Genomic DNA, 115,343 nt, shown 5'->3' with positions numbered 1-115,343 from the left:
CTATTTTTGCAATTAGCCGGACTTCAGGTTGGACTGCGCATATTCTGGAGCAATATACAGATAACCGCATTATTCGTCCACGTGCAGAATACACGGGGATGGTTGAACAGAAATACGTTCCAGTAGACGAAAGATAGAAGAGCAGCCTTGCAGGCTGCTCCTAAAGTTTAGTAGAATGAACCCTAGCATTAGTGTTTTAAATTTTTGCTTTTAATTTTGATGAGAGTTTTGTTCGATGCTTGTCAATGCTATTTAAATCCCACAAAACTTTAGGAGGAATACACTCAAATGTTGAAACTAGAAAAATTCGATCTACCTACAGAAGGCGAACAAATCACGATTAAAGAAGGAAAACTACAAGTTCCCAATAATCCAATCATTCCTTTTATCGAGGGTGACGGCACAGGCCGTGATATTTGGAAAGCTTCCAAGCGCGTACTTGATGCAGCAGTATCTAAAGCTTATGGTGGCACTAAGCAAATTGCTTGGTACGAAGTATTTGCTGGCGAAAAAGCCTTCAATACATATGGTGAATGGCTGCCAAATGATACGCTCGAAGCTATCCGCGAATATTTTGTGGCGATCAAGGGACCACTCACTACTCCAATCGGAGGCGGTATTCGTTCGTTGAATGTAGCCTTGCGTCAAGAATTGGATTTGTACGTTTGTCTGCGTCCAGTTCGTTATTTCCAAGGTGTTCCTTCCCCTGTTAAACGTCCTGAGCTGGTGGATATGGTTATTTTCCGTGAGAATACGGAAGATATTTATGCAGGGATTGAATATCAAGAAGGCTCTGATGAAGTGAAGAAAGTAATCGAATTCCTGCAAAAAGAGATGGGTGTTAACAAAATCCGTTTCCCTGAAACTTCTGGTATTGGTATCAAACCGGTATCCTCCGAAGGTTCGAAACGCTTGGTACGCGCTGCAATTGAATATGCGATCAAGCACGGACGTAAGAGCGTAACACTAGTTCACAAAGGAAACATCATGAAGTTCACTGAAGGTGCCTTCAAAAACTGGGGTTATGAAGTAGCTGAGCAAGAGTTCGGAGATAAGGTCTTCACTTGGAGTCAATATGATGTGATTAAGGAACGTGATGGTGAGGCTGCTGCTAATGCTGCTCAGAAGGATGCTGAAGCTGCTGGCAAAATCATTATCAAGGATGCTATTGCGGATATCGCACTTCAACAAGTTCTGACTCGTCCAACTGATTTCGATGTTATTGCTACGTTGAACCTGAACGGGGATTACCTGTCCGACGCACTGGCTGCACAAATCGGCGGCATCGGCATCGCTCCTGGAGCGAACATTAACTACATTACTGGCCACGCCATCTTTGAAGCTACCCATGGTACAGCTCCTAAATATGCAGATAAAGACGTTGTGAATCCTGGTTCTGTCATTCTGTCTGGCGTAATGCTCTTGGAGCACTTGGGCTGGCAGGAAGCAGCGGACCTGATTTATAAAGGTATGGAAACTGCTATTAACAATAAGACCGTGACTTATGACTTTGCTCGTCTGATGGAAGGTGCAACTGAGCTGAAATGCTCCGCATTTGCAGACGAAATTATTAACCACCTATAGGTTAGATTTTCCAGATAACATTAGCCTTACCTTTATCATTTCTAGGAGGCGAATCTGTGGCAATCAAGCGTTATAAAATTACAGTGGTAGGCGCCGGTTTTACCGGCGCTACTACAGCTCTTATGTTAGCCCAAAAGGAACTTGGTGACGTTGTGCTGCTCGATATTCCACAAATGGAGAACCCGACCAAGGGGAAGGCGCTTGACATGCAAGAAGCAGGTCCTGTGCAGAGATTCGACAGTCATATTATAGGGACCTCAAGTTATGAAGATGCTGTAGATTCTGATATTGTAATTATCACTGCAGGGATTGCCCGTAAACCTGGGATGAGCCGCGACGATCTTGTGAATATCAATGCAGGGATTGTGAAGTCGGTATGCGAGAACGTAAGACATGTAGCGCCTGAATCTATCGTAATTATTTTGAGTAATCCGGTAGATGCGATGACTTATGCAGCTTTTGAAGCGCTAGGCTTTCCTAAGAATCGCGTAATCGGACAATCCGGCGTGCTGGATACAGCCCGTTACTGCACATTCATTGCACAAGAGCTGAACGTATCCGTTGAAGATGTACGTGGTTTCGTAATAGGCGGACACGGCAATGATATGGTACCGCTCGTACGTTATTCTAGTGTTGGTGGCATTCCAATCGATACATTGATTCCTGTGGATCGTATCGAGGAGATTGTGAAGCGTACACGTGTGGGTGGCGGGGAAATCGTTGATCTTTTAGGAAATGGTAGTGCATATTATGCTCCTGCAGCCTCTTTAGTTCAGATGACGGAAGCGATCTTGAAGGATAAGAAACGGATCATTCCGGTTATTGCCTTGCTTGAAGGCGAATATGGTTATGATAATCTGTTTCTGGGCGTTCCAGCTCTTCTTGGTGCGAATGGGATTGAGAAAATCTTTGAACTGGAGCTTACGGCGGAGGAGAAAGCGGCTTTGGATAAGTCCGCTGAGTCCGTACGTGGCGTAACAGCTATATTATCTAAGTAGATGGTGTCAAATGTAACGGGAGGGTCCGGAGGCCGTGAAGTGGCTTAAGGACTCTCTCTTTTATTATCAACAACTTCAAAGAATGGACACCAATGTTGCTTTTCTTATTTCATTATTATGGGTATAATTGAATGTAACTATTATCACAGTTAAATTGGAGGAGATATGATATGGATTGGAACGTTTTGTTTTTCTTACATATGATCGGGACGCTGGCACTAGGATTTTACCTTGTACTGCCTTTCATTATCGGTCGTGCTGAAAAATTGTCGCCTGCAGCTAAAGAAGGTACGCTAAGTGCAGTTACTGGATTTAACCGCTTTGCACAGTACGGTTTGGTTATCCAACTACTTACAGGTGGTTACATGATGACAAAGGGTGAATATTCTGTAGCATGGATGATCATTATCGTTGTATTGTTGCTAGCAATGTTTGCGCTTGGTGGTATTATGAGCAAGCCTCTGCGTCTTGCTGCTGCTGGAATTCGTGAGAACCGTGATGTTAAAGCAGAAACAGGCAAATTGCGTACGCTTAGTGCGCTGCTGTCCGTGTCATTGCTGCTTATGGTATTCTTCATGGTATTTAACGACATTATTTAATCTGTACCACTATGAGCCCGCTTCCCTAATGGAGGCGGGTTTTTTGTGTTCAAAAAAACTTCGGATTGTTTGATTCTACCTGCATTGTGGTAAGTAACTTTTCATACAGCAATTTTAAAAAATGATAAAGCCGGTGTATAAACGTATACGCTTGAGCCATCCTAAGACGATCAGTTAACTATCAATTACTTAACGAGAGGAGCAAGGATTATGTCAAACGACAAGCAAGCTACGAAAACCTTACCCCCGCAAGAACAGCATCATCAGCCAGGAATTGAAAGTGAAATGAAGCCGTTGCCCAAATATGAGCCAGCTAATTATAAGGCAGCAGGTAAATTGCAAGATAAGGCGGCGCTTATTACCGGAGGAGACAGCGGTATCGGGCGGGCAGTTGCTGTTCTTTATGCAAAAGAAGGTGCTGATGTAGTCATTTCATATTTGAATGAGCACTCTGATGCAGAGGAGACTAAACGTCAGGTAGAACAGGAAGGTCGAAAATGTATTCTTATTCCTGGTGACATTGGTGAGGAATCTTTCTGTAAAGATCTTATTAAACAGACGGTAGAGGGCCTCGGGAAACTGGATATTCTCATCAATAACGCGGCGGAGCAACATCCACAAGCTAAGATCGAGGATATTAAGTCTGAGCAGCTAGAGCGTACATTTCGTACGAATATTTTTGCGATGTTTTATTTGACCAAAGCAGCTATGCCTCATCTAAAAGCAGGATCTGCTATCATTAATACGACATCGATTACCGCTTATCGTGGTAGTCCACAATTGCTGGACTATTCGTCAACGAAAGGAGCCATTCTGAGCTTCACGCGTTCCTTATCTACGAATTTGGCGGAGCAAGGAATTCGGGTAAACGGTGTTGCTCCGGGTCCAATCTGGACACCGCTTATTCCATCTACTATTGATGCGAAGCAGGTTAGTGAGTTCGGTGGGACGCAGCCCATGAAGCGACCGGGACAGCCGGAGGAAGTGGCTCCAGCTTTTGTGTATCTAGCCTCTGACGATTCGAGCTATGTGACCGGTCAGATTATTCATGTAAATGGTGGCGAGGTCGTAAACGGGTAGAAACCTAGATCTTTATATAAAAAGCTCTAATTCAGGATTAGCGAATTAGAGCTTTTTGTATTGATCTTGGGATTTAGTTTCCGGCAGAGAGTTCATCGAGCGACATTTCAAAGCTCGGAGCCATATGAGTGAGGAAATAATCTACTTCCTGTAAGCCGAGTCCGCGTAGCTTCGCAGCTGTTTGCTCTTTCGCCGCTGCGAATTCACGGTTGCCCGCAGCAACCTCCCACACACATTTTAAGTAGGCATCCAGTCGATCAGCTGCCTTAACGTAGCTATGAAGCAGGACGTCTTCCGACTCGGGAGAGCTGTCTTCCGGCTGCATGAGCTGCGTGTAAATGCCCTGAAGCTCGGGAGGAATCATACCGGTCAAGCGTTCCGCAGCAATTCTTTCCATTTCGCGGAAGCTGGTAAGTAGGCGAGGGTTATTATATTTCACTGGTGTGGCAATGTCACCTGTGAACACTTCGCTGGCATCATGAAACAGAGCCATAGTTGCTGCTCTTTCGGCGTTTAATGTACGTCCATAATGAACATTACCAATGGAACATAGCATATGTGTGAGTAGGGCAACATGAAAAGAATGCTCAGCAACGTTCTCGGGTGCGGTGCTGCGCATAAGGCTCCAGCGCTGAATATATTGAAGCCGATATAAATAGGCGGAAAAATGGTAGTTCAATTTTAAAGTAACCCCTTTCATGCGGTGCTAGGTATGATATTATTATACTAATTGTATCAGACTTTAGATAATCTGGATCTGCTGAGAGGAGCTTGAATGAATATGCAGCATTTTGAAGACAGCATTTATAATCTAATTGTAGAGACGTCCACGAACTTGCCGGGTGATGTACGCCGGGCAGTTGCCAAGGGGCGCGCGCTAGAGGACAGAGCTACCCGGTCAGGTCTTGCTTTAACTACGATTGCCCAAAATATCGGAATGGCTGAGCAGCAAGTGTCACCGATCTGTCAGGATACGGGAATGCCTACATTTATTATTCACACGCCTGTGGGAATCAATCAGATTGAGATGAAAAAAGATATTCATAACGCCATCGTACGGGCGACCAAGAATGGTAAGCTTCGTCCCAATTCTGTAGATTCATTGACAGGTGAGAACAGCGGAGATAATTTGGGAGCAGGTACACCAGTCATTCATTTTGAACAATGGGAAGAGGATAAAATAGACGTTAGACTTATTCTGAAGGGTGGAGGCTGTGAGAATAAAAATATTCAATACAGCCTTCCAGCGGAATTAGAAGGATTGGGCAAAGCAGGTCGTGATCTGGACGGAATCCGAAAATGCATTCTACATGCCGTTTATCAGGCACAAGGGCAAGGCTGTAGCGCTGGTTTTATTGGCGTTGGGATCGGCGGAGACCGCACGACTGGCTACGAGCTGGCTAAAAAGCAGCTATTCCGCAAAGTGGAGGATGTTAATCCAATAGAGGATCTCAGCAAGCTGGAAGACTACATCATGGAGAATGCTAATAAGCTGGGCATAGGAACGATGGGCTTTGGCGGGGAAGTATCGCTGCTTGGTTGTAAGATCGGCGTTATGAATCGTCTGCCAGCCAGCTTTTTCGTATCTGTTGCCTATAACTGTTGGGCGTTCCGCCGCCAAGGCGTGCTGGTTGATCCGTTAACGGGCAATATAGAGGACTGGTTGTACGAGAGTGGTACAGGGATTTCGGTGGATGATGGAAGGGACCAGGCATCGGAACCAGAAGTTGCAAGTGCAGGTGAAAACAACAATGCAGCTACTGGATCTCGCGAAGTACGCCTAACCACGCCGATTAGTGAAGAGGATATCCGGAGTCTGCGAGTTGGAGATGTAGTTATTTTATCCGGTGAAATGCATACGGGTCGTGACGCACTGCATAAATATCTAATGGATCATGATGCTCCGGTGGATTTGGACGGTGCTGTAATCTATCACTGTGGTCCTGTAATGATGAAGGATGAGGAAGGCTGGCATGTGAAAGCAGCAGGTCCGACTACGAGTATCCGTGAAGAGCCTTATCAAGGCGATATTATTAAAAAGTTTGGAATTCGTGCCGTCATCGGAAAAGGTGGAATGGGTCCGAAAACGTTAAAAGCCCTTCAGGAACACGGGGGTGTATATCTCAATGCGATTGGTGGAGCTGCGCAGTATTATGCGGAATGCATCAAAAAAGTAAATGCTGTTGATTTCATGGAATTTGGCATTCCTGAGGCAATGTGGCATTTGGATGTGGATGGTTTCGCTGCTATTGTTACAATGGATGCCCATGGCAACAGTCTACACGCAGATGTAGAGAAAGATTCCGCAGCAAAACTAACCCAATTCAAAGAGCCCGTGTTTAAATAAGTTGGTTTACAGTCCGGTGAATAAGTCATCAAGTGGGGACTTCCTCTGCTATGGCTTTTTCTCCGGTTTTATCAAAATATAAGAATTTATATGTCCCCTGCTCTAAATTATCCTTATATTTCTCGCATAATCACTTAGTGTCTATATTGGGATGCTGAAGGCGTTTATGTTTGTCTAAAGGAGGTCGACGAATGGTACCACATTATATTAGAAATGGTCTTCTTAACGTTACCCCGTATTTCATCGTCAATGGTGCAGATCAATTGATTGATTTTGTTGTGAACTGCTTTGATGCTAGAATTAATGATATGCTGCGGAATGATGAAGGAAAGATTAGACATGCAGAACTTAGAATAGGGGATTCGATCATCGAGGTTTCCGAAGCTAATGAGAAATATTCACCGGTACAGCTCGCTATTCATCTATACGTAAGAAATGTGGATGAGACCTTTCGTAAGTGCTTGGATGCCGGGGCATCCATCATTGAAGAACCACTGGATAAGCCTTATGGGGAAAGAGGAGCGGGCGTTAGAGATACTCAGGGCAATCAATGGTTTCTTGCAACCTGCATAGAATAAAATCATGATATTTTACAAAAGTAATACAAAGTAACAGTCCAGAGATAATCAACCTGGGCTGTTATTTTTATATAATCTATTATAGTAGGGATTTATGTCCCGAAAAGAGTAGCACTGGTTTTTTGATGAAAATGAAGTTAGGATAAAAGATACAATGAAAAAGGGAGAGGCACACTTCAGATGAAACCGTTTCGCGCTCGTCTTACGTTTATACTTATGGCCTTAATCGGTATTTCCATGATTGGCACTGGATTTACGATGGCTCATCTATTTAAGAGCTCCCATATAGCTGCTCTCGAAGAGAACATGTCCCGGGAAATAAATCTACTCGCAGGTACATTAGAATTTGTAGATATGGATGCCTCCAATGCCATTCCGTACTATACGGAGCAGGCAGAGCATATCGCTAAGCTTCTGGATTCCCGGATTACTTTTATCAGTAAGTCAGGTAAAGTTTTAGGGGATTCAGAGAAAAATCCTCTAGAGATGGACAATCACTCCGATCGTGAAGAGGAGATTGTTGCGGCTAAAGAAGGGACCGGACGAGCCATTCGGTACAGCGAAACTTTGGATCGCGAGATGCTATATGTAGCTGAGCGAGTGACCTCAGATCAGGGTTTTGACGGTTACATTCGGGTCTCGATGGGACTGGATGCAGTAACGGAAGGGCTTAATCGTGCTTGGATGATAATGGCTGGGGGGCTTGTTATTTTGTTCCTGTCAGCAACTATTGTCAGCTACAAAGTGGCATCGAGCATGACTTCACCGCTTGAACAAATTACGAGAGTCGCACGGCGTATTACTGATCTTGATTATGATGCAAGAGTCCATTTGAAGCGCAAAGATGAGGTTGGGCAGCTGGCAACAGCGATTAATGCCATGGCTGACAGTCTTCAGGCTCAGCTCAAGACCATTCGTGATAATGAGGATTTGCTGCAAAGCGTACTGGACAATATGACTGGCGGCATTATAATGATCAATGCGGAAGAAGAAATTGCCCTGCTGAACCGAGCTTCGGAGCACATGCTGGATGTTCGCAACAGTGAAATGGCGGGTCATTCGTACAAAGAGCTAAAGCGTCATTATGAGCTGACTCGTCTGCTTGAAGAAGGGGTATCGAATAAAGAACCGCTCCATGAAGAACGAAGTATTTATAATCCGAGAGAGCGGATTGTACGCATGGACGCAGTACCTATGATCCAGGATGGGACGTATAGAGGCATGCTCTTCCTGCTGCAGGAAGTAACAGAGATTCGTCGCCTGGAGCGGATGCGAAGTGAATTTGTCGCTAACGTATCCCATGAATTGAAGACACCGGTTGCCGCTGTTAAAGGATTTGCCGAGACCTTGCTGGGTGGTGGGGTTAAGGATGAGAAGACAGCCCGTTCCTTCTTGCAAATTATTTATGATGAGAACGAACGCTTAAATCGATTGATTGGTGACATTCTGGAATTATCTAAAATCGAATCTAAACGTGTGCAGCTTGATTGTTCACCTGTTCATATCATTGAATTCTTTGATTCCGTGCTGGGAACTATTAGCAAAGTGGCTGAGAAGAAAAATATTAGTCTTAACGTAGAGGTTCCTGAGGAGCTATTCATTGAGGCCGACGAGGATAAATTGCGTCAAATCTTTATGAATTTGCTCTCCAATGCGATTAATTACACGCATGAGGGGGGTAGCGTAAAAGTCTATGTTAAGAATATACTGAAGCCAGATGGTTCTGAAAATGTCCAATTTACCGTTACCGATACAGGGATGGGAATTCCCAAAAAGGATCTGCCGCGTATATTTGAACGTTTTTATCGGGTGGATAAGGCAAGATCCAGAAGCTCCGGTGGAACTGGGCTGGGACTGTCTATTGTAAAGCACTTGGTAGATCTGCATCATGGTGTGATTTCCGTTAAAAGTGATCTGGGGATCGGAAGCTCATTTATTATTGAGTTGCCGCTGTTGCAGGAAGAAAAGGTGGATTAGATTTTTGTAAATTCACCTTATCGATTTTACACCAAGTTAACATTATGGTGATATGATTGTTTTGTTGTTGTTTTGTAAAAATCAAACTATATGGAAGACGGGGGAACCTATGGCTCAACGATTGCTTGTCATTGAAGACGAACCGACACTGGCCCGGCTGCTGTCCTATAACTTAACGCAGGAAGGTTACGAGGTAACAGTTGAGGATCATGGTACGGCAGGATATGATCGTGCGACGAGGGAACCTTTTGACTTGATCGTATTAGATCTGATGTTGCCAGGTATGAATGGCATTGACATCCTTGATAAATTGCGTGGACAAGGTATCCGTACACCTATTATTGTGTTGACCGCCAAAAATGCGGAAGAAGATGTAGTTAGAGGGCTGAAATCAGGTGCAGATGATTATATAACCAAACCATTCGGCGTCTCCGAACTGCTTGCTAGAGTAAGTGCTGTACTTCGGAGGATTTCTGGACTTGCTGAGGAAGCACCGACAGAAACACCTATCTCTGCTTCTACCATTATTTTAGGTCAATTAGAGATTTACCCTGAGAGATATGAGGTCTCCCTCGGTGGTCATAGTATTAACTTGCGGCCGAAAGAGTTCGAAGTGCTGTTATATTTGGCTCGTAAGCCAGGGGTTGTGTTGACGAGAGATGATCTCATGAATGCTGTATGGGGCTTTGATTATATTGGTGGACAGCGTACGGTGGACGTGCATGTGAGTTCGCTTCGTAAAAAGCTTGAGCTGGATCCGGAATCCGTTCATATCGATTCGATTCGAGGCGTAGGTTATAAATTAGTGGTTAACAAAAAGAGAGCTCCGGTCATTTAGAGTGACTGGAGTTCTATTTTTTCTATACTTTTCATAAATAAGAAATGCTTGGAGTACTAGTTGGCTTCTGGGGAAATACTGTGATGTGGATCCATTCATCTCACTGATTTTACATTGCGTTAACATTTCTCTCCAACTGTATTTACACTAAAAGCTTATCATGGAGATCGAAGATGATGAGAAGGAGACGTAAACACTAATGAAATCCATCATTGACATAGAGAATCTTGATCTCTACTATGAGTCGTTCCACGCACTGAAGAATGTGAATCTGCAAATCCCGGAGAAACAGGTCACTGCTTTTATTGGACCTTCCGGTTGCGGGAAATCCACGTTGCTTCGCACATTGAATCGTATGAATGATATGATTCCTGGCACACGTATAGAAGGAACAGTAAACATCGGTGGCAAAAATATTTATAGTGATGAGGTAGAGGTGGAAAGCCTGCGTAAGCAGGTCGGTATGGTATTTCAACAGCCGAATCCTTTTCCTAAGTCGATTTATGACAATGTAGCTTACGGTCCCCGTCTACACGGCATCCGTTCCAAAAGTGAGCTGGATGAGATCGTAGAAAAAAGCTTGCGTCACTCCGCCCTATGGGAGGAAGTGAAAGATTTTCTGAAGAAATCTGCCCTTAGCTTGTCTGGTGGACAGCAGCAACGGTTATGTATTGCTAGAGCGTTAGCGGTACAGCCTGATATTCTGCTTATGGATGAGGCAACCTCTGCGCTCGACCCTGTATCCACACTCAAGATAGAAGAGCTTGTTCAGGAACTAAGAAGTGAGTATACCATTGTTATGGTAACTCATAACATGCATCAGGCCGCACGTGTATCCGGTCGAACTGTGTTTTTCTTAAATGGTGTAATTGTAGAGGCGGCGGACACAAAGGTGCTTTTCTCGACCCCTAAAGATTCCCGCACTGAAGATTATATTTCCGGACGTTTCGGCTGATCAGTTGTAAAAGGGTGTTCGTCCCTGGAAATGGCAAGCTGACCATACGTTAATGAGGAGGATCGCTCTTATTATGATTCGCAGAAAAGAATTTGATAAAGACTTAGAAGAGCTGCGCAGTCTGCTGCAGCAAATGGGTGAGCATGTTAAGGATGCTCTTGAAGGTGCAATTAATGCATTACAAAATCTAGATACAACACTCGCACAGGAAGTTGTTGAAGCGGATCTACAGTTGAATGCCATGGAAGATAAAATCATGGAAATTGGCTCACGCTTAATTATTACGCAGCAGCCCGTAGCTAAGGATTTACGCCGCATTATCGTTGCCTTCAAAATATCAAGCGATTTGGAACGCATGGGTGATCTGGCGATTGATGTAGCTAAGGCGACCATGCGACTTCAAGGCCAGCAGTTGATTAAGCCACTTGTAGACATTCCACGTATGGCTGAAATCGTGACGATTATGATCGATGAGGCTATACAGTCTTACCTGGATGAGAACACTGATCTAGCTTATAAAATGGCACAGGATGATGATCAGGTCGATCAATTGTATGGTGCGATGATCAATGAGTTGTATTCTTATATGGTAACAAAGCCAGATACAGTATCCCAAGCTATGTTATTGACGCTGGTAGGTCGTTATATCGAACGGATTGGCGATCATGCTACTAACATTGGTGAAAGCGTAGTTTACTTGGTTACCGGTAGTCGTCCAGATTTGAATGAATAGTTTTTATTCAAAAGATGTTTGGTACTTGTCGTAACTGCGGAGAATGTTTGGACTTTCGGCCGCTGTTGTCTCCAGATTTCTTGATTTTATACCGCTTTTTACGGTTGAAATCCGGAGACAAAGGCGGGTGCTTCGCTCCTACAGTTCCAAACCTCTCCTCCATTACTTGCACTTTCACATCTTTTGTTAATTTTTAGGTAAATTGAGTAGCCGTCCTTATATTAGGACGGCTACTTGTTGTATAGCCGTTTCTACTTGGACAGGCCATATGTTAAGATGTAAGGAGTAAGCATGAAAAAGGCGAGGTGCACTATGGACAAGTTGATACTTATAGATGGAAATAATATTATTTACCGCGCTTTCTTCGCGATGCCTCCGCTAACGAATACAGCAGGGCAACAGACGAACGCGGTGTACGGATTCACAACGATGCTGCTCCGTTTAATTGAAGAACACAAGCCGACACATATGATTGTTGCCTTCGATGCAGGGAAAGTCACATTCCGGCATGAAGGTTATGAGGATTATAAAGGCGGTCGGCAAAAGACACCCCCGGAGCTCTCGGAGCAGTTTCCACTGCTGAAAGATTTGCTCAAAAATTTAGGTGTACCGCAGTTTGAAATTGGTAATTATGAGGCCGATGATATTATTGGAACCATTTCGCGCCAAGCAGATGAAGCAGGCCGCCAGGTTATGATCGTGTCGGGAGACAAGGATATGCTTCAATTGGCTTCCGAACACACGACCGTTGCGTTGATCCGTAAAGGAGTTACTGAGGTCGAGCTTTATGGGCCAGAACAAATTCGTGAGAAATATGACCTAACACCAGAGCAGATCATAGACCTTAAGGGACTGATGGGTGATGCGAGTGATAACATTCCGGGCGTTCCAGGTGTGGGTGAGAAAACAGCGCTCAAGCTGTTGCATCAATTCGGATCGGTTGAAGGTGTATTAGCAGGAACAGGTGAGCTTAAAGGTAAAATGAAAGAAAAGCTGGAAGCTCATGCGGAAGACGCTGTAATGAGTAAGAAGCTGGCGACCATCTATCGTGAAGTGCCTCTTGAGCATTCGTGGGAAGATATGGTCTTTAACGGAATTTCTGCGGATACAGCAGGACCGGCCCTTGCTAAGTTAGAATTCAAATCACTTCTGGAAAGGTTGTCCCTTAGTGCCTATGCTCCAGTTGCTGATGGAGAAGAGGGTGCAGTGGAAGTAGAGGCAGCTACACTTGATATTTCGATCGTGAGTGAAGAAGAACTTGAGGCGCTAAGTGAAGCGCTGCCTAGTATTTCGGCGCTTCATGTGGAATCCAATGGTGATAATCCGCATCGTGCCGAGGTGATCGGGGTAGGGCTATCTTCTCTGGAGCGGCATTATTATGTGCCGTTTGAATTATTACAGAAACCAGCGGCTGCGAAGCTGCGCGACTGGTTAGGGGACGAGAAGGCTCCGAAGAGCGGATATGATCTTCACCGTGCTGATTTGGCACTGCATTGGCAAGGAATTGCTTTTGCAGGTGCGGCCCATGATGTGCAGTTGGCAGCTTATTTGCTAGATCCAACGGAAGCTAATCAGAACTTAAACGATCTAGCCACTAAATACGGCTTGCCACGCCTGTCTCCTGATGAAGATGTATTTGGTAAAGGTGCCAAATATAAGATTCCTGAGCTTGAAATCCTAGGGAATCACGTTGCACGTAAGAGTGCTGCGGTACTTGGCATCGCCCAGAAACAACAGCAGGAATTGATTGAAACGGCGATGACCGGATTGTTCGAAGATCTGGAAATGCCCTTATCACGTATTCTTGCGGATATGGAGAAACAGGGAATTGCAGTCAATGAAGGAGACCTTAAAGAGTTAGGAAAAGAATTCGAAGCTCAGATTTCCAAGCTGGTCACCGAAATTTATGAAATTTGTGGCACAGAGTTTAATTTGAATTCACCAAAACAGCTGGGTGAGATCTTATTTGTAAAACTGGGTCTTCCTGTCGTCAAGAAGACAAAAACCGGATATTCAACAGACGCAGAGGTGCTGGAAAAGCTAGCACCGTATCACGATGTGGTACGTTTGATTCTACAATATCGCACGATTGCCAAGTTGCAATCCACCTATGTAGAGGGGCTACTCAAGGAAATTTCCCCGAAAACAGGGAAGGTGCATACATTCTATCGGCAGACGATTGCCGCGACAGGACGGCTTAGCAGCCAATTTCCGAACCTGCAGAACATTCCAATCCGCTTAGAAGAAGGACGTAAAATCCGTAAAGTGTTTGTTCCATCCGAACCGGGCTGGTCCATTCTGGCGGCGGACTATTCGCAGATCGAACTACGGGTGCTGGCGCATATCTCCGGTGATGAGCGGATGAAAGAAGCTTTTCTTCATGATATGGATATTCACACGAAGACAGCGATGGATGTATTTGGAGTTACCGCCGATCAGGTTGATAGTAACATGCGTCGTGCTGCCAAAGCCGTTAACTTTGGTATCGTGTACGGAATCAGTGATTATGGTCTGTCACAGAACTTGAATATTCCCCGCAAAGAAGCCGCTCAATTTATTGAGCAGTATTTTGAGGTATACCAAGGCGTACGTCGATATATGGACGATATCGTAGTGGAAGCACGGAAACATGGTTATGTAACCACACTACTGGAACGCCGTCGTTACTTGCCTGAGATTAATGCGAAGAACTTTAATCTACGCTCTTTTGCGGAACGTACGGCAATGAATACACCTATCCAAGGAACTGCCGCTGATATTATTAAGCTGGCGATGGTGCACATGGATAAGGCGCTATTTGAGCGTGGGCTAAAGAGCCGTATGCTGCTTCAGGTGCACGATGAGCTTGTATTTGAGGTGCCAGAGGATGAGATGGAGCTCATGAAGACGCTTTTGCCGGAAATAATGGGTGGAGCATTGCAGTTATCTGTGCCGCTGAAAGCAGAGGTAAGTTTTGGTAGCAACTGGTACGAAGCGAAATAGGCTCCCTTTAAGGTGTGCATATCAGCTATAATGTAGTTGAGGTGAAGACATCATGCCGGAATTACCGGAAGTAGAGACAGTCAAGAGAACACTGAATGATTTAGTTAATGGAAAGCAGATAGAGAGTGTAACCGTCCGGTTGGCCCGGATTATTCAGCGGCCGGATGATATTCAGGCTTTTGCCAACCTGCTTGCAGGTCATAGTATTGTTAATGTTGAACGAAGAGGGAAATTTTTGCGCATCGTGTTAGATGGTCTGGTGCTGGTATCTCATTTACGGATGGAAGGCCGTTACGGACTTTTTTCGAATGAGGATCCATTGGACAAGCATACGCATGTGATATTTCATTTTACCGATGGCTCTGAGCTGCGCTACACGGATGTTCGTCAGTTTGGTACGATGCATCTTTTTCAGATTGGTGAAGACCTCCAGCTGCCTCCTCTTAATAAGCTAGGACAGGAGCCGCTGGAGCCATCCTTTACGCCGGAGAAGTTTAAGCAGATTGTATCAGGCAAAAGCACAAAAATTAAATCACTGCTGCTGAATCAGGAATATATCGTCGGCATAGGTAATATTTATGTAGATGAGACGTTGCATCGTGCAGGGGTACATCCTGAAGTCAGCGCTAAAGATCTTTCGGATGAGCAACTTGATCAGCTACATCACGCTATTGTCAGTACGCTGACGGAAGCGGTAAACGCTGGTGGTTCATCTGTAAAATCATATGTGAATGGTCAAGGGGAGAGCGGCACTTATCAGCAACAGTTGTTGATTTACGGTCGTAAAGATCAGCCGTGTAATCACTGTGGAACGATGATTGAGAAAACCGTTGTAGGTGGCCGCGGCACGCATTATTGTCCAAGCTGTCAGCGTAAGGCAGATAACTGAAGAAGTAATTAGGTTGGCACCCACTACTTGTCCCGCCCATATACTGTGTGAAGAATGCTTAATAGAGAACGGAAGCTGAATGAAGTGTATTCTTCAGTGTTCCGGTTCTTCACAGGAGGGATTGCGGGTGCTCAGCCCATTTTTTTCACTAATATTACTAGCTTTTGCTTTGAGTTTGGATGGTTTTGGCGTTGGTATTACATATGGACTGCGTAAAATGAAAATACCATTGCTCTCCGTTCTGATTATCTCGCTTTGTTCGGGGGTAGTTATCTGTGTATCTATGCAAGTGGGTGTTCTGCTTGCCAAGGTAGTGTCTCCACATGCAGCTTCTGAGGTTGGCGCTGTTATACTCGTGCTAATGGGTTGCTGGTCCCTCGTCCAGATGCTAATGCAGAAAGAGAAGGAACAGACTGGTGAACGTAAAGTAGATAGTGAAGAAAATGTGCTATCCACAAAAGCTTGGGCAGAGGTAGCTGTTGATACTGAGGATGTTGAAGAACATGTTGCCATGGCTCCTGAGCAGGTAAAGTCTGCTGTCTTTTCCCTTGAACTACGACGGTTGGGGATTGTTGTACAGATCTTACGTACTCCGTCGTCTGCGGATATGGATGATTCCGGAAGTATTTCTTCGATGGAGGCTATTCTGCTTGGGATTGCCCTCTCCCTAGATGCTTTTGGAGCTGGACTTGGCGCAGCATTATTGGGGTTCAATCCGATATGGACATCACTTACAATTGCTCTGTTTAGTGGTACATTTCTATTGCTGGGCATGAAGACCGGATTAAGATTCGCCGGGAACTACTGGATGAAGCATGCTGCTGCACTACCCGCGTTATTATTAATTACAATGGGAATACTGAAGCTATTATGAGGTGAGTACATGATTATTGGCTTAACCGGAGGCATTGCATCCGGAAAAAGCACGGTGTCCGCACTGCTTGTGAGCAAGGGAGCGAGGCTGGTTGACGCGGATGTGATCGCCAGAGAAGTTATGCTCCCCGGTCATGAGGTGCTGGCTGCGGCTGTGAAACAATTCGGAAGCGAGATCCTCTCTCCGGATGGCACACTGAATAGGGGCAAGCTGGGGGACATTGTTTTTCAAGACCCGGCGGCCCTGCAAGCCCTGAACAATCTGACGCATCCTGCAATCCGGCGGGAGATTAAAGAACGTATGAACAGCATGGAGGAAGAAGATCCAAAGAAGTTAATAATTGTGGATATCCCTCTTCTTTTCGAATCAGGACTCGAGAACATGTTCCGTGAAATACTGGTGGTCTACGTGCCTCGTGAAGTGCAAATCGCTCGATTAATGGAACGTAACGGACTTTCTTTAGAACAAGCAGAAGCACGCTTACATGCACAGATGGATATTGAAGCGAAGCGTAACAAAGCGGACTATATCATTGACAACAGTGGCGAACTTGCGCACACTGAGCAACAGGTTGCTGTTCTTTGGGACAGGCTGGGCTTATCATGAAATGGTTACGTAAAAAAAGAGTCCTTCTTCTGTTATTCATTGGTTTTACTGCGATATTGTTTCTGAGTACGAACTGGATGTCCTGGTTTTATCCGATCCATTATAAAGATGAGATCCGGAAGCACAGCATTACGTACGATATAGACCCATTTCTAGTGGCTTCGATTATCCGAGTGGAAACGAACTTCAAAACTGGACGAGAATCCAAAAAAGGTGCTATAGGTTTAATGCAGCTTATGCCGGATACCGCCAAATGGGCCCTTGAAAAGGCCAAGCTTCCTGATGTATCTATGGAGGAGCTAAAGCATGAACCATCAGCAAATATTGAACTAGGTACTTGGTATCTTTCAACATTATCCCGTCAATTCGAAGGTAAACGTACAGCGATTATCGCTGCATATAATGCTGGACCGGGTAAAGTTCAAAAATGGCTGGATGAGGGGATCTGGGATGGAACGGATGCCACGATTAAGGATATTCCATTTGGTGAAACCCGTCATTATGTACAGCGCGTCAACTATTACTATGATCAGTACACGGATATTTACAATGAATTCTAAAACCGTGTTATGAATAAAAAGAAGCATTAAACGACCTGTGAGTCGTTTAATACTTCTTTCAGTAAGCTTATGTGGACAGGTTATTTGAATTGACCTGCCAATTGTTGTTCTGCCAGGGTTACAAGACGTTTAGTGATGTAACCACCGATCGAACCATTTTCATAAGAAGTTTTATTGCCATTGTAACCATCTGGGGAAAGCGTGATTCCGAGTTCTTGGGCAACTTCATATTTAAGTTGTTCCAAAGCACCGCGGGAATTTGGAGCTACAAGGTTATTGGAGCTGTTGTTTTGGCTCATTGCTGTTCACCTCCTCTGTTGGTAACTGTATTATGTGCCGGACTTGCCATAATCATTACAATAAAAAAACGGTGATTTCTGGAAAAAAAGAAATAGCCTTTTAAAAGCCGGATGTTTAACATACCGGGACAAAAAACATTATGTAATAGGAAGTGATGAAGCTTATGAAATGCCCTTACTGCGATCACACCAATACTAAAGTGCTCGACTCGCGACCAGCGAATGAGAATAAGTCCATCCGCCGCAGGCGTGAATGTGAGCGTTGCAGCAAACGGTTTACAACCTTTGAAATGATCGAGGAAACACCGTTAATCGTGATCAAAAAAGACGGCAGCCGCGAGGAATTCAGCCGTGATAAGATTCTGCGTGGTTTAATCCGTGCTTGCGAGAAACGCCCCGTCTCTGTAGAACGTCTAGAGAAGATCGTCTCTGAGGTGGAGAAATCCCTACGCGGTATCGCCGTAGCTGAGGTGGAGAGCCAACAGATCGGTGAATTGGTTATGGAACAGCTCTATCCAGTAGATGAAGTCGCCTACGTTCGCTTTGCGTCCGTATACCGCCAGTTCAAGGACATTAACATGTTTATGAAGGAACTGAAGGGTCTGCTATCTAAGAGCACTGGGGATCTGGACAGATTGTAGGGTTGTGGCTAGTCTAATGACTAAAAAAAGTGTTGACAGCGAAGGCGATTTTTTATATTATATAGGAGTCGCCTATGGCGCTTGAGTTTGTCAGAATGACTTGAATACACCGAACTAAATTTTAGAATGTGTGATTACATACATCTGAAAATTACGTTTGGGGCCATAGCTCAGCTGGGAGTCCAGGTATGGGTGGTTACACTACCATAGAAATTGCAAGTTGATTTATTGTGGGGAATTAGCTCAGCTGGGAGAGCGCATCGCTGGCAGCGATGAGGTCATCGGTTCGATCCCGTTATTCTCCACCATAATATGGACTCTTAGCTCAGTTGGTAGAGCAGTAGACTCTTAATCTATTTGTCCAGGGTTCGAGCCCCTGAGAGTCCATCCTAAAAGAAACGGCAGAAATGCCGTTTCTTTGCATTTAGTAACACTTTTATAATGAGTGAAAATGGGTGAGAGGAGGGTTAATCCAATTAATCTCCATCTCATGTAATGCTATTCCAGATGCTTTCTAAGATCACTCAAGTGTTCAAGATGTATTTTCCATTCTGCTTCATTAAAGAGCTCACTAGGATTTACTATGTAATGTGGTAACGTTCTTAAGTCGACATTAATACCTGTTAGATAAGGTTTCGTAAAGCTCTCTTTGGCATTAATCACTTTACCCAGTCTTATTATGGTCAGTGCATCTTCTAATCTCAGATTATACGGATTACCTTCCATATCCTCAAAACGATATCCAGCGACAGGCTGAGCCCCGGTGTTTGAAGTTCCATTGATTACAGAATCCTGGATCTTGCCAACGACGGAATATTGCTTATTATTGAGACACATTGAAACTAAACGAATAATACTAGGATTTAAATTATCTATAGAAATATCGCGATCTAAGAATATGTTGAAGATCGTTTCTGTTGTGTTCTTTAATTCCTCCGATAAAGACACTTCCTTTAATGCTTGTTGAAGTGATAGTCCCATGAACTGATTCTCCTTTATATTTATAATATTGGTTGGGAACACATTAAATGTAACATAAGAAGTGTTTAATAATTAGGAGATTTCTAACAGGATACGAGAAGAAGCAAATTTAAAAGGAGTGGAGTGATGGACATAGTCCTTCACTCCACTCCTTTATTTTATATCGGCATTATTTTTAAGATTTTCGTATTCAATTTCAACTAATATCAACCGAGTAACTGTTCATCGAGATAGGATCGAAATTGACTTTAAACTGAAGATCAGTCAGTTTGTTGGTGTTATGGGCATAAATACAATAACAGAAAAGTACATGCAGATTGATACGGGCAGGGTGTTAACACACAATGCTCAAGCAACAAAAACGGGGTGCTTATAATTTACATAAGAATGACCCCTACTAAATTATGGTGGGATCGTATTTAAACGAACAATACTGTAACATTATAACAAACTTAATTAATATGCTTATGCCTAATTCGCGGCATGAGCTTTTTATTGTTTAGTCATCATTGAATGCTAAAAATAATGATGATGGGGACTAGTTCGACAAAAAAAGGTGTTCCTTCCTGATTTATTTAACTGTGGAAGACTCCAATGTCATTATGTGCTAATATTAGGTAAATAGACTTAGTTACTAGGTTACCAGAGACCGTTAAATAGATGCTTGATTTTAATCTTTTATATCAATTTTGATTTAAAAGGAGTGGAATAACTTCTGTATGGAAACATTTCCTGTGTCCGTTCCAGACAAGCTTAGGGACACTAGTCGAATATTTGATACTACAATTGATCCACTGGTTCGCCTGAGAATTATTGAAGCTGGCGAGTTTGAAGATATAGCATGCGAATGGGCATCTGGCTACTTAACTCAATTTGATAACTATAAAAGTGTTGCTCAAATAGGTGGTTCTAAAGATTCAGGACGCGATATTGTTGCTTATCTTGATGATTCCATGCAAAAATTTGATATTTTTCAGTGTAAGAGATATAAAGATCCTCTTTCTCCGTCAGTTTACATGAGTGAATTTGGAAAGCTCTGCTATTACACAATGATTGGAAAATACAATAAACCCCGAAAATACTTTATTGTCGCGAGCAATGGTATTGGGCAAGATCTAAGAGATCTAGTCGAACATCCAACTAAAATAAATAAAGAGTTGATTGATACTTGGGGTAAATACTGTGCAGGAAAAAGAAAAATATTATCTTCTGGATTACCCTTGTCTCCTGAATTGAAGACATATATACAAGATTTTGATTTTTCTATAGTCGCTGAAATCGCACCTGTAACTTTGCTTGAGCAGTTTGCTAAAACCGGATGGTACAAATATCATTTTGGTGGTGGATTGAAGAAACGTCCAAAAGTTGATAAACCTCAAGAGGAACTTGAAGCTGATGAGTTAAGAATGAAATATGTCGACCAATTATTGCAGGTTTACTCTAATGAAGAGAACATGCCTATTAAGGATATAGATAACCTTAAAACAAAGAGGAATTTGCATAGTCATTTTAAGCGCCAGAGAGAGTGTTTTCATAATTCACAAGCTTTAAAAAGATTTGCTCGTGATGAATTAATAAATGATGATATCTATGATAGTGTTAAAAATCAAGTGTTTCACGGAGTCATATCAACGTGTGAGACGAAACATGAGAGTGACTTGAAACGTGTTGATGAAACTATATCAAGATCTCAGATTCTCCCTATAAGCAGTTCTGAATTAGGAGCCATTAATGTAATGGAGAAAAGTGGTATATGTCATGAGCTGGTTAATGATGGGGAGATGAATTGGATATATGATAACACCCAAGACTAAAATATTTAATTCACCTGAAGAAGTGGGTACAAGAATATTATTTATTCTATCAATATGCAACAAACGAATGAGTTCACAGAGAATAATGTATTATGATTACTTTATTTTACATTTAGGCGATATTGATAACGAATACATCAGCTTGCATCCAGATAATCCAAATCATTCTTCTGAAATAGCGATTCGAAGAAATATTATTAATAATGGGCTGACGTTGTTGGTTTCTAAAGGGTTATTGGATATCAAATACACAAAAAGTGGGATTTATTATAAAAAGAATCAAATAACAGATCCTTTTGTAAAATTATTTTCCAATGGATATGTCGAACATTTAAAGAGAAATATCTCTGTGGTAAACGAAAAGTTTTCTGATTTTTCCGATGTCCAAATTTATAAATATATTAATAAAAACATAGGCTCATGGAAGGGAGAATTTGAAAAAGAATATAATTCAGGGGGGGCTAAGGTTGAATAAGTTTGGAATAATTATAAAAAAATTAGTACTGCAAGGTCCTGGAAAAGAAGATGCCATATTAACCCTTAACAAGGGGTTAAACGTTGTTGCAGGGGCATCTGATACAGGGAAATCCTTTGCCTACGAATGTATCAATTATATTTTGGGTGGTACTGATGTCCCTGAAAAGCCGAAAGAGTCCATTGGCTATGATATTGTACTTTTAGAGTTCATTGATAAAAAGTCAGGTCAAGATATTACATTGAAAAGAAGTCTGGATGAGAATAAAAAAACTAAGATATACTATTATATTTCTGATATTTATCATATTAGCACTGTGTCAGAGGAAATTCTTTCAAGTGATTCTAAGGCTAAAAATAGCTTATCATCAAAGCTTATGAGTTTATGTGATTGTAGTTATGAATACATATTGAAATCAACATCTAAAGGGGAAACAGAGGCTTTTACATTTAGAAAATTTGTCTCTTTGACGATGTTAAATGACTCAAGGATTGCCCAACGTAATTCACCGATATTTCTTGGGGATACAAAACGTGATTCAAATTCGCCTAAAGAAATAGCGGTTTTTTTCACAATATTATCAGGCATTGATTATAAAAAACATGATAAATCTGAAAGCATAGAAGTAAAAAAGGCTCAGCTTAGAGGTAGAATTGAAGAACTCTCCTTTCTATGCAATGAATTAAAGATTAAGGTTGTTCAGATGGAAAAGTCAGTAGCAGATAGTAATGTTGAAAATGTTAATGATAAATTAACTGAAATGGAACTTGTTATTAAGGAATATAAATTACAAATTGAAATACATGAGAAAAATCACAAATTAGTACTAGATGAATATAGACTGCTGGAGATTGAAAAATCAAGAATAAAGGATAACTTATCAAAATTCCGTTTGTTAAAAAAGAACTATGAATCAGATATCGAAAGACTGGATTTTATAGATCAGTCACACAACTACATTGATCAACTTGTCAATATTAAATGCCCAGTGTGTAGTTCTTCAATGGATAATAATGAAGATAATGATAGAACAAAGGAGATTTACTTTATAGCAATAGATAAGGAAAAGCAGAAATTAAAAGCTCACCTTTCTGATTTAGATGATACTATTCTAGACTTTGACAATGATTTATTAGAATACGTTGGAGTAATACAGAGTAAACAAAAAGATATCGAACTACTGGAAAGATTATTAAGTGAACAATCAACCTTTATTTCTAGTAAGATATCTGATTATGAAAAGTATCTAGAAATTAGAGACGATATTAAAGAAATTCAAAAAAGTAGAGATAAGCTAACTGATATGACAAATCGTATTGTAGAACTTACCGACAGAATTAACAACACAAAATCAGATACTAATAAATTTGAAATCAAGAAACTATCCGATGATTTGATGACTGAATTCTGCGATATTATTAAGATATTCCTTGGAAATTGGGGCTTAATCGACAATAAGGATGAAGTCGTATTTAATAAAAAAACAAATGATGTTATCGTTGCAGAAAAAACAAAAGCATCGTATGGAAAAGGTGCTAGAGCAATAATAAATTCAGCGTTTATTTTATCAATAATGGAATATTGTTTTAGCCGTGGGCTTCCTCATCCTGGGTTCGTGATCTTAGACTCTCCATTAACCACGTATAAAGAACGTGACAAAGAGCAAAAATGGAAAAACGAAGAGGTCAATCATAGTATTAAGGAATCCTTTTTTAAGAAGTTAGCTGCCTCTTCCAGCGACTGTCAGATTATTATTTTTGATAATGAAATTCCACCAAAAGATGCGGAAGCCATTACATATCATCACTTCACAGGAAATAAAGAATTAGAACGCACAGGATTCATACCTAACTGATCATCTGTAGATTAAGGAATCAATGACTTGTTTTAAAAATATGGTAGTGTAATACCCCTAGGTGGGAGAGCGCATCGCTGGCAGCGATGAGGTCAGGGGTTCGATCCCCCTTGGCTCCACCAAACTTCATATGGACTCTTAGCTCAGTTGGTAGAGCAGTAGACTCTTAATCTATTTGTCCAGGGTTCGAGCCCCTGAGAGTCCATCCTAAAGAAACGGCAGAAATGCCGTTTTTTTTGCTGTGCGCCGCTTTTAAGTGCGACGGCTTTCAGAAGTTCAGTCAGGAAATAGACCGCATCCTTTGGACTAGGGCGGTCTATTTTTTTGCGCTGAGGTAAGACAGAGTTCTCTCTCCCGGACGGAGGGAATGCCCGCATCATCATGTCACCATCGAAGAATATGCCCCTATCTTTATGCCAAAAACTGCAGTGAACTGGACGATGTCCCGGTGCATCGACGACCTCAAAATTCAGGCAATGCTTCATCAAGTCAACAATAGACTCTAGTCGGGACGAGCGACTTAGGTTATTATGAAAGCGCAAACATGTTTTCTGGAAGTCATGAAAGCTACAGTTTAGCAACAGAGCATAAATGCAATCTGAACGGAGGCTACGATGGAAAACTGGTTGGGTAAATCGTTAAAGCAGAAGCTGAGCTTGTTGATTATTATTTCGGTATTGGTACCGGTGTTGTCTCTGGGACTGTTCTCCTATTATATTGCTGAAAGCTTAACGGAGGAGAAAGCGAAAAGTTCAGGGATGAACACGCTTCGGCAAATTGGGGCCTATTTGGAAAATATGGTGAGCGATGCCGAGAATCTATCACTATTCCTCATCGGCCACCCTGATGTCCAAAGCTATTTGAAAACACCGGAACGCGATTTGCTAAAGCAAACCTCCATCGTTAATTTACTTACAACATTATCGATTTCCAAACCATATATCGCCAATGTCATGATCGAATCAAATGATGATAATAAGCCGTCTGTTTCCTTTAGATCCGTCCTCGAATCAGAATGGACCGATATTCAGAGCGAATATCCCGGTTATTATGAGGAATATCCAAAATGGTGGTCTCCGGTGCATCACTTCGTTACGTCGGACGGCAAAGAGGATGTCATTACGATGTCACGGCCGATTCGCAGCACATCAAAATATTACAATATCGGCATGCTTAAAATTAGCTTGACGCAATCGGTTATCTCTAACCATTTAAAGCAGGCTGGACTAGAGGGTGAAGGCGTCGCCCTGCTGTTGGACGGACAAAACCGGATATTGGCTGGGCCGGAAGGGTATTCGACTAACAAGAACTTGAACGATTATTTTCCCGGAATAGTTGATTTCAAGAGCAAGTCGGGTTCGTTCGATTACCGGGAAGCGGAGGAGCGGAGTACAGTACTGCACTATCAAATGCCGAACGTTAACTGGAGGCTCGTAGGCATCATTCCGGCAAAAGCTTACAGAGCGCAGAACCAGTATTTTTTAACGTTAACTGCAATTGCAGTTAGCATTTCCATGCTCTTTGTCATCGCTTTCGTCCTTGTCCTTATTCAAAAGGTGACGAAACCGTTGTCTGCATTAACGAAGTTTCTTAGAAATTCCAGCCCAGACGAACCGCTGCCGACGCTGCCCGTCACATCGATCGATGAGGTTGGACAACTGATTATTAGCTATAATCGGATGAGCTCGCGAATTATTAATTTAACCGATGAGGTGAAGCACAACGAAGCGTTGAAGAAGGAAGCGGATATGTCGGCGCTTCAAGCGCAGATCAATCCGCATTTTCTATACAATACGTTATCGTCAGTCCACTGGATGGCGCTAATGAAGGGAGACGAAAAAATCGCGGATATGGTCGGCTCATTGAGTGATTTTCTTCGTTTCAGCTTAAATAAGGGACAGGAATATTGTGCAATCAGCCAAGAGATTTTGCATGTAGATCATTATGTGAAGATCCAGTCTATTCGATATCCGGATAAATTTGATTACGAGGCGAATATTCCGGCGGAGTTACTGGATCTGAGAATGCTGAAGCTGCTGCTCCAGCCGCTAATTGAAAATGCGATGATTCATGGCATTTTGAAAAGAGAGGGTAAAGGAAGCATTATCGTTAAAGCGGTGTCAGCGGGAGAGCGTATAACGTTTATTGTTCAGGATGACGGTGTCGGCATGAGCAGGGAAAGATTGGAGCTGTTGAGGGAGAAGGTAAGCGCAAACTTGGGCATTGATCCGCTGAAGAATAATGACTCGGCAGGTAGCAGCTACGGATTGCGCAACGTGCATAATCGGCTACAGCTTCATTATGGGCATGAAGCCGGTTTGCGCATCGAAAGCGAAGAAGGAAGCGGCACTAAAGTTAGTTTTACGATTATACCGCTCCAATCAGAAATCAAATAGACTACAACCTTGTGGGAAGGAAGGAGAATCTGCACATGAAGCTTTTGATAGTAGATGACGAAGTCATTATTAGGACCGGCCTTAGCACGGTTATTAAATGGGAAGAGAATGGCATTGAGCTGCTCGCACCGGCTGCTTCCGCGGAGGAAGCGCTGATGCGCATTCCGATAGAGTGTCCTGACATCATTCTAACCGATATTCGGATGACGGGAATGAGTGGATTGGAATTGTCTCGTGAGGTTAAGCGGAATTTTCCTTACATTGAAATTGTTATATTGTCTGGATTCGATGATTTCGCATATGCACAGCAAGCGATGCGGGAAGGAATAAGTGATTATTTGCTTAAAAATAGCCGTCCTGGTGATATTATGACTTCGGTTATGCGCGTGAAGCAGCGTATCGTCAGCAGACGGGAGGCTGTGCTTCAAGAAGCCATCCATCAAACGGCGTTCCGTTGGAAGCAACTAGACCGGTTTCTTCGCGGGGACAATCTCCTGACGGAGCGTGAAAGTGAGGAACTATTGATCTATTATCCTGAGCTGAGGCTCGGATCGAATATGGAGAAGCTAGAGCTATGGCTAGTTACATCCGCGTCTCCACTGACAATGAAGGAAGAGACGGAAAGTGAAATGAATGAGGCGGCTGCGTTGATTAGGGATTCACTTGGCTGCGTCATTCTGGAGTGGGAATATGGATGGCTGCTTATTTTCCGCAGGGGGCAGCCGGGCGCGAAGCGATTGGTTAAGGCGTCGATGGAGCGGGCGGAGCGTGTTTATCGTCAGCCTTTTTTTGCCGCATGCGGTGTATGGGCCAGCAACGTGGCAGAACTGAGAGAGTCACTTCGCACTGCCGAACAAACCGCCTCGTACCGTTGGTTGGCAGAGGAAGCAAGAATGCTGACCTACGAGGATATTAAAGACCGGAAAGGAATGCGGACCGTTTGTACGGAAGAAGTGGAGAAGAAGCTAACCGCCGTTCTTAGAAGCGGGAGCAGAGAAGTCGTACAGCAGTGGATTAAAGGTGAACTGGCGAGTATTAGGCAGGATGCGGAAGCGACGCCTTGTTCCGTTCAAGCGTATTTGCATTCCTTGATTGTTGGGGGGTACCGCTGGCTAGAGCGTGCAGCAGTATCCGTTGGTCAATCGATGCCGAAGCTTCCACAGATTGAACAGCTGGACATGAAGCTGCTTACTGCGAATCCAGAAGAAACTTTGCAGCAGATGCTGCTTGCAATCCATGCGCAGTATGAACGATTAAACGGCAGCAGGAATGAAGCCATTGACCGAACTGTAGCCTATATACGCGAGCATCTTGCAGACAGCTTGTCTTTGGCGCAGGTAGCGGCAAGCGTACATATGAATCCGAACTATTTTAGCAAGCTGTTTAAACAGGAAACAGGTAAAAACTATATTGAGTATGTAACGGAAGCGAGAATGGAATGGGCTAGCCGTTTGTTGAAGGAAACGCCGGCGAAGGTGAGCGAGATCGCTAAGCGGGTAGGTTACGAGGATATGAAGCATTTTAACCAGCTGTTTAAGCGTTACAGTGGCGAAACTCCTTCGCAATATCGTTCAAGATGAATCGAAGAAGGTGAAAATATCCCCCGTATGGGCTTAATTTTCCCCCCTACGACTTCTCGTCTGTCTTATCTATACTAGGGTTATCACTAAAGGGGGAATATTTGAATGAAGAAGAGACTTGCGTTTGTAACGACAATTATCTTGATGATTGCCCTTTTGGCAACCGCTTGCAACAATAGCGGAAAAAAGGAGCAGAGCAATGAAGACAACAAAAGCTCTGAAGAAAAAACGAAAATATCAATATGGCATAACTTCGCGGGTGACGACCTTCGTGCCAAAGCGGTTAGAGATCTGATCGACAAGTATAAAGAGGAGCATCCAGACGTTGAGGTTGACGCGCAAGCGATTCCGGTTGACGGTTATCGTCAACGCCTAAGCACAGTGGCTGCGGCAAATGAAATGCCAGACGTATTTTTCGTTTATGCGGGCAGCCAATCCCAAGAGTTCTATGATGCCGGTAAGCTTCAACCGATTACAGAGTTGATGGATAAATACCCAGAATGGAAGAACAGTTTCTTGGCAGGGGCATTCGACCGCTATGAGTTTGAAAAAGGACAAATTTTCACAGCGCCGCTCGGTATGTCGGCAACTTCGTTCATGTATTATAACAAAGATCTTTTCGAGAAGCATAGTGTAAAAGTGCCGACCACTTGGGAAGAGATGATGACTGCAATTAAAACGTTCAACGACAACGGCATTACGCCGATTGCCCTCGGCAATAAAGCGCCATGGGTTGCACAATCAACGATTATCGGTTCGTTGGCTGACCGCGTGACGGGCACGGAATGGTTCTTGAAAGCTGCTGCTCAAGATGGAGCGTCTTTTACAGATCCTGTGTTCATTGATGCTTTGGGCAAGTACAAAGAGCTCGTTGACAATAAAGCGTTTCAAGATGGCGCAAACAGCATCGACAACACGCAAGCAGAGCAATACTTCATTCAAGGCAAGGCAGCTATGATGATTAACGGCGCATGGTCGCTTACGAATCTTGCAGCTTCCGCAACTCCTGAGCAGTTGGCACCTATCGAAGTCACAACAATGCCTGGCATAGAAGGTGGAGCAGGCAAAGCGAATACGATTTCCGGAGGTGCCGGCGCTGGCTTCGCACTTAACAAAAATACAAAAGGTGCACAGAAGCAGGCAGCGCTTGATCTGATCTACGCAGTAAGCGGACCGGATGGCCAAAAGGCGATCGCAGAAAGCAACTCGATGGTTATGTACAAAGTAGAACTGGATAAGTCGAAAGTAAGTCCGCTTTACTTCAAAGCTTACGAATTGGCTGTGAATTCCGAAATTACGCCAGTATATGACGCCTATTTATCTGCTGAAGCAGGCGAGGCGATCAACAACGGACTTCAAGAGCTTATGATGGGCGGTAAGCCGGAGGATGTTGCTAAAAAGCTGCAAGATGCGCAAGCGCGTTCGACTAAAAAGTAATCAGACAAAAAAACGTAAAGGAGGCTGTCGCCATGCCTGCATCATTGCGCAGCAGAAGCTTCGTCATCATGGCGCTGCTTCCTGCACTACTCATCTTTATCGTCTTTGCGATCGTTCCGATTTTTTGGTCAGCTTACTACGGTTTCTTTGATTGGAAGGGACTCGGTGCTGCTAAGCTTATCGGGTTGGATAATTATCGAATGATATTAGAGGATCCTGTATTCTGGAGAGCACTGAAAAACAACCTGATCCTTGTTGTCTCGGCAATAATAGGTCAAGTATCGGTCGCATTGCTGCTGTCATTGCTCCTGCTCAAGAACACGATGTTCAATCGGTTGATGCGCTCCGCCGTATTTCTCCCGATGGTGCTGTCTACAGTCGTCGTCGGTCTCATCTGGGGCTATATTTATCACCCGCAAATCGGTTTGCTGAATCAATTATTGGAGACGCTGGGACTGGAATCTTGGAGTCGACCATGGCTAGACGACCCTAAAATCAATATGTTTGCCGTATCGATCCCGATTAACTGGGCGAATATCGGGCCGTATCTCATCATTTTCATCGCAGCACTCCAAAATATCTCTTCAGAAATTGACGATGCTGCGAAGATCGACGGGGCGATTGGCTGGAGGAAGCTGTTGTTCGTGACGCTCCCGATGATTTGGGGAACAGTTGTTGTAACCATCGTACTGTGCATATCTGGAAGTTTGAAGGCATTCGACCATGTTATCGTCATGACGGGCGGCGGACCTGCACAATCGACAGAATTGCTTGCCACATATATGTACAATAACACCTTTACGGTATACCGTTACGGCTACGGCTCTGCGGTATCCACAATGATTATTCTGATTAGCGCCGTGCTCATTGGCCTAAATCATATCATCACGAAGAGACGCGGCTAATGGGCGGTCGGCTAAGGTTAGCCCGGCCGATGAAGGAGTGAATCGCTATGCAAGCAATGATAGACGCTCGGTCGGAGAAGATGAGAGGCTCGCTGTGGCGTAAGCCGTTTTCCGGAATTGCGAAAATTATCCTGTTATTTTATGCCATAATTACGTTGTATCCGCTATACTGGTTAGTAATAAGTGCATTCAAGTCGAATCAGGAATTTTTCAACCGTCCTTATTCCTGGCCGCAGCATTGGCAGTTCGACAATATAATCCGGGCATGGGATCTCGGAAATATGGACCGGGCGCTGCTCAATTCCACAATAGTTACCATCTCAGCGCTGCTGCTGACCATTGTGCTCGGCATGCTTGCAGCTTATGTGCTTGCCCGGTTCCCATTCAAGTTAAGCGGATTTGTAAAAGGATTGTTCTTGCTCGGCATGCTCATTCCAATTCATAGCACGCTCGTTCCGTTGTTTATTTTCATGAACAAGCTCGGGATGCTGAATACGTACTGGTCGCTCATCCTGCCTTATACGGCATTTGAATTACCAATTGCAATCTTCCTCGGAATGGCCTACATCGTATCTATTCCGAGAGAAGTAGAGGAAGCGGCGATGATCGACGGCAACGGCTGGTGGGGAATCTTCGGACGCATTATTTTCCCGTTGTCCCTGCCGATCGTGGCAACGATTACAATTCTTGCATTTTTGAGGTTTTGGAATGACTTCTCCTTTGCGCTCGTATTTATTAATTCTCAAGCGCTGAAGACGCTGCCCCTTAGCTTGGCGCTCTTCTCCGACGGATTCGGAACGGACTACAGCTTAACGATGGGCGCGATGTTTATTGCAGTAATACCAACCATTGTCATCTTTTTGATCTTCCAAGAGCAAATTATGAAAGGCATGGTTGCAGGCTCGGTCAAAGGTTGACACCCTTGATCGAGTTTTTGATGTGATTTTATATTTATTTCATTTTTGTGGAGGGATTGATAGTGAAGTTACATTTTATAGGAGAATTGAGCGAGCTTCAATCAGGGCTTCAGTTGCTGCTTACCGAACTTAAGACAGAATGGTCGGAGGACGGAATTCCCGTTTTGATAGAACCGTCTTCAGGAGAACTGGAAGTTGGCTATGATGGTAAAAGCGCTTATATTCGTTATAGTGCTAAACATCAGTTTTTCCGCGGTTTTGGACTGTTGATTCAGAAGATTAGTGGCGGAGAGCTATTTCAAATTACAGAGCAACAACAATTCGATGCGATTGGTCCGATGTTTGATTTATCGCGCAATGGAGTGCTAACCGTTGAAAGCTTCAAGTTTATGCTGCGCAAAATGGCGCTGATGGGCTTGAATAGCGTCATGCTCTATTTGGAAGACACTTACGAGATAGAAGGCGAGCCTTATTTCGGCTATATGCGCGGCCGCTACTCGGCGGCGGAGCTGAAGGAAATCGACGATTACGCCGATCAATTCGGCATTGAAGCGTTCCCAAGCATTCAGACACTGGCTCATTTGGAGGAATTTCTGAAATGGGAGCCGGTCAAGGAATATAAAGATACAAAAGGCGCGTTGCTAGTTGGAGCGGAGAAGACCGATCGTCTGGTCGAAAATATGATTGTGAGCATTAGCGCACCGTTCCGCAGCCGGAAAATCCACATCGGCATGGATGAAGCGGAAGAGCTTGGACGCGGCAAATTTCTGGATCGCAATGGACATATGAGCCGTTTTGATATTATGACAGGTCATCTGGAGTGGGTGCTCGCAGTAACTAGACGCTTAGGGTTGAAAGCGATGATGTGGAGCGATATGTTCCTGAAGCTGGCTTCGGAGAACGGTGAAGATTATTACGGCCATGAGACGCAAATAACAGAGGAGATGTCGAGCCGCATTCCTAAGGACGTAGATATGGTTTACTGGGACTATAACCACGTCGAGGAGAAGGACTACGAAACATTGATTGCCAAACACCGGCCGCTCGGCAATAATCTTATTTTTGCGGGTGCGGTGTGGGTATTCAATACGTTCGGCGTCAATTACGGGCTATCCTTGCCGGCGACCGATGCAGCGCTGACGGTATGCAAGAAGGAAGGCATACGCGAAGTTTATGCGACGATGTGGGGTGACGACGGAATGGAGAGCAATCCGTACATCGCTTTGCTCGGCTTGCAGTTTTATGCGGAGCATGCTTATTCTTCGTCGACGCCGACTGACAAGGCGCTGGCCGAGCGCGTTCGGTTCTGCACCGGCATCGAGGCGGATGCTTACATGGGACTGAAGTATTTGGACGAGACACCGGGAGCTGCGCCAAATAATCAGAAGCAGAGCAATCCGTCTAAGTTTCTGTTGTATCAGGATGTACTGCTGGGGCTGTTCGACAAACAGATTGATGGGCTAGATATGGCGGCTCATTATGCATGGACGGAAGGCGAAATTGCTAGCCGCAGAAAAGCCGAGGCAGAGCTAGATTACTTGTTCGAGGTGCCGCAAAAGCTGTGTGCGGTGCTGAAGCAGAAGAGCGAAATCGGTCTTGAGCTGAAGCGGGCTTATGACAGTGGAGACAAGGCATTGCTTAGGCGGATTGCTGAGGATGTTTTGCCCGAAATCTCGCTGGGTGTGCAAAAGCTTCGCGCCGCACACCGGAAGCAATGGCTATCAATGTTCAAACCGTTCGGCTGGGAGGTGCTCGATATTCGTTACGGCGGCGTCGTAAACCGGCTGGATACAGCGAGCATGAGGCTGTTAGAATATGCGGATGGAAAGCTCGAGCGGATCGAGGAGCTGGAACAGGAACGATTGCTGTATAGCACGACGAACCGCTTCAATGACAAAGGTGCAGGCTGGTGTAGCTATTATTACCGCATGGCGTCGCCTAACGTCTTTTACCATGTGATCAATCCATTCTAAGTTGAAGAATTATAGAATAAGAAGATAGATAGAGGACAGCTGATTGTGGCTGTCCTATTTTTTAGCTTTGATTATAACATTTAGTATTCTCAAGTAAATTGAAATCAATTGTTATTAAATTCATTGAAATCTGTGATTTACAATTAGAAAAAAGAATGGTATTATTTCCTTGAGTCAAAATACAAAAAAACATATATTCAAAAATCTGTACAGCAACACAGTGGATTGCAGTAAGTTAGTTGATTTAACAAGTCATGTGGGGGAAAATTTATGGCCCAATATACAAATTAATGTATTTTGAGGTCGAGAGAAAAGGGGGCAATATTGTAAGCGCTACCTAGTACGAATCTGTGGAGCGTAAACAAGGAAATTATTTAAATCATAGCTACATAATCGATTAATAGGGAGTTGTGAAAAATGAAAAAGCAATCATTGTTATTGGCTATTACAGCACTGGTGGCGCTAGCGGGTTGTTCGGAGAAAAATGCAGAAACGACGGAGAAGGCAATTGCTTCTTCAACTACTGAAGTAAGTAAGCCCGCTTCATCAGACCCATTCAAGATGGTACTTCGTCATATTCACATTCGTGAAACTGCGCTACCAACCTTGAAGCTGCTTGAGGAAGTTGTACAAAAGACAGAAGAAGAAGTTCCAGGCTTGAAGTTCACACTTGATGGCGTTGAAGATACGGTGAACCGAAATGTAAAGCTGAAGGCAGAGATGGCAAGCGGAACTCAACCCCCGATTTTCAGTTTGTTCGGTGGTGCTGATACTCAGAACTACTCAAAAGCAGGTCGTTTATTAGCGCTTAATGACATCATGGCTGAGGTGGGAATTCAGGATAGCTTTTTCGATCTTCGTGAATTCACAGTGGATGGGAAAATCTATGGCTTGCCTGAATCCGGCTACATCGAAGGTTTCTTTTATAATAAGAAGCTGTTTGCAGATGCAGGTGTAGAAGTACCAACGACTTGGGATGATCTACTTGTTGCAATGGAAAAGCTGAAAGCCAAAGGAATTACCCCGCTTGCAATGGGTGCTGGTGGCGGTGATGGTTGGGTGGCGAACATGCTTGTGAACAATCTGATGATTGCACTTGGTGGGCCTAGTCTTCAAGAAGGTTTTGCATCTGGAGCTACGAAATGGACGGATCCTGCAGTAGTTGAAACGTTCAAACGAGTTGCTGATTTAGTTGATAAAAAATATATTGATCCGAACGTGCTTGGATTGGCTTTTGCTGAAGGTCAAGCTACTTTCTATACTGGTAAAGCGGCAATGCTCTTTGATGGTAGCTGGGCTGTAAATGCGATAATTGGTGACACATCGGTGGTTAAAGACTCCACAGGATTCTTCCGTTTCCCTGATGTAGATGGTGCAGGTGATGGATATATCAATGGTGGCTGGTCGAATGGTTATGGATTCTCTGCGGATCTGAAAGACAACGAATTGCAAGCGGTAAAAGCATTTATTAAGAACTTCTATACGTTAGACAATCAAGCGCGCATCCTCGGGGAAACCAACCAAATTCCTGCAATGAAAGGGATTACGGAGGTAAAAGGTGCTAGTGAATTGATTACGATGATTGGTAAACAACAAGGTTCAGCCAAAGGCGCTTACCCAGCTTTTGACGCATTTGTACAAACGAGTGTAAAGGTAGAATTAGAAACGATTGTTCAAGAATTGTTAGGTGGAAAAATCAAACCTGAAGCAGCAGCAGAGCGTATGCAAAAAGCGCAAGAAAGCGCGAATGCAGAAGGTAAGTGATTTTAGTATAAAGCCTACTACAGGAGATATGACATGAGCAAAATCTATAAGAATTATACAGCTTACTTTATATTCGTAGTGCCGGCGCTATTGTTGTACATTACTTTTTATCTGATACCGTTATTTAATTCCTTGCGTTATTCCTTTACGGACTGGAATGGTATCAATGATCCTGTGTACACTGGATTTGGGAATTTTGCAAAAGCGTTAGCGGATGAGAAGTTCTGGGTTGCCTTTAAGAATAACGCTTACTTTGTGGGCTTCTCAGTGTTCATTCAAGTCCCACTAATCATTTTCATTTCTATTATAGTAAGTGGGGTCAAGCGGTTTCTAGGTTTTTACAAGCTGACTGTGTTCTTGCCAAGTATTTTATCAACAGCTTCGGTCTCCATCATCTGGAAGTTTATTTATGCGCCGGAAGCAGGCTTATTGAACCAAGTACTTCGCACAATAGGACTGGATTCATGGGTGAAAATATGGCTTGGAGATGAGGCATACGCGATATTTGCGGTGCTTGTAACGAATGGGTGGCAATGGACTGGGTTTTATATCGTTCTAATCCTAGCAGCCATATTTGCAATCTCCAAAGAAGTTCTGGAAGCTGGGGAAATTGACGGTGCTACGGGATGGACCAAAGCAAGATTACTAACGATCCCTTTAATTCGACCAGTCATCGGTGTAACGCTATTACTATCTGTTACGGGAGCCATGAAAGCACTCGATATTGTACTTATTATGACCAAAGGTGGTCCGTTCGGTAGTACCGAATTGATGGCGACCTATATGTACAAACAAGCTTACAGTATGAATGATTTTGGTTACGCAAACGCAATAGCAATCGTAATTACCCTATTTACAGCGCTAGTGACACTAGGACTTCAGTTCTTTAACAATCGGTCGAAGGAGGATGCATACTAATGAACAATAAGCCTAAACGCCGCATTCTCCCTCATGTAATACTCATGGCTTATGTTCTTTCGGTACTGTATCCTTTATGGTTTGTAGTTGTCTCATCTATGAAAAATAATACCGAAATGTTTAATGATCCATGGGGACTACCGCCGAGCTGGAACCTTACTAATTATGCTAGTGTATTATCCAACTCGCTAGTCATACGCAATTTTATGAACAGTATGTTTATTGGGTTAATTGCGACAGTTACTACGATCCTCCTGTCAACAGCCATTGCCTATGCGCTAACTAGAATGAAGTTCAAAAGCTTAAACCGGATTGTATATGGATTACTATTGTTATCCTTGTTAATCCCACCTGCTTCATTACTTATACCGTTGTATACCATGATTCAGGAGCTTGGACTCTATAATACTTATTTTGCGCTAATTATCCCTTATGCTGCATTCGGTATACCGCTTACCGTGTTTGTTGTGAGTGCATTTTTGAAGTCGATCCCTCTGGAGCTAGAGGAAGCGGGTGTAATGGATGGCCTGACCACCTATGGTATCTTGCTGCGAGTCATTATTCCACTTACAATGCCAACATTAGTAACTGTATTTATTCTCAATTTCATTAACAACTGGAATGAATACATTATGGCGAGCTTATTCTTGTCCAGTCAGGAGCTACGTACGATGCCTGTTGCAGTAGTTGCCTTTGCAGATAAGTTCAACATGAACTACGGCGCACTGACAGCATCGATTGCAATAAGCATCTTCCCGGTCATTCTGATGTACTCCTTCTTCCAAAAGAGTATTATCGAAGGCGTAACAGCAGGAAGCGTGAAGGGTTAATTTAGTAACATTTATTAAAAAGCATAAGCATTGGCTCTTTCGGATCTCCTTACGGACGAAGTCTTTACATCATTCCTTGAGCTCTTGTATAATGAAGCCACAAATCAAAATACACAATTTTGTATTTTAGAATGAGAATATCTAGTGGTCGAATTGGAGCGAGGTTAAAATGATGAAAGATAAATTGTACCAAAAAAGCGGAGTGGTCATTATGCATCTAGCTAGGGTGTTTATGACTAAGAAAAAGGGCGATCGGATTGAAACGGTATCGGAGTATGAGAAGGAGCTTGGCTATGCTCGGGGAACGATCCAGAATGCACTTTCTGTATTGAAAACAGAAGGTGCAGTTAAGCTCGAGAGTAGAGGGCATGTAGGTACCTTTGTAAAAGAGATCGATTATAAGCTTGTTTGGATGTTCACGGGAATTGATTTTGTGATGGGAGCTATGCCGCTTCCATATTCCAAATTATACGAAGGCTTTGCAACAGGTCTATATAAATCAGCCGAAAAGCATAGTGGGGATTTAAACATGGCGTATGTTCGGGGAGCGAGTGTACGGATTCAAATGCTGCTTAAAGGCGCATATGATTTTGTCGTCGTTTCCCGGCTTGCTGCCAATCAGGCTATTGCTGAGGGATTGGAGCTAGAAATAGGACTATATTTTGGGCCAAAAACGTATTTGTCTGAGCATGTCATCTTGTTCGCAGACAGCACGAAGCAAATCATCGAGGATGGAATGACCATTGGGCTCGATCCAAAATCGATTGACCAATCTTATATTACGAAGGCATTGTGCGAAGGAAAGCAAGTGAAGCTGCTAGAGATGCCATATAACCAAATCGTTCAAAGTATTCAATCCAATAAAATAGACGCTGGTGTATGGAACCTGGATGAAATTAAGGAAAAGGAATTACAGATTTCCTACCAAAGCATATCGAATAATGCAGCATTCATCGAGACCTCTGAGGCCGTTATATTGACTGCCAAGAATAACAAAGGGATCAATAATATTTTAAAAGAATTGATCCAATCGGATATTGTACTCGACTACCAGCGCAAGGTAGTGAACATTGAAATTGATCCTAGCTACTAATATTAACTAACGGATGGGGAGACAGATGGCATGTCACTTAATGATCGAATAGAGCTATTATTTGAATCTGAACAAGTGGATCGTGATACCTTTGAGCAGACTCCAAATGTATTAAAGAAGGTAGAAGAGTTTCTGGAGCTTAAGCTTGAAGAGGAGAATGCGGGTTCACTTACCTCTCACCTCATGAAAGCTATTCAGCGGATAAAGACGAATGAAGCTGTACAGACATGTTCGACAGCATTAGTGCAGCAAGCCTTAGCTAAATCTGAGGTCTATGAATTTTCATTAGAACTCTTGGCTCCCTTTAATATTCATAACTCTAATTTAGATGCTGAGGCAGCATTTATTGCCTCTTATCTACTCTCACTGACGGATGAGGAGGAAGTTTAATGATACGCATTGTTATAGCAGGCTTGCAGAAGGATCGGATTAAGAAAAGTGTTATCGAAGCAGGTGGAGAACGCGTAGAAGCATTGATAACCACGGATATGGATGCTGCCAAAAGAGTGAAGACTGGTCAAGCTGATTATTATATCGGAGCATGTAATTCAGGTGGAGGCGCTGCTCTATCCATCGCAATTGGACTTCTTGGTTATAGCAAGTGCGCTACGGTTGCTAAGAGTGGGGGCAAACCTGATCCGCTCAAGATCGAAGCACTTGTCAACAGCGGTACAATTGCCTTTGGAATCGCTGAAGAAAGTATTGAAACGGCTGTTACCTTTATCGTTGAAAGCTTGCTTAAGAAACATCAGTAATCTAGCAAGCATACTAATTTTTACAAAGGGGATGGGGAAGATCGACTGGAACAGCTTACATCTCATACAACCTTTGACTATCATGCAGTTTATTGTTGTGATGTGCTTAACGGCTCTAACGGCGCTTGCTGCTCATTTAGGAAAGGCTGTATTTCATGACGGTATCCGTCCTATTCTGCCTGAAGTCATCGAAGCCCGGATGAACCGGCGTGAGCTAGCCTCTATTGCTAGTGGATTAAGCTTTGGTTTCATTGTTTCCGTCGGAATTTCATTTGCCTTCTCATTTCAGATGTTGAACCCGTGGCTGTTATTTCTACCAACTGATATTTTGGGTATCCTTGCAACCCGTTGGTGGATCGCACTAGTGTTAGGTGCTGCTTGGGGAGCTATTGCATTGTTTGGGCTTGCAGGTGTTCTGTCGCTTGCGACCATGCTGCCCATCGATATAATTGATCCGCTCAGTCAGCTAAATGTGGGATTCTTGGTTGCCGTTGCCGTTTTTCCTTTGGTTGCGATTATGAATCAATTCGGTTGGAAAAGGGCATTATCCAGTGCTGTCATTGTACTGGTCACTCGCCAATCGCTAGCATTATATACCGATAGCGGAATCTTCATTCAAGTAGCCATGACAACGATTGTTTCTGTACTTCTTCTAGTGGGATTTGTATTACATAAAGCCTGGACCCAGCGACGAGATCTGGATGTTGATGAGCAAGAAGAAGAGTTAGAACAGCGTATTCATTTGAAACGGATTGTTAAAGGTCTTCCTTTGTTTATGGCTATTGGAGGTTGTGTGGCAATTGCGACTAATCTTGGCCTATTCACAGGATCGGATGCAACTATACCTTATTTACAAAATGCTTGGAGCGCTGGCGAAGCAACAACCCGTGGAGGTTGGCTTCAAAGCGCCGCAGTTATAGATATCATACGTTTGCTGAGCTTTATGCCACTAATTGTAACAACAGCATTAGCAACGGGTGTTTACGGGGTCATGGGACTTATGTTTGTTTTGCCAATAGGATACCTATCTCCTAATCCTGTGGTTGCTGGTTTATTAGGGGCTGTAGTGGTTTGTCTGGAAATCGCAGCCATAAGTAAGATATCGACGTGCCTCCAGCGGTATCCGATGATACGTGAAACGTCTGATTATTTCCGTTCAGCAATGAATACGATGATTGAAATTGGACTCTTGATTGGTGGTGCTTTGGCTGTATTTCAAATGGAGTCTAGCACGGCAGGATTAGGCTTAATGTTATATATTCTGCTATATGCTGCTAATGAAGGACTGGGACGCCCAGTGATGCGACTTGCTTTTGGGCCTGTTGCCGCAATTGTAGTCGGATTAGCACTAAATATACTTTACTTTACCCATTTACTATAGCTCGAGGGGGAAATAGAATTGAAGCTGCATACTATTAATGGACTTATAGATGTTATGGGGATTAACAGCACGATGATTCATGAGCATCTTGTGTTTGATTTAACGCATGTTCGTAATGATGCGGACTCTAAGCTGCATAGTAGCGATGTAATAGAAGAGATTGAGGGCTTGCAAGCATCAGGCTGTGATCTAATTGTTGAAGTATCTAATATCGGCATGGGCCGTGATCCACTAGGCATGCTTGAAATCTCGGAGCGAACAGGAATCTCAATTATTGCTTCTACCGGGTTCTATAAAGAGTGCTTTTACCCTTCTTTCGTATTTGAGAGTAGCGCGGAGAGTCTTTCTGAGATCTTCATTCGTGAGCTTGAAGTGGGGATGGATGAAACGTCAATTAAGGCTGGGTTGATTGCTGAAATCGGCAGCAGCTTAAACGAAATAACTGTAGCGGAAGAAGCTGTATTCCATGCAGCGATTATCGCACATCAGGCCACAGGCGCACCGATTAGCACACATTGTGAGATCGGTACGATGGGTAGGCAGCAATTAGCCTTGTTTGAGAAGTACGGGGCTGATCTTAGCAAGGTATCGTTTGGTCATCAAGATTTAAACTTAGATATTAATGAACAAAGAGAGCTCCTACGGAGTGGTGCTTTTATTCAATTCGATACGATCGGCAAAAACAATTATCGTACGGATGAAGATCGTGCGTTGAATTTAGTTCAGCTATTAGAGGATGGCTTCGAGGATCGTTTGATGCTTTCGTGTGATATTACGCGCAAATCGCATTTGCGCCAGCATGGTGGACATGGATATAACCATTTGTATGAGAGTTTTATTCCGAAGTTAAAACAGCATGGTGTAACGGATACCGTGCTTGAGAAAATGCTTAAGGTTAATCCACGCAATTTTTTGAATTTCTAGTAGATCGTGAGGGTTGAAGTCAGAGAATTAAGGAGTTCACTATGTTCCTAGAAAAAACTATAGAGAGAAATGCCGCATTGGTTCATTATGCGATTGAACTGCATCAATCTGGGCAAATTATGCCAGATACATATGTGATAGATTTGGATGCAGTATCAAGCAATGCAAGTGCTATGCTAAAAGAAGCGGATGAGCAGCAAATTAAGCTATTTTTTATGACAAAGCAGCTTGGCAGAAATCCAATTGTCTCGCAGGAGTTAATGAACCTCGGATTCGAGGGAGCCGTTGCTGTTGATTTCCGGGAAGCTGAGACACTGAATGATTTTGGCATTAAATTAGGTCATGTTGGGCATTTGGTGCAAACCCCATCCCGAATGATTGATCAGGTTGTACGCATGAAGCCGTCATGGATGACCGTCTACACGGTGGAAAAAGCGAAAGAAATTAACCAAGCCTGCCGAAAATTAGGATACACTCAAAATGTACTTCTGCGGGTAATCGATCATCAAGACGTCTTATATCAAGGACAATATGGCGGTATTCGTTTAGAAGACTTGCCGATCTGTATGGAGCAATTATTGGGATTGAGCCATATCCGGGTAAGCGGCTTAACTTCATTTCCCTGTTTTCTATATGACGCCAATCTCGAAGATTTCGCTCCGACGATAAATGTGCAGACCATGCACGCAGCCAAACAGCTTTTGGAAGAACGGTATGGCTTGAAGATCGAGCAAATGAATATGCCTTCGGCCACCTGTTCACACAGTATTAAGCTAATAAAAGCTTCTGGAGGAACGCATGGTGAGCCTGGGCATGGGTTACTGGGTACGACACCGATGCATGCGGTTGCCGATTTGGTTGAACGACCTGCGATCGTGTACGTAAGTGAAATCTCCCATACACTGGATCAAAAGAGTTATTGTTATGGTGGCGGTTACTATCAACGGACGCTTTTAAAAGAAGCAATTATCGCAGATTCATCAGGCAACCTGCATACTAGTAAAGTACATTCACCATCACTTGATTCTATTGATTATCATTTTGAGCTGGATGGATTATATCCCGTGGGACATTCCGTCATTATGGCTTTCCGTACACAAATTTTTGTTACCCGAAGTGTAGTTGCTATCGTTGAGGGTTTATCTAAGAACCGTCCAAGACTAGTCGGCCTGTATGATAGTTTAGGAAAGCCGATCAAGGGGGCTGACTAATGGGCAGATTTGTCGTTGTTGTACTGGACAGCTTTGGGGTCGGGGCAATGGATGACGTCCATGAAGTTAGGCCACAGGATGTAGGCTCGAATACCTGTAAGCATATTTTGCAGACCGTATCTGATTTATCGCTAATGAACATGTGCAAGCTTGGCTTAATGAATGCGCTAGGTGAAGAGCTTGGCGTTAACAGGTTTAGTAAAGAATCGACATATGGAACAGCTAATCTAACGCATATTGGTGCAGACTCGTTCGCAGGTCATCAGGAAATTATGGGAACAAGACCAAAGCCGCCTCTTCTTCAGCCATTTCGTGAAGTGATTGATCAGGTCTTTCAGGCATTGATTGAAGCGGGGTATTCGGCTAACTATGTAGGTGATGACACGAGAGTACTGGCAGTAAATGAATCTGTTATAGTAGGGGACAATCTCGAGACAGATCTCGGTCAAGTCTTCAATGTGTCAGGCTGTTTAGATGTGATTTCATTCGATGAAATTGTTAACATTGGTCAGGTTGTACGAAGTGTTGTTAAGGTGTCACGGGTGATTGCTTTGGGTGGTGAACAGGTTAGCTTTGACCAGCTGCTACAAGCCCAGAGCGCCAAAATGGACGGTGTTTATGTTGGGATCGACACTCCGAAATCAGGGTTATACAATACCGGTTATCGTGTTACTCATCTGGGATACGGTGTGAATGCTGCGGTACAAGTGCCAACTATTCTCGGTAGGAATAACATAGCGGTCTCTTTAATTGGTAAAGTAGGAGATATCGTTGAAAATCGCATAGGAAGCAATCTGCCGGGCGTAGAAACAGAGATATTGTTTGAGCTATTGCTAAGTGAAGTAAAGCGAATACCTCACGGGTTTATTTGCCTGAATATTCAGGAGACAGATCTAGCGGGCCACGCGCAAAATACAGAGCGTTATGCCGATCGCTTAAATGTATCCGATCTTTACATAGGTAAGCTCATGGATCAACTGGGAGCTGATGATATTCTCATCGTAACGGCTGATCATGGCAATGATCCAACAATTGGGCATAGCCATCATACAAGGGAAAAGGTTCCTGTACTTGTATATCATGAGCCTATGCAGGAGTGTAATCTCGGATGTATGCAAACATTGTCTGACATTGGTGCTACGGTTGCAGATTATTTTAACGTCGAGATACCTGAGAACGGGCAGTCATTTCTATCAAAATTCAAGGTTGTTAATTAGTAAGGAGTGGGAGATATCATGGAAAAAGAGTTCACGATTATTAATCCTGCGGGAATTCATGCGAGACCTGCAAACGCAATTATGGATAAGGCAATAACCTTCACCTGTCGTATTACCCTTCAGAAGGATGCGAAGACGGCTAATGCTAAAAGCATGGTTAGTCTATTGAAGCTTGGCGCGAAGATGGGAGATACGGTGACAGTCATTACGGATGGTGAGGATGAGCTTGAAGCTCTGGCTGCCGTAGGAGAAATTATACAATCTAGTATTGATTAGTAGTGATTATGGGTCACATTAAGGGGATAGCCAATGAACGAGTGGGTAGGAATTGCAGCTTCGAGTGGCTATGCGTTGGGAACGGCGTACGTGCTGCCTAGCGCTCTATATGATACAAGCAGGAGAGGGCTGGAAGCACACGAAATTCTTGCTGAAGTCGGAAGATTCGAAGCAAAGGTAGAGCAGTCGATTAAGGATATTGAGTTATTAAAAAGCGACGCTGTTGCTGACAACAAAGTAGAACAAGCCGCCATTTTCGCAACACATCTCTCTCTTTTACGTGATCCTGAATTTGTGGGAGAGGTTACGCAACGGATTCAAGATGAAGCAAGCAATGCAGAGGCAATGCTACATGAAGTGACCGAAGAATTAATTACACTGTTTGAAGCAATGGATAATGAAGTTTTAAAAGAGCGCTGCTCTGATTTGCGGGATGTAAGTGCAAGAATCGGTTCTTATTTAAGTGGTGAAGAAGAGAAGCTTCAAACCGAATTTCCTGAGCCAGTTATTATGATCGGAATAGACTTGGCACCCTCGCTCACTGCAAAGCTAGATGTAAGTCAGGTTACTGGGTTCGCTGTAGATGTTGGAGGCAAAACCTCACATTCGGCAATTATTGCTCGATCATTAGGTATTCCAGCAGTTGTGGGCTTGAAGGACATTTCTTCCAGTATTCAAACGGGTGATTTCATCATTATTGATGGTTATCGAGGGACTGTAATGGTGAACCCATCCTCAGAGGTAATTGTTGCCTATCAAAAATTGAAGCTTGACGAAGATGCTCGATTAGCGCGTTATGAGATGTATAGAGAATTACCTACGGTTACAGCAGATGGAATATCGGTACAGCTTGCCATCAATATTGCTAATCCTAAGGATGCTATGGCAGTTAAGAAGGTTGGGGCTGAAGGGGTCGGATTGTATCGGACGGAGTTTCTATTCATGGATAGGAAGGAGATGCCAAGTGAAGAGGAGCAGTATTATGCTTATAAAGCTGCGGTAACAGCAATAGGCGAGCATGGGCCTGTTATCATTCGTACACTTGATGTCGGCGGTGATAAGGAGATTCCTTATTTACAGCAATCGAAAGAGTCCAATCCGTTCCTAGGCTATCGTGCCATTCGTTTGTGCCTTGGTAGTGGGAATGCCGATATGTTTAAAATGCAATTACGTGCAATTCTACGGGCAAGCGTACATGGTAACGTCAAAATCATGTATCCCATGATCGCGACACTTCAAGAGCTTCGTGCAGCAAATCATTTATTGAAAGAAGCTAAGGTTGAGCTTGATGCAATGGGCGTAAGCTATGATGATACAATCGAAGTAGGCATTATGATCGAAGTGCCAGCGGCAGCGTTAATTGCAGATCAGCTCTCGAAGGAAGTGGATTTTTTTAGTATTGGTACAAATGATCTTGTACAGTATACGATGGCTGCGGATCGGATGAACGAGCAGGTTGCTTATCTAACCCAGCCATTACATCCTGCGGTTCTTCGGTTGATTGATCAAGTCATTCGAGCTGCTCATACTCAGAATAAGTGGGTCGGGATGTGCGGAGAAATGGCGGGTCATCCAGTCGCCATACCCATATTGATTGGAATGGGGCTTGATGAATTTAGTATGAGTCCTGCAGCCTTGCTACCTGCAAGGGAATTGATCTCCAAATTAAATTGTTCTGAAATGGTGGAGCTAGTGCGAGATGTGCTGCAAATGGAATCTGCTGATGAAATCGAAACTTACGTTAAGAGCAATGTATTGGAATTTGATTAAAACGAGTTTGATTCAAACTTGTTTAAAGAAACAGACCGCCTAATGGGGAGGCCACTGAAAAACCTGTATTATTAAAAGTTATAAGAGTGCCTCAAATTAAAAAGGCGACATTTTGTTCGATTTTGAACGAAATGTCGCCTTTGCTTCGTAGCATATTATCTTTAGGTACGACGATATCGTAAATCGCCATAAATGACTGAGGTTAAGGGATTGTTGGTTTGAAATCATCCGGGTCACCACCTAGAATTAATACAATAATTATACAGCAAAACAGGACACCCTTCCTCGAAAAGATCGAGGAAGGGTGTCCTGAAATGGAGTTTTCATAGCCCTCTAAAAGACGCCCGTATAATTTGAATTTAAAATCATTAGAGGAGCGTAGCGAAGGGGAAATTTGGAACTGTAGGAGCGAAAGCGACCGCCTTTGTCTCCGGATTTCATCCGCGAACAGCGGTACAATTCAAGAAGTTCTTACGACAATAGCGGCCGGAAGTCCAAATATTCCCCGTAGTTACAACTGACACCTTGGATGTATAGTCTTCAGGGAAATTAGTATTGGGACTTTTTCAGTGGCCTCCCTAATGGGCGGTCTGTTTCTTTCTAGATCAGATTTGAGGTGATAAACCATCATTAGAGGGAATTGTGAGTGTCCTCACCTTAATTTACCAATCCGCTAGCGGATTGTTTTTCTTTCCATACCATCGTAATTATAAGACCAATAAACATAATGACAGCCGCAAAGAGATACGGATAATTGATGTTTACATCAAATAATACTCCGCCTAGTGCAGGTCCGATGATATTACCGAGGCTGGTATAGGTTGAGTTCATGCCAGCGACAAAGCCTTGCTCTTTTTCAGCAGTTTTTGATAAATAGGTTGTTAATGCCGGACGGAGCAGGTCAAATGCGAGAAAGATGAAGCAGGTTACTAGCAGAACGGTTAAATAGTTAGAGATTACCGTGGATACTACCGCTAAGGCTACGCCAGCAATTAAGCAGAGTTGGATGAGCTTCTTTTCACCGAGTTTATCAACCATTTTACCAAACAAAAAGACTTGCACAACCACTCCAAAGATTGAGCTTATTGTAATGATGGTTGCAATATCTCGTGGAGTGAAGCCAAATTTATGATCAGAAAACAGACTAAATACTGTTTCATATGCTGATAAACCAAAAGCCAGAACAAAGACGATTATAAAGGCAATAATATATGCTGGGTGAAACGATCGTTTCAGATCAGTGATAAAGTTGGTATCTTTTTTAAGCTTACTGATTTCCAAAAGCTGCTGTTTGGATAATGGCTCTTTTAGAATAAATATCGACGAAATACAAGTGATTAAGGCAAAACCAGCTGCAAAGTAGAATGGAGCACGTATACCTAGCTCAGTGATAAAACCTCCGATCCCTGGGCCAATAATAAAACCGATACTAATGGCGGCAGAAACATAACCCATAGCCTTAGGTCTTTCCTCTACTGAGGTTATATCTGCAACATAGGCAGTGACACCAGGCATAATAAATGCACCACTAATCCCTCCAAGAATTCTGGCGAAATAAAGAACGGATACATGCGTGCCTAAACCAAAGATCAATTCCGATGCACTGAAGAGTACTAAGCCGATTACGATCATTTTTTTTCTGCCGTAAGTGTCAATCCATCGCCCTGCCAGAGGAGACATGAGTAGTTGAGCGAACGCAAATGCTGCTACAAGATACCCCATCGTTTTGCCTGACAAATGCATAATATTCATAAAGGATGGCATAACAGGGACGATTAGCCCAACGCCTAGAAAAACAATGAATATATTACTTAGTAGAATGAGTAAGACTGTTTTTTGTTCTTTCAATGGTTTCTTCATGAAGTAATACCTCTCTTTGTAGAATCACAGCTGTGAAATACCTCTCCAAAATACGGTCCATGAGGCATTTAGTTTTTCATTTAAGCGTGTTTCATTATTTCCATACACAAGCTCTAGCATGATCGAATCTACTACACCTAAGAAAGCAAGTGTAGGGATCGAGGCTGCATCTTCCCTAATGACTTTGGCATCAATCCAAGCTTGGAATTTGCTTTCAAGTATAGGTTGAATCTTTTTCTCCGTGTCGATTACTTCTTCATCAATTGCTGTAGCAAGATGGGGCGGTGGAAAAAAAGAGATACGCAGCCAAAATGTTAACTGCTCATTCTTTTGAAACATATCAATGACCAATTGCAGATATCCTAATAAATCTGCTTTAGGATTTTGGGTACCCACCGTACTCAAATATTGTAGTTTCGATGAGATTTCTGTCTCTTTGGCATCTTGCAATACTTGCAGGAAAAGATCATCTTTCCCTTTGAAATGAGCATAAAGAGATTGTTTTTTCATCCCAACCAACTCGGCAATTTGCGATAGAGAGGCTCCCTCATACCCATGAGTTGTGAAACATTTCAAAGCGGTGTCTTTAATTTCTTTTCTTTTCAAAAAATCACCTCGTTATTAACGAACGTTCGTCAGTTATACTAACAAAATTAATTGTTTTATGCAAATGAAATTTAACTTCAGAGCACAGTAAGGCGGCTAAAATCCATTGAATTCCTTAAGCATTTGGATAAAGGTTTCAAGCTGCTGATTATCCCATTGCGCTATGCGCTCATAAAATACGAACTCCTTATCCTGCAGCGCATCATAGGTTTTTTGTCGTCCAAGATCTGTGAGCGTAAGAAAGATAGCTCGACGATCCTTAGGAGAGTCTTCCCTTTGAACATACCCTAAATTCTCAAGCTGTTTGAGAAGACGACTGACCGAACTACGATCCATAGCTGTTGCTTCCGCCAAAGCAGAGGCGCTAGTCGGTCCATAGGAATACAGCCAACGGACGATATGGAAAGCTGCAGGCTGTATAGAAGAATCGAATGAGGCAGCAGTTTTGACATTAAGCGCATGCGCTGCGCTAATCAGTGCATTGATTTGTTTACCGAGCTTTAGCTCCATTTGTCCTCTTAATGAATCTTTGCATTCGATATTCATTGTTTTAACCACCTAACCTAGATTTTTATTCAAAAGGTTCATGTTTTAAATTAGTTGACATATATCAATCACCTGCATATAGTTGACATATATCAATTATATATTTTCGACCATACGCTGTCAAAATGAACTTGCAGCTGTTTAAGTCCTACATAAAGGAGAATGAAGATGATGACAGAGCCGATTATTGCAATTACTGGAGCTACAAGCGGGTTGGGACAACGCGTTGCCATTGAAATGGCAACGCGTGGGGCTCATCTTGTTCTCACGGCAAGGAGTAAAAGTCGCGCAGAAGCTACTGAGAACTTGATAAGGGAAAGCGTACCTGCTGCCGAAGTAAATTTTTTCTACGGGGATTTATCTTTATTGAGGGATGTCAGTCGTTTAGGGCAAGAAATATCTGATGCATATCCGAAGATAGACGTGTTATTAAATAACGCAGGACTTCATGCTTTTGAACAGAGGATCACTTCTGAAGGTTTATCAGAAATGATGGCTGTGAACTATTTTGCACCATGGATATTGACTCATACATTACAGCATTCTTTAAAAGCAGCGGGTAGCGCAAGAATTATAAATGTGGCTTCTGAGGCTTCACGTAATCATGGAGAACTTAAGCTTCCTGAGGATTTGATAAATACATCTGATTTTTCGGCTAGAGGTTCGTCAGAGATCTATGGAAAAACAAAGCTGCTGAATATCATGTTTACCGCTGAACTTGCTCGCCAATTCACGGGGACCGAAGTTACTGTTCACGCATTAAATCCAGGTTTTAATGTAACGGGTTTGGGGCGTGAGTTGTGGTTTGCACCTATCCTTGAGCGTGTATTGAAAATTCTTCATATAGGGAATCCACGTAAGGGAGCTGATATCATTATTCGGTTAATGATCGATCCCAAATATCAGGAGACCACAGGGGGATATTTTAATGTTGGAACAGGCAATCCAATAGTACCCGTACATCCAGGTGGAGATAAGGAAATGCAGAATAAATTATGGCATGATACGCGATTAGTAATCCATCAGATAACTCAATGACAAAGGGAGCTGAGCCTAAAGTAGAACTTTCTCAGCAAAATACATCAAGATCTCAGCAAACGGCTCAAGCGATCTCCTATTCCGTTAGTCAGGAAATTAGGAGGTTGACGGGTCTCGCAAAATAACAGAATGAGCCAAACACTAAATAAATCATAATTGAAAAAAAGGAGTGTCACCGCAGCCATGCCATTTCATGGCTTTTGGGACACTCCTCTTTTTGTTTGAAAAGCGCTAGCCTAGCTATGCTCCGCTAATTGTACCTCGAAGCCGTCCGGGTCCAGTATATAAAAGAATCGCAGATGCGGATTTGGCGTGATCGGTCCGCGTGCGACGGGAATGCCGTGGCTTTTCAAATACTCTATGGCATCGTCGAGCGATTCCACTTCGAAACCAACAGAAACGCCGCATTCCGGTTTCAGTGCCGGGTCACTACCCTGAATAAGCTCGATTTTGGGCTGATCCACAGTGCCTAACATAACAATTTGTTTTCCTCTGCTCTCAAACCTACGGTCAATGGGAAGCCCCAGAATCCGGTTATAAAAATCAAGGGAAGCCTCCAGATTGCGCACCCTAAGCGTTATCCAATTCATGCTCAATTTCATGATTGTAATGTCCTCCTCTATCTAGTTCTATGAAAACGTCGTTTCTTCTTAATTATACGCTTTCTTATTGACTAAAAGTTCGTAATATTGAACCTAATTCACGAAGGAATACATAATTGTTAAACGCTTCCTTGAATTCTAGAATGATGATAATGGGATTATATTACTTTTTCAAATCCAAAATCAGTCTGGGAGGTTGTCATAATGAAGCTTAAATTTTCGCTGGCCATCTTTATCATTGACCAGGGGTCAAATTTTCGATATTAAAATACTCAAAGGCGCTTTAGATAAAAATGGAAACCTACTGAAACTGAAGGGTGGGATAAGCATTGGTGATTTGTTTAGACATGTGATTGAATCACAAGCTCTTCAGGTAGACGTTATTAGCGGTGCAACGCTTACCTCTAAAGCACATCTTAAGGCACTAGAAAATGCACTGGAGCAGGCAAAGACGAAATAATTCGTTTCAGGAGGGCTAAGATGAACATTGCAGTCATATCGTATTCATTCTCAGGCAACAATGATACATTAGCTGGCAGTGTGGCTAAAGAACTGTCGTCTGAATATTTTCAGATTTCTGAATCCAAACCTCGGACATTGAGTACCATTACAATGGATATGATTTTCAGCAGGATACCGTTGGTACAGCCATCACCTAATTTATTAGTAAAGTATGATTTGATACTCTTTTTCGGGCCGATCTGGATGGGGCAAGTGACCACACCACTCCGACCCTATTTAAAGCATTTGAAAACAAATCCGAACAAGTATGGTTTCATTTCAATCAGCGGTGGAGCGGACGGACCCAACACGAAGGTATCAGGCGAACTCAGAAAAAGAACTGGGGCAGATCCCGTTGTATTTATCGACCTGTATATCGCTGACTTCATATCGACAAATCCTAAACCGACACGGAAAGCTACTTCTGCTTACAAGTTAGATCCTGGGGATATCAAACAATTAACCAGTACAATAGTAAAGAAATTAATGGATGTGACTTAACTGAGAGTTCACCTATAACTAAGCGGCAGAGATGCCGTTTATTTTTTTTCTCCTCAACTGGTAGGAATTTGTCTATTATTAAAGTGTCAGTTCAATTCGCTAGATGGTATGATAGGAGCGGGAGGGAATTTAAAATGACCAATGAGATAACAAATGAGAACGAAGAAACATTAAACGAGAACGAGGAAATAACCAATGATCCAGAAATGTCTGAGGAGGATATGAATAAGCTAGTGATGGCTGTTCATCATAACGGTCTCGTAGCTTTGAGAGTGCACTTTCAAGACGTTGAAGGACAAGTGTTGAATATGGAGGCCTACGGCCCGGTTTTTGTTTTTCACGTGAAGTCTGAGTTAGACCATGTCTATTCTTGTGGCTTTTTTCTGCGTGAATTGATTGCAAGATTCCAATCGGGTAAGGATCCTGCAGCATGGATGGCTTCATTCTTTGTTGATCTGATGAAGATTGAGGGAGGCAAAACGCTTCCAAAACCGCCTTCAAGTGAAGAAGAAGCTAAAGCGATCATAGACAATGTGTTAGTTCCGCAATGTATTAAAGAAATCACTGAAGAATTTGCGCCAGAGGATGTACACGTTGGCCTAGCTTGGAACGAAAAACTTGGTCCGGTCTTCGAGGCTGGATTTCCAGCGATAAGCGATGGGAATAACGTGTGTGCGTTCCCACTGCATTTATTGTTAACCCACTTGCAATTAAATCGGGATCCTTCCGAACTGCTTGTTCAAGGTATGTATAACATCCGCAAGGAACATGGATTGGAGTAAAACAGGCTCTGAGCCCTGACCATCCATAAAACAAAGAAACGGTACAAATGCCGTTTCTTTGTTTTATTTTATGAGTTTTTACAAACCAAATCCGTAGAGTCAATTCACTTCAGAAGCGCTTTTGAATTTGCTAGGTGTTAAGCCTGTAATGAGTTTAAATACTTTACTGAAATAATATTGATTGTTATAACCGACCATATCTGCGATATCTTTAAACTTGAGGATGGAGCCGTATCTTATCATTAACCCTTCTACATCACCAGAGAATAAATTTATCACTGATGCAGGAGTTCCTTGTGCAGTAACGAAAGCATCTACATTAGATCTGTTGCTCTTTTGCTTATCCGCGAGCTATTCACGCATTGTATCACCGCTTCGGAAATTTTGAATCAGGATGCGGAACTGAGAATGGAGGAGGTTTTCTAGTGAACATCAGAGTATTGTGTGAAGGGATAAAGCTTGATCCTGCTGCTAGACAGCAGGTTTATGAGTTTCAGATGAAAGAGGATGAATATCTAGTTTATAAACAACATTTTTATTTTGACAGATTTTCTTTTTTTGAATCTGTGAAACCATCGGAAGGCTATCGAAAGCTACTATTATATTTATTTGTAAGATTCGCAGTAGATGCTTATGAAGAGTATCGTATTCGTAACATTGAGGATGAGATCTATTTTGATACATTCTCAGATATTCAGATCTGGTGTACGCAATGTCTGCGTGATTACGGTGAATATGGTATTGAAGAATATAACTGGCTACAGGAGCATGTTCAGCTTCGTTTATTTCGTTTGGGAAGAATGCAATTTCAACCTTATGCAATGGACCGGGAGTTAGTCGTTGATGGTTGTACAATCTTTACCAATCAAATCGTGCTTAATGTGCACATTCCAGCGGGAGATCCTTTATCCGTTCAAAGTGTGGAGGAATCCTTTCAGTTAGCCAGAGCTTTTTTTAGGGGTATAACTTCAGTATTTATTTGTCATTCATGGCTGCTCGATCCTGAACTACGTGAGATCTTGAAACCGGAATCGAACATTATTCAGTTTCAGAGTCAGTTCAACATTTATGAAGTCGATAAAAGTTCGAAGGAAGCAGAAGAAAGAATATTTAATAAGCTAAGAGCGAACCCACATGAATACGAAGAGAACACCCAATTGCAACGGAGTGCAAAAGCTTATCTAATCGCAGGTGGGAAGTTAGGTAGTGGCTATGGAATTAAAGTACATAAGTAAAGTTTAAATCTTGGCATATTACGGATAGAGAAGACGTACACTGCAAATGAAGTAATGCGTTAACCTGGCTCTGGCTGTAATAGCTGGTTCTGGGGATAGCGTCTTATTTTATCCAAAAACGAAACCGGTTTCAAATGTGCGAGCGCGCCGTGCAATGAAATCAATAAAGATCAAAGAGGTGATTCCATTGGGCTGACCCTGGGCAGATATCGTCTTAAGCATTCCTGTGTCCTATAATTTTTTCATTTATTAGGAGGAGACGACGATGTTGAGAAAAGGAAAAATGCTAAGTCTATTTCTGCTGTTCACACTCATGATTGCTCTAGTGCCTACTGGTAATTCAAGTGCAGCCTCGAACTGGAATCTGGTATGGAGCGATGAATTTGACGGGGATTCTCTGAATACTAATAATTGGTCGGCTGAAATCGGCACGGGGATCGACGGTTGGGGAAACCATGAGCTTCAGTATTATACTAGTCGTCCACAGAACCTACAGGTAACAGGTGGGAATCTAGCAATAACAGCGCAAAAGGAATCTTATGGAGGAATGAATTATACCTCTGCACGGATCAAAACACAGGGACTTAAAAGTTTTACCTATGGAAAAATCGAAGCTAGAATCAAGCTGCCTTCAGGCCAAGGACTCTGGCCGGCGTTTTGGATGCTGGGATCGAATATTGATTCGGTGGGTTGGCCGAAATCTGGGGAAACGGACATTATGGAGCATGTGAACAATAATGCTTCTGTTAATGGGACGGTACACTGGGATGCCAATGGGCATGCCAGTTATGGTCAGGTTTCCGGTAATCTTGATTTCTCTCAGTACCATGTGTACAGCGTGGAATGGGATGCGAATTATATTAAATGGTTTGTAGATGGCAACCAATATAATGCTTTTTATATCGAGAACGGAACGGGAAATACGGAGGAATTCCAGAAACCCTTCTTCATTCTGCTAAACCTTGCAGTGGGTGGGGATTGGCCTGGAGGACCAAACGGTTCAACTGCTTTCCCTGCACAAATGCTGGTTGATTACGTACGTGTGTATCAGACTACGCCTAACTCAAGCATCGTCAGTGACGGGATTTATACTTTGGCTGATAAGGCTAGTGGTAAGGTTCTCGACGTTGTAGATGTATCTACAGCAAACGGGGCAAAGATGCAGCAATGGACCAATTACACAGCCAATAATCAGAAATTCAAGGTGGAAAGTACGGGAGACGGCTACTATAAGCTGACAGCAGTGCATAGTGGAAAAGTGTTGGATGTGCCGAACTCATCAACCGCCAGCGGTATACAGTTGCAGCAGTGGGATGACAATGGTACCAACGCTCAGCGCTGGAGCATTGTAGATGTAGGGGGTGGCTACTACAAACTAATTTCTAAAGTGAGTGGATTAGCTATGGATGTAAACGGAGCCTCAACAGAGGATGGAGCAGCGGTTCAGCAGTGGACGGATAATGGAAGCGATGCTCAGAAATGGTTTTTTACTAAAGTGAACTAAAAGGATTTATTATACGATCATGTTCAAAAAACACGGCAGAGTGCCGTTTTTCAGAATGACGAGAAACCCAATTCACTGGATGGTCTTGGGTTTCTCGACAGCCTGAGCCCCTATTCAATAGGGGCTGCTTTTTAGCGTTTTATGCGTCGTTGGTTTTGTATTCTTGTATTGATTACAATCCCGTTCCTTCTTCTAATCGTTCGAACTAATTTCAATTGGAATAACGAAACGGGTGAGATTCTTGTGCGGATAATTTTAATTTTACGTCTATAAATGATTCGTCTATTACTTTTTCGTATGAACCGCTGCTTAACATAGCTGACCTTCCGTCTTCTTCGTTTTAATTTGGCTTTAAAAGCTCTCCAAGGGGTTAGATTTAGGAACTTACGATATAGCGCAAATCCTGAGGAATCTTTATTCCAGCATTTTTCATCTCCGGCAAAATGGACAATTTTATTATTGTAGTCATGATCTGGGATGGCCATGTTAAATGAATTAAAACGGATATCGAGAGGGAGGTAATTCGCTCCAAAAACTGCATTTAGAACATCCTGGTCAGGCATGGTGACATCAGGGAAAGTGCGCAAGAAGTTCAGCATCTCATGGTACCAGTTCGTATTCTGGCGGATATTATTCAGAGCAAATACGATCACTCCAGAATTAAAATAAACCTCAGGATTCAGCCCTTTGGCGCTCACAATTGGTGCAACATCCATAATGCCCTGATCCCAAATCGCCCCTAAATATTTTTCATTCAGCTCGATCTGCCACAGTTCAGCAATGTCCATATTTACTAATACATCACAATCCAGATAAATAATTTTGTCAGCAGGAATTAATGCGGGAAGCAGCAACCGGTACATACTTGCATGTGTCCACATATCGATAGAATTAATATTGGCAAGAATCTGGAGCAAATCTTCGGGTAAAGTAATCGAATAAAAGCTAATCGTATGCTGGTGTTTAGTGATTAATCTGACGAGCTTTCGCTTGTTAACTTCGGTTAAAGAGGCATCATGTAAAATATGAACATGGATTGGGGAACTTGTATGATGAAAAACTGACGCTAAAACGACACCGGCATGCTCTGCATATTGTCCATCCTTATCTTGAAAGGCCAAGGCGATTTCGATCATTTGATTTATCCTCTCTCTACATTAGTGTACGAATGTACCACAGTATACGTTTGTCTTGACGAGGGGATAAAGGCATTACACCTACGATATTCACCCAATTTATTATGCACATGAAAAAACCAAGCTCTGCAGATCAGAGACTTGGTTTGCAATTTGCTTATTTTCGCAGCTTAATGCGATCTATGTGATGGTTGTTATTTTTAAATAGTATAAGATCTGCGCGATTTCTGGTTGGTAAAATATTGTGTATCAAATTTACATAATTGATTTCTTTCCATATTCTTTTTGAGATCTCGATAGATTCTTCTAGTGATAATTGTGCATATTTTTTAAAATAAGATTGCTCATCTTGGAAGGCGGTATCTCTAAGCTTAATAAACCGATCGATATACCATTTCTCTATATTATTCACATCAGCATCAACATAAATTGAGAAATCAAAGAAATCAGATACAAAATAGTTTGGCACATTTTGATTAATCGTCAAACTAGTCTGAAGAACATTTAATCCTTCAACAATTAGGATGTCCGGGTTCTCGATCGTGATATATTCTTTTGTCACAATATCATAAGTTAGGTGCGAGTATACAGGGCTTTGAACACTCGAAACACCAGACTTCACTTTAGTTAAAAATGAAATCAAACTACGTGTGTCGTAGCTTTCAGGAAATCCTTTTTTCTTCATAATTCCGCGCTTTTCTAGCTCGGCATTGGGGAGTAGGAACCCGTCCGTCGTAACTAAATCTACTTTAGGGTGAGAAGGTAATTGAGAGAGGAGCTTCTGAAGAAGTCTAGCGGTTGTACTCTTGCCAACAGCGACACTTCCGGCAATACCTATGATAAAGGGACCACTTTTAAGATCGTTGTTAAGAAAGTGATTTATAGATTCTTTAAATGTATGAGAGGCTTGAAGTTGCAAATTTATCAATTCGGACAGAGGAAGATAGACTTCATTTACATCCTCAATCGAGATTTTATCGTTAATACTTTGGATATCGGTAAGCTCTTCTTCTGATAATTGGATAGCGGTGAAATCGCTTAGTTTTTTCCAATCCTCACGTAAATAAAGTGTATATGCTGAATTATTCACCATTATAGTTTCCACATCCCTGAATTTTATAAAGATTCGATTGCACATAGGTATTATAACCGTTCATTCAACTTGATTCCATTCATAGCATTCGACATTAGTATGGACATTTATAGTGAATGAGGAAGAATGGAGTGGAACAATGAGAGTTTTTCGAAAAGTTAAATTATTAACGGATTACACGCGCAAGGGTACGTTCCAAGAAGAGTCAGAGTCCAGAAAAATCGTAATAAGTATTTATTATCCGGATACGGATGCTTTGCTCGATAACAACGAATCTGAAATGAAATATATGGATCTTTACTGCCCCTGTGAACTACAAGCCAGAGCAATTCTACAAGATATTGGTATGAATATGGATATCATAGATGGATTATCTACCTCAATCAGCGAGGGAACATTGCAACAGAAATCCAAACGATCCTATCCAGTTATTATCTACTCTCCCGCACTGGGCTTAGATAGAGATATGTATATTTACAATATACAATCGCTGGTAAAGCAAGAATTCATAGTGGTAACTGTTAGTGCTGCTTGTGAAGCCATGTTTACTGTTTGTCCAAGTGGAGAATTTATTCATCAATCAGAAGTCATGAGGACAATACAGGCTACAGATTATAGCGAATTACATCACTTAATTTCTATTCGAAAAAAGGATATACAGTATGTCTTGGATTACCTATCCCATTTGAATTCTAAGGATAAGGACAGAATGGGAAGTTTTGATTTGGATAAGGTTGGCATTATTGGACACTCGATCGGTGGAGCTACTGCATTAGATTTAACTATGGAAGATGATAGAATTAAAGCCGCAGTATTATTAGATGCAAGTATGCATTTATATTTTGAGAATGAAGTGAAGAACAATACGGTACCCCTACTTGTATTAAGGCAAAAGGCCTCTGCTTTAGAATCTCTAAGCAATATTTTACAGGAGAAATTAGCAAATGATTTCATCAAAGGACAAGAGAAGCTTTATCGGAATTGGAACGGATATAAATCTTTTTTGAAAATACGAAGTGCTACACATATGTCCTTTAGTGATATGCCACTTTTTGAGGAGGACGAGATTTTATATCAAAGAACATGTGGAACTCATAATCAGATAAATGAACTTGTCGCTAAGTTTTTTCAAGAGCATCTATTAGATCAGGGAAATGCTTATTCTACATTAATTGCGCATAATCATAGTGATTTCTGTGTGATTAATGGCAGTGGAGATGAAATTTTGTGAATTAGCATACAGAATTACAAGGGATGTTCGTGTGGGTAAGAAGCTATGTGGTCTCTTCTGAAAAATAAGAAAAACGGCCGAGAGCCGTTTTTTTTCTTATTCTTTGATCCCAAAAGCAATCCAGCGCCCATCGACATCTTCAATAACAAATTCCTTGTTATTATAGTCAGTATTTGCTAATGCTCGAACAATGTTAACGCCAGCGGCTTCGAATTCCTTCTCCAGTTGTTCTTGCTGCTTCGTAATAAAATAGGCATCGTAACCATATCCATACAATTCTCGATTAGGAATTACCCTTTGTCCTTGGGAGTGTGTAAGAATAATTTCTGTATCATCACGATATAGACAAATATGCGGTTCTTCCGTATCTAAATAGGGCACAACTTGAAAGCCTAAGTATTGACTATAATAAGCAGCCGTTTGCTCAATGTTGAGGGTAGGAAAGATACTATGTGATTGTAAAAGTTTTTTACCCACTTGTGAGTTCATCCTTTCTAAGGAAATAGATATCCATATATTACCTTGGGATAGGGATTTCAACAATATGTAGAGTTTTATTCTGCAGGTGGCATTTGTAGTTGACACCATCGATATTCTATAATAATATACATGCATGAGCATGCATTAATAATTTCTGCTAAAACATTGTCCCAATGTTCATAATAAATTTAGTTTTTTATAAAGAGGAGAGATATCATGAAGGACTTGTTCACCCCGTATGAAATGAAGGATTTGAAATTGAAGAATCGGGTGGTTATGCCTCCGATGTGTCAGTATTCCGTGACTAACAAGGACGGAATTGCTACCGATTGGCATTATAATCATTACGTAAGTCGCGCCATTGGTGGAACTGGATTAATTATTATTGAAATGACCGATGTGGAGCCTGATGGCCGAATTTCTGATTTTGACCTTGGTATTTGGTCCGATGAGCAGATTCCTGCACTAGCTAGAATTGTTGATGCTTGTCATTCCTATGGAGCAAAAGTAGGTATTCAAATTGCTCATGCTGGGCGCAAAGCTGAAGATGCAGCAGTTCCTGTATCCTCATCTGCCGTTCCATTTGATGCAGACTCCAAAACACCACGTGCTCTTACGACTGATGAAGTGAAGGGTATGGTTGAGAAATTCCGGCTCAGTGTGAAGCGTGCGATTCAAGCGGGGTTTGATGTTATCGAGCTTCATGGTGCGCACGGTTATCTTATTCATCAGTTCCATTCACCACTAACGAATCAAAGAGCAGATGAATATGGCAAGGATTTGACCTTGTTCGGTACTGAAATTATTCGTGCAGCGAAAAGTGAAATGCCTGAAGGAATGCCATTGATTATGCGTATCTCAGCTCAAGAATATGTAGAAGGCGGATACGGCATTAAAGAAAGCTTAGCATTTAGTAAAGCTTATAAAGAAGCTGGCGCAGATATTTTCCATATCAGTGCAGGTGGTGAAGGACCTATCGCGGCTGCTGACAAGCCAGGAACACATGCGGCGTATCAAGTTCCTTTGGCAAGAGAGATCAAATATGGCTTGAATGTTCCGGTGATTGCTGTTGGTAGATTGGATGAACCAGCTCTTGCTAATGCAGTGATTGGGAATGAGGATGCAGATCTTGTTGCCGTAGGACGGGGGATGCTGAGAAATCCATATTGGACCTTAGAGGCTGGGGTTGAGCTTCAGCAAGACCCAGGCATTCCTCAGCAATATGCTTTTGGATTTCCTAGAATTAAAGGAAATTAAAGCTGATCCTTACCTCAAAGTACTTACAGTTTAATTATTATAATCGAAATTAAAATGTATCATTTGGAGAGAGGCCGGCTTCTTGGAGAAACGGTCTTTTCTCTTTTTTGGATTAAGCTTGGCACAATAGATGTGGAGTGTAGTACTATTATATAGAAGAAAAAATTCATGAATAGTCATACGCTCAGGAGATGAATATATAGATGGACAAAATGATTAACAATGACCTTATCACGAACTGGTTGACGTTAACACATATACAAATGAATGTGACGAATGAATTAGAAGTTAATTTGCAAGCGAATCATGGCTTATCTTTAAAAGAGTTCTACTTGTTATTATTCTTGTCGGAGGCCCCAGAGAAAAAATTGAAATTGCAGAAACTCGAATCCATGGTTGGTTTAAGCCAAAGTGCCGTTTCACGATTAGTTAGCCGATTTGAAGCCAAGGGCTGCGGAGCTTTAGAGAGAAAAGCATGCGATAGTGATCGCAGAAGTATTTATACCTCCCTAACCTCTATTGGTGAGGCCAAGCTCATCCGTGCACAAGAAACCTTTAAAGAGACGCTACTGACGGCATTCCCGGAAAAAGATGTGGAACAGCTTCTAGAGCAAATGCTTCGTATGAAGCAACAATCTTGAATCAACATAAAAAACCTCTGTTTTGGTAAATGGACCTCATTCTCTATTTCCCATACAGAGGTTTTTTGCGTGAGATTTACTCATTCTATTTCCGCTTGGAAAGCTGGTAATAATTATAATTATCATGTTCAATCGTAATCTCATTAATGAAGTCGAAGTCACATTTTTGTAGGACTCTATTAGAGGAAGTATTCTGTATCAGAGCAATAGCGTTTAATACATCGGTAGAGGTGTACTCAAACAAATACTTAATTAATCCCTTGGTAGCTTGTGTGGTATAGCCTTTGCCGCGATGATCCTTGGATATGGCATACATAATCTCTCTGTTCGGAGCGGGTAATTCATCCTTCATTCCTGTACAGCACCAACCAATAAACTCCCCCGTCTCTTTTAAAATAATGCCTAAACGAAGACGTAGCTCCCCGATGTTTCCATCCGCTGAGACCGCTTGTAGAAACTGTTGGTTTTCTTTTATTTCATAGTTTATTAACCAATCTAGCCGTTGTTCTTTAGGAACATTCCAGTCTGGCAGAAATTCTATGATTTCAGGCTGCATGGTAAGTGCATGAAACTCGTCTAAATCCTCCACTCTAAACTCTCGTAACAGGATATCTTTACATTCAATTGTGAAGATATCACGTTTTGTTGACTCGAAACCTACTCGGTTATTCAAATTCATCTCTCCTTCGTACATTCAAATTCATTTTATCATGAATAAAAAGGTCGATTTGGTAATCTTTAAGTATAAAAAAAGTTTTCTTTTATTTCACATAGATATTAATTGATTAATATATTAATTGATTATAAAGTGTGTTATTATGTTTCGTATAAAGGGAAAATGGTCCACAGATGAGTCGGTTTTGTTGTAGTGATGAGTAGAATGGTTAGGATTTTATGATTTCTAATACAAAAGATGACAGGTGATCTGCTATGAACAATGACAACAGTAATACATCTATTAATGGTAATTTGATAGCGCATTATAAGTTTGATAACCCGGATCATGTGGGTCAAGATTACTCGGAGAATGGGAATGATGGAACCGCTTCAGGGACTAAGCTGCCATCCATTCAGACTGTAGCAGGTAGAAGTGCTGTTTCACTAGCGGGTGGAGAACATGGAACATCCTATATTTCGTTGCCGGATGATCTTCTTAAAGAGGTCAGCGACCAAACGGGCATTACTGTCTCGACTTGGATGCATGTAAGTACTGCCGGGAGCTTATGGGAAAGACTGTTTGATTTCGGTAAAGGTGAGACAGGACCCTATATTTTCTTAACACGAAATTTCCGGGGAAGTTGCTTTGCTGGGGAAGATTTAGTCGCAGATCCTGGTAAATCCTTTGCTGCGGGTGAATGGGTGCATGTCGCCTTTGCGGTCACAGGAACAAAAGGTGGAACACTAAGCAGTGCAGGACCCATGATGTATGTAAATGGTGAGGTCGTTGCGGATGGAATGATTAGTCAGACTTCTAGCGGTACATATGCTAAGCTACGTGCGTGGTTTGCTACATTTGAGGACCAAGTTAATTATAGTAACAATACGATCGGCAAGTCCCAATACGCTGCAGATGTAGATTTTGGCGGCTCTCTTTCGGACTTCCGTGTATATAAAGCGGGATTAACGCAGGACGAAGTGATTGAGATTATGTGTGAGTCTTTGACAGATGAAGAGATTGTTAAGCTCGCAAAAGATAAATATTTAACCTTCACTAGTTCAATCATCACCAAAGATATCGAATTGCCAGCTTCGCTCATGGGTGGAAAAGTTGATGTGTCTTGGGTATCCAGTGATTCAGCGATCATAACTAATGAGGGTACCCTGAATAAAACCGTCCAATCTGCTCAAGGCGTAACGCTGACTGCTGTTTTGAAAAAAGGTGATAGTACAGTAGAAAAGAGCTTCACTGTATCTGTGCTACCAGAAGGTTTGCCACCCTACACCTTAACGATCGATGGAAACCATGAGATTTTGGATGTTAGCGAAGTTCTATATGGCCTATTCTATGAAGATATTAATAATGCGGCAGATGGTGGAATTTATGCAGAGTTAGTGCAGAATCGTTCCTTTGAGTCATTTGCTTTTGACAGTTATTCGCATGTATGTGGTGTGCATGGGACTTCAACGGGAAGAAATTATACACCTCTGCATGCATGGTCTGGTGATACGGACAAAATGACTGTCCACAATACAGGTGGATTGAACGATTTCTTCGGCATCGAAGATAAAGATATGAATGCGCATTATGTGACAGTGGCAGATGGCGCGACGATCAATAATAGAGGCTTTGCGGATTCCAATCAGCACTGCTCAATGTTTATTAAGAAGTATGCTAAGTATAACTTCACGATTTGGGCGAAGGCAGAGGCAGCGGGAACAATCACCCTGCAATTGCTCGACAAAGATGGTAAAGCCATTAGTGATGCAACGGTAGTTGAGGTGAACGGTGACGGTAAATGGAAGAAATATGGTGTCGATTCTAAGCTTGTATTAACAGGATCTGAGACTGTACTCGGTCAGTTGGCTTTAACCTTTAACGGTGAGATTTCTATTGATATGGTTTCCTTAATGCCGGAAGATGTTTGGGGCGCTGGGGTAGAAGAACGTTCTGCTACAGCTCATGCTAACTATAAAGGAAATTCGAACTATAGATTGAGAAAAGACTTAGTGAACGCACTTGTTGATCTTCATCCTACATTCTTACGTTTCCCGGGGGGCTGTATTTCTGAAGGTTCTCACATTTGGGAGAATGTGTACGATTGGAAAGAGTCCGTCAACGATATTGAGCTTCGCAAAGAGAACTATAACGTATGGGGCTATATGATGACCATGGGTCTTGGGTATTCTTGATGAATCTCTGAATCTAACTTACACTGGTGAAAGCACAATCACCCGAATGACTCTCCATCCTGCGATCCTCCCAGAATATTTTTCAAAATATAAGAAAGTATAAGTTTCACGCTATACATCATCCTTCTATTTCTCGCTTAAACGCTTACCGTCCTTGTAAGGACGCCGAAGGCGTTTATGCTTGCCACACTAATGCTTTCATTTCACGAGAATATAGTTCATATCTTGCCCCTATAGGAGGATGATACAATGATGAAATCATTCAAAAAGGACTGGAAAGCAAATCTAAAAAACCCACAAACGATTATGGCTTTGTTTACTTATCGTTTTGGAAATTGGGTGTATTATCGGGTGAAAAGTGGCCTGATCCGCAAACCTTTGTGGCTCCTATACCGGATAATGGATGTGCTGTTTGTCCGAATTGTTGCCAATGGAGAGCTTCATGCAGAGGCTCAAATTGGTGATGCGCTTCATTTACCGCATGGGTTAAATGGAATTATTATTAGTCCTAAAGCAGTGATCGGCAACAACGCTACTATTTTTCACCAAGTGACCATTGGGGGGAGAAATAACTTAGGGGAACCTGTGATTGGCGATAGAGCATTTATCGGAGTAGGTTCTAAGATTCTAGGGCCGATTACGCTGGGGAACGATGTTAACATCGGAGCCATGTCTGTTGTGGTTAAGGACGTGCCGGATAATGCTTCGGCTGTGGGGATTCCTGCCAGAAATATTTTGCGAGATGAACCCAAACCTGAGAATACAAGATAACGGCGGGATATTCTAGTACATAGGGTATCGCTTTATTTTAAAAAGTTAAAGGGTATAATTAAAGCATCCAAGAAATCTTGTAATAACCTTCTAGAGATCGGAGTAATGAAATGAAATATAGCAATTTAGAAGAGTGTGTTAATGATTTAGAGAAACATGGACATTTGGTTCGTATTCGTGAAGAAGTGGACCCTTATCTGGAGATGGCCGCGATTCACTTGAAGGTTTATGAAGCTGGTGGCCCTGCATTATTATTTGAAAATGTAAAAGGCTCGAAATTTCGTGCCGTATCTAACCTTTTTGGAACGCTAGAGCGCAGTAAGTTTATCTTTCGGCGTACTTGGAACTCCACACATAACGTAATTGCTCTTCGTAACGATCCTGTAAAAGCACTCAAGAATCCTTTTAAATATGTAGGGACAGGGTTATCCGCGAGAAAAGCATTGCCTATCAAAAAGCCAGGGGGTCTACCAAGCGGTTTTCAGGAAATCAGTATTTCTGATCTTCCGCTGATCACACATTGGCCAGAGGATGGTGGTGCTTTTGTCACTTTGCCGCAAGTGTATTCTGAAGATCCAGACAAGCCCGGTATTATGAATTCCAATCTGGGGATGTACCGTGTTCAGTTGAATGGTAATGATTATGAGCTCAATAAAGAGGTTGGCATTCATTATCAAATTCACCGCGGTATCGGCGTGCATCAAGAAAGAGCTAATCGAAAAGGAGAACCGCTTAAAGTGAGCTGTTTTATCGGCGGACCTCCAGCGCATACGTTATCGGCTGTAATGCCTTTGCCAGAGGGTATGAGTGAGATGATCGTTGCCGGTTTACTTTCGGGACGTCATTTTAGCTATAGCTATGTAGATGGATATTGCATTAGTAATGATGCGGATTTTGTGATTACAGGGGAAATTCATCCTGGTGAGACGAAGCCGGAAGGGCCTTTTGGCGATCATTTAGGCTATTACAGTTTGGTACATCCTTTTCCAGTTATGAAAGTACATAAAGTGTACGCTAAAAAGAATGCCATCTTTCCATTTACGGTTGTCGGCAGACCACCACAAGAGGATACTGCTTTTGGTGAGTTAATTCACGAGTTGACGGGCGGAGCTATTCGCCAAGAAATCCCGGGCGTTAAAGAAGTTCACGCAGTAGATGCTGCGGGTGTTCATCCCCTTTTATTTGCGATAGGCAGTGAACGTTATACACCTTATCAACAAGTGAAACAGCCAGCGGAGATTCTTACGATCGCGAATCGGATATTAGGCACAGGTCAGCTTAGTTTAGCTAAGTTCTTGTTTATTACAGCCGAAGAGAAACAACCTGTCAGCACACATGATGTTGAGGATTTCTTGACGTATATTCTAGAGCGAATTAATCTTCGCAGAGATATTCATTTCTATACGAATACAACGATTGATACCCTTGATTATTCTGGTACAGGATTAAACAGCGGAAGTAAGGTGATTTTTGCTGCGGTTGGGGAGAAGAAAAGAGAGTTATGTACAGAGGTTCCTGACATACTTAAAGAACTACAGGGATTTGGAAATGCAAAGATGGTGATGCCGGGTCTCGTGGCGCTTCAAGGTACTAAATTCACTACTTACGCTGAAGCAGCGCAGGAAATGAACAAGCTTAGCGAGGCGATTCAAGAACAGGGAGCACTCCCATCTTGTCCGATGATTATTGTGTGTGATGATAGCGAGTTCTTAAGTGATAGAATTGAGAATTTCCTATGGGCGACGTTCACACGCAGCAATCCATCGCATGATATATATGGTGTGAATAGTTCTACGGAGTACAAGCATTGGTCATGTGATAACGTGATTATTGATGCGCGTGTAAAACCTCATCAAGCACCACCATTAATTCCGGATCCGGCGGTTCAAAAGCATATCGAACGACTATTTGCTCTGGGCGGCAGCTTAAGCGGGGTTCGAATCTAGTTCGTGGCTTTCAGAGGGGTGATAGGATGAATGTTTTAAGGAAAATAGCTTGTCTAACATTCGTACGCTCTTTACTCGGACGATATTAAAGCAATCGCTGAAAAGGCTGGTTGGCATATCCTTAAAGAGGATTCTATCCATTCCGCTTGGCTTCAGGATGGTCGCTGGGAGATCGATATTAAGCTATCTGAATATTTAAATGAGCTTGATGACTTGACTGGTGTTCCAGAGAAGTTTAAATCGCATCTTCAATCAGAAGTAAGATTACTAAAGTCATATGCAGAACATGAGAATATTAAGTCCATGTCTACCTTTGCGTGGATTGCAGAGTAAGCTGTTCACCGACCTTCTTGGGAAACCAAGAAGGTCTTTTTAATGGGTTTCCTATTTATATAATTTTTGCAACTTGCCGATTATACATAAAAAGGATTAAGAAGAATTAAGTTACTTATACACGCTATAAATTTATTGAATTTCAAAGCGGGGTGACACAGTACATATGAAGAAAATCGTAAGCAGGAGATCTATTCTGTTTTTTTTATTTAGCATAATATTCCTCATATTTTGTGCATTTGCAGGAGTAGAAATTTGGTGGTCATTATTAAATATCGCACTGAGCACGGATAAAGTGGGGATAATTAATTTTGAACCGCAATATGACCATCCTGATATTTCCCTGTGTATCTTATTGGCTGTAGTACTCTGCTACGTTCTGTTCGTAATATTCTTAATAAAGATTAAAAAGCAGAATCTAATGTTTATAGGTTTCATCATTTCTTTAGTCTTCTTTTTTAATGCACCTAGAGCTATGGTTTTGAAATTTAATGTAGAAAATTATTTTCATAAAGTTAGCATAGAAAGCAATTTTAAATTTATAGACAAAATCCAAACTGAAATTAACAATCGACATATTTCATCCTATTTAATTGATTTTAAAGCAAGCAAGGAAAGGGTAAAGGAGTTTAAAACAAGGTACGTTGTTGTACTAGTGAAAGATATTGAGGGAGTAATTACTAAAGATGAAGTATTATTTTTTTTAGATGCAGCTAAAGATAAAAAATTTAAAAACGTAGATTTATTATTTTATGATAAAGCTAAAGCAGATTCTATAACTATAGATATGGATTATAAGAATGGTATTACATATTGTTCACCCAACGATAAGTGTGAAGATTTTGGGATAAAAGAGGATGAATAGCCAGAAACAAGAAAGAGTCTGTTGTTTTGGGGAAAATAGTTTTACACTCCCATCATAGCTTGAAATTTATGCTGTAGTGAATATCTAAGATTTAAAGGATTCTACAAGACTAAATTCCCTATCATCGTCATATGAATCTAAACAACGAATGATAGGGAGGATTGTAATCATGGAATTGACGGATATCATCTCTAAAATTGTGGTAGTTATACATGTTATAGCAGCCATAGTGGGAATTGGGCCAGCTTTTGTGCTGCCAATACTGACAAGCTCAGCCAAGACAGGCAGCCAGCTTCGTTTTGTATTTGGCATGATGAAGAAAATAAACAGATTCCCCAAAACGGGTGGAATCACCCTGATCGTTACAGGTATTTTGTTAATGATCATTGATAAAATGGGCTTGTCGGTGTTGTGGATCAATCTTTCGTTATTATTTTTTATCGTGATAGAAGTCATTATTATTGGATTTGTTGAACCTCGATTGAAAAAGCTGACCCAGATCGTGATGGCCAGTGAAGGCGAAGAAATCCCTGAAGGTTATACCGCCGCTATGAACAAGATCGCTCCGTTAGAAGCAGCTGTACATGTGCTCACTATCGTCATTATTATACTAATGGTAGTAAAGCCGGTATAAGATCGAAGCGTCTATTCTCAATGATCTCTTCATAATCGCGAATGAGTCCATCAAAAATGCTCTCCCACGAGCGGCCGAGTGCCAGCTGTCGCCCCTCATAACCCATAGCAGCCAGCTTTTGGGGATACTCTACACATGCACAAATCTCACGAATCAAAGCATCCGGAGAACGAGGTGGGGCGATCATTCCCGTGCGACCGGGTGTAACCAGATCCTTTACCCCGCCTTCATTCACGGCAAGGACAGGCAGTCCAGAGGCCATTGCTTCAAGGACAACATTACCGAAGGTTTCCGTACTGGAAGGGAAGACGAATAGATCAGCTGAGGCATACAATTGAGCAAGCTCTTCACCGTGCTTGTAGCCTGTAAACGTGACATTTTGCGGCGCCTGCGCCCGCGTCTCTGATAGTAAGGGACCGTCACCAACAATCAACCAATGAACCTGAGCTTGCATAGACTCGGGGAATTGCTGCATGGCGAGAGCAAGGGTGTTGATATCTTTTTCAGGAGCGATCCTTCCCACATATAGTAGCAATAACGGCGCGGTAATTCCGTAACGATCACGGACCTGATGGCTGCGTTTTTTCGGAGTGTAGAGATTGCAGTCGATGCCTCTCGACCAAAGCTTCAAACGTTGAAAACCTTGAGCTTGGAGGGAATCGAGTGTTTCGTTGGAGGGCGCGAAGGTAGCATCACAGGACCGATGAAACCACTTCATGTACTTCCAATAAAGAGGAACGATTTTTTTCATCCGGTAATAATTAAGGTAGCGGTCAAAGTGGGTATGGTAGGAGGCGACATGAGGTAGACCAAGCTTTCGCGCATAGCGAAGGCCGCATAGGCCGATATTGAACGGAGTAGCCAAATGAAGCAGATCGGGTCGAAAAGCTTTTAGCTCTGACTGGATGGAGGACATATTCGGCAGCGCGAGTCTACATTCTGGGTACAAGAAAAAGGGGATACTGGTAATGGGACGTATGGGATCGGCATAACTGTCTTCAGGAGCAGATTTCGGCGAAAACAGCAGATGCTCGATACCTCGCCGTTTTAAATGAGTGGTTAAGCGCTGAAGCGTAAGTGAAACACCATTCGTCTGCGGAAGAAATGTGTCTGTAAATAAAGCAAGACGCATAGAACCCCTCCCAAATACTCTTGATGTCTTGATCATAACAGCTCATTATTTCATGGAGGTCAAACGGATGTTAAACAGAATATAAAAATCCACTGCACAAGTTAATGAGGTGTGCAGTGGACTTTTTAGTTTTAATGGGATGAAGCTCTACAGGGATTCATATATCCGCTGTAAAAGAGCGATGCTTTCTCTTAGATGCGATTCAGGAGTACTCTCTAAGATGCCCTGAATATGCGGACGTTCATATTTCATATAACGAAGAATCGGCTCAAACTCTAGCCACCCTTGACCTACAGGGACAATTTGTATAGCTCCATCTTGGACGATAAAGTCTTTTAAATGAATGATAGCAATTCGATTTCCTAAAAGCTTCAACGCCTCCGTAATAATAGCTTCTTGATGGAAGTAATTTGTAGGCGACATAAGATTTGCGCAATCCAATATGACCTGAAGATTGTTAGAAGGGACTTCATCCAGAAGTCGGCGGGTTAAGGGTGCGGTATATAGCGGATGATGAATTCCTGCTTCAATTCCTACCGTCACACCAAAACGTTCGGCCTCCGCCACCATAGCCTTAACCGATGTCACCACCTCTTGGAAAGCTTCTTCTGTAAAATTATCTGTGGTAAACCCTAATCCCACACTTCCGGTTTCCGTACCTACCAGACTAGCGCCGAAATCTCTGGCCAAGCGCAGATGGGTATTAAACGCGGCTAACGCTTGCGCCCGTTTGTGAGGATCGGTATCTACAATATTTACATAGCAGCCAAGCACTGCAATCTGAATACCTGCCTGTCTAAAAGCATTGCCATAATAACTGGCCGTTCCAGGGCTTATAGCCGTCAGACTAGGGGCACTATCAGGAAAAGATTTCTTAAGTGCAAACTGGATATGAGTGAAATGATATGACTTAATCTTTTCAATTAACTCTTGCAATGGAACCTGTGTGAAATCATGTGCTCGAACACCTAGATGAAGGGGGATGCTCATAGGATGTGATCGCTCCTCTTAGTAATGTTGTTTGTGTGGCGCTAATTTATCCCAGTCAAAGGTAACCCCAGTGCCAGTTACTTCAGGCGCAATCGCAATAGCCATCCCATTGTCTTTGTTAATCACTAGAGGACGTGTGGTGTATTGATCGATGGGGAAGGTATGCATTTCCAGATAACCTGCATTGGGCATAGCCGCTAACAAACTAACATGTAATTCCTGCATCCCATGTGTGGAGACGGAGAGGTTATAAGCCTAGTTTAATTTTGACAGCCTGGAGGCCCATATCTAAGTATTTTTGATTGTTGCGCAGTAGCTTTTCTAATGGGAAATTTAAATCAATCGCTCCACCATAACATTTGACCTCATTGCTTGCGCCACCCAGAAGTTTATAGAGAGGTTCATATGCTCCCAGATGCTTTCTACACAGCTGGCGTCCTTGCCAATCAAGATATGTGTTAATTCATTAGCAATTAGTGAGCAGATCGCTTTGCCGCCAAATCCGCCAGTATAGGTATAACCTACCCCTTCACGACCGTCATCCGTGATCACTCCTTATAAAAGTTGTTGTAAGTTTGATAGAGATGAGGCTGTATTATGTTTAAGAGCTTGAACCACAAGTTTAGCAATCTGCTGCGCACCTTCATCCGAGAAGTGAGTATCATCCGTAACGCCATATGGATAATTGGGATGTACTTTTTCAGGCAAATGCATGAATAATTTCTTAGATGCTTCTTCGCCTAATGAACGATAGAGCGCTTGCGAGGCTGTGAAAATATCAAGTAGCGGTGTTTGAGTTTCTTCAGCTACCTGTCTCATTACCTCGGGATAAGCGCCTACAGCAAACGGGTCAAGCTCTCCAGCGGAGTTAAAGCGGCGGCGACTTACAGAGGTTAACAGAACCGGAGTACCACCTAACCGCTGAGCAGCTTCTATATATTGAACTAGGTTGCGGCGATATTCGGTTTCTGGATCGGTGTAACGTAATGGATCATCTTTTTTCTCATCGTTATGTCCAAATTGAATAAACAGGTAGTCGCCAGCTTTGAAGTCTTTACGGATGGCATCCAGGCGGCCGTCTGAGATAAATGATTTGGTACTGCGGCCATTAATGGCGCGATTCTCGATTCGAACAGAGGCCCCAAAATAACTTTGCAGGTATTCTCCCCAGCCCGTCATAGGTTTTTCTCCAGCACCTTTGATAGCCGCAGTGGAATCGCCAGCAATAAATAATGTGGGTGTCATAGGATCTTCTCCTTTAATGTGAGGGTGTTTTCTTAGCCAAATCATGTGACCAGATAAAGGTTTGTGGAGTGATTGCACACGTTAACAAGATTTCAAAAAAAGAGATGCATAGTCTCTTTTTTTGATTCATCCGAGAACAGTATTCTCGTGCTTATTTTAAATAGATTCATCGAATGTAGATTTTTGTTTACTGCCAGTATTGTGATCCCGATATTGCCCAGGTGTCATGCCTTCCTGCTTACGGAAAGAGCGAATGAAGTTCTGAGAGTTGTTATATCTTAATTTGGCCGCAATATCTTTAATGGGCATGTTAGTTTCTTTCAGCCACTTTTTCGCCATTTTAAATCGGTACATCGTTAGATATTCGCTAAAATAGTACTGGGTTTCCTTGCGGAACACACTGCTGATATAGTTGGCATTGTAATGCAGGCGTGAAGCACACTCTTCTAAAGTAAGATCTGTATCATAATCATGCTGTATCAGATCGATGATCTTCTCAGAGATGTTGTGGTATTGAGCATTTTGTCTGCTGTTAAAAATCTTGATCATCGGATTAATGACCATGCTCCAGAACCAATCTTCAATCTCTGTCACAGTATGAAGGTCATGCAGCTCCTCAAATATGGAACCATTGGCATGATAAATTTGATTTAAGCTAATACCGGATTCCTGCATCATAATGAGTAAATTATTGAGTAGGCGCGTCAACGGAATCTGGTATTCCTGAGGTGAAAGTTCGTGAGCAAAGATTGATTTGAAGAGAAAATGAATGAGTTCCTTTGCTTTATCCGTTTCAGCCAATTTGATAGCGTCCAGTAAATCATTTTCTTTATGTGTAGGGTAGTTCAAGTTCAGATAATGCTTGCCAGAGTTAATATTTTCATACTGGATAATGACGCCTTTGCCAAGTTTAATCCGATGCTTCAGTGCTTCGAGACCCTCTCTGTAGGCGATGGATAATTTATCGAAAGCGTTGAAGGGAAGGCTCAGTCCAATACTCACCTGCACCTTGAGGTAATTATTAATTTCTTGCTGCAGCTTCTCCGTTAGAGAATACAGGGTCTTGTGAAAAGACTGAGTATCGCAGTCCGGACTCCCCAATAAGACGACCACGGCATGATCCATAATTACAGGAGCCAGTCGTTGTTCAGAGCTGACTAACTCTTCAATCATATTGTGGGCAGCAAACAATAAGAGATTAAGATCTTTCTTCTCATAACTGGAATCATCGGCAAAATCGATCGACAACGTAATCACAGCCATCGTCTTCCATTCTTCGAGCTGCTTATGGTAGCCGAATTGTTCTAGCTCCTCGAGCAGATCGCGCTTCTTGACATTACCATGGAAAGCATTGATTAGGAAAAAGGTACGAACCTGCTGGATATGCTGCCGGACTTCTTTTTCCAGCTGTGATTTGGATTGGAACAGAGAATGAACTTGTTCTCCTATAATCTGAAATTCATTCGTGTGTCTAGATTTAATATCCGGTTTGCGTTGGCCCATCTGATTCATTAGTCTTTCAATGGGGGTGTACATCCGTCTTGATCCGATCCATGCCAAGAGAATAGACAGCAGAAGCATAAAGGTACACACGAATATTGTAAACAGACCAATTTTTTGCGACTCTTTCGTTAAACTTTCCATGGATGTGACCGAAAGGTAGACCCAGCCATTCATCTGGGAGCGCATGTAAGTGACAGCGTAATTCTTTTTATGGATGACGGTCTTGAACTGTCCTGAGAGTTTAGAAGGATCAGAAATGAAAGTGTCTTCTGTAAATCCGCCTTCTCTCATTGGCTTACCGATCAAGTTGCGGTCCGGATGGAGAAGGAATCGACCTGTCTTATCCAGAACGATAATATCATCGAGTGGCTGCACATCAGAATTAATGAAATCTTGAAGGCTGCAGACAGGAATATTAGCCAAGGCAAGCCCATATTTTTGTAGCTTATTGGTCGGAAGTTTCTTGATAAGACTAATGCTGTAGTTACAGCCAGTAACGTTGATGCTTTCCTCGCTATAAAATAAGGAGGATGGGTTCAAAATCCACGAGGTATCTTCGGCAATATTCATCAGGTTGGTTAGCTGCGCATGGTTTTTGTATTCATCCAGACGATAGACACCAGAATTTTTGATCATCCAATTTTGCTGCTGGTTTAGTAAGATGACATCCTCCAGCTTCGTATCGAAGGATTGCATATTGCGAATTTCGTTTCTTAAATCATTGTATAAAATGAAATCGGTTTCATTTAATGGATTGTTAAGTGCTTTTTTTAATACACTAGAGTTGATTACTTGGTTTAATGTTTGATTGACAGTTGTTAACTTATGTTCTACATTTGAGGTGATTTGTAAGATTAGTTCCATTTTACTGTTGTTAACGTTTTTTTGAATTTCTTTTGACGATGTGAGATATGAAAAAGAACCGATAAACAACACAGGCAGCGTGCTAATTACAAAGGCAAACATCGTTAGCTTACTTAGAAAACTTAATGGTCTCACGGGGCTCAGCACCTTTACTTATGTAGAAGTAGACACTTGTTCTAAGTGTATGTAACTTGGTAGGAAATAACAATAATCATCTCGTTCTGTGATAATCATTAGCTCTAATTATGCTTATAAAATGTAAAATCTTCAAGCTATAGGGTGATAATCCTTATAATATCTTAGGAGGCCACAGAAATGTCTAGAGTATCTATGGGTAGAAGGGCAACGCTGTATTTGTGTTTATTTGCAATGCTCGTTTTCTCTTTGTTAAGCGCTTGCAATAATATGGAATCTGCTGAATCCGGCACGGTTGTGTCTCCCTCGAGCATCTCGATTTTGGCGCCCCTTCATTTTCCACAACAGCCCTCTAAAGAGATTATGGAGGAGATCGAAAGATTGACAGGCGTGAAGCTCGATATAAGATGGGTTCCAGAGGGGGTCTATACTGATAAGATGAATACTGCTTTGACGACCAATTCCCTCGGGAAGGTCACATTTGTAAAATTCTCAGACTATAATCTGGTAAAAAATGCTATTCGTTCGGATGCCTTTTGGGAGATCGGCCCGTATCTTCAGGAGTTCTCTAATCTTAAACAACTGGACCCTGCTATTCTTAAACAGACTTCTGTAGATAGTAAGATCTATGGCTTATATACGGAGCGCCCCTCTTCCAGACAGGGAGTCATTATACGCAAGGATTGGCTCGACAATCTTCATTTAAATAATCCGCAAACACTAGATGAACTATATGAGGTCATGAGGCAATTTACATATAATGATCCAGACCAGAATGGTAAACAAGATACCCTCGGATTAGTCGACCGTAATGATCTCGTGTATGGAGTATTCAAGACGTTAAGTTCGTATTTTGGCACACCGAATAATTGGACACTAGAGAATCATCAATTTGTTCCTGAATTCGTGACCCCCCAGTATATGAACACAATGAATTTCATGAAGAAATTATATGATCAGAAAATTATAAATCAGGATTTTGCCTTAACGAGCAAAGAAGTGCAACGCGATAAGTTCATTAATGGGATTGCTGGTGTATTTATTGGGAGTATGACAGATGTAAAGCGGCTATCTATTGAAGCGCAGAATTTGAATCCAAAGGCAGAACTTACGCTAATCAATCGGATCAAAGGGCCTGAAGGATATAAGGTGTGGTCGATACCCAATTATAACGGACTCTATCTCTTCTCCAAAAAAGCGATTGCGACAGAGGATGAACTCCGTCAGGTGCTCGAATTTTTTGATCGAACCATGGATAAAGATGTAGCGAATATAATGATGTATGGGTTTGAAGGGCGCCATTATCAGCTTGAGGGTGGAAAAATCATTCTTCCCGAGGAAACCTCAGAACTGCGGGTGCAAGAAGTGAATCCGTTATATTCTTTGATGATTGCAGATATTAGTAATAAGAACATTATGGAGGTGGCCCAGAAGGAGCAATTGACCTCACTTGCGGATCAGCTGAGTAAAGATAATGAATCCTTTCTGGTCGACGATCCGACCGTGTCCTTAAGCTCATCCACCTATGATGAAAAGAATATGGAATTGTCAACTATCATTGTGGATGCTACGTACAATTACATATTAGGCAATATAACCGCTGAGGGGTTCCAGAAGGAAGTTGAGAGATGGAGAGCTAGCGGAGGAGATCTGATTATTAAGGAGTATGGTGAGGCTGAGCTTGGGATAGAGAAGTAAATAGGTTATTTTGATCCACTGCGGATGACGCGGTGGATTTTTTGTGTTATCACCATAATCATTTGCTCAGATCCCTTTCAGAACGCGCCGTTATGGGGAAATGATTGTTTTCGTAATCTTGTGAAGGATGTAACGTGGAACTCGTAAACAATTCAAATTATGGAGGTCAAAATGGTATGAAGAAGAAATCCTTCACCATGTTGTTAACAGCACTGTTAACATTCAGCACATTGTTAGCTGGATGCGGTGGTAACAACAATAACAAAGAAGAAGCAGCAGCTCCAACTACAAGTGCAGAGAACACCACAAAGGTGGAAGAGACTGAAGCACCTAAAGAGGAACCTACAGAAATCAAAATCATGCTTCCATTGAATACGACAGAAACACCACCAGACAGAATTAAAACAGAAGTGGAGAAATTGACGAACACCAAGCTAACTTATCAATTTTATCCAGCAGATACGTATGAAGAAAAGCTGAATTCATCCTTTGCTACAGGCTCACTGCCACAAGTAACTTATTTGAAAAATCAAACCACTTTTATTCAAATGAAAGACGCGATCAAAGACGGTCAGTTCTGGGAAATTGGTCCACTATTAAGTGAATTCCCTAATTTAAGTAAAATGAAACCGGAAATTCTGAATAACACGAAAGTAGATGGCAAGCTTTATACCCTATATATCGGGCGTCCACTTGCACGCCAAGGGATCATTTACCGAAAAGACTGGGCAGATAAATTAGGACTTGCTGCACCAGCTAATGTAGATGAATTATTTGAAATGGCTAAAGCTTTCACAGAACAAGATCCAGATGGAAATGGACAAAAAGATACAACAGGTATTATTGATCGGAATGAATTGACCTATGGTGCTTTTAAAACGGTCTCCTCATGGTTTGGTACACCTAATACCTGGGGTGAAATTGACGGCAAGTTAGCGCCTGATTTTACTTTCCCACAATATATCGAAACGATGGACTTCTTCAAAAAGGCACGTGATGGCGGTTATATGAACCAGGACTTCGCGGCTACCAGTAAAACAGATGCGGTGAATATGTTCACCAGTGGTAAAGGCGGCCTTTATATTGGGGGCTCCATGCAGGATATTGATTCTCTTAATAAAGATACCATCAAGAATTTCCCGGATGCAGTTCTGGACACACATAGTATGGTTGCAGGACCGGATGGAAAGTTTGCCCAATGGATGATTCCAGGGTATAACAACGTCGTCCTGTTCCCGAAATCTGCTGTTAAGGACGAAGCAGAGCTGAAGAAAATCCTTGCTTTCTTTGATGCAATGATGACCCCTGAAGTAGCTAACTTGATGTATTGGGGAATTGAAGGCGTTCACTATACGGTTGAAGACGGTAAAGCGAAGCCGGCAGATGACAAAGAGCTGATCGAACGTGAAGTAAAGGGCTTTAAGGATAGTGTTATCGGAGAATATGAAACAAATGGCATGTACCAAAGCTATAACGTGCTGCCAGGTCGTATTCATGCAGAAGAATTAGTTCTTGAGAATGTTAAGGTAGGCGTTCCAGATCCAACAGCTGCTATGGATTCAGCTACCTATACAGAAAAAGGTGTTGAGCTTCAACAGATCATTACTGATGCCACTTACAAGTACATCTACGGACAGATCGACAAAGCAGGGTTCGAAAAAGAAGTTGAAAACTGGAAGAGCCGTGGCGGAGCTAAGATTATTGAAGAGTACAACGCTTTGTACAAGAAGTAATCCCTTTGTTCGAAACGCTTGAGTGAACAATATGTAGCTGAAAAGGTTGTTGATCCTGGTTCAACAACCTTTTCTCTTCATAGTCACCTGGAGAAATAAAGAGTTTGAATAAAGAAGGAGAAAGGAAGAGAAACATGCAGGAACTCACCGCACAGCCAGCTCCACAACCAAAGCGTATTTATAAGAGCAACAGTGAATTAAAAAAGCGGCTGTGGAGAAATAAATGGCTCTATGTCATGCTAACGCCGGGCGTACTGTACTTTGTTATTTTTAAATATTTTCCTATGTATGGATTAATAATTGCCTTCCAAGATTACAAGCCGTATCAAGGCATTACAGGTAGTGATTGGGTAGGGATGAAGCATTTTAGCAGGTTGTTTACAGAACCTGACTTCTTAAATATTTTAGTAAATACGCTTATCTTGTTTGGGATGAATATTCTTATTTATTTTCCAATACCGATTATATTGGCTCTGATGCTGAACGAGCTTAGAGGTACTTTTTTCAAAAGAACCTTTCAGACCCTATTCTATTTACCCCATTTCATGTCATGGGTTATCGTCGTCTCCATTTCGTTTGTAATGGTTACGATGGACGGGGGGATTATCAACGAGCTGCTTGCCTATTTTGGCTTTGAAAAAATCAACTTCCTGCTTAATCCAAGCTGGTTCAGACCGATGTACATTATTCAGGTCATTTGGCGGGAAGCGGGCTGGGGAACCATTATTTATCTGGCTGCTATTGCTGCAATCGATCCTGGGCTCTATGAAGCAGCACGTATGGATGGAGCTGGGCGGCTTAGACAAGTCTGGCATATTACACTTCCAGCTATTCGAGGCGTGATAATCACCTTGTTTATTTTGAAAATCGGTTCCGTTCTGGATCTTGGATTTGAACATGTCTATCTGCTGCTTAACTCCATGAATCGAGAGGTCGCGGAAATTATTGATACGTATGTGTATACCGCAGGTTTGAGACAAGGACAGTTTAGTTACAGTACAGCCATCGGATTCTTTAAATCCATTGTTGGTTTGATCATGGTCATGACAGTGAATAAAATCTCCAAGAAAATGGGAGAAGAAGGCGTCTATTGATACGTTGTAGGAGGAATCGAAATGGTAGAGGATAAAACAATCGGCGGCAGAATTTTTTCTGCTATAAATTTTACGCTGCTAGCAATTATTGCATTGGTGACAGTGCTTCCCTTCGTACACGTTGTAGCGGGTTCTTTTACAACAAGTGCGGAGATAGCCGCCAATAAATTTGTATTGATCCCAAAAGTATGGAGTTTGGATGCGTACAAGTTCATCTTTTCAACGAACACATTATTTAAAGCTATGGGAGTTTCCATTGGTGTAACGGTCATTGGAACAGCTTTCAGCATGCTCATTACCTCTTTGATGGCTTACGCCCTGGCTAGAAGAGATTTGGACGGACGTAAAGTGGTTAACTTCCTGGTCGTATTCACGATGCTCTTTCATGGAGGAATGATTCCAACGTTCTTGGTAGTAAAGGAATTAGGTCTCATTGACTCTTATGCAGCACTTATTCTGCCTTCAGCCATTAGTGCCTTTAATATGATCATCTTGAAGAACTTTTTTCAAAATATCCCTGAGGGTTTGGAGGAATCTGCCAAAATTGACGGATGTAACGACTTCGGAATTTTGTTCCGGATTGTCCTGCCCTTATCCTTGCCAGCCTTAGCGACCATCGGATTGTTCTATTCGGTTACGTATTGGAACACGTACATGAGCGCTATTCTGTATCTGGATGATAGCAGCAAGTGGCCAATTCAAGTCCTATTGAGACAAATCGTTGTCCTGGCTAGTGGAATGGACCACAGTGCTACGCTGGATGCCACTGTTCCACCGCCGGATCAAACCATTAAGATGGCTGTCATCGTGGTAGCTACTCTGCCAATTCTCATGGTGTATCCGTTCCTTCAGAAGCATTTTGCCAAAGGTGCCATGTTAGGTTCTATGAAAGGCTAATAAGAGGAAGAGAGAGATTATTCTTTGGGAGGAGCTTGGAGATGACTGGCAGGATACCAACAACACCAATAGAGTGGGCAAAAAAGGCATGCGATTCTTTAATGGATACTTACAGAGCGGGAGAGCTTCCTCCAGCACATCGTTGGCACTACCATCAAGGTGTATTTCTGTGTGGTATGGAGCTATTATGGAGTGCTTATCAAGAAGACCGCTATATTAACTATATTCAGGAATACGTGGATAATTTGGTAGATGAATATGGTAACTTTTATTTTGCCCGCGATGAGCTGGATGCTGTTCAAGCTGGACAACTGCTGTTTAATCTTCATCAGCGGACAGGTAAACTCAAGTATCGCATCGCTGCGGAGAAGCTGAGGAATTTATTGCTTACGTTAAACAAAACCTCTGAAGGTGGGTATTGGCATAAGGATAAATATGCTAACCAAATGTGGTTAGATGGGCTTTATATGGCAGGCGTATTCTCGTTAAAATATGCTAATGTCTATGGTGATCCTAGCTTACGTGATACGGTTCTCCATCAAGAGATGTTAATGCGTAAGTATATGAAAGATGAGACAACCGGATTATTATATCATGCTTGGGACGAGAGCCGCCGGATGCCATGGTCGAACCCGGAGACAGGGTGCTCACCGGAATTCTGGAGCAGAGCGCTGGGCTGGTATGGTCTAGCCTTATCGCAATTCCTAGATTTGTTACCTGCTAGTGATCCTGCTCGGGCAGGGCTATCTTCTACTTTACGTGATTTTGTTGATGCCCTTATTCGTTATCAAGATCCGGTAAGTGGACTTTGGTATCAGGTCGTAGATAAGGGGCATGAGCCGGATAATTGGCTGGAGACCTCAGGTTCATGTTTATTTGTCTACACAATTGCCAAAGCAGTGAAGCATGGCATTGTAAGTGATGCGGAAGTCGCTACAGCCGCGGCTAGAAAAGGGTATGAAGGGTTAATCCAAATCATTCAGTGGGATGAGCAGGATAGGTTAATTCTGCCGGACATCTGTATCGGTACTTCGGCTGGGGATTATGAGAGTTACATTACTCGACCTAAAGTTAAAAATGATTTACATGGCGTGGGCGCGTTGGTGATGGCTTGTGTTGAGATGGAGAGCTTAATCCAAGAGTGATTCCATTGAATTCTTACTAGACAATGACTTGATTCTCTGGGACTGAGAATCAAGTCCTATTATTTTGTGAGAGAAAGTTATTCATAAATTTAATGATATTCAGGAGGTTGGGATGAAGAGATCACATTGGGCAATTCGCACAGCAGACTCTATCATGGCGAGGACACCAAAGCTCTATGAGGATAAAGGCTACAACGGAAGCTGGACCTATGACTATGGTGTCGTATTGAATGGATTTGAATGGCTGTGGAAGCAAACCGGCGATAAGAAGTATCTGCAATTCATTCAAGATCAGATGGATTACTTTATTCAGGAAGATGGCAGCGTTAAAGGCTACCATTTGGATGAGTACAATATCGATCACATTAACAACGGGAAATTATTAATTACGCTATATAAAGAAACCAAGCAGGAAAAATATAAACAAGCAGCTACCATATTTAGAAAGCAGCTAGAGACACATCCGCGAACCTCGGAAGGTGCTTTTTGGCATAAAAATATTTATCCCTATCAAATCTGGTTAGATGGTCTATATATGGGTGCACCTTTTTATTTAGCCTACTTGCTAGCCTTTGAGGAAGGGCGGGGGCTTGAAGATGTGACGAAACAATTCATCTTGAGTGAGAAACACACAAAAGATACGAAAACGGGGCTGCTATATCACGCATGGGATGAACAGCGTGTTCAACCTTGGTGTGACCCCGAGACAGGATGCTCTCCAAACTTTTGGGCGCGTTCACTCGGATGGTATCTCATGTCTTTAGTTGATGTTCTGGAATTGCTACCTAGTGAGCATTCAGATTATCCAGAACTGGTACGAATACTAAACGATACTTTAACTGCGGTGGAGAAATATCAGGATAAGGAATCCGGGGTCTGGTATCAAGTGATTAATCTAGGTGAACGCAAAGGAAATTATCTCGAAGCCTCTGCTTCCAGTATGATCGTGTATGCCATGGCAAAAGGTATTCGATTAGGCGTATTAGAGGCTAGTTGGTACGTACCGTTAGAACTCGCTTTCCAAGGACTAATCTCAGAGTTTGTTCTTGAGACCAAAGAAGGATGGGTCAATCTAAATAAGAATTGCCAAGTAGCAGGGTTAGGTGGCGTAGATCAACGCGACGGCACTTTCGCTTATTACATTAGCGAGCCTATTGTGACTAACGACCAAAAGGGTGTCGGTGCTTTCTTGCAAGCCTGTGTGGAGTACGAGCAATTAAGAGGCTGAATCTGATATAGAATAGGAGTGCTATAAAATGTCCGTATATAATATTGAGGATTTTGGAGCGCTTAAGAATAGCGGGATGTTAGCGACAGAAGCGATTGCGCGTGCGATTGAAGCGGCAAGTGAGGCTGGTGGAGGAACCGTTTATGTGCCAGCGGGTACTTACTATACGGGTGCGATTGTTATGAAGAGCAACATCGAATTAAATTTAAATCCAGGAGCGATCCTTTCATTCAGTACGAATCCGGTGAATTACCCTGCGGTGGAATGCAGATGGGAAGGGGTGAAGCAGCAGGTTCATACTCCTTGTATTCATGGTCAAGGTTTAGTCAATATATCGATTACCGGAAGCGGAACTATTAATGGTAATGGCAAAGCATGGTGGGATGTATTTCGGAACCGTCGGGAAGAGCTGAAGTATCCCCGTCCGACTCTGATCGGATTTGATAGCTGTCAGCGGGTAACGATTAAGGATGTCTCGCTAATGAATTCTCCAAGCTGGACCGTTAATCCTGTGGGCTGCTACAATGTGACGATTGATAATCTGTCTATTTTGAACCCGGCTGATTCTCCGAACACAGATGGTATTAATCCAGAATCTTGTACGAATGTTCGGATTAGTAACTGTAATATTGATGTAGGTGATGACTGTATTGCTATCAAAGCGGGAACTGAAGATACGATGGAGCGCATTCCATGTGAGAATATCACGATTACGGGCTGTACTATGGTTCATGGGCATGGTGGGGTTGTACTTGGAAGTGAAATGAGCGGAGATATTCGTAATGTAACCATCAGTAACTGTGTCTTCAAACAAACCGATCGTGGCATACGTATGAAATCAAGACGGGGACGCGGCGGTACAATAGAAGATATTCGCATTAGTAACATCGTAATGGAAGACGTCATCTGTCCGTTTACCCTAAATCTGTATTATTTCTGTGGACCTCGCGGGAAAGAAAAGTATGTGTGGGACAAAAATCCTTATCCGATTACAGATGAAACGCCATGCTTTAGACGAATTCATTTCGCCAATATTACCGCACGTAATGTTCATGCATCTGCGGGATTCTTGTATGGACTTGCGGAGCAGTATGTATCGGAGATTACTTTTACAAATATTGATATCTCCATGGCACGCAATGCGATTCCCGGGCATCCGGACATGATGACAGGGATCGAGAACATGAACAATCGCGGATTTTTTCTGGGCAATGCTAGAGATGTGCAATTTCATCAGGTGAGCATTGAGAATCATGAAGGACCTGCTTTTTATATTGAAAATGGTGAAGCCATAGAGATCATAAATTGTCATTCGAAGAACACGAGCAAGCAAGAAAAACTAGTAGAACAAGTTACAGTTTCGCCCTCAGAACAGAATGTGTGTCCGTAAAGGGAGGAAGCCATGGAGCCTGATAAACTGAAGGAACTGTTAGGTGATCTTCCGACGGATAAGCCGATTTCGGTAACTGTGATGAACCAAGAGGAACGGGACGGATATAGTCTGGAATCCCTTTTACTGAATCTTAATGGGATTGAACAGGTGCCTGCTTATGTAGCAATCCCTTTGCATAAGGAAGGGCCGTTTCCGCTGGTTGTCTTTAATCATTCTCATGGAGGGAATTACGCGAATGGACGCAATGAGTTTATTCGGAGTAGTTCCTATTTGCAACAGCCCTCTTTTGCTAAAGTCTTAACGGAGATGGGTTACGCTGCTTGCTGTATCGATATGTGGGGATTTAATGAGCGTGGTGGCAGAACTGAGAGTGAGTTAGTGAAGGAAATGCTGTGGCAGGGGCAGGTCATGTGGGGCATGATGCTGTATGACAATATTCGAATGCTAGATTACATGTGCCAACGTGAGGATATTGACGCGTCTCGCATCGCAACAATCGGCATGTCCATGGGTGGTTTGATGGCCTGGTGGCTGGCTGCATTAGACGAACGAGTTGGGGTGATTGTCGATATTTGTGGTCAAGTAGATGCGCATACCCTAATTGCTGTAAGAGGACTAGATCACCATGGTTACTATTCTTATGTGCCCGGGTTATTGAAGCATTTCACAACGCTCGATATTCAAAAGCGGATCGTTCCCCGCCCGCGAATGAGCCTAGTAGGCAGAAATGATCGGCTATGTCCCATTGCAGGAGTAGAACTCTTGGATAGGGGGCTGTTCGAAGCTTATCAAACGGCAGGGAGATCAGAACATTGGCAACCTGTCATTTCCAGTGGTGGGCATATGGAGACCTTGGAAATGCGGACTTTATGGCAGCAATTTTTGACGAAGCATCTATAAAATCCATAGAAAGGAACTTAACCACCGATGCTAGTAGTAGGCAAAGAATCCTGTTGCGATTATCACACGATTCAAGAGGCAATAGATTCGCTAGAGCGTGAGCCAATTTGCCAAGCGGATACGCTCTATATTCTGTCAGGTGTCTACCATGAGACAGTTAGAATTTACCGTTCTAATCTTACGATCATTGGACTTGGAACCGTGGAAATAACCATGAATCGTTATGCCAAAGAGCGTGATGAAGCGGGTGAAGAAATCAATACGTTTGCTACACCAACGTTATTTCTGGGAGGTACCGACCTGGTCTTAGAGAACCTGGTGATTACCAACAGTGCTGGGCAGGGAGAACATATTGGTCAGGCGGTAGCCGTTTATGCACATTGCGACCAAACCGTGTTCAGACATTGTACCTTTAAAGGGTATCAAGACACGTTATTTACAGGACCTTTGCCACCTGCTCCACGAGAGCGAGGGGCATTTGGAGGCATTCCACTGAGAGATCATCATATCCATTATCGCCAGTTGTATCAGCATTGCTATATAGAAGGAACGGTTGATTTTATTTTTGGCGGTGCAACGGCTTATTTCGATCAATGTGAGATCCGAAGCTTGCGCCATAGTGAGAATCAAGCAGGGTATATAACAGCTGCTTCGACACCCGAGGGACAGTCACATGGTTTTATTTTCAAGAATTGCTTCTTAACAGCCGTCCCTGATATTGCTCCAGTGTTTCTAGGACGGCCTTGGCGCGAGTACGCTAAAACTGCATTTGTGGGTTGTAAGATGGGTTCGCATATTCATCCTTTGGGCTGGGACAACTGGAATAACTCAGCGAATGAGCAAACTGTAAGATATCAGGAATATGAAGTGAAGGATGCTGCGCTCCTAAGTAAGAAGCGTGTTTCTTGGGCAGATTGCTTTGAGGATGGGAGAGAAGCGCTGGATAAAAAGTTGATTTTTGCTGGGTCGGACTTTTGGAAGTAAGGGTACAGATGGATTAGACTAGCCTTAATAAAAAGCGGCAGCCCTGGACGAGTGAGACAAAGTTCTAGGCTGCCGTTTTTAAATGAATGAGCTCTTTATCAACCCAAATACCATAGGAACTATTAAAACATAAGGTCTCTGGATTGCTGGAAGAATGTAAAATAAAAATAGCCCAATTAATATCGTTGGTAGCAATAGAATAAAATACCCAATGCATTTCTTCCCCGCCCTTTTGCTTAATACTAAAAAAATATCTTGCTTTAAGTGTTAATGCCCTCGTATGTCAAGATCACTTAATGGATAGTCACTACTGCCCCAAGTATAGACAATATAATAGTTGATCAGCGTTTCATCTGCTTTCAAAGCTTTGAATTTCAAGTCACGATGTTCAATAAAGGTAATGTTATTACTCACTTGCTTTTCAACGATGTAACTCCATTCATTTTCGCGATACTTTGAATAAAAATTATTTAATTCTTCTAAAATTAGCTCCGATTTGATTGAAATAGCGCCAAAAAATTGCATTAGATTTTTCTTTGTGGAATATGCAATATAATTGTTAATTCTATTAAAGGTAAGGATCCTCCTGCCTGCTATAGTAATCTGCTGTTGGACTTGTAGGTGCGTGCAATCGGCGTTAGTAATTTCCGTCCGGATCGTCTGATTGATTTGATTCTTCATAATGAAGTAGTCCCTGCAGTGAATCAGGTTGAGACACACCCTTTTAACCAGCAAATCGAAAATGCAGAATTCATGAAGGAAAACAATGTGCAAATCGAGTCCTGGGCTCCTTTTGCTGAAGGGAAAAATAATTTGTTCCAGAATGAGATTCTGGTATCCATAGCTGAAAAGTATAATAAATCCGTGGCTCAGGTGGTTTTACGGTGGCTGACACAAAGAGAAATTGTTGTGATTCCGAAGTCAGTTCGTAAAGAAAGAATTATCGAAAACTTCAATATCTTTGATTTTGAATTAAGCCAAGAGGAAATGGTGTCCATTACTAAGTTAGATACGAATCAGAGTTTGTTCTTTTCACATCGGGACCCTGAAATGGTGAAATGGCTTGGTACTCGTAAACTCGATATCTAACCTGTTTCCAAATGAACTACTTTGTAATTACTCCAATGTTATGAGATAATAGAGTTTTTCCGTTGATTCTATTTTTCATGGCATAAGTGATATGCCTGATCAAATATTGGAGGTAGGCTTGTTGGCGACACAGTATCCTTTTGAATATGATCGGACCAGACCTTTTATGGAGCAAGTAGGGGAATGGGTCGGCGATGTATTCTATGAAATTCTTCCTGAGGCAGGATTTGAAGTTCGTGATGAACAGATTTACATGGCTTTTCAGGTGGAAAGAGCGTTTGCTGAGAAAAAGACGATTTTTGCTGAGGCAGGGGTCGGTACGGGTAAGACTTTAGTATATTTGTTATACAGCATTTGTTACGCACGATATAGGGGTAAACCTGCGATTATCGCTTGTGCGGACGAGTCCTTGATTGAGCAGTTGGTGAAGCCAGAGGGTGATATTGCCAAGCTTGCGAAGCATCTGAATATGAGTATCGATGCCAGACTAGCGAAATCGCCTGATAAATATATGTGTCTGAAAAAGCTGGATCATGCTCGCAACAATGATGATGGCAGCTTGCCGCTGGAGAGTCTATATGGTACTTTACCTGATTTTGTACATTCTCATGCACCGATGCAGCAGTTCCATGCCTATGGCGACCGAAGGGATTATCCAGATCTGAACGATGAGCAATGGAATAAGATTAACTGGGATACGTTTCAGGATTGTTTTACTTGCGATATGCGGCACCGCTGTGGACAGACGTTGTCCCGTGATCATTACCGGAAATCAGGCGACTTGATCATTTGTTCTCACGATTATTACATGGAGCATGTTTGGACTTATGAAGCGCGTAAGCGAGAGGGTCAAATTCCTCTGCTTCCAGAACATTGTGCTGTTGTTTTTGACGAAGGGCATTTGTTAGAATCTGCCGCCATGAAGGCGTTAGGATATAAAATGAAGCATGTCGTCTTTGAAGAACTGATCTCTCGTCTGCTACAAAATGAGATTCGTGAGACGCTCGCTGTACTTATCGATGAAGCGATTATGCAAAGTGAGCAAATGTTCAAATACATCCGTCGTCAATGCCGCAGCATTCCGGGATCGGATCGAAAAAGCATTGAGCTTAATGCGCCGCTAATCCGTGAGGTACATCGCATGCGTAGTGTAATTGCCGCAATTGAAGAAGAATTAGTATTCGAAAGTGGACTTTACACGATTGATGAATATCAATTGCGAATTGTGGAAGAACGTCTGGAGACTATTGAGATCGCATTGAGGTTGTTTGAGGATTCAGGTGCACTAATTTGCTGGGCGACGGAAGATAGCGATGGTTTAACGCTGTCGGTCATGCCGCGTAATGTTAAGGAAGTACTTCAAGACAGCTTATTCACGCAAAAAATGCCAATCGTATTCTCTTCGGCTACATTATCCGTGGATAAATCATTCCAATACTTGAAGGACAGTCTTGGGATACAAGACTTCTTGTCCTTCTCCGTAGACTCACCATATGATTATGAGCACCAGATGAATGTCTATGTACCGGAGCTTCGGAAAGGTGATTTTGCTGAGAAAATGGAGATTTCTATAAAACTTATCCAGCAGACAGAAGGAAGAGCCCTATTGCTGTTCCGTACTCGCGAAGAACTTCTGCAGTTCAAGCAGCTCAACTCGCTGAGAGCAGAATCCAGCAAATATTCTTTCCTCTATGAAGGGGATCAAGAGATCAGCTATCTAATATCAGCCTTTCAACGGGATGAGCATAGTGTGCTATGTGCGGTGACGCTGTGGGAAGGACTAGATATACCAGGACCCTCACTATCTAATGTGATCATTTGGTCGCTACCTTATCCACCGCTTGACCCTGTATTTATGGCGAAACGTGCGGAGACTTCCAATCCTTTTGAAGATGTGGATTTGCCTTACATGCTGCTAAGACTTAAACAAGGAATGGGACGTCTGATCAGAACAGGTACGGACCAAGGAATTGTGACGGTACTTGCGGAAGCTGAAGGACAACACCCAGTTCACGAGTATATAACTTCGGTACTCCCGAAGGGGACTAAGCTTCAAAAGCTTGAAGTTTAAATTTAATATAGGAACACAATCGCTCTTTTGGAGGTGGATGCTTCGGCATTCTCCTTCTCGAAGGAGCTTTTTTTATGCGTAAATTCAAGCATAAGGATTACTAATCTTACGGATAGTATATTGGTATTTAACTTTCAAGCCTGAGCGTATTATTGTTGATTCATGGGGTACACACATATTCCATCATCTAGAGAATCATACGAGGGGGTATACGACATGGGGGATTCACAGGGATTATACCAATCAAACAATAAGAAACAAGTTGGTTTTGCGCTTGGCATTGGATTAACCTTAATCATTGCATTAGTTGCAAAATATTTAGCAGGCTTTCCATTTCTCTCTATTATGGGCCAATTGGTCATTGCCATCTTAATCGGAATTATTTGGCGGGCAACTGCCGGAGTGCCTGGTACGATCACGCAAGGCACTGATTTTTCCAGTAAAAAGCTGCTGCGGCTTGGGATTATCCTTCTTGGGATGCGGCTGAATTTAATGGATATTGTTGCTGCAGGTCCACGGGTATTTCTACTGGCTGTTATTGTGATCGTATTTACGATCCCTGTTGTATTCGGACTTGCCAGACTGTTTAAGGTTGATAAGCGACTCAGTATCTTAACGGCTTGCGGAACAGCGATTTGCGGTGCGGCAGCGGTGGTGGCGATTGCTCCACAAATCAAAGCCAAAGACGACGAAACTGCTATTGGCGCAGCGATAGTTGCTATTTTAGGTACAATATTCACATTACTCTACACTTTTTTGTATCCTTTACTAGGCTTATCGGATCTTGGTTATGGGGTTTTCTCTGGAGCTACCTTACATGAAATTGCTCACGTCATCGCAGCAGCAGATGCTGGTGGGAATGAAGCAGTAGATATGGCGGTTATCGTCAAATTGACTCGGGTGGCCTTACTCGTTCCTGTCGCTATCTTAATTGGGGTTTGGACCAATCGTGCAGAAAGAAAAGTGCAAGGTGGACAGTCTAAAGCCTCATGGAGAAGCATTCCTATTCCTTGGTTTATTCTAGGTTTCTTACTCGTCAGCGGTGTGAATTCGTTAGGGATTGTGTCCGCATCAGTGGCAAATGGAATAGTAACGATTGCTTATATGCTAATCGCTATGGCGATGGCTGGACTTGGTTTAAACGTTGATTTGGCAGCATTTAGACGACTAGGAATGAAATCTTTTGCAGCAGGACTTATAGGTTCGGTCTTGTTGTCCTTAGTTGGATTTACACTAGTACACTTGTTTGGTCTGGCGTAATCTTCTGCATACATTAGAATAGTAAGAAATGAACTACTTCATATCTTAATAGGGTCCTTCTGTATATCATTTAATGTGGCTGGGTATGCATGAAATGGATGGAGGGACATCAGTTGAAATATTGCATAGGGGAATTTGCTTCCATTCTCGGTGTAACTGCAGATACGCTGAGGTTATACGAGAAACATGATATTGTTAAGCCCACTAAAGATAACAGCAATAATTAAGATATTTTAATGATTTAGATGCAAGAGATTTGTTAATGAGTAGATGTACAACGCTTGAAATTTCAGCGAAGAGTGTCGTGATGGCAACAGGTGGTTATGCTGCAAATAAAGAAATGGTTAAAGAGGCGTTTGGTTTCGAAGGGGTTAACGGTGGATTAGGACAGAACGTAGGGGAAGGGCTTAAGATGGCATGGGAAGCTGGAGCCAAGGTGCCGGACAACTTCGGTGGACAAATGCTGCACCAAACGTTGGCTAGAGCAACACAAGGTCTTAAAGCACAATATGAGCCTTTTGAAGCAAGTTATCCACTCATGTTAACGTATCTTCCGAATTTTATGAATGTAGGTACTTCTGGCGCAAGATTCAGAGATGAAGCGGCGACTTTAACTTCGGTTGCAGCAGCGAATACAAGTGCATTTAATGGACCATATCATATGGTTATCGTCTCGAAATCCCAATTAAATTCACTTCAGACCAAGGGAATGCAAGGTGTTCATGCACCAAGTCTTCCAGGAATGCCACCTGAATTCTATGCCGGGTTTGCCGATCAATTTACGCTTGAGAACCCTTGGACAAATGTCGAGAAAGTATTTGATTCGATGGTGGAGAACGGAGATGGCTTCAAAGGGAATACGATTGAGGAATTAGCAACAAATGCAGGAATGGATGTAGATGTGTTTGTAGAAAATTACAATAGTTATAAAGAAGCGACAAAAACTGGTGTAGATACAGAGTTTAGTAAAGCAACTGAGTACTTAGAATCTATGGGCGAAGAAGGTCCATATTACGCAATCATTGCTGAAATCAATAACTTGGGTTCTGTTGGTGGCTTGCTAGTAAATACAAAGTTCCAAGTTCTGAATGATAAACGGACGCCTGTGAAAGGATTGTTTGCTGTAGGTCTTGAATCTGAAGGCGTGTTGTTTAACGATACTTATGTTGGAAACGGCGTTGCTATACTCCTTTACCTCAGGTCGTCTTGGAGGGGAGAGCGCGGCAAACAGTGCTTTGAAAGCTAATTAACGACAATTTCCCGGAAAATAATTGAATCTTTTTAGAGACGCAGGGTGGAGAACTCTGCGTCTCTTTTTGCTGGAGATTAGAGCCATTCTTCTTTTAACAAAGATTTAAGCAGTTCTACGTTAGCTGCCCCAAGCTTGTTAGCGATTCTTTGCTCTAATTCGATTTTGGTGATCATCATTCTTTGATTGCATTCGATCCCCTTCTGGGTAAGGATGATGTTTTTGTCACGTTGATTTCCTTCGACCTCAACGGCTTCCACATAGTTACGGGATAACAGTCCTTGAATGCTTTTATGCGTACCTTGCCTAGAAATATTAATAATTCTACTGATTTCCGAGATCGAGAGCATTTGATGTGCTTCAAGAACGGCTAGGATATGAGATTCAGTTTTGTTGATTTGATCCGGGTCTTGGTCAGTCACAATCTTACGTAAGACTAGGTGCTTCTCACTAAGTAAATCAATTAGATTCATTTCTTGCAGATGGTTGTCCATGTGAACACTCCTAAATCATCGCTCGTTAATCCAAGTATAAGTCATTTGTGTTTATTGTCAACTTGGTTGACTTAGTTTAAGGCGCTGTGATATTGTAATCCAAGTTGACAATACTAAGAGAACACTAAGGAGTCTGAGGAAAAGATGGGAAGAAACAAAAAAGAAGCATTATTATTTACGTTCATTATGTGTGCTTTAATGGTGCTGGGTATGAGCATTTACAATGTAGCGCTGATGGAGGGCTGGTCAGGTACAGTAGTTAAAGATGTGATCATCGGCTACGTACCTGCATTTATAGTTGCATTTATTCTGGATGTCTTTGTTGTAGGTAGGGTTGCGAAAGGGATTGCACATAAGTTGGTTAAAGAGAATGATCCAATGATCAAAAAAATCATGTTCATATCCTTTTTTATGGTAACTGGAATGGTGCTGTTTATGTCCTTCTATGGCGCAGTTCTGCATGTCGGGTTCTCCTCAGAACTACCGATGGCTTATTTGTCTGCGATAGGTAAGAATTTTATTGTTGCACTTCCACTGCAAATCATTCTAGTTGGGCCGCTCACACGATTTATCTTTGTAAAGATTACTCCAGCTACTGCATAGAGAATGTTTACATCACCATTACGCAAATCTGCAGGTTAGATAATACTATTACTCTATATTGATAGAAACTATCAATAGGAGTGAAAATCTACTTGAAACCCACAGGTAAAGCTATTGTTTCTCTTATGCTAACAGCTGAGATGTTGTTAGGTTCCGCTTGGATGGCAGGTCCAGCAGTGGCAGCATCCGTTCAATCAGGTACGCCTTATACGGCAGACGGTAAGTACAATGTGAACATTCCCCATATTGTTGTTAATCAAGTGTATGGTGGGGGTAACACTGCCGATGCATCAGGTGGATTTTTCTCGAAAGGTTACATTGAGTTATATAACCCAACCGATTCAGATGTTAGTCTAGCGGGTTGGTCTGTACAATATTCGGATCCTAAGCTCGCTGGACAATGGAGTAAGCTGGATTTGAACGGATCAATTAAGGCTCATTCCTCTTATCTGATTACCGATGATGCTAACAATACAGAACACAAGGAAGATATTAGTGCCATAGGTGATCAGTCCTGGCCAGGGATGTATTTTAATAACAATGGTATGAAGGTTGTTCTGCTAAGCAGTACAGACTTGTTGCAGGTTATGAACCCATTTCAAACGATGCCAAGCAGTTACGTGGACATGATTGGTGCAGCGGCCAATGATAATAATGCGACGATTGACGGATATGAAGTGGATTACCCAACGGGTAAAACGGAAGGTACCTCCAAGCAAAAATCAGTCCGTCGCGTTGATTTTGTGGATACAGATAACAATAAAGCAGATTTCAAACAAATTAGCTTTGACACTCTGGATGCTTCTTCCTGGGCATTGTTTAAACCTCATAACAGTGCAGATGGACAATGGAGTGTAAAAGTGCCTGATTTAGGCATCGCTACCAAGAATCTTTCAGAAGCAAAAGTCGGATCGCCTTATTCGGTATCATTATCCGTTTATGGGGGAGTACAGCCGTATTCTTTTGAAGCTGCTGGATTGCCAGACGGTCTATCGCTGGATGCAGCATCAGGAAATATTAGTGGAACACCGACGAAAGTAGGAGCGTCTACCGTCAGCATCGCTGTGTATGACAGTTCGACGCCTCGGAAGAAGACAGAAGCTGATCTCTTACTGAATGTGGCGGAAGCCGCAGCACCTTTGACTCCAGATCTTCTCAGTGTAACAAAGATTGGTGGTTACGCTGTAGGCGTGACGAATAAAGATGGCGGCGTGGCGGAGATCGTGAAGTTTAACCGTGATAACGGCAAGTTCTACCTCGTTAATGGTTCATCTCACCCTGCAACAGTCGATATTGTGAATCTCAAGGACCCTTCCAATCCGCAAAAAGAATATAGTATTAACGTAGAACAGCTATCCGAAGTGGATGGATTTACATACGGAGACCTGACAAGTGTAGATATCAATACCGCTACTAAACGGATTGCGGTAGCCATTCAAGAAGAAGATGCTATGAAGAACGGTAAGGTTCTTGTGCTCGATTATGATGGTAAATTGCTGACTTCTTATGAAGCTGGAGTACAGCCGGACATGGTGAAGTATACCAATGATGGCCGTTACATTCTGACAGCGGACGAAGCGGAACCGCGCACGACAGTTGGTGATCCAGAGGGTAGTGTAACGATTATTGATACGCTCAAGAACACTTCAATTCTGGTGAAGTTCGATAACCCCGATGTAATTGACGATCTTGTCCATATTCGTGGAGTAGCTGATCCGGTAACTAAACAGATTACGGGCAAAGGTGAAAAGAAGGATGCGGTACGTGATCTGGAGCCGGAGTTTGTGGTACTCTCTGATGACCAGACCATTGCCTATGTAGCGCTTCAAGAAAATAATGCGATTGCTGCCATCGATATTGCCTCCAAGAAGGTTCTATGGGTCAACGGATTAGGCTTCAAGGATTTAAGCCTTCCTACCAATCAACTGGACCTGGTAAAAGATAAGAAAGTGAATTTAGAAAATGTTCCATTCTTGGGTACGTATATGCCTGATGGGATAGATCAGTACACGGTTGGAGGTAAAACTTATCTGTTCACGGCCAACGAAGGTGACGCAACGGAATGGGATAGTAAAGTGAACGTGAGCACGGTCAAAAAAATGAAGGGCTCGTTAAATCCCGACTCAAAAGCAGCAGAGTTTCTGAATAAAAATAAAGATAAATATGATAGTGTAGAAGTTATGTCTGACATGGGCAATGATGGGATTTACTTGTATGGAGGCCGTTCATTTTCCATTTGGGAAGCAGATTCTATGGAACAGGTCTACGATAGTGGCAGCGACTTTGAAAAGATTACCGGAGAACGCCTGCCAGAATTTTTCAATGCAAGTAACAGTAACACGACGATGGATAACCGCAGCACAAAAAAAGGACCAGAACCTGAGTACGTCAAGGTAGGCAAAGTTGGACAAAAGGCGCTGGCCTTCATTGGTCTTGAGCGAATTGGCGGCCTAATGACTTATGATGTGACGAATCCAATGGAGCCGAGCTTTGTGAACTATATCAATACACGTGAATTCACGCCTGCGAATACCATTGAAACCGACACTGGCCCAGAAGGTATCGAATTTATTCCAGCAACGTCAAGCCCGACAGGATGGCCATTAGTGCTCGTAGCGAATGAGGTTGGCGGTACAGTAGCCATTTATCAGTTGAATGTATCAAAGGTAACTCTGAACCAGACTTCTCTGTCATTGAAGGTTGGCGAAGCTTCAGCAACGCTTGAGGCGAGCGTAGTTCCTGCTAAGGGTGGATCGAATGTGGTAACTTGGAGTTCTTCGAATTCAAGTGTTGCTTCCGTTGATAACAACGGAAAGGTCACTCCCTTGGCAAAGGGAACAGCGGTTATCTCCGCCTATAGCGCAGATGGTTATGGCGTAGCTGAATCTACTGTGACTGTAGCTACAGCAGATCCGGTGATTTCAAATCCAGGACCCGGTACAACGGTAACGACTAAAGATCCGGTTAAAGAGTCGACGACGCCAGCTGTAAACTCAGATGGTAATAAGATTATCGTAGAGATTAAGGCTTCTAAGGATGCAGAAGGCAACTTAGTGGCTTCCATAACTTCGGATATGGTTACTGGGGCACTAAAATCTCTAGGTAACTCTGCAAATGGACAGATTGTGTTCCGCTCTAACGTAGATGCAGCTTCAGGTGAAGTTCTACTTAACTTCCCATCGAGTGCTTTTGCGGCACTTGCAGGAAGTACTGCAAAGTCTGTTGGATTTGAAGCAGGAATCGGTACGATAACATTGGATCGTAATGCACTCTCAGCTGTGCACACAGCAGCAAAGGGCGAGGACATTAAACTATCCATTAGTAGTACGGACACTGAGGAGAAAGGCAAAGCCCAAGCAGTGATTGGCAGTCGTCCAGTAATAAATCTGGCGATTTCGGCTGGCAGTCAGCGTCTATCTAACCTAGGTGCTGGTTTTGCGACAATAACAGTGCCGTATACACTACGAGCAAATGAGGATGCTAACGCAGTCGTAGCTTATGATTTGATGAATGCGGGGCAAGCGGTTGTACTAGCAGGCAGCAGCTATAACGCGGCAACAGGACAACTAATTTTCCGATCTTCACAATTCTCCACGTATGCAGTAGGGTACAACAAAGTGAGCTTCTCTGATATTGGCAGCAGCTTTGCTAAGGATTCTATTACGTACTTGGCCGCACGGGATGTAATTACCGGCATCAGTGAAGGTGAATTCGGATCTAAGAGTCAACTAACCAGAGCAGATGTTACTTTGCTCTTAGCTCGCTTGGCTGGTGCTGATCTGAGCACAGAAGGAGCAGGGAACTTCACAGATGTTAAGGTTGACGATTATTATGCGGCAGCGGTAGCTTGGGCTAATCGCAAGGGAATTGTTACCGGAGTGAGTGAAGGACAGTTCGATCCTCGGGCAAATGTAACTCGTGAGCAGCTATCTGTCATGATCATACGATTAGCGAAAGCTATGAACTGGACATTGCCAGTAAGTGGCGACGGTTCAGCTTTTGCGGATCAGAAGTGGATAAGCGTTTATGCTCTTGAAGCAGCCACAGCTGCTCGGCAGGCAGGAATTATTTCAGGAAAGCCCGCTGCAGGAAGTTCGGCGCATAACTTTGCTCCAAAAGATACAGCGACCCGTGAAGAAATAGCTCAAATGTTAGCGAAGCTGTTAAAGCTGAGCCAATCATAAGCGATCATCATATTTCTTGATGACAATAGAAACGCTCTCCAATGCCATGATGGGCAAAGGGGAGCGTTTTGTTCTATGCTCTCTTTTTTACAGGTTCCAGCAGATTTAATACATACTCATTTCCGCTGCCTTTGGGACTATCGTTACGGATATGCTCCTCAAGACATAATCTTGAATCGTGGTCAGCTTGATAATCAATGTTATTGTCCAAAAAACTCATCAGTTCTTGCCATGAGCCGTAGATATCATCACTGCTTTCCGTCATCGCATAGAGACCGCCGTCGAAGCGCATCTCTTTAAGGTGGCTTGGTATTTCTACATTTTCAGGAATGGAGGCACAGAATCCATAGCCATAAGGGTTATTCTCACCGCTAGGATGCGGATTCGTATTTCCACCAAATAGGCGTGCCGTCCCTAAGAGATGGTTAGCTTCCAACCATTCCATGACGGGTAGCATAGCTTCATCCTCTGGAGATGTACTGACTGCAATATGATAGGCAAATCTCATAGGTGGAAGTGTAATGAATCTTACATGGATAGGTGGAGAGTGTTTAATCGTTGTCATAGATAGAACCTCCTCATTCTCATTCTCATTCAAATCATCCAATGTATTGCATGACTTTTCGTTCAACGCTAATAACAAATGGTTAGTTATGGGTTCCTCCATACGTGCGGATATCAATTGTAGAAAAAAGCGGATTTCGCGTTCTTTTTGTGAAAGTTCGGATTTTTCATTATGAATGGAAGCGGTTTGCTGAAGAAGTATCTCATATAGAGACTGAACGGACATGTTCTGTAGGACAGTTCCGATATCCTTAATACTAATATCCAGCTTTCTTAATAATGCGGTAATTCGAATGGCGAGGATTGCGTGCTCATCATAAATTCGCCAACCCGAGCTAGCTTCTCGGTGACTTTTAAACAATCCTTGTGCTTCCCAGTGACGCAACGTCCGACTCGTCAGCCCTATTCGCGTAGAAAGCTTATCAATAGTCACAAATCCACTCATAGACAACTCCCGTTCTATAGATTGATAAGGCGCCCTATGAGAAGTATTTTAGCACTTAACGTTACGTCAATTGCAAGGACTTAATTGTGTCTGTATATTCGATATAATTTACATTTCTCATACAAAACTGTGCCCGGTATTTAATGTACAGCTTCTACAATTTAGTTATTAGTAAAAAGTACCTATTGCCATATGAGGCTTTATACGGAGGATGATAATGTTGAAGGCTAGGTCTATGCATCTATCAATGAAGTGGAAGTTGATCTTGAGTTTTTCTGCCGTAGTACTATTCTTTTTAGGAGTAGCGCTATACCAAAACTATAAAATCAATCAAGTAGAAATCTCTATGGAAACGCAAAAAATGGAGATGGAAAAAAGAATTACAGTATCCGCAATTACTCAACTGCTCCAAGAAATGAACGGTGTGGAAACCTCTCTAGCGGGTTCTAGCGATTTAGAGTTTACCCAACCTTTTAAGGACAAACAGACAAAGTTAATGGAGGAATTGGGCAAAGTAAAGTTTGAAACAGACTCGCCTGCGTCTAAGGCGTTAGCGCAGTTACATAATCAAATTGGAGGATATACAGGTTATTTTGACGGATTAGTGAATACCATAAAGGACGAGCAGCTTGATCCCATGGCCGTTCTGGAACGAATAGATGAATTACATACGAAGGCATTGGCTATGAATAAAGCTATGCTGGAGACCAATGAGAAACTATATACCGCAGCAGCAGAGAACGCAGAGAAGGCCCAAGATTATTCTTTTGAATTACTAAATCTGACCAGTTCTATGGGGGCTTATGCAGCAATCCTAGTATTCATTTTCACACTTGTTATTGCAGTTATGCTTATACGTTCCTTCCTGAACCCTATAAATAAACTGCAAGCAGCTCTACGTAAAATTGCAGAGGGGGATTTGCGGCAGCAGATTAATTCGCCATATAACGATGAGCTAGGAAGTCTGAGTCATCATTTTGACCATATGGTGTTGCGGGTACGAGAGATGCTTCAGCAAACCCAATCGGTAGCTTCTTCGCTCGCGACTTATTCGCACTCTTTTCAACAATCTTCATCGATCACCGCTCATACGAATCAAGAAATCGTAACTACAATACAGGAAATCTCTGTAGGTGCCGAGCAGCAAGCTGGACAATCGGAGCAAAGCGCAAGCTTGATACAGGAATTGGAACGGGAAGTACATGAAATTACGGAATATACCGAGGTTATGCTATCGACAAGTCAAACGGCTAATCATAATACTCGAAAAGGCTCCGAATCAGTTATCGCTCTACGCGAGGTATCAGAGCACTCACGTGAATCTGTGAATAAGGTTTATTTTGCTTTAACCAAGTTGAGCGACCAATCGAAGGATATCTCCAGAATAACCAAATCGATTACAAACATTTCTAACCAGACCAATATTCTCTCTCTAAATGCAGCGATTGAAGCGGCGCGGGCGGGAGTTTATGGGAAGGGCTTTGCTGTCATAGCAGATGAAGTGAGACAACTATCTGATCAGACCAAAGAGTCCTCCGTACATATTGGCCAGATTATTAATGAGCTGCAAGCCGGAATGGATGAATTCCAACAATATATGCTGGAGACAAAAGGAAACCTTGAAGAACAGGATCAAAAAGTGGCTGAAACGTTGTCATCCTTTGAAGCGATCGACCAGTCGATTGTTGAGATTAGTAAGCAGATTGGGCAAATCCATGACAAGGTAGATATGACTCAGATTATGAATCGTAGACTCGCAGAGTCCGTTCACAACGTGGCGGCCATTGCTGAGGAAACTGCGGCAGGGGTTCAAGAAGTGAATGCCTCTAGCGTGCAACAGGACAACGCAATTCATGATATTGCCCGCCAAGCCGTTGAGATTAATGAGATTTCGCAAAAACTATTCAAGGAAATCAACGTTTTCAAGATTAATTCGGACTTAGTGGACGAGATGATTGCTGGAGATGACAGTGACTCAACTGGCGATGACACGACTGAGGAGCGGTCTTATTTGACAATCTCCGCATAGGAGAAGGTTTGATTGACTGCTCGCATATCGGAAGCGACGTGAATCACTAACTCTGTAACGTAAAAAGGTAGCTTAGAGGGGAGATTCTTCTAACTACCTATTTTTGCGCGTTAAGTGTATTTAATGCAGCTATTAAAGGAGGTGTTTTCCTTAAAGAGTATTTAGTTGTACTTAGTGCAGTTATTTCTCCGAGAAATGACTAAAGTCGAACATAAGCTTGGCTGGCCTGATTTAGTTGTATAGAGTGCAGTTATCTGAAATATTCGCAGAGGTTATGTAAAATGAAAAAGCTACCAACTTCGTAGATGATATCTACTTGGGGGTAGCTTTTGTCGCATAGAAGAATGAGTGGTGGGGCCTGTGTGTGGGTTCTATGTTATTCCTCGTAGGTTTTGTTCAGAGAGCTGACTAGCTCTGGGAGCCAGTTATTTAGATTGAGAAACTTGTACCCTGCTGACTGGGCTTTTGTCGTATCCATAAACCAGGATTGTTCAATTCCGAATGGTGACATATGCTCGTCTGCGGTTTGGTTCTGGATGATGGCGTGTTTCTCAGTTTCTTCTTCAATCATTGTGAGAATATCCTTAATTCTAACCGTACCGACTGAGCAAGCGTTGAACGGTCCTGCCATAGTAGAGCTACAACCGAGCCAATATAGGAAACCAGCAGCTTCATCCGAACGGATAAAAGAGATCTGTGCTTCGGGATTCGGTATGCCAATAGGCAACTCATTACGGACATGCTCAATATGAAAATGAAGTCTTCGCGTATAATCATCTATTCCCAGCACAATTGGAAAGCGAACCGCGGCGACTGGGAAGGTGGACTGCTGCATGAAGACGGCTTCCGCCAGTCTTTTTCCCTCTTGATAGGTGAAATCATTCCGCCCTCCGTAGCGGATAGGGTATGTTTCAGGATCAAAAATGTCCTCGGTTAGAGCTTCTTCGCTGAAATCATAGACGGATAAACTTGAGGTGAGGATATACCGTTTTGTTTTACCATCAAAAATCCGGCGTGCCTGATCCGCTTCATCCGGTGAATAACAAATATTATCGAACACGACATCCCATAGTGTATCTCCTAACGCCTGAGCGAGCTCGTTTGCTTGGAAACGGTCCGCATGGATACGGTGAACGCGATCTCCAAAAGCATCGCTTGTTTCCCCGCGTGTCAGTATCGTTACGTCGTTTATGGAATTCTGTAGCAATCGTTCAACTAATCTTTTTCCAAAAAAGCGGGTGCCGCCTAAGATAAGAATCTTCCTCATATGATGCCACTCCTAACTAAACTAATGTTTATTTATAAGTCTATTTTAAGGCTTCCGTTAGAAAGCAGGGGGGATTGTGCTTGAAAACGTTACGCATAAAGATATGTAAGGGGATTTCATTCGTGTGATTGTACTTTGTGCAATAGAAGTCATACTGTATTGTTCAGCATTTGATTCTATTGCACTTTATACAATCAATAGATGAGAAATTGCTTTAAAAGCGACCTTTATTAAGAATCTATTGCAGATAGTGCAGCAGATTCGTTTTTTAGCGTTAATTCCGTAGATTCTATTGCACATTTTGCAACGTCACTTAGCTCACAGTCGAAAAACAACACACAAACTCACCCAACTCACCGAATTCACAAAACTTACCTATCTCATCATCTCATCAAAACATCTCATCAAAACTCACTTAACTTACACTTTTCAAAGCTAATATTTGTTCGGTTATAACGTAACCTGATGTATTTAGCTAACTCCAGCATTACGAAATAGCGTTACAAAAGACTAAGCCGCAATCCGCATTCCAGGCTCGGAATAGTTCCAGCCCATAGAGCTGAATCCGCTGGACTGGAAAGGTTGAACGCTTTGGAAGTTCTGGAAGTTCTGGAAGTTCTGGAAGTTCTGGAAGTTCTGGAAGCTCTGGAAGCCTTGGCTAGACACGGCCATTACAGTTTCCTGTCTTTCATCTGCAAGGACAAGCTCAATCAGCTCGGTAATTTGTCCTTGTTCATAGGCGGATGCAAGGAGACTCAAGGCAATTTGTGATTCCATGTTCTGCGGCAACGAGGGGCCTTCCGATTGAAGAAGCTCTTGTCTTACGGCAGGGAGGGCTTGCCGGGCTCGATGCAGAGCAGCTTTGACGGCGCCTTCCGTGGTGTCGAGAATTTCGGCAGCTTCGATACCGGAGTGTCCGAATACATCGCGAAGCAGGAAGACCGCTTGCTGCAGAGGAGATAAATGCTTCTGTAAGGCTTGAAAAGCAGCCTCAATCTCAAATAAACCATACCCTGCTGCTTCCTCTGTCCGTGGTTGATCCATTTCCAGCAACCGCGACAACGTGGCTTTTCGCCGTACAATATCTATCCAGGTATTTCTGGCCATCCGCAGGAGTAGTGCCTCAGGATTCGGATGATTCGATTGATTTGTATTGTTCATTTGGTTATGTTCATTCATTTGCTTTGAATGTTCGGCAGTCTTCATATAGCCCAGTGCTTTGACCCACGTATCCTGAGCCAAATCTTCGGCTTCCCACGGGGATTGTGTCAGTGCAAGGCAATACCGCTTTAAGGCCATTTGCAAAGACTTGGTATGATTCTCATCCGGTTCATGGCCGGCGCTTAGCTTCTCAAGGCTGATCACTCTGCATAACCCCTTTTCCGGTAAAGTGATTTCGGTTACTTCTAATAATAAACGAATGAACTCTAAATTAAGATACGCAATAATAAAAATAATATTTTGCCCGTCTAACGTATCCTTTCCAAAGACTAATCCGTTTACAGGTTAGATTTCAAAATAAAATTAACGGATGGAGGTCGCATACGTATGGCGTACATTCCTTATGTCATTGAACAAACGAATCAAGGGGAAAGATCCTACGATATTTATTCACGGCTGCTAAAGGATCGAATTGTGTTTGTAGGAGCGGAGATTGAGGATCAATTGGCGAACAGTGTTGTCGCACAGCTATTGTTCTTATCAGCAGAGGATCCAGATAAAGATATACACATGTATATCAATAGTCCAGGGGGTTCCGTAACAGCAGGATTAAGTATTTATGACACGATGCAGCTTATTAAACCGCAGGTGAACACGATTTGCACAGGGATGGCGGCTTCCTTTGGTTCACTTCTATTGTTAGCTGGAGCCAAGGGTAAACGATATGCGCTGCCAAACAGTGAGATTATGATTCATCAGCCACATGGTGGAGCGCAGGGTCAGGCCAGTGATATTGCGATTAGAGCTAAACGTATTTTGAAGCTAAGGGAAGTACTTGTCCAAATTACAGCGGACCGAACGGGACAAACGGTGGAAAAGGTACTGCAAGATATGGATCGAGATTATTTCATGTCAGCTGATGAAGCAGTGGAGTACGGAATTATCGACAAAGTCATCACAAATCTGTAGGACGAAGGAGTGAAGCGGGTTATGCTAGAAGCTTTGCAGGGCAAAGAGGTAACCATTTATTTTGTAGATGGCTCTAACGCAAGAAAAGGCATTTTGGAAACGGTAAGTGAGAAGTTCATCAAATATCGGACAGAATTCGAAGAGCTGTATATTCCCATTACTTCCGTCTGTTCCATCACACTAGATACTAAAGGACGGGAACGCGCCCGTGTAGGATTTACACAATAATATCTTCAGGGTAAAAAATAGGGGTAGGGGATGTTTCCCCTAGCCCGTACTTTCCCGAATCGCTAAATAATGAGCTACATTTGCATGATGCTGAATACCTGACTCCCCTTTAATCAGCTTGATTAAGGTTCGGGTAGCGGTCATTCCAATCTCCGTTCCGGAGTATTCCACCGAGGACAGCTTGGGCCGAACGACAGAAGCGATAAAGCTATTATCGAATCCGAACACCGCAACATCCTCCGGCACCCGAATACCGTTATCGATCAGGAAATTCATCGCCCCAACAGCTATCCAATCTGTGGAGCAAAAAACCGCAGTAGGTAGCTCCCCGCTATCCTTAAGCCGGCGCATAGCGTCACTTCCATCTTCTACAGCCATTCCACTTTCTACTACCCATTCTTCTCTTAAGGTAATGCCTGCATCCATAAGCGCTTGTTGATAGCCGCGATATCGATCGCCACCCACGGCATTGTCTCCAGATACCCGGATCATGCCGATACTTCTATGTCCTTTTTGAATCAGGTAAGTAACGGCTTCATAGGAAGCGGTAACATTATCCAGATGAACAGAAGGGATCGAATCAATCTTAGATTGTTCTCCAACTAACACGCAAGGTGAACCGGATTTCTGGATAATCTCCAGATGCGCCTTACTCGGAACCGAGCCCACATATATATAACCCTCAGTCCCCATATGGTGGAATAAGTTCAAATAATGAAGTTCACTAGTAACACTTCCGTCTGTTAATCCGACCAAAACATCATAGCCATATAGTTCAGCGAGGTCGCGTATGCCAATATTGAAATCATCAAGCACAGTATTACTGTTCTGCGGAATTATGACACCAATTAGAGGAGTATCCGATCTACCTGCATCTGAACCGATGACATTAGGACGGTAATTCATTTGTTTCATGGCTTCCAAAACACGCTTACGAACTTCCTCGTTAACGGGTTTGCTGTTATTGACAACCCTTGATACGGTAGCTATCGAAACGTCAGCCATTTTGGCTATATCTTTAATTTTTACCTTCAAGAATATCACCATAACTTTCCAAGCTTGTAATTGTTCTAGAATATATCACAAGCATATCACGGATAGCTTCAAGAATCCAAAAGATTGTTATTGACCAGGAAAATAAAAGATCCTATAATGATCGCATAGGAAAATAATTTCCTAAAATAAACCCTGAATAGATGGTTTTTTAGTCGATAATCTTAAGTTTTATTATGAAAATCACTAATTCGTGAATTGAATAGGAAAATATTTTCCTAAGAGGGTATATGAATACGAAGGAGCTGCATATATTGAACAGAACATGGTGGAAAGAAGCCACAGCGTATCAAATTTACCCACGGAGCTTTATGGACAGCAATGGCGATGGCGTTGGAGATCTGCAGGGAGTCATCTCAAAACTTGATTACTTACAGGACCTTGGCATCAATGTCATTTGGATCTGTCCTATTTATAAATCCCCGAACGATGATAATGGCTATGATATTTCAGATTACCAGGATATTATGGCGGACTTCGGCAGTATGGCCGATTTCGATCAGCTATTAAGCGAGGTTCATGCACGGGGCATGAAGCTGATTCTGGATCTTGTCATTAACCATACTTCAGACGAACATCCTTGGTTTGTTGAAGCGCGTTCAAGCAAGGATAATGCTAAACGTGATTATTATATTTGGAGAGATCCTAAGGACGGAAAGGAACCGAATAACTGGGAGAGTATTTTTAGCGGTTCGATCTGGGAGTTCGACCCTGCTACAGAGCAATATTTCATGCATGTGTTCTCCAAAAGACAGCCTGACCTCAACTGGGAGAATGCTGAAGTACGTCAGGAATTATACGGTATGGTCAATTGGTGGCTGGATAAAGGGATCGACGGCTTCCGAGTGGATGCTATTTCACATATTAAGAAAATCCCAGGTCTTCCTGATCTGCCAAATCCAGATAATCTTTCGTTCGTTTCGTCCGGCGCGGGTCATATGAATCGGGAAGGAATTCACGATTTTCTACAGGAGCTAAAAGAGGAAACATTTGATCGTTATGACATTATGACCGTTGGTGAAGCGAGTGGTGTTAGTGTCGATCAAGCGGAAAAGTGGGTTGGCGAGGAGCAGGGTAAATTCAATATGATTTTTCAGTTCGAGCATTTAGCCCTTTGGAATAAGAGTGTTACGGGTGGCTTGGATGTTCTGCAGCTGAAGTCGGCACTCTCCCGTTGGCAGAAAGGTCTTGCGGGCAGAGGCTGGAATGCATTATTTATCGAGAATCACGACCAACCGCGTTCAGTTTCCACTTGGGGAAATGATGGTGAGTACTGGAAGGCGTCGGCCAAATCGCTGGCTACGATGTATTTCCTAATGCAAGGAACACCGTTTATTTATCAAGGTCAAGAAATTGGAATGACCAATGTACGATTTGATTCGATGGATGATTATGATGATGTGGCGATGAAGAACCTGTATCGTTTAGAGACAGAAGCCGGAAAATCACATGAGGAAGTCATGGAGGTTATCTGGAAGAACGGTCGCGACAATTCTAGAACGCCTATGCAATGGGATGACTCTGAGAACGCCGGTTTCAGCAGCGGCAAGCCTTGGATGAAGGTCAATCCTAATTTCACGGAGATCAATGTAGAACGTGCGAAGCAGGACCCTGATTCCATCTATCATCATTATAAAAAGCTAATCGCACTTCGGGCCGCTAATCCTATTACTGTTTATGGAACCTATGATTTGATCCTGCCTGAAGATGAACGAATCTACGCTTATACTCGTACACTTGGCAATGAGAAATTGCTGGTCATGTCAAACCTGACTTCAGAGGAAGCGCTATTCGACCTTCCGTTTGACTTGGAATTTGACTCCAGTGAGTTGCTGTTGAATAACTATGAAGTTGACCCTGCCGAGAAGATCGAGACAGTGGCATTACGCCCTTACGAATCTCGTGTGTATATGCTGGTTAACGCACCTGTAGAGCAAGGGGCAATTCGTGAGAGTGTGCCTGCAACAACGGTTTAATTATTTTAATAAACGTAAGAATGCCCCTCGGCCAATGGCTGAGGGGCATTCTTTTTTTGAAAATATCAATTATTTGCTCTGTTCGCCATCATCCGTTGAAGGTATATCTGGCCGTTGCAGAATGTAACTATTAGACATATTCAGGAGGCGCTGAACGGCATCAAATTGTGCTTTTGTCGAACCGCCCTCAGTTTCAGAGCCATCGTTTAAGTTATAGTTGCTTCCATCATCATAATCGATACCGGTCAAGTACAAGCTTGTGTCATTGATAAAAGAACCAGTAGGAAGAAAATGTCTAACAGGTAGCAGATTGGTCTGTTGATTCATTAGGTCTTCTCCGAAGTGGAGCTGATCCTTCATAGAAATTCCTAACAGATTAGCTACAGTTGGTAAGATGTCAATCTGACCGCCAGTTTGGGTATATACATTAGGTTGGTCTATGCCTGGGGCATGAACAATGAAAGGAACGTTGAACATATCGGTATATCCATACTCGTGTCCGACCATTTCCTCCATTAATGATTTCTCATTGCCGTCAAGGGAATACAGTGATACACCTTGATGATCTCCGTAGAAGACAATCACGCTATCTTCCCATAACCCGCTGGACTTCAGTTGGTCTAGGAATTGTCCCATGGCGTAATCCGCATAATTTTGGCCTAAAATATAGTCGCCGACCAAGGTTCCTTCGTACCGTTTAGGCAGCGTCATTTTGAATTTAGATTCTGGCATTTTATAAGGGTGATGAGCACTCATAGAGATGACCATCGCGTAAAAAGGATCATCTTTAGCATCCATTTTGACTAATTCAGGAACCGTCTTAGCAAACAGTACCTCATCGGAAGCTCCAAATGCGATATGATCATCATCTCCATAAAAGGACTGATCGTAGTATTTATCAAAGCCTAGCACCTTATATAAGGTTTTGCGGTTCCAGAATTCCACGCTGTTGGTGTGAAAGGTGGCTGTGTTGTATCCATTTGCTTTCATCAGCTTGGGCAGACTTGGAAGTTCCTTAGTCATATACTTGGAGGAAGTGGCTACTTCGTGATGAGGAACATATAGCGAGGTGTTCACTACAAATTCTGCATCCGATGTTGTTCCTTGCCCCGCATTCGTATAGAAGTTATTGAAATAATGTTCGCTTGCTATAAGTTTATTTAGATTTGGAGTCACTTCCTGTCCATCAATGCTTAAGCCAAGCAGGAAATTCTGAAAAGATTCCATTTGCACTACAATTAGATTCTTACCTTGAGCCGCTGCCCAATACTTTGGAGAGACTGGTTCCGTTATCGCCTTTGTAGCGTCCACAGACTGCTGCGTAATTTCTTTGCTGTCGATCATTTCTATCTTTTCCGTGCTGTCAGCAAAAATAGTATATACCTCATAATTGAGAATCCCCATACTCTCCGCTTTTTTATTCTCGTTCATACTGGCGTGATTCGGCCAAATATTAAAGACACAGATCGCAAGAGAAACGCTGATAATCCCAAGCAAAGCGGTTCGGTTCATGCGCCGGTTCATGCCTCGTTCTTTCCAAATCGCAATATATTTCGGACGGAACATAAAGAACATGAAGACTACTATATCCACAAAAATGAACAAATAGTAAGGATCCAGCAAGGAGTACGTGCTTTCTCCTACCTTGGTTACTTTATCTGCTTGTTCCAAGGCATGGTAAGTAGCAATTATGCCGTAATACTTGTAATACATCAGAACGGCAAAATAAATCACTGAAATTAATAAGTTCGCAATCATGTAATACAGAAACTTCCGCTTGGAAGCCATCCACTCAATGAGTCCAAATACGATAAAGAAAAACGGTATCTCTGTGAGCAACATGCTCCAATTAGGACCGTCACTAAATACCACGAACCAAGCCACTGCGCATTTTAAGAGCAGGATGAAGCTGAAAATTAGAAAGGGTTTGTTTTTGATCTGAAAATCTTTTTTCACTCGTTATCATCCTCTCTGGTGCAAAACACACTAAAACTTTGCTTAACCCTGTATGTTGTGGGAATCCGTTGCAATATGCCGATGCTTATTATGCTCTTGAAGTTTTCGTGTGTCAAAAGACGGACGAGAGACCTAGAGCGCAGCAACAAGCGATTTAAGCCACATAATCAAGAGAAATCAGCTTCAATCCTAAACTACAGGTTAAATGCGTATAAATTGATTTAAAAAATTACAGTTTCTCGCAACTTCACATAATATTCCACAGTCTATATAAGGAGAGTGAATACAGCGGAGGTCCAGTTGGTGCTTACCAATTGTTTGACTCCTCTAATGTTAAAGGAGTGATTTTAAGTGGGAAGACAAATTTCAAGCTTTAAAATTCAGATAAGACGAATAGGCAGTGTAGTTGTCGGGGCAGCAATTATCCTAGCTGCAGTCTCTCCATTAATAGTTAAGGCGGACAGTGTAGTGAATTTCCCGGATGAAAAGAAGTTATTGTCTGGCATCACAGGGCTGGATGCGGGGGATAGGAGTGCTTATGCCATCACTGCAGATGGAACAGCTTGGGCTTGGGGTGGTGGATACGGCTCTATTGGTCATGGGGCAACCACGCCGGCGTATACTCCAGTCAAAATGCGTATCGATCATGTAAAGCAAGTTTCAGGTGGCTACCGTCATAACTTGATGTTGAAAGATGATGGAACCGTGTGGGCTGTGGGAGGAAACGAACATGGACAACTTGGCACTGGAGCACAGTCCTCGACAGTCCTTGTAGAGCCGGTTCAAGTGAAGGGGCTAACGGATGTGATTTCTGTTTCGGCAGGAGACACACATAGTTTAGCGCTTCGAAAAGACGGAACGGTCTGGGCGTGGGGAGGTAATGAGCAAGGGCAACTTGGTGACAACACGGGGACAAACGGGCTAACACCGGTACAGGTGAAAGGACTACCCTCTATTTTAGCTATAGCTGCAGGATCGAATAATTCAGTGGCACTTGGGAACGGCGGAGAGGTGTGGGTGTGGGGCTCATCTAAAACTAGAGGTATTAAAAAGGATGCGGCTCTAAAGCCTACCCTACTTAAAGGCGGCGGGGAGTATAGAGCTGTTGATACTGATGGGTGGAGTGGAGTAGCTTTGAGATGGGATGGTACCGTTTGGTTATGGAATAATTACACAGATATGAATCAGAATGAAACTTTACAGCCGATTCAGATTCCAGGACTCACAGATGTCGTATCGATGACAACGGACTCAGCAGTAAAAGCCGATGGGACCGTATGGCAGTGGACAGTTGGCGATAAAAATAAGATGAATGTTAAGCAGATTAGTGGTATTCAAAATGCAGTTTCGATTACCAACGGGAGCAGAAATCATTATGTGCTCTTAAAAGACGGTCATGTTCTTGCATGGGGAACGAATGAATTTGGACAGACTGGCTTGGGGGTTAGAGATTTTATGATTGACACGCCTCAGCCAGTGAAAAAATTGATTCAGGTTCTGTTGAACAATAATGAAATGGATCTGACCATGCCTCCTTTACTGCTCAACAATTCTACTTACGTTCCTTTAAGAGGAATATTTCAGCAAATGGGAGTGAATGTACGTTGGGACGTTCCATCGAGATCAGTTATTGCCGTAAAGGAATCTACATCTACTACGCTAATTTTAAATTCGGTTAATGGACAAACGACAGTGAATGAAAAAGTAATAGCCACAGATCAAAAGCCAGTCTTTATTAATGATAGTGTATATGTACCGTTAAGACTGGTCAGTGAAATGTTAGGCGCTAAGGTAGAGTGGGATGCAGGAACTTATGCTGTTCAAATCCATTCGAATTAAAATAGGGGTATTTTGACATTAAGTATTGTTTGTATTGGTATGACTAATATGTTCCTTACGCTTGATTTTAAAAGTGATACTTCAGAAAAGAGCTCCCAAACGACGGGGGCTCTTTATCATTATAATGATCTGTTTTTTAATCAGTATTGACTTAACTGGTTTTAATGATTTATAGTGAAGTTGCAATTAATTAGACAACTATATATACCACGCATTACTGTTGTATGTTTTTTACTTGTAGGGTATGGAGGCATAATAATTAAAAAGGGGGCGTCCAGTTCTACAAAATTTAATTACGGTTTTCTGTAAGCGAATACATTTTAGCGTTCAACAAGACCAAAAAATATAAGTGCTGACAACACAAGAAAGGAAAAGAAAATGACAAATAGAAAATGGAGACAAAACGGACCCATTTTAAGTACCGAAAATCAGAGAGGTTATTTTGATATCCCCTATGGCACAGCGTCCGACGCTCAAAAGCTAGATATTTGGCTACCTGATGGAGATGGTCCCTTTCCTGTAATTGTTTCCATACATGGTGGAGGATTTGTAGCTTGCGATAAACGCCAAAAAGATATGATTGAGCCGATGCTTGAAGGACGAAATAGAGGGTATGCCATTATTTCCATAAATTACAGACTGACGGATGAAGTGATATTTCCTGAACCAGTAAGAGACGTAAAGATGGCCATCCGTTTTATCAAAAAGAATGCTGCCAAATTTCATTTGGATCCGCAAAGGATTGCCACTTGGGGTGGATCCGCAGGTGGTTATTTAGCCCTTATGACAGCGGTTTTTGCTAAAGAAACTCTATTTGATACAGAACATGATCCTAATAAAGATATTCCAACGGACGTATCGGCGGTTGTTTCTTGGTATCCGGTTTGCGACTTTTCTCGTTTGGATCACGATCTACAAGTGAATTACATTCTCCAGGAAAACTCACTATACGAGCCGGTGGATATCAGTGATGAGTACGAAGACGTCTTCCCTATCTCAAAGCGCAATGAATTCCCATTTCATACAAAGGAAAGTGTCTTAGAGAAGTTGGTTGGTGGTCCGATAGACGAGTTGGGTCAGCAAGTTAAAAGATTAAATCCGATGAGTTATATCAATAAAGAAATTCCAAAGATTTTGTTGCAGCATGGAGGTGGTGATGATATTACACCGATGCAACAATCGATCGATTTCGCATTGAAAGTAAATCAGCTTTTCGGGAGAGAACAAGCTAAGGTTGAAATTTTTCCAAACGCTATTCATTCCTCAGTGATATTTGAAACGAAAACGAATATTGGACGTGTTTTGGATTTTATCGATATTGAACTAAAGAAAACATTGTAACTCACTTAAGCTAAGCTGTTCTAGAAGAGGGGAATGTACATGACAGGGCAAAACGCAAGCGCAATGAAATCTCAAGAATATTCTATAAAGAAAGCTGTACCTGTTCTATTACTATTATTTTTATTATGTTTGGTCATTGACGGTTCATTTAAAATTGTTTCGGTAGATATAGCAAAAGATTTTAATATATCTGCGACGATGGTTTCTTGGCAAGCGACCTTAGCTGGACTTGTTTTTGGGATTGGGGCAGTTGTATACGCGGCTTTGTCCGATACCATCAGTATCCGAAGACTTATTAGTATAGGTATAGTAATAATATGTGTTGGTTCAGTGATGGGTTTTGTTTTTCAACATTCGTATACAATGGTTGTTATTTCACGAGTACTTCAAACGATGGGACTGACATCCGCAGAGACTTTATATGTAATCTTTGTGACTAAACAATTGCCTTTAAATGAACAAAAGAAATTTTTAGGATTAAGTACAAGCAGTTTTGCATTGTCTCAAGTAATAGGATCCTTGACTGGCGGATTTGTATCCACTTATTTTCATTGGACGACTCTATTTTTAGTTTCATTGGTAACTCTACTTATTCTTCCTTTTATTCTAAAATATCTGCCAAAAGAAGAGAAAAGAGGCTTAAATGTCGATGTAACTGGTTTATTCCTGGTGGGAACAACTGCCGCAACGCTATTGTTCTATATTACTAACTTTAATACTATTTATCTTATTGCGTTTATTGTCGCCCTCGTCCTGTTCTTAACCTATATCAGCAAAAGTTCTAAAGCGTTCATTAGCCTTTCATTTTTCAAAAATAAGCAATTCATTTCTTTGTTATCGATAGTTTTTGTTATTTACTCTGTACAATTAGCTTATATCTTTTTGTTTCCATTTCTTTTAGGAAATATTTTCAATATGAGACTCGATAAGATTTCGTTACTTCTAATCCCGTCTTTTGTCTTAGCTGCAACGGTTGGGGCGCTTTCAGGAAAAGTAGCGAAAATGTTAGGAAGCAAGCAATGTATCATGATTGCAATGACGGGTATTACCGTTAGCTTGTTGGTAGGTGCATTTTTTATCGAAAGTTCTTTTATGCTAATCATTTCAATGATTCTATTCGCTTGTTCGTACGCGTTTATGTATGCTCCGTTAATTGATTCATACGTTGGTACAGTTGGGAAGGAAAAGTCCGGTACTGCGATTGGATTTTACAACTTAATTATGGGGGTAGGCGCTTCTATCGGTATTGCTTATACGGCGGTAATGATGGATAAGCCATCATTACAATTGCTTCCTAACATAAATAATCCGGTCGCTTCCGTATACAGTACTATTTTAGTGGTTCTTTCACTCGTTACACTATTCAGCTTATTCCTGTACTGGGTTTTGGTGGGACGTCTAATTAAGAAATAGAATTTTCCGGTTTCAACCGTGGGAACCATGCTGGGGAACTGGTGGCAGGACAATTTAAAGGCAAACATGTGTATTCGAATTTCGCGAAGGCATTTACATGGGAAATTTGGGACCAACTAGTTGTTTTTCATCATAAGCAAAAAGGAGAGCGATCAACCCATGAAAGAACAGTTCGTATTGATTCCTAACGGAAGTCATAATATTCCCGGAATAATGGTAAGCCCATCAGGGGCAACAGAGGATAAACCAGCTCCTGTGGTATTGCTGTTGCATGGTACGGGTGGTAATAAAAATGAACTTGGAGATATCTACAAACGACTAGCTGCTCAATTGGCAGCAAGAGGATATGCATCTTTGCGGATCGACTTTGCAGGAGGTGGGGATAGTTCTCAACCTTATGTTGAGAATAACTTCGAAGATTCAGTCGCGGATGCTATGAAATCGGTCGAATTCATCGCTAATGATTCAGGAATAGATAATAATCGGATCGGTGTATTGGGTTACAGCCAGGGAGGGCGAATAGCGCAAGTAGTAGCAGGCCGCCTACCAAAAGTTAAAGCTCTTGCTACCTGGTCATCCGCACCGTCAAACGGTGTAGAAGATTTAGAACTTATGTTCAAACTTGACGATGAAGCCTATGCGAAAGGTTCAGTTATGGTTACGATGCCATGGGGGACTCAATTAGAATTTGGTAAAAAGTTCTTTACAGCGATGAAAAATTCTCGTGCACTTGATGAGGTTGCCAAATATAATGGCCCATTACTAGCAATTGGAGGTTCTGAAGATCCTGTCGTTCCACCTTTATTAGCAAGGAAATTAGTGCAGCATGCAGGAAGTACCGATGCGACTTTGCGTATTATTGATGGAGCAGATCATGGCTTCAACATTTACGCTGGTGATAAATTAAATCCTGATCAATCCATTGCAGAGAGTTTGCTAAAAATAACAACGGATTGGTTTGCTGAAAAACTGTAACTATCATGAAAGAATAGTTGGACAGGACGTTATTCCGGCCCAACTATTTTTTTATGTGATTTCATCGAACAAGTAGCCTAATCTTAAACGGCTAAGGTTGCGCATTCCAACTGACGGGATATAATGTATATCGAGGAGGAGTATCTTAATGCCGATTAAAACTAAAGACAAGTCCCATCTATATTTGGATGTTTATGATAAAATACTAAAACTAATTAATGAGGGAGTTTATCCGGTGGGAAGTAAATTGCCTGCGGAATTAGAACTTTCCAAAATGATGAATGTTAGTAGGATGACTTTACGCCAAGCCTTAAGCTTACTCCAAGAAGATGGCTATATCGTGACAATCCATGGACAAGGAAACTTTATAAAAGATAATACAAAATTACGAAGTGTTGGATTAGAGAAAATAGGGGATACAGTTTCTAATTGTTGTACGGAAGCTATTGATGGCATTGATTCCGACTTTCGCCTTGAATTTGTCAACGATTATGATTATATAAAAAAACTGTTCGGTATTCATTCGGCAGTGTGTATTGGATTTAACAGGTGGTACAAAAGTAAAAATGAAATTGTTGCGCACACCTTTTCCATACTGCCAAGTGAAATCGCTTCAAAATTCCAAGTAAATCTTAATGATAAAGAATGTCTTTTCGAATTGCTTGAAGAACGAATTTACGAATATGCACATTCTTCGACAATAGAAGTTAAATTTACAAAATCCGTAATCTCCACTTCGATCCATCGACTCCATTCAAACAATGATTTATATACACTATTAATTGAAAGTTTGTATGATTCGATTGGCCATGTTATTCTCCAGAATAAAATATATATACCGACCGAATTCAGCTCGATTAAAATTAATCGGATAAATAAATAGATTGAAAATTTAATTGGAGGGCGCAAGTCCTTTTTTTATTTTACAATCATCCATATCCCTTGCTTAAAAGAAAATATGAAATTCTGTAAACGAATGATCATGAATATTGGATCATTGGGACAAAAACGGGTAAGAGTATATATTACGGCCTCTTGTATTCGTTGCATGCTGTTGACAATTACAGCTTACCAAAGGCCGAAGAACAAATGGCAAAGCGACGGATACAGTAGCTAGACTGAACGTACTTATGCGGAGCTACTGAAAGGGAGTGGGAATTTTCATTTAATTTAAATAAATCGTATGAAGTAGCCCCCTATTGTGATAGAATAATCTAGTTGTCCTAGTTTTCGAAAATTCACTCCATTCCAGCGATTTTTATGAGAAATATAGGTGGATAATCGAGGAAATATGAGCATTCAAGAGTATTAATAAGAATCCTTGAAGGTTTTACACAATAAACATCATTTTTTGTCGGTTTTTATTGATTTATTCAAAAATATTATGTATAATCAGCCTTGTTGATTTTGCAAATGGAATTTTAGGAGGTTTTTATTTTGGGAAAAGCGTTAATTATTGGCGCTGGCGGTGTTTCCAGTGTTGTTGTTCACAAATGCTGCCAGAACCCGGATGTATTTGAAGAGATCTGCATAGCTAGCAGAACTGTCGCGAAATGTGACGCTCTGAAAGATAAATTAGCCGGAGGCCGCACGAAGATTTCTACTGCTCAGCTCGATGCAGATAATACGGACGAAGTCATTGAACTGATCAAGAGCTTTGAGCCGGATGTCGTTATTAATGTCGCTCTCCCATATCAGGACCTGACAATCATGGATGCGTGCCTGGCAACAGGAGTGCACTATGTGGATACTGCCAACTATGAACCACAAGATACAGCGAAATTTGAATACTCTTGGCAGTGGGCTTACAAAGAAAGATTCGAGAAGGCAGGCCTTACCGCGTTGCTTGGTAGTGGATTTGATCCAGGTGTAACGGGTGTGTTCACAGCTTACGCTCAAAAGCACTATTTTGATGAAATTCATACCATTGATATTGTAGACGCCAATGCTGGTGATCACGGATATCCATTTGCAACAAACTTTAATCCTGAAATCAATATTCGTGAAATTACAGCCAATGGCCGCTATTTCGAGAATGGCGAGTGGATTGAAACTGCACCACTTTCCGAGAAAAAAGTATACGATCTTCCGGAAATTGGACCAAAGGATATTTATCTTTTGTATCATGAAGAATTGGAATCCTTGGCAGTTAACATCAAGGGCGTGAAGAAGATTCGTTTCTGGATGACCTTCTCGCAGAACTACCTGACTCACTTGAAAGTGCTTGAGAATGTTGGCATGACTTCTATCGAGCCTATCATGTATGAAGGTAAAGAGATCGTTCCTCTGCAATTCTTGAAGGCGATTTTGCCGGACCCAGCTTCCTTGGGACCAAGAACCAAAGGTAAAACGAACATTGGATGTATTATCCAAGGAACCAAAGACGGAAAGCCAAAAACTTATTATGTATACAATGTTTGCGATCATGAAGAGTGCTATGCAGAGGTTGGTTCCCAAGCCATTTCCTACACTACAGGCGTTCCTGCAATGATCGGAGCGATGTTAATTATAAAAGGTATCTGGAAGAAGCCGGGCGTATTCAACGTTGAAGAGTTCGATCCAGATCCATTCATGGAAGCTTTAAATAAACATGGTCTGCCTTGGCAAGAAGATTTCTCGCCAACGCTGTTAGACTAAGGCGCGATAATGGATATAGATATCAGCGCAGTCCCGTCACCATGTTACCTTGTAGATGAAAGATTGCTTACACGTAATCTTGAGATTATGAATTCTGTACAGGAACGCACTGGAGCAAAGATTTTGCTCGCGCAAAAAGGCTTCTCCATGCATTCCTTGTATCCGTTAGTTGGGA

Annotated in this window: 102 protein-coding genes, 3 tRNA genes and 2 pseudogenes (2 of these 107 cut by a window edge); 82 read left to right on the top strand and 25 right to left on the bottom strand. The window is 42.3% G+C overall.

Features of this window, described 5'->3' with window-relative positions; translation table 11 throughout:
* From UQ64_RS16585 to UQ64_RS16565, 5 genes are all read left to right on the top strand, one after another.
* Positions 1-137, top strand: the 3' end of a protein-coding gene (locus UQ64_RS16585; protein ID WP_060624540.1) for a citrate/2-methylcitrate synthase. Its footprint begins 976 nt before the window's first position; 137 of the gene's 1,113 nt are visible here — the last part of the coding sequence; its start codon lies beyond the left edge, outside the window; its stop codon occupies positions 135-137.
* Between the two features lie 151 nt (positions 138-288).
* Positions 289-1,584: an NADP-dependent isocitrate dehydrogenase gene (gene icd / locus UQ64_RS16580; protein ID WP_060624539.1), complete on the top strand. Its 1,296-nt coding sequence runs from the start codon at positions 289-291 to the stop codon at positions 1,582-1,584.
* 56 nt (positions 1,585-1,640) lie between these two features.
* The gene (mdh, locus tag UQ64_RS16575) at positions 1,641-2,582 is read left to right on the top strand and encodes a malate dehydrogenase (RefSeq protein WP_060624538.1); all 942 of its coding nucleotides are present in this window, start codon (positions 1,641-1,643) and stop codon (positions 2,580-2,582) included.
* A 170-nt stretch (positions 2,583-2,752) separates the two neighbouring features.
* Positions 2,753-3,181, top strand: coding sequence for a hypothetical protein (locus UQ64_RS16570; RefSeq protein WP_060624537.1), 429 nt, complete (start codon positions 2,753-2,755; stop codon positions 3,179-3,181).
* A 210-nt stretch (positions 3,182-3,391) separates the two neighbouring features.
* Entirely contained in the window at positions 3,392-4,261 is an 870-nt protein-coding gene (locus tag UQ64_RS16565) for an SDR family oxidoreductase (RefSeq protein ID WP_060624536.1), read from the top strand.
* Positions 4,262-4,334: 73 nt separating this feature from the next.
* Here the strand turns inward: UQ64_RS16565 and yfbR are convergent, their stop codons facing one another.
* The gene (gene yfbR / locus UQ64_RS16560; protein ID WP_156417581.1) at positions 4,335-4,940 is read right to left on the bottom strand and encodes a 5'-deoxynucleotidase; all 606 of its coding nucleotides are present in this window, start codon (positions 4,938-4,940) and stop codon (positions 4,335-4,337) included.
* Positions 4,941-5,042: 102 nt separating this feature from the next.
* Here yfbR and UQ64_RS16555 point away from each other — a divergent pair, with 102 nt between their 5' ends.
* From UQ64_RS16555 to UQ64_RS16505, 11 genes are all read left to right on the top strand, one after another.
* Entirely contained in the window at positions 5,043-6,608 is a 1,566-nt protein-coding gene (locus tag UQ64_RS16555) for a fumarate hydratase (RefSeq protein ID WP_060624779.1), read from the top strand.
* Positions 6,609-6,799: 191 nt separating this feature from the next.
* The gene (locus UQ64_RS16550; protein ID WP_082651170.1) at positions 6,800-7,186 is read left to right on the top strand and encodes a VOC family protein; all 387 of its coding nucleotides are present in this window, start codon (positions 6,800-6,802) and stop codon (positions 7,184-7,186) included.
* 180 nt (positions 7,187-7,366) lie between these two features.
* Entirely contained in the window at positions 7,367-9,163 is a 1,797-nt protein-coding gene (pnpS, locus tag UQ64_RS16545; protein WP_060624534.1) for a two-component system histidine kinase PnpS, read from the top strand.
* Between the two features lie 109 nt (positions 9,164-9,272).
* Entirely contained in the window at positions 9,273-10,001 is a 729-nt protein-coding gene (locus UQ64_RS16540; RefSeq protein ID WP_042125998.1) for a response regulator transcription factor, read from the top strand.
* A gap of 199 nt (positions 10,002-10,200) precedes the next feature.
* Complete coding sequence (gene pstB, locus UQ64_RS16535; RefSeq protein WP_060624533.1) at positions 10,201-10,956, top strand: phosphate ABC transporter ATP-binding protein PstB; 756 nt, start codon at positions 10,201-10,203, stop codon at positions 10,954-10,956.
* A 73-nt stretch (positions 10,957-11,029) separates the two neighbouring features.
* Positions 11,030-11,689: a phosphate signaling complex protein PhoU gene (phoU, locus tag UQ64_RS16530; RefSeq protein WP_060624532.1), complete on the top strand. Its 660-nt coding sequence runs from the start codon at positions 11,030-11,032 to the stop codon at positions 11,687-11,689.
* A gap of 312 nt (positions 11,690-12,001) precedes the next feature.
* A complete protein-coding gene (polA, locus tag UQ64_RS16525) occupies positions 12,002-14,671 on the top strand; it encodes a DNA polymerase I (protein WP_060624531.1) in 2,670 nt (889 codons plus the stop codon).
* Between the two features lie 52 nt (positions 14,672-14,723).
* Positions 14,724-15,560, top strand: a complete 837-nt coding sequence (gene mutM / locus UQ64_RS16520) for a DNA-formamidopyrimidine glycosylase (RefSeq protein ID WP_060624530.1) — start codon at positions 14,724-14,726, stop codon at positions 15,558-15,560.
* A gap of 127 nt (positions 15,561-15,687) precedes the next feature.
* Entirely contained in the window at positions 15,688-16,434 is a 747-nt protein-coding gene (locus UQ64_RS16515; protein ID WP_060624529.1) for an MntP/YtaF family protein, read from the top strand.
* A gap of 9 nt (positions 16,435-16,443) precedes the next feature.
* On the top strand, positions 16,444-17,040 hold the full coding sequence (gene coaE / locus UQ64_RS16510) for a dephospho-CoA kinase (RefSeq protein ID WP_060624528.1): 597 nt from the start codon (positions 16,444-16,446) through the stop codon (positions 17,038-17,040).
* Entirely contained in the window at positions 17,037-17,600 is a 564-nt protein-coding gene (locus UQ64_RS16505) for a lytic transglycosylase domain-containing protein (RefSeq protein WP_060624527.1), read from the top strand. Before coaE ends, UQ64_RS16505 begins: the two co-directional genes overlap by 4 nt.
* Before the next feature lie 80 nt (positions 17,601-17,680).
* Here UQ64_RS16505 and UQ64_RS16500 read toward each other — a convergent pair whose 3' ends face one another.
* Positions 17,681-17,899: an alpha/beta-type small acid-soluble spore protein gene (locus UQ64_RS16500; protein WP_060624526.1), complete on the bottom strand. Its 219-nt coding sequence runs from the start codon at positions 17,897-17,899 to the stop codon at positions 17,681-17,683.
* A 164-nt stretch (positions 17,900-18,063) separates the two neighbouring features.
* Here UQ64_RS16500 and nrdR point away from each other — a divergent pair, with 164 nt between their 5' ends.
* The 3 genes from nrdR (at position 18,064) to UQ64_RS16485 (ending at position 18,927) form a co-directional block, all read left to right on the top strand.
* Positions 18,064-18,540, top strand: coding sequence for a transcriptional regulator NrdR (gene nrdR, locus UQ64_RS16495; RefSeq protein WP_042126015.1), 477 nt, complete (start codon positions 18,064-18,066; stop codon positions 18,538-18,540).
* Between the two features lie 232 nt (positions 18,541-18,772).
* Positions 18,773-18,848: transfer RNA gene (locus tag UQ64_RS16490), tRNA-Ala, on the top strand.
* Between the two features lie 6 nt (positions 18,849-18,854).
* Positions 18,855-18,927: transfer RNA gene (locus UQ64_RS16485), tRNA-Lys, on the top strand.
* A gap of 111 nt (positions 18,928-19,038) precedes the next feature.
* Here the strand turns inward: UQ64_RS16485 and UQ64_RS16480 are convergent.
* A complete protein-coding gene (locus tag UQ64_RS16480; RefSeq protein WP_060624525.1) occupies positions 19,039-19,521 on the bottom strand; it encodes a hypothetical protein in 483 nt (160 codons plus the stop codon).
* A gap of 719 nt (positions 19,522-20,240) precedes the next feature.
* On the opposite strand from UQ64_RS16480, the gene UQ64_RS16475 reads away from it, so the two are divergent.
* The 22 genes from UQ64_RS16475 to ptsP all read left to right on the top strand — a co-directional run bounded on the left by UQ64_RS16475 (position 20,241) and on the right by ptsP (position 45,012).
* The gene (locus UQ64_RS16475) at positions 20,241-21,335 is read left to right on the top strand and encodes an ABC-three component system protein (protein ID WP_060624524.1); all 1,095 of its coding nucleotides are present in this window, start codon (positions 20,241-20,243) and stop codon (positions 21,333-21,335) included.
* The gene (locus UQ64_RS16470; protein ID WP_156417580.1) at positions 21,316-21,810 is read left to right on the top strand and encodes an ABC-three component system middle component 2; all 495 of its coding nucleotides are present in this window, start codon (positions 21,316-21,318) and stop codon (positions 21,808-21,810) included. Before UQ64_RS16475 ends, UQ64_RS16470 begins: the two co-directional genes overlap by 20 nt.
* Positions 21,803-23,665 carry a coiled-coil domain-containing protein gene (locus UQ64_RS16465; protein WP_060624522.1) on the top strand — a complete coding sequence of 621 codons (1,863 nt, stop codon included), beginning with the start codon at positions 21,803-21,805 and terminating at the stop codon, positions 23,663-23,665. Before UQ64_RS16470 ends, UQ64_RS16465 begins: the two co-directional genes overlap by 8 nt.
* Before the next feature lie 132 nt (positions 23,666-23,797).
* A tRNA-Lys gene (locus UQ64_RS16460) sits at positions 23,798-23,870 on the top strand.
* A 409-nt stretch (positions 23,871-24,279) separates the two neighbouring features.
* Positions 24,280-26,061, top strand: a complete 1,782-nt coding sequence (locus UQ64_RS16455) for a sensor histidine kinase (RefSeq protein WP_060624521.1) — start codon at positions 24,280-24,282, stop codon at positions 26,059-26,061.
* A 35-nt stretch (positions 26,062-26,096) separates the two neighbouring features.
* A complete protein-coding gene (locus UQ64_RS16450) occupies positions 26,097-27,641 on the top strand; it encodes a response regulator transcription factor (RefSeq protein ID WP_060624520.1) in 1,545 nt (514 codons plus the stop codon).
* A gap of 105 nt (positions 27,642-27,746) precedes the next feature.
* A complete protein-coding gene (locus UQ64_RS16445) occupies positions 27,747-29,078 on the top strand; it encodes an extracellular solute-binding protein (protein ID WP_060624519.1) in 1,332 nt (443 codons plus the stop codon).
* Positions 29,079-29,110: 32 nt separating this feature from the next.
* Positions 29,111-29,983 carry a carbohydrate ABC transporter permease gene (locus UQ64_RS16440; protein WP_060624518.1) on the top strand — a complete coding sequence of 291 codons (873 nt, stop codon included), beginning with the start codon at positions 29,111-29,113 and terminating at the stop codon, positions 29,981-29,983.
* Positions 29,984-30,030: 47 nt separating this feature from the next.
* Positions 30,031-30,900: a carbohydrate ABC transporter permease gene (locus UQ64_RS16435; RefSeq protein WP_082651169.1), complete on the top strand. Its 870-nt coding sequence runs from the start codon at positions 30,031-30,033 to the stop codon at positions 30,898-30,900.
* 62 nt (positions 30,901-30,962) lie between these two features.
* Positions 30,963-32,873, top strand: a complete 1,911-nt coding sequence (locus UQ64_RS16430) for a beta-N-acetylhexosaminidase (protein WP_060624517.1) — start codon at positions 30,963-30,965, stop codon at positions 32,871-32,873.
* A gap of 417 nt (positions 32,874-33,290) precedes the next feature.
* On the top strand, positions 33,291-34,637 hold the full coding sequence (locus tag UQ64_RS16425) for an extracellular solute-binding protein (protein ID WP_060624516.1): 1,347 nt from the start codon (positions 33,291-33,293) through the stop codon (positions 34,635-34,637).
* Between the two features lie 33 nt (positions 34,638-34,670).
* Complete coding sequence (locus UQ64_RS16420; protein ID WP_060624515.1) at positions 34,671-35,555, top strand: carbohydrate ABC transporter permease; 885 nt, start codon at positions 34,671-34,673, stop codon at positions 35,553-35,555.
* Positions 35,555-36,385 carry a carbohydrate ABC transporter permease gene (locus tag UQ64_RS16415; RefSeq protein WP_060624514.1) on the top strand — a complete coding sequence of 277 codons (831 nt, stop codon included), beginning with the start codon at positions 35,555-35,557 and terminating at the stop codon, positions 36,383-36,385. The genes UQ64_RS16420 and UQ64_RS16415 overlap by 1 nt, the downstream gene beginning before the upstream one ends.
* Positions 36,386-36,554: 169 nt before the next feature.
* Positions 36,555-37,478, top strand: coding sequence for a GntR family transcriptional regulator YhfZ (yhfZ, locus tag UQ64_RS16410; RefSeq protein ID WP_060624513.1), 924 nt, complete (start codon positions 36,555-36,557; stop codon positions 37,476-37,478).
* A gap of 30 nt (positions 37,479-37,508) precedes the next feature.
* Positions 37,509-37,868, top strand: a complete 360-nt coding sequence (locus UQ64_RS16405; protein WP_060624512.1) for a PRD domain-containing protein — start codon at positions 37,509-37,511, stop codon at positions 37,866-37,868.
* Positions 37,868-38,233, top strand: coding sequence for a DUF2620 domain-containing protein (locus UQ64_RS16400; RefSeq protein ID WP_060624511.1), 366 nt, complete (start codon positions 37,868-37,870; stop codon positions 38,231-38,233). The genes UQ64_RS16405 and UQ64_RS16400 overlap by 1 nt, the downstream gene beginning before the upstream one ends.
* Before the next feature lie 82 nt (positions 38,234-38,315).
* Positions 38,316-39,614 (top strand): YhfT family protein, encoded by a 1,299-nt coding sequence (locus tag UQ64_RS16395; protein WP_245238057.1) that lies wholly within the window; start codon positions 38,316-38,318, stop codon positions 39,612-39,614.
* Positions 39,615-39,632: 18 nt separating this feature from the next.
* Complete coding sequence (locus UQ64_RS16390; protein ID WP_060624509.1) at positions 39,633-40,538, top strand: phosphotriesterase family protein; 906 nt, start codon at positions 39,633-39,635, stop codon at positions 40,536-40,538.
* A 41-nt stretch (positions 40,539-40,579) separates the two neighbouring features.
* Positions 40,580-41,749: a YhfX family PLP-dependent enzyme gene (locus UQ64_RS16385; RefSeq protein ID WP_060624508.1), complete on the top strand. Its 1,170-nt coding sequence runs from the start codon at positions 40,580-40,582 to the stop codon at positions 41,747-41,749.
* Entirely contained in the window at positions 41,749-42,966 is a 1,218-nt protein-coding gene (locus tag UQ64_RS16380) for a phosphopentomutase (RefSeq protein WP_060624507.1), read from the top strand. The genes UQ64_RS16385 and UQ64_RS16380 overlap by 1 nt, the downstream gene beginning before the upstream one ends.
* 18 nt (positions 42,967-42,984) lie before the next feature.
* Positions 42,985-43,242: an HPr family phosphocarrier protein gene (locus tag UQ64_RS16375; protein WP_060624506.1), complete on the top strand. Its 258-nt coding sequence runs from the start codon at positions 42,985-42,987 to the stop codon at positions 43,240-43,242.
* A gap of 33 nt (positions 43,243-43,275) precedes the next feature.
* Positions 43,276-45,012, top strand: a complete 1,737-nt coding sequence (ptsP, locus tag UQ64_RS16370) for a phosphoenolpyruvate--protein phosphotransferase (protein ID WP_060624505.1) — start codon at positions 43,276-43,278, stop codon at positions 45,010-45,012.
* Positions 45,013-45,669: 657 nt separating this feature from the next.
* On the opposite strand, the gene UQ64_RS16365 is transcribed toward ptsP, so the two are convergent.
* From UQ64_RS16365 to UQ64_RS16355, 3 genes are all read right to left on the bottom strand, one after another.
* A complete protein-coding gene (locus tag UQ64_RS16365) occupies positions 45,670-46,872 on the bottom strand; it encodes an MFS transporter (protein ID WP_060624504.1) in 1,203 nt (400 codons plus the stop codon).
* 24 nt (positions 46,873-46,896) lie between these two features.
* Positions 46,897-47,478: a TetR/AcrR family transcriptional regulator gene (locus UQ64_RS16360; RefSeq protein ID WP_060624503.1), complete on the bottom strand. Its 582-nt coding sequence runs from the start codon at positions 47,476-47,478 to the stop codon at positions 46,897-46,899.
* Between the two features lie 96 nt (positions 47,479-47,574).
* Positions 47,575-48,024 carry a MarR family winged helix-turn-helix transcriptional regulator gene (locus tag UQ64_RS16355; RefSeq protein WP_060624502.1) on the bottom strand — a complete coding sequence of 150 codons (450 nt, stop codon included), beginning with the start codon at positions 48,022-48,024 and terminating at the stop codon, positions 47,575-47,577.
* 168 nt (positions 48,025-48,192) lie between these two features.
* Between UQ64_RS16355 and UQ64_RS16350 the strand changes: the two genes are divergently transcribed.
* On the top strand, positions 48,193-49,062 hold the full coding sequence (locus tag UQ64_RS16350; protein ID WP_060624501.1) for an SDR family NAD(P)-dependent oxidoreductase: 870 nt from the start codon (positions 48,193-48,195) through the stop codon (positions 49,060-49,062).
* 236 nt (positions 49,063-49,298) lie between these two features.
* On the opposite strand, the gene UQ64_RS16345 is transcribed toward UQ64_RS16350, so the two are convergent.
* On the bottom strand, positions 49,299-49,664 hold the full coding sequence (locus UQ64_RS16345) for a VOC family protein (RefSeq protein ID WP_060624500.1): 366 nt from the start codon (positions 49,662-49,664) through the stop codon (positions 49,299-49,301).
* A 238-nt stretch (positions 49,665-49,902) separates the two neighbouring features.
* On the opposite strand from UQ64_RS16345, the gene UQ64_RS16340 reads away from it, so the two are divergent.
* The 3 genes from UQ64_RS16340 to UQ64_RS16330 all read left to right on the top strand — a co-directional run bounded on the left by UQ64_RS16340 (position 49,903) and on the right by UQ64_RS16330 (position 51,448).
* Positions 49,903-50,124 carry an FMN-binding protein gene (locus UQ64_RS16340; RefSeq protein ID WP_060624499.1) on the top strand — a complete coding sequence of 74 codons (222 nt, stop codon included), beginning with the start codon at positions 49,903-49,905 and terminating at the stop codon, positions 50,122-50,124.
* A gap of 20 nt (positions 50,125-50,144) precedes the next feature.
* Positions 50,145-50,666: a flavodoxin family protein gene (locus UQ64_RS16335; protein ID WP_060624498.1), complete on the top strand. Its 522-nt coding sequence runs from the start codon at positions 50,145-50,147 to the stop codon at positions 50,664-50,666.
* A gap of 134 nt (positions 50,667-50,800) precedes the next feature.
* Positions 50,801-51,448 (top strand): hypothetical protein, encoded by a 648-nt coding sequence (locus UQ64_RS16330; RefSeq protein ID WP_042186601.1) that lies wholly within the window; start codon positions 50,801-50,803, stop codon positions 51,446-51,448.
* Positions 51,449-51,547: 99 nt separating this feature from the next.
* Here UQ64_RS16330 and UQ64_RS30155 read toward each other — a convergent pair whose 3' ends face one another.
* Positions 51,548-51,727 carry a helix-turn-helix domain-containing protein gene (locus tag UQ64_RS30155; protein ID WP_209445815.1) on the bottom strand — a complete coding sequence of 60 codons (180 nt, stop codon included), beginning with the start codon at positions 51,725-51,727 and terminating at the stop codon, positions 51,548-51,550.
* Positions 51,728-51,873: 146 nt separating this feature from the next.
* Here UQ64_RS30155 and UQ64_RS16325 point away from each other — a divergent pair, with 146 nt between their 5' ends.
* Together UQ64_RS16325 and UQ64_RS16320 are read left to right on the top strand one after the other, a co-directional pair.
* A complete protein-coding gene (locus UQ64_RS16325) occupies positions 51,874-52,683 on the top strand; it encodes an acyltransferase domain-containing protein (protein ID WP_060624497.1) in 810 nt (269 codons plus the stop codon).
* Between the two features lie 265 nt (positions 52,684-52,948).
* Positions 52,949-54,187, top strand: coding sequence for an RICIN domain-containing protein (locus tag UQ64_RS16320; protein WP_060624496.1), 1,239 nt, complete (start codon positions 52,949-52,951; stop codon positions 54,185-54,187).
* Between the two features lie 131 nt (positions 54,188-54,318).
* Here UQ64_RS16320 and UQ64_RS16315 read toward each other — a convergent pair whose 3' ends face one another.
* Together UQ64_RS16315 and coaA are read right to left on the bottom strand one after the other, a co-directional pair.
* The gene (locus UQ64_RS16315) at positions 54,319-55,323 is read right to left on the bottom strand and encodes a glycosyltransferase family 8 protein (protein WP_060624495.1); all 1,005 of its coding nucleotides are present in this window, start codon (positions 55,321-55,323) and stop codon (positions 54,319-54,321) included.
* Positions 55,324-55,480: 157 nt separating this feature from the next.
* Positions 55,481-56,416: a type I pantothenate kinase gene (gene coaA, locus UQ64_RS16310; protein ID WP_060624494.1), complete on the bottom strand. Its 936-nt coding sequence runs from the start codon at positions 56,414-56,416 to the stop codon at positions 55,481-55,483.
* 112 nt (positions 56,417-56,528) lie between these two features.
* On the opposite strand from coaA, the gene UQ64_RS16305 reads away from it, so the two are divergent.
* Positions 56,529-57,647: an alpha/beta hydrolase family protein gene (locus UQ64_RS16305; protein ID WP_156417579.1), complete on the top strand. Its 1,119-nt coding sequence runs from the start codon at positions 56,529-56,531 to the stop codon at positions 57,645-57,647.
* Between the two features lie 96 nt (positions 57,648-57,743).
* Here the strand turns inward: UQ64_RS16305 and UQ64_RS16300 are convergent, their stop codons facing one another.
* Entirely contained in the window at positions 57,744-58,124 is a 381-nt protein-coding gene (locus tag UQ64_RS16300; protein ID WP_209445814.1) for a VOC family protein, read from the bottom strand.
* Positions 58,125-58,343: 219 nt separating this feature from the next.
* On the opposite strand from UQ64_RS16300, the gene UQ64_RS16295 reads away from it, so the two are divergent.
* Both UQ64_RS16295 and UQ64_RS16290 read left to right on the top strand, forming a co-directional pair.
* Complete coding sequence (locus tag UQ64_RS16295; protein WP_060624491.1) at positions 58,344-59,384, top strand: NADH:flavin oxidoreductase/NADH oxidase; 1,041 nt, start codon at positions 58,344-58,346, stop codon at positions 59,382-59,384.
* Positions 59,385-59,587: 203 nt separating this feature from the next.
* Positions 59,588-60,025 (top strand): MarR family winged helix-turn-helix transcriptional regulator, encoded by a 438-nt coding sequence (locus tag UQ64_RS16290; RefSeq protein WP_082651167.1) that lies wholly within the window; start codon positions 59,588-59,590, stop codon positions 60,023-60,025.
* 85 nt (positions 60,026-60,110) lie between these two features.
* Here UQ64_RS16290 and UQ64_RS16285 read toward each other — a convergent pair whose 3' ends face one another.
* Positions 60,111-60,704 (bottom strand): GNAT family N-acetyltransferase, encoded by a 594-nt coding sequence (locus tag UQ64_RS16285; protein ID WP_060624490.1) that lies wholly within the window; start codon positions 60,702-60,704, stop codon positions 60,111-60,113.
* A 251-nt stretch (positions 60,705-60,955) separates the two neighbouring features.
* Between UQ64_RS16285 and UQ64_RS16280 the strand changes: the two are divergent.
* The 5 genes and pseudogenes from UQ64_RS16280 to UQ64_RS16260 form a co-directional block, all read left to right on the top strand.
* Positions 60,956-62,869, top strand: a pseudogene (locus tag UQ64_RS16280) (LamG-like jellyroll fold domain-containing protein); the annotation flags it as partial.
* A gap of 255 nt (positions 62,870-63,124) precedes the next feature.
* Positions 63,125-63,646, top strand: coding sequence for a serine O-acetyltransferase (locus UQ64_RS16275; RefSeq protein WP_060624488.1), 522 nt, complete (start codon positions 63,125-63,127; stop codon positions 63,644-63,646).
* 110 nt (positions 63,647-63,756) lie between these two features.
* A complete protein-coding gene (locus tag UQ64_RS16270) occupies positions 63,757-65,592 on the top strand; it encodes a UbiD family decarboxylase (protein ID WP_060624487.1) in 1,836 nt (611 codons plus the stop codon).
* A gap of 499 nt (positions 65,593-66,091) precedes the next feature.
* Positions 66,092-66,790 carry a hypothetical protein gene (locus UQ64_RS16265; RefSeq protein WP_060624486.1) on the top strand — a complete coding sequence of 233 codons (699 nt, stop codon included), beginning with the start codon at positions 66,092-66,094 and terminating at the stop codon, positions 66,788-66,790.
* Positions 66,791-66,959: 169 nt separating this feature from the next.
* The gene (locus tag UQ64_RS16260) at positions 66,960-67,424 is read left to right on the top strand and encodes a DUF2269 family protein (protein ID WP_060624485.1); all 465 of its coding nucleotides are present in this window, start codon (positions 66,960-66,962) and stop codon (positions 67,422-67,424) included.
* Here UQ64_RS16260 and UQ64_RS16255 read toward each other — a convergent pair.
* The 6 genes from UQ64_RS16255 to UQ64_RS16230 form a co-directional block, all read right to left on the bottom strand.
* Positions 67,396-68,556, bottom strand: a complete 1,161-nt coding sequence (locus UQ64_RS16255) for a glycosyltransferase family 4 protein (RefSeq protein ID WP_060624484.1) — start codon at positions 68,554-68,556, stop codon at positions 67,396-67,398. The genes UQ64_RS16260 and UQ64_RS16255 overlap by 29 nt on opposite strands.
* Before the next feature lie 147 nt (positions 68,557-68,703).
* Positions 68,704-69,546: a sugar phosphate isomerase/epimerase family protein gene (locus UQ64_RS16250; RefSeq protein ID WP_060624483.1), complete on the bottom strand. Its 843-nt coding sequence runs from the start codon at positions 69,544-69,546 to the stop codon at positions 68,704-68,706.
* A gap of 18 nt (positions 69,547-69,564) precedes the next feature.
* A complete protein-coding gene (locus UQ64_RS32200) occupies positions 69,565-69,771 on the bottom strand; it encodes a hypothetical protein (RefSeq protein WP_245238027.1) in 207 nt (68 codons plus the stop codon).
* A 108-nt stretch (positions 69,772-69,879) separates the two neighbouring features.
* Entirely contained in the window at positions 69,880-70,098 is a 219-nt protein-coding gene (locus UQ64_RS32195; protein WP_060624481.1) for a hypothetical protein, read from the bottom strand.
* A gap of 3 nt (positions 70,099-70,101) precedes the next feature.
* Positions 70,102-70,791, bottom strand: coding sequence for a rhamnogalacturonan acetylesterase (locus UQ64_RS16235; protein WP_060624480.1), 690 nt, complete (start codon positions 70,789-70,791; stop codon positions 70,102-70,104).
* A gap of 156 nt (positions 70,792-70,947) precedes the next feature.
* Entirely contained in the window at positions 70,948-73,293 is a 2,346-nt protein-coding gene (locus UQ64_RS16230) for a helix-turn-helix domain-containing protein (RefSeq protein WP_060624479.1), read from the bottom strand.
* 180 nt (positions 73,294-73,473) lie between these two features.
* Between UQ64_RS16230 and UQ64_RS16225 the strand changes: the two genes are divergently transcribed.
* The 9 genes from UQ64_RS16225 to UQ64_RS16185 all read left to right on the top strand — a co-directional run bounded on the left by UQ64_RS16225 (position 73,474) and on the right by UQ64_RS16185 (position 84,365).
* Complete coding sequence (locus tag UQ64_RS16225; protein WP_060624478.1) at positions 73,474-74,991, top strand: extracellular solute-binding protein; 1,518 nt, start codon at positions 73,474-73,476, stop codon at positions 74,989-74,991.
* 176 nt (positions 74,992-75,167) lie between these two features.
* Positions 75,168-76,724, top strand: coding sequence for an extracellular solute-binding protein (locus UQ64_RS16220; RefSeq protein WP_060624477.1), 1,557 nt, complete (start codon positions 75,168-75,170; stop codon positions 76,722-76,724).
* A gap of 134 nt (positions 76,725-76,858) precedes the next feature.
* Entirely contained in the window at positions 76,859-77,818 is a 960-nt protein-coding gene (locus tag UQ64_RS16215) for an ABC transporter permease (protein WP_060624476.1), read from the top strand.
* A gap of 21 nt (positions 77,819-77,839) precedes the next feature.
* Positions 77,840-78,715 carry a carbohydrate ABC transporter permease gene (locus UQ64_RS16210; protein WP_060624475.1) on the top strand — a complete coding sequence of 292 codons (876 nt, stop codon included), beginning with the start codon at positions 77,840-77,842 and terminating at the stop codon, positions 78,713-78,715.
* Positions 78,716-78,756: 41 nt separating this feature from the next.
* Positions 78,757-79,860: a glycoside hydrolase family 88/105 protein gene (locus tag UQ64_RS16205; RefSeq protein ID WP_060624474.1), complete on the top strand. Its 1,104-nt coding sequence runs from the start codon at positions 78,757-78,759 to the stop codon at positions 79,858-79,860.
* Positions 79,861-79,972: 112 nt separating this feature from the next.
* A complete protein-coding gene (locus UQ64_RS16200; protein WP_060624473.1) occupies positions 79,973-81,088 on the top strand; it encodes a glycoside hydrolase family 88/105 protein in 1,116 nt (371 codons plus the stop codon).
* A 28-nt stretch (positions 81,089-81,116) separates the two neighbouring features.
* Positions 81,117-82,478, top strand: coding sequence for a glycoside hydrolase family 28 protein (locus UQ64_RS16195; RefSeq protein ID WP_060624472.1), 1,362 nt, complete (start codon positions 81,117-81,119; stop codon positions 82,476-82,478).
* Positions 82,479-82,490: 12 nt separating this feature from the next.
* The gene (locus UQ64_RS16190; RefSeq protein WP_060624471.1) at positions 82,491-83,381 is read left to right on the top strand and encodes a dienelactone hydrolase family protein; all 891 of its coding nucleotides are present in this window, start codon (positions 82,491-82,493) and stop codon (positions 83,379-83,381) included.
* A 27-nt stretch (positions 83,382-83,408) separates the two neighbouring features.
* Entirely contained in the window at positions 83,409-84,365 is a 957-nt protein-coding gene (locus UQ64_RS16185) for a pectinesterase family protein (RefSeq protein WP_060624470.1), read from the top strand.
* A 267-nt stretch (positions 84,366-84,632) separates the two neighbouring features.
* Here the strand turns inward: UQ64_RS16185 and UQ64_RS16180 are convergent, their stop codons facing one another.
* Positions 84,633-85,046 carry a hypothetical protein gene (locus tag UQ64_RS16180; RefSeq protein WP_209445825.1) on the bottom strand — a complete coding sequence of 138 codons (414 nt, stop codon included), beginning with the start codon at positions 85,044-85,046 and terminating at the stop codon, positions 84,633-84,635.
* On the opposite strand from UQ64_RS16180, the pseudogene UQ64_RS16175 reads away from it, so the two are divergent.
* From UQ64_RS16175 to UQ64_RS16160, 5 genes and pseudogenes are all read left to right on the top strand, one after another.
* A pseudogene (locus UQ64_RS16175) lies at positions 84,987-85,454 on the top strand (aldo/keto reductase); the annotation flags it as partial. The gene UQ64_RS16180 and the pseudogene UQ64_RS16175 overlap by 60 nt on opposite strands.
* A gap of 166 nt (positions 85,455-85,620) precedes the next feature.
* Positions 85,621-87,525 (top strand): ATP-dependent DNA helicase, encoded by a 1,905-nt coding sequence (locus UQ64_RS16170; RefSeq protein ID WP_245238055.1) that lies wholly within the window; start codon positions 85,621-85,623, stop codon positions 87,523-87,525.
* A gap of 216 nt (positions 87,526-87,741) precedes the next feature.
* On the top strand, positions 87,742-88,785 hold the full coding sequence (locus UQ64_RS16165; RefSeq protein ID WP_060624467.1) for a YeiH family protein: 1,044 nt from the start codon (positions 87,742-87,744) through the stop codon (positions 88,783-88,785).
* An 89-nt stretch (positions 88,786-88,874) separates the two neighbouring features.
* Complete coding sequence (locus UQ64_RS32190) at positions 88,875-89,012, top strand: MerR family transcriptional regulator (protein ID WP_245238025.1); 138 nt, start codon at positions 88,875-88,877, stop codon at positions 89,010-89,012.
* A gap of 35 nt (positions 89,013-89,047) precedes the next feature.
* The gene (locus UQ64_RS16160; protein ID WP_245238023.1) at positions 89,048-90,031 is read left to right on the top strand and encodes an FAD-binding protein; all 984 of its coding nucleotides are present in this window, start codon (positions 89,048-89,050) and stop codon (positions 90,029-90,031) included.
* A gap of 80 nt (positions 90,032-90,111) precedes the next feature.
* Here the strand turns inward: UQ64_RS16160 and UQ64_RS16155 are convergent, their stop codons facing one another.
* The gene (locus tag UQ64_RS16155) at positions 90,112-90,528 is read right to left on the bottom strand and encodes a MarR family winged helix-turn-helix transcriptional regulator (RefSeq protein WP_060624466.1); all 417 of its coding nucleotides are present in this window, start codon (positions 90,526-90,528) and stop codon (positions 90,112-90,114) included.
* Positions 90,529-90,672: 144 nt separating this feature from the next.
* Here UQ64_RS16155 and UQ64_RS16150 point away from each other — a divergent pair, with 144 nt between their 5' ends.
* Together UQ64_RS16150 and UQ64_RS16145 are read left to right on the top strand one after the other, a co-directional pair.
* The gene (locus tag UQ64_RS16150) at positions 90,673-91,131 is read left to right on the top strand and encodes a DUF2798 domain-containing protein (RefSeq protein WP_060624465.1); all 459 of its coding nucleotides are present in this window, start codon (positions 90,673-90,675) and stop codon (positions 91,129-91,131) included.
* Positions 91,132-91,223: 92 nt separating this feature from the next.
* Complete coding sequence (locus UQ64_RS16145) at positions 91,224-95,315, top strand: choice-of-anchor I family protein (protein WP_060624464.1); 4,092 nt, start codon at positions 91,224-91,226, stop codon at positions 95,313-95,315.
* Between the two features lie 73 nt (positions 95,316-95,388).
* On the opposite strand, the gene UQ64_RS16140 is transcribed toward UQ64_RS16145, so the two are convergent.
* Positions 95,389-96,324: a MerR family transcriptional regulator gene (locus tag UQ64_RS16140; RefSeq protein ID WP_060624463.1), complete on the bottom strand. Its 936-nt coding sequence runs from the start codon at positions 96,322-96,324 to the stop codon at positions 95,389-95,391.
* Between the two features lie 247 nt (positions 96,325-96,571).
* Here UQ64_RS16140 and UQ64_RS16135 point away from each other — a divergent pair, with 247 nt between their 5' ends.
* Positions 96,572-98,353: a methyl-accepting chemotaxis protein gene (locus UQ64_RS16135; protein WP_209445813.1), complete on the top strand. Its 1,782-nt coding sequence runs from the start codon at positions 96,572-96,574 to the stop codon at positions 98,351-98,353.
* A 376-nt stretch (positions 98,354-98,729) separates the two neighbouring features.
* On the opposite strand, the gene UQ64_RS16130 is transcribed toward UQ64_RS16135, so the two are convergent.
* Positions 98,730-99,620, bottom strand: a complete 891-nt coding sequence (locus tag UQ64_RS16130) for an NAD-dependent epimerase/dehydratase family protein (RefSeq protein WP_060624461.1) — start codon at positions 99,618-99,620, stop codon at positions 98,730-98,732.
* A 510-nt stretch (positions 99,621-100,130) separates the two neighbouring features.
* Positions 100,131-100,985, bottom strand: coding sequence for an RNA polymerase sigma factor (locus UQ64_RS16125; protein ID WP_060624460.1), 855 nt, complete (start codon positions 100,983-100,985; stop codon positions 100,131-100,133).
* A gap of 183 nt (positions 100,986-101,168) precedes the next feature.
* Here UQ64_RS16125 and clpP point away from each other — a divergent pair, with 183 nt between their 5' ends.
* Both clpP and UQ64_RS16115 read left to right on the top strand, forming a co-directional pair.
* Positions 101,169-101,750 (top strand): ATP-dependent Clp endopeptidase proteolytic subunit ClpP, encoded by a 582-nt coding sequence (gene clpP, locus UQ64_RS16120; RefSeq protein ID WP_060624459.1) that lies wholly within the window; start codon positions 101,169-101,171, stop codon positions 101,748-101,750.
* Between the two features lie 21 nt (positions 101,751-101,771).
* Positions 101,772-101,978 (top strand): hypothetical protein, encoded by a 207-nt coding sequence (locus tag UQ64_RS16115; RefSeq protein WP_060624458.1) that lies wholly within the window; start codon positions 101,772-101,774, stop codon positions 101,976-101,978.
* Positions 101,979-102,017: 39 nt separating this feature from the next.
* On the opposite strand, the gene UQ64_RS16110 is transcribed toward UQ64_RS16115, so the two are convergent.
* On the bottom strand, positions 102,018-103,013 hold the full coding sequence (locus tag UQ64_RS16110; RefSeq protein WP_245238021.1) for a LacI family DNA-binding transcriptional regulator: 996 nt from the start codon (positions 103,011-103,013) through the stop codon (positions 102,018-102,020).
* 272 nt (positions 103,014-103,285) lie between these two features.
* On the opposite strand from UQ64_RS16110, the gene UQ64_RS16105 reads away from it, so the two are divergent.
* Positions 103,286-105,007: a glycoside hydrolase family 13 protein gene (locus UQ64_RS16105; protein WP_060624769.1), complete on the top strand. Its 1,722-nt coding sequence runs from the start codon at positions 103,286-103,288 to the stop codon at positions 105,005-105,007.
* A 69-nt stretch (positions 105,008-105,076) separates the two neighbouring features.
* Here the strand turns inward: UQ64_RS16105 and UQ64_RS16100 are convergent, their stop codons facing one another.
* On the bottom strand, positions 105,077-106,963 hold the full coding sequence (locus UQ64_RS16100) for an LTA synthase family protein (RefSeq protein WP_060624457.1): 1,887 nt from the start codon (positions 106,961-106,963) through the stop codon (positions 105,077-105,079).
* Between the two features lie 351 nt (positions 106,964-107,314).
* On the opposite strand from UQ64_RS16100, the gene UQ64_RS16095 reads away from it, so the two are divergent.
* From UQ64_RS16095 to nspC, 7 genes are all read left to right on the top strand, one after another.
* The gene (locus tag UQ64_RS16095; RefSeq protein WP_060624456.1) at positions 107,315-108,802 is read left to right on the top strand and encodes a stalk domain-containing protein; all 1,488 of its coding nucleotides are present in this window, start codon (positions 107,315-107,317) and stop codon (positions 108,800-108,802) included.
* Positions 108,803-109,180: 378 nt separating this feature from the next.
* The gene (locus tag UQ64_RS16090) at positions 109,181-110,143 is read left to right on the top strand and encodes an alpha/beta hydrolase (RefSeq protein ID WP_060624455.1); all 963 of its coding nucleotides are present in this window, start codon (positions 109,181-109,183) and stop codon (positions 110,141-110,143) included.
* A gap of 63 nt (positions 110,144-110,206) precedes the next feature.
* Positions 110,207-111,556 carry an MFS transporter gene (locus tag UQ64_RS16085; RefSeq protein ID WP_156417590.1) on the top strand — a complete coding sequence of 450 codons (1,350 nt, stop codon included), beginning with the start codon at positions 110,207-110,209 and terminating at the stop codon, positions 111,554-111,556.
* Positions 111,557-111,715: 159 nt separating this feature from the next.
* Entirely contained in the window at positions 111,716-112,531 is an 816-nt protein-coding gene (locus UQ64_RS16080; RefSeq protein ID WP_060624453.1) for an alpha/beta hydrolase family protein, read from the top strand.
* 148 nt (positions 112,532-112,679) lie between these two features.
* The gene (locus UQ64_RS16075) at positions 112,680-113,414 is read left to right on the top strand and encodes a GntR family transcriptional regulator (RefSeq protein WP_060624452.1); all 735 of its coding nucleotides are present in this window, start codon (positions 112,680-112,682) and stop codon (positions 113,412-113,414) included.
* A 554-nt stretch (positions 113,415-113,968) separates the two neighbouring features.
* Complete coding sequence (locus UQ64_RS16070; protein WP_060624451.1) at positions 113,969-115,168, top strand: saccharopine dehydrogenase family protein; 1,200 nt, start codon at positions 113,969-113,971, stop codon at positions 115,166-115,168.
* Between the two features lie 9 nt (positions 115,169-115,177).
* Positions 115,178-115,343, top strand: the beginning of a protein-coding gene (gene nspC, locus UQ64_RS16065; RefSeq protein ID WP_060624450.1) for a carboxynorspermidine decarboxylase. It continues 971 nt past the right edge of the window; only the first 166 of its 1,137 coding nucleotides appear in the window; it begins with the start codon at positions 115,178-115,180; the stop codon falls past the right edge of the window.

The organism is Paenibacillus etheri (assembly GCF_001012825.1).
Lineage (GTDB): Bacteria > Bacillota > Bacilli > Paenibacillales > Paenibacillaceae > Paenibacillus_AQ > Paenibacillus_AQ etheri.
Note: the sequence above shows the minus strand (reverse complement) of the source record. Positions and strands in the feature narration are given on the sequence as shown.

Excerpts from the sequence above, each read along its gene's own strand:
- icd (WP_060624539.1), top strand. The coding sequence starts at position 289 with ATGTTGAAACTAGAAAAATTCGATCTACCTACAGAAGGCGAACAAATC.
- UQ64_RS16570 (WP_060624537.1), top strand. The coding sequence starts at position 2,753 with ATGGATTGGAACGTTTTGTTTTTCTTACATATGATCGGGACGCTGGCA.
- UQ64_RS16565 (WP_060624536.1), top strand. The coding sequence starts at position 3,392 with ATGTCAAACGACAAGCAAGCTACGAAAACCTTACCCCCGCAAGAACAG.
- UQ64_RS16555 (WP_060624779.1), top strand. The coding sequence starts at position 5,043 with ATGCAGCATTTTGAAGACAGCATTTATAATCTAATTGTAGAGACGTCC.
- UQ64_RS16550 (WP_082651170.1), top strand. The coding sequence starts at position 6,800 with ATGGTACCACATTATATTAGAAATGGTCTTCTTAACGTTACCCCGTAT.
- pnpS (WP_060624534.1), top strand. The coding sequence starts at position 7,367 with ATGAAACCGTTTCGCGCTCGTCTTACGTTTATACTTATGGCCTTAATC.
- UQ64_RS16540 (WP_042125998.1), top strand. The coding sequence starts at position 9,273 with ATGGCTCAACGATTGCTTGTCATTGAAGACGAACCGACACTGGCCCGG.
- pstB (WP_060624533.1), top strand. The coding sequence starts at position 10,201 with ATGAAATCCATCATTGACATAGAGAATCTTGATCTCTACTATGAGTCG.
- phoU (WP_060624532.1), top strand. The coding sequence starts at position 11,030 with ATGATTCGCAGAAAAGAATTTGATAAAGACTTAGAAGAGCTGCGCAGT.
- polA (WP_060624531.1), top strand. The coding sequence starts at position 12,002 with ATGGACAAGTTGATACTTATAGATGGAAATAATATTATTTACCGCGCT.
- mutM (WP_060624530.1), top strand. The coding sequence starts at position 14,724 with ATGCCGGAATTACCGGAAGTAGAGACAGTCAAGAGAACACTGAATGAT.
- coaE (WP_060624528.1), top strand. The coding sequence starts at position 16,444 with ATGATTATTGGCTTAACCGGAGGCATTGCATCCGGAAAAAGCACGGTG.
- UQ64_RS16505 (WP_060624527.1), top strand. The coding sequence starts at position 17,037 with ATGAAATGGTTACGTAAAAAAAGAGTCCTTCTTCTGTTATTCATTGGT.
- UQ64_RS16500 (WP_060624526.1), bottom strand. The coding sequence starts at position 17,899 with ATGAGCCAAAACAACAGCTCCAATAACCTTGTAGCTCCAAATTCCCGC.
- nrdR (WP_042126015.1), top strand. The coding sequence starts at position 18,064 with ATGAAATGCCCTTACTGCGATCACACCAATACTAAAGTGCTCGACTCG.
- UQ64_RS16480 (WP_060624525.1), bottom strand. The coding sequence starts at position 19,521 with ATGGGACTATCACTTCAACAAGCATTAAAGGAAGTGTCTTTATCGGAG.
- UQ64_RS16475 (WP_060624524.1), top strand. The coding sequence starts at position 20,241 with ATGGAAACATTTCCTGTGTCCGTTCCAGACAAGCTTAGGGACACTAGT.
- UQ64_RS16470 (WP_156417580.1), top strand. The coding sequence starts at position 21,316 with ATGATAACACCCAAGACTAAAATATTTAATTCACCTGAAGAAGTGGGT.
- UQ64_RS16455 (WP_060624521.1), top strand. The coding sequence starts at position 24,280 with ATGGAAAACTGGTTGGGTAAATCGTTAAAGCAGAAGCTGAGCTTGTTG.
- UQ64_RS16450 (WP_060624520.1), top strand. The coding sequence starts at position 26,097 with ATGAAGCTTTTGATAGTAGATGACGAAGTCATTATTAGGACCGGCCTT.
- UQ64_RS16445 (WP_060624519.1), top strand. The coding sequence starts at position 27,747 with ATGAAGAAGAGACTTGCGTTTGTAACGACAATTATCTTGATGATTGCC.
- UQ64_RS16440 (WP_060624518.1), top strand. The coding sequence starts at position 29,111 with ATGCCTGCATCATTGCGCAGCAGAAGCTTCGTCATCATGGCGCTGCTT.
- UQ64_RS16435 (WP_082651169.1), top strand. The coding sequence starts at position 30,031 with ATGCAAGCAATGATAGACGCTCGGTCGGAGAAGATGAGAGGCTCGCTG.
- UQ64_RS16425 (WP_060624516.1), top strand. The coding sequence starts at position 33,291 with ATGAAAAAGCAATCATTGTTATTGGCTATTACAGCACTGGTGGCGCTA.
- UQ64_RS16420 (WP_060624515.1), top strand. The coding sequence starts at position 34,671 with ATGAGCAAAATCTATAAGAATTATACAGCTTACTTTATATTCGTAGTG.
- UQ64_RS16415 (WP_060624514.1), top strand. The coding sequence starts at position 35,555 with ATGAACAATAAGCCTAAACGCCGCATTCTCCCTCATGTAATACTCATG.
- yhfZ (WP_060624513.1), top strand. The coding sequence starts at position 36,555 with ATGATGAAAGATAAATTGTACCAAAAAAGCGGAGTGGTCATTATGCAT.
- UQ64_RS16405 (WP_060624512.1), top strand. The coding sequence starts at position 37,509 with ATGTCACTTAATGATCGAATAGAGCTATTATTTGAATCTGAACAAGTG.
- UQ64_RS16400 (WP_060624511.1), top strand. The coding sequence starts at position 37,868 with ATGATACGCATTGTTATAGCAGGCTTGCAGAAGGATCGGATTAAGAAA.
- UQ64_RS16395 (WP_245238057.1), top strand. The coding sequence starts at position 38,316 with ATGCAGTTTATTGTTGTGATGTGCTTAACGGCTCTAACGGCGCTTGCT.
- UQ64_RS16385 (WP_060624508.1), top strand. The coding sequence starts at position 40,580 with ATGTTCCTAGAAAAAACTATAGAGAGAAATGCCGCATTGGTTCATTAT.
- UQ64_RS16380 (WP_060624507.1), top strand. The coding sequence starts at position 41,749 with ATGGGCAGATTTGTCGTTGTTGTACTGGACAGCTTTGGGGTCGGGGCA.
- UQ64_RS16375 (WP_060624506.1), top strand. The coding sequence starts at position 42,985 with ATGGAAAAAGAGTTCACGATTATTAATCCTGCGGGAATTCATGCGAGA.
- ptsP (WP_060624505.1), top strand. The coding sequence starts at position 43,276 with ATGAACGAGTGGGTAGGAATTGCAGCTTCGAGTGGCTATGCGTTGGGA.
- UQ64_RS16365 (WP_060624504.1), bottom strand. The coding sequence starts at position 46,872 with ATGAAGAAACCATTGAAAGAACAAAAAACAGTCTTACTCATTCTACTA.
- UQ64_RS16355 (WP_060624502.1), bottom strand. The coding sequence starts at position 48,024 with ATGAATATCGAATGCAAAGATTCATTAAGAGGACAAATGGAGCTAAAG.
- UQ64_RS16350 (WP_060624501.1), top strand. The coding sequence starts at position 48,193 with ATGATGACAGAGCCGATTATTGCAATTACTGGAGCTACAAGCGGGTTG.
- UQ64_RS16345 (WP_060624500.1), bottom strand. The coding sequence starts at position 49,664 with ATGAAATTGAGCATGAATTGGATAACGCTTAGGGTGCGCAATCTGGAG.
- UQ64_RS16335 (WP_060624498.1), top strand. The coding sequence starts at position 50,145 with ATGAACATTGCAGTCATATCGTATTCATTCTCAGGCAACAATGATACA.
- UQ64_RS16330 (WP_042186601.1), top strand. The coding sequence starts at position 50,801 with ATGACCAATGAGATAACAAATGAGAACGAAGAAACATTAAACGAGAAC.
- UQ64_RS16320 (WP_060624496.1), top strand. The coding sequence starts at position 52,949 with ATGTTGAGAAAAGGAAAAATGCTAAGTCTATTTCTGCTGTTCACACTC.
- UQ64_RS16315 (WP_060624495.1), bottom strand. The coding sequence starts at position 55,323 with ATGATCGAAATCGCCTTGGCCTTTCAAGATAAGGATGGACAATATGCA.
- coaA (WP_060624494.1), bottom strand. The coding sequence starts at position 56,416 with ATGGTGAATAATTCAGCATATACACTTTATTTACGTGAGGATTGGAAA.
- UQ64_RS16295 (WP_060624491.1), top strand. The coding sequence starts at position 58,344 with ATGAAGGACTTGTTCACCCCGTATGAAATGAAGGATTTGAAATTGAAG.
- UQ64_RS16290 (WP_082651167.1), top strand. The coding sequence starts at position 59,588 with ATGGACAAAATGATTAACAATGACCTTATCACGAACTGGTTGACGTTA.
- UQ64_RS16285 (WP_060624490.1), bottom strand. The coding sequence starts at position 60,704 with ATGAATTTGAATAACCGAGTAGGTTTCGAGTCAACAAAACGTGATATC.
- UQ64_RS16275 (WP_060624488.1), top strand. The coding sequence starts at position 63,125 with ATGATGAAATCATTCAAAAAGGACTGGAAAGCAAATCTAAAAAACCCA.
- UQ64_RS16270 (WP_060624487.1), top strand. The coding sequence starts at position 63,757 with ATGAAATATAGCAATTTAGAAGAGTGTGTTAATGATTTAGAGAAACAT.
- UQ64_RS16265 (WP_060624486.1), top strand. The coding sequence starts at position 66,092 with ATGAAGAAAATCGTAAGCAGGAGATCTATTCTGTTTTTTTTATTTAGC.
- UQ64_RS16260 (WP_060624485.1), top strand. The coding sequence starts at position 66,960 with ATGGAATTGACGGATATCATCTCTAAAATTGTGGTAGTTATACATGTT.
- UQ64_RS16255 (WP_060624484.1), bottom strand. The coding sequence starts at position 68,556 with ATGCGTCTTGCTTTATTTACAGACACATTTCTTCCGCAGACGAATGGT.
- UQ64_RS16250 (WP_060624483.1), bottom strand. The coding sequence starts at position 69,546 with ATGAGCATCCCCCTTCATCTAGGTGTTCGAGCACATGATTTCACACAG.
- UQ64_RS32200 (WP_245238027.1), bottom strand. The coding sequence starts at position 69,771 with ATGCAGGAATTACATGTTAGTTTGTTAGCGGCTATGCCCAATGCAGGT.
- UQ64_RS16235 (WP_060624480.1), bottom strand. The coding sequence starts at position 70,791 with ATGACACCCACATTATTTATTGCTGGCGATTCCACTGCGGCTATCAAA.
- UQ64_RS16225 (WP_060624478.1), top strand. The coding sequence starts at position 73,474 with ATGTCTAGAGTATCTATGGGTAGAAGGGCAACGCTGTATTTGTGTTTA.
- UQ64_RS16220 (WP_060624477.1), top strand. The coding sequence starts at position 75,168 with ATGAAGAAGAAATCCTTCACCATGTTGTTAACAGCACTGTTAACATTC.
- UQ64_RS16215 (WP_060624476.1), top strand. The coding sequence starts at position 76,859 with ATGCAGGAACTCACCGCACAGCCAGCTCCACAACCAAAGCGTATTTAT.
- UQ64_RS16210 (WP_060624475.1), top strand. The coding sequence starts at position 77,840 with ATGGTAGAGGATAAAACAATCGGCGGCAGAATTTTTTCTGCTATAAAT.
- UQ64_RS16205 (WP_060624474.1), top strand. The coding sequence starts at position 78,757 with ATGACTGGCAGGATACCAACAACACCAATAGAGTGGGCAAAAAAGGCA.
- UQ64_RS16200 (WP_060624473.1), top strand. The coding sequence starts at position 79,973 with ATGAAGAGATCACATTGGGCAATTCGCACAGCAGACTCTATCATGGCG.
- UQ64_RS16195 (WP_060624472.1), top strand. The coding sequence starts at position 81,117 with ATGTCCGTATATAATATTGAGGATTTTGGAGCGCTTAAGAATAGCGGG.
- UQ64_RS16190 (WP_060624471.1), top strand. The coding sequence starts at position 82,491 with ATGGAGCCTGATAAACTGAAGGAACTGTTAGGTGATCTTCCGACGGAT.
- UQ64_RS16185 (WP_060624470.1), top strand. The coding sequence starts at position 83,409 with ATGCTAGTAGTAGGCAAAGAATCCTGTTGCGATTATCACACGATTCAA.
- UQ64_RS16180 (WP_209445825.1), bottom strand. The coding sequence starts at position 85,046 with ATGAAGAATCAAATCAATCAGACGATCCGGACGGAAATTACTAACGCC.
- UQ64_RS16170 (WP_245238055.1), top strand. The coding sequence starts at position 85,621 with ATGGAGCAAGTAGGGGAATGGGTCGGCGATGTATTCTATGAAATTCTT.
- UQ64_RS16165 (WP_060624467.1), top strand. The coding sequence starts at position 87,742 with ATGGGGGATTCACAGGGATTATACCAATCAAACAATAAGAAACAAGTT.
- UQ64_RS32190 (WP_245238025.1), top strand. The coding sequence starts at position 88,875 with ATGAAATGGATGGAGGGACATCAGTTGAAATATTGCATAGGGGAATTT.
- UQ64_RS16160 (WP_245238023.1), top strand. The coding sequence starts at position 89,048 with ATGAGTAGATGTACAACGCTTGAAATTTCAGCGAAGAGTGTCGTGATG.
- UQ64_RS16155 (WP_060624466.1), bottom strand. The coding sequence starts at position 90,528 with ATGGACAACCATCTGCAAGAAATGAATCTAATTGATTTACTTAGTGAG.
- UQ64_RS16150 (WP_060624465.1), top strand. The coding sequence starts at position 90,673 with ATGGGAAGAAACAAAAAAGAAGCATTATTATTTACGTTCATTATGTGT.
- UQ64_RS16140 (WP_060624463.1), bottom strand. The coding sequence starts at position 96,324 with ATGAGTGGATTTGTGACTATTGATAAGCTTTCTACGCGAATAGGGCTG.
- UQ64_RS16135 (WP_209445813.1), top strand. The coding sequence starts at position 96,572 with ATGAAGTGGAAGTTGATCTTGAGTTTTTCTGCCGTAGTACTATTCTTT.
- UQ64_RS16130 (WP_060624461.1), bottom strand. The coding sequence starts at position 99,620 with ATGAGGAAGATTCTTATCTTAGGCGGCACCCGCTTTTTTGGAAAAAGA.
- clpP (WP_060624459.1), top strand. The coding sequence starts at position 101,169 with ATGGCGTACATTCCTTATGTCATTGAACAAACGAATCAAGGGGAAAGA.
- UQ64_RS16115 (WP_060624458.1), top strand. The coding sequence starts at position 101,772 with ATGCTAGAAGCTTTGCAGGGCAAAGAGGTAACCATTTATTTTGTAGAT.
- UQ64_RS16090 (WP_060624455.1), top strand. The coding sequence starts at position 109,181 with ATGACAAATAGAAAATGGAGACAAAACGGACCCATTTTAAGTACCGAA.
- UQ64_RS16085 (WP_156417590.1), top strand. The coding sequence starts at position 110,207 with ATGAAATCTCAAGAATATTCTATAAAGAAAGCTGTACCTGTTCTATTA.
- UQ64_RS16080 (WP_060624453.1), top strand. The coding sequence starts at position 111,716 with ATGAAAGAACAGTTCGTATTGATTCCTAACGGAAGTCATAATATTCCC.
- UQ64_RS16075 (WP_060624452.1), top strand. The coding sequence starts at position 112,680 with ATGCCGATTAAAACTAAAGACAAGTCCCATCTATATTTGGATGTTTAT.